This is a genomic window from Agrobacterium vacciniicorymbosi, from assembly GCF_040427045.1.
In the GTDB taxonomy this organism is placed as follows: Bacteria; Pseudomonadota; Alphaproteobacteria; order Rhizobiales; family Rhizobiaceae; genus Agrobacterium.
The window spans coordinates 1-114,908 of record NZ_JBETMF010000008.1 but is presented as its reverse complement, the minus strand read 5'-3'; the positions used below and the strand labels follow the sequence as shown (position 1 = coordinate 114,908).

Sequence of the window (114,908 nt, the reverse complement as noted above, 5' to 3'; positions counted from 1 at the left end):
GCCTCTTCCTCGTCTGGAAGGCGACCAAGGAAATCCACCACAATGTGGACCCGGAAGACCACAAGGAAGACATGGTCGGCGGTGCTGCTATCACCAGCTTCTCGGCTGCCATCGTTCAGATCCTGCTGCTCGACCTCGTCTTCTCGGTAGACAGCATCATCACCGCCGTGGGCATGACCCCGCACGTTCCGATCATGGTCGTCGCCGTCGTCTTTGCCGTCACCGTCATGCTTTTGGCCGCAACGCCGCTGGCCAACTTCATCGAAAAGAACCCGACCATCGTCATGCTGGCACTCGCCTTCCTGTTGATGATCGGCACGACGCTGATTGCCGAAGGCATGGGCTTCCATGTTCCCAAGGGCTACGTCTACGCCGCAATGGCCTTCTCGGCGCTGGTGGAAGTGCTGAACATGGTGTCGCGAAATGCGCGCAAGAAGAAAAAGGGCACAGTGCATTAAATGCGCTGAGTCAATCTGAGACTATGAAAGGCCCGCGTCATGCGGGCCTTTTACGACTGACAATGTTGATTTGAAAATTGAAGTCTCTTCTTTTTCCGTCATTCCGGCCTTGAGCCGGAATCCAGCAGCGGCGCGAAAGAGTCCTCTGACCTGACAGACGTCAGGTCACTGGATCCCGCATCAAGTGCGGGATGACGGCGTAGTTGCGGAGGTGAAGAATGGCCTTTGTCATCAAGACCGATATTCCGGACCCGAGCGCGAAGACACTCACATTCCCGGCGCAGAAAACCATGTATGGCGGCAAGCATATTGCCAAAGGCGATACGATCTTTCTGTTCGCGAGTGAGAACGAAGGCGGGCACGGGCTGGTCGCCGTGGGCATCGTTGAGAGTGCAGAACCCGTGGCCAAGAAGCCCGGCATTGACCGGCAGACACCGCGCGTGAGCATCACCGTGAGGTGCACGGCACTGGCGACGCAGCCTCTGGGCCGCACCCAACTCAAGCCGTTCAACGATTGGGACGATGGCAAGCCGGAGACGGAACTGAATTTCAAACTCTACCGGCAGGCGACCAACAAGATCGTCGGGATTTCGGAAAAGGCCACCGTTTTGCTCGATGGCTTCTTCATTGAAAATGCTGCAAAAATCAAAAGATGATACCGAGAATAAAACATCCCCACTGTGCAGGAACTGGCGACAGGGTCTTGCGTTCTTGATCTCACATCATGCAAGGGAAGACAGGCTTTTCGTTTTCCGCTTCCGAAAGTAAATCCGCCACATGACCATCGAGCAGATCCTAGCCTTTAGCGTGATCGCCGGAATGATGGTCGCATTCATCATCGACAAGTTCCGATATGACGTGGTGGCATGCAGCGCTCTTCTGATTGCAGTGGCACTTGGCGTCGTTCCCTTCGACAAGGCGTTTTCCGGCTTCTCGGACGATATCGTCATCATCGTCGCCAGCGCGCTGATCGTCAGCACCTCGGTGGCGCGATCGGGCATCGTGGATACCACGATCAAGAAATACTTCCCGGAAATGCGCTCCAAGCACCTGCAACTGGCCTTCCTGATGATTGTGGTTGCCGTGATGTCGGCCTTCATCAAGAATATCGGCGCGCTGGCGATCATGATCCCTGTCGCATTCCAGTTCGCCCGCAAATCCGGCAGTCCGGTTTCCTATTACCTGATGCCGATGGCATTTGCGGCTTTGCTGGGCGGGTTGATGACGCAGATCGGCACCTCCCCCAACATCGTGGTGTCGCGCCTTCGCGAGGAAATGACCGGCCAGAGCTTTTCCATGTTCGATTTCACGCCGGTGGGCGCAACACTGGCCGTGGTCGGCATCGCCTTCCTGACCTTCGGTTACAAGCTGCTTCCGGCCCGCGCCAAGGATGGCACCTCTGTCGAGGATATCATGGAAGAGGCGAGCTATGCCGCCGAAGCGACGCTGCCCGCCGAAAGCCTGATGATCGGCAAGACGCTGGGCGATCTGCTCAAGCAGGCCGATGGTGACGTGATTGCCAATACCATCATTCGCGGCCACCGGCGTGTCTCGCCCTTTCCTGATGTGACGCTGAAAGCAGGCGACACCATTCTTCTGGAGGGGACGTCCGAAGGGCTGGACCGCATCGTTTCCAATGCAAAGCTGACACTATCCGGCAAGCCAATTACCGAAAACGGCCAGAAGACCGTCGATCTCATCGCCATGGAAGCCGTGATCAGCAACGAGTCGCTTTTGAGCGGATTGTCGGCCCGCGAACTCGCCCTGTCCTACACGCGCGGCGTCAACCTCATCGCGGTCAGCCGACGCGGCCACCGCGTCAATGAGCGGTTGAGCGACCTGACGCTGAAAGCGGGCGACGTGATCGTGCTACAGGGATCACGCAAGACACTGCCCATGGTGCTGCGCGAGTTTTCGCTGTTGCCGCTGGCGCAGCGTGAAATTCTGCTGGGCGTGCAGCGACGTGCCTTCATTCCCGTCATTATTCTGGCGGCGGCCATGCTGGCGGCGGCAACCGGTATTGCGCCGGTGGCGGTATCCTTTTTTGCTGCCGCTTTTCTGATGATCCTCGTCGGCGCCATTCCGCTGACGGAGGTCTATAAATCCATCGACGGGCCGATCCTCGTGATGCTGGCGGCCCTCATTCCCGTCAGCGATTCCCTTCGGTCCACCGGCGCCAGCGACCTTATTGCCGGATGGCTGGGCCATGCCGCACAGGGCCTGCCACCTTTCGCCGCACTTGGCATGATCCTGCTGACGGCCATGGCCGTGACACCCTTCCTCAACAATGCCGCAACCGTGCTGGTGATGGGGCCGATTGCGGCGGGATTTGCGACGACGCTGGGTTTTCGCCCGGAAGCCTTCCTGATGGCGGTTGCCATCGGCGCAGGCTGCGACTTCCTCACCCCCATTGGCCACCAGTGCAACACGCTTGTCATGGGACCGGGCGGTTACAAGTTCAGCGACTATCCGCGCCTTGGGGCTCCGCTGTCGATCATGATCGTCATCGTTTCCATTCCCATGCTGCTCTATGTCTGGCCAGTCTAAAGACCAGTCTAGGGCAGGCCAAAACAACCTAATTTTCTTGACGCATGCGGCTGAATGTGGCCTAAGCCATCACAACAGGAAACTGTGGGATGGCAGCGTCTTCAGCCGTATTTCCGCTTTTTCCATGCATTCAACAACACATCAGTGACACGTGGCTTGCCGCGTATCACGCTGCGTCAGCACGAGTGAATTCAATGACCACTTCCGGCGTCCGCGTCCGTATCGCACCTTCCCCCACCGGCGAGCCGCATGTCGGCACCGCTTACATCGCGCTTTTCAACTACCTGTTTGCCAAGAAGCATGGTGGTGAATTCATTCTGCGCATCGAAGATACCGATGCCACGCGCTCCACGCGCGAATATGAAGAAAAGGTGCTGGAAGCGCTGAAATGGACCGGCCTGACATGGTCTGAAGGCCCTGATGTTGGTGGCCCTTACGGTCCTTACCGTCAGTCCGACCGCAAGGACATGTACCAGCCTTTCGCCGACGAGCTGCTGGAAAAAGGCCATGCCTTCCGCTGTTTCTGCACGGCCGAGCGCCTGACGGAAATGCGCGAGGCGCAGCGCGCCGCTGGCAAGCCACCGAAATATGATGGTCTCTGCCTGCATCTGAAGGCCGAGGAAGTTACGTCTCGCATGGCAGCTGGTGAAGCAACTGTCGTGCGGATGAAAATCCCGACCGAAGGCTCCTGCGATTTCACCGATGGTGTTTATGGTGATGTTTCGATCCCTTGGGACAGCGTTGACATGCAGGTTCTGATGAAGGCCGATGGCATGCCGACCTATCACATGGCCAATGTCATCGATGACCATTTGATGAAGATCACGCATGTGGCGCGCGGCGAAGAATGGCTGGCATCCGTGCCGAAGCACATTCTGCTGTACCGTTATTTCGGTTGGGACCAGCCGACATTCATGCATCTGTCCTTGATGCGAAATGCCGACAAATCCAAGTTGTCGAAGCGCAAGAACCCGACCTCGATTTCCTATTATTCCGCCCTCGGCTACCTGCCGGAAGCGCTGATGAACTTTCTCGGCCTGTTCTTCATCCAGATCGGCGAAGGCGAAGAGCTTTTGACCATGGACGAGCTGGCGGGCAAGTTCGACCCGGAAGCGCTGTCCAAGGCCGGTGCCATCTTCGACATTCAGAAGCTGGACTGGCTGAATGGCCGCTGGCTGCGTGAGAAGCTGACACCGGAAGAGTTCATTGCCCGGACGCTGGAATGGGCGATGGAAAATGCACGTCTGACGGAAGGCTTGAAGCTCTCTCAGAGCCGTATTTCCAAGCTGGGCGATCTGCCGAACCTTGCTGGCTTCCTGCTGTCGAGCGATGTCGGCCTGACGCCTGCTTCTTTCGCTGGCCTGAAGAGCAAGCCGGAAGAAATCCACGAAATCCTGACCACAGTTGCCGCCGATCTGGAAAAAATGCCAGACTGGACGCTGGAATCCATCGAAGCGGAATTGCGCGATGTGGCTGAGCGGACAGGCAAGAAGCTGCGCGTGGTGACGCCGCCGCTGTTTGTTGCGATGTCTGGTTCCTCGCGGTCGCTGCCGCTGTTCGACAGCATGGCGGTGCTGGGCCGTTCCGTGGTGCGCCAGCGGTTGAAGGTGGCGATTGCGGTTGCGGCGACGATGGTTGGCGCTGGAAGCTAAAGGCGACGGGCGGTTTCGATTTAGCTCCGCCCACCCCCACGGTCGTCATCCTCGGGCTTGACCCGAGGATCTACGCCGGGGGCTCAGGCATAGACCTTGAGAAAGCCGCACGGTGGTTAGATCCTCGGGTCAAGCCCGAGGATGACGACCGAGAGGCCCGAGAATGACGACGGTGGGCGATTGACCCAAAGATAACGATGCGGAGAGTGTGGGCGCGCAGGCAAAGACGACCGCACCAAACAGAACAACACAGCCCGAAAAAGGCCCCGATGATGACCGACAAGACACCCGAAACGACCGCTCTTTCCTCCGACGTAACCGAAGTCCGCCGCCAGAAGCTGGCGATGCTGCGTGAGAAGGTTGGCGATGTCTATCCCGCCCATTTTCACCGCACGCTGACCAATGCCGAGCTGGCGGAAAAATATGCCGAGATCGAGCCTGACGTCGAAACCGGCGATACCGTCACCGTTGCGGGTCGTGTTTATTCCAACCGCAATTCCGGCATGTTCATGGATATCCATGACGCCTCCGGCAAGGTTCAGATTTTCTCCCACAAGGACACGACGCCGCAAGAAGCCCGTGATCTGCTCCCGATGATCGATATCGGCGACATCATCGGCGTGACCGGCAAGGTGCGCCGCACCAAGCGTGGCGAGCTGACGATCAATGCCGAAGAAATCACCATGCTGACCAAGTCTCTGCTGCCGATGCCGGAGAAGTGGAGCGGGATTTCCGATATCGAAATCCGTTATCGCAAGCGCCATCTGGATATTCTCTCGAACGAGGAATCCAAGCTACGTTTCCAGCAGCGGTCCAAGATCATTTCCGGCATTCGCCGCTTCATGGAGGAAGAAGCCTTCCTCGAAGTCGAGACGCCGATGTTGCAGACCGTCTATGGCGGCGCGACGGCTGATCCGTTCAAGACCTTCCACAACACGCTGAAGATGGACATGTATCTGCGCATTGCGCCGGAATTGTTCCTGAAGCGCGTGCTGGTGTCGGGCCTGTCGGACAAGGTGTTCGAAATCAACCGTAACTTCCGCAATGAAGGTGTTTCCACCCGGCACAATCCGGAATTCACCATGATGGAATGCTACTGGGCCTATGCCGATTACGAAGACATTATGGGTCTTGTGGAACGCCTGTTCGAAACGCTGGCCATTGCCATCCATGGCACGACCGAGCTTGAATTCCAGGGCAAGACGATTTCCTTCAAGGGTCCGTTCAAGCGCGTGCCGATGCCGGATGCGGTGAAGGAAGCAACGGGCATCGACTTCCTGGCCATCAAGACCGACGAAGAAGCCCGCGCTGCCGCCAAGGCCGCCGGTTTCGAAGTCGAGAAGGATGCGACATGGGGCGAATGCCTGGCCTTCATCTTTGAAGAAAAAGTCGAGGGCACGCTGATCCAGCCAAGCCACGTCACGCATTTCCCGAAGGACATCTCGCCCTTCGCCAAGGAAGTGCCGGGCGAGCCGCGTCTGGTGGAGCGTTTCGAGAGCTATTGCAACGCCTGGGAGGTGGGCAACGCATTCTCCGAGCTCAACGACCCGGAAGAGCAACGCAAGCGCATGGTCGAACAGCTGGAACAGGCGCATGCCCGCGGCGAAAAGGACAAGCAGCTGGACGACGAGTTCCTCGACGCCATCGACCAAGGCATGCCGCCCGCCGGTGGCCTCGGCATCGGCGTGGACCGCCTGATCATGCTCTTGACCAACGCACCGTCCATCCGCGACGTCATTCTCTTCCCGGCCCGCCGCCAGAAGGCGGATTGATCAGCTTGTAGGCTTTGCCATTGATGAGGACAGGAATGCGCGATCTTTCTACATTCACCGGATGCCCGGCACCACAGCCAGTGACGCTGGAAGGCCGGTTCGTGACGGCGGTGCCGTTCGATCGCGCGGCCTATCTCGAAAAACTGTGGGATGCGCTTGGCGGGCTCGGCATCAATGATCTGCTGAAATATTTCCCGCAGGATGGCTTTCTCAATTCGCAGGCTTTCGGCGACTGGATCGAAGGTGCGCAGAGCGCCTTCGGCTGGGTGACGCTGGTCTTCATCGAAAACGCCACCGGCGAGGTGGTGGGCATGGCCAGCTACATGCGGCCAGACCCGAAGAACGGTGTGGTGGAAGTGGGCTCTGTTGCCCATGGCGCAAAGATGAAGCGTTCGCCGCTGGCAACCGAAGCGCATTATCTCATGGCACGCCATGCGTTCGATGATCTCGGTTATCGCCGCTACGAGTGGAAATGCCACAATGAAAACGAAGCGTCCAAAGCGACTGCCAAGCGTTACGGCTTTCTGTTCGAAGGCGTGTTTCGCCAGCACATGATCTCCAAGGGAGCCAACCGCGATACGGCGTGGTTTTCGATGATCGACAGCGAATGGCCGCTGATCAGACAATCGTTCGAGGCATGGCTGGCACCTGAGAATTTCGACGCTGATGGGGTTCAGAAGCAGAAGCTCGAAGATATACGTGCAGGGCTTGCGGCATGAACGGTTCCGGCACCAACAAATCCGCCGCCATCGCCGCCATCGCCATCATCCTCGGCTTCGGTCTGCTGTTCTTCATCCTGCCGACGGTGACGCTATGGCTGGCCAACCACTATTCGGTCTGGGTAGCGGCGGTGTTCGATGCCATCGCTGTGCTGGCATTTTTCCTGATCTTCTGGCTGCGGGCACGCTATCAGCGGCGGCATCGCTAGGGAGTACCGATCAACGATCTTCGAAAGGACATTCATGGCTCTGTTCAAATTCCTCACCGGCTTGTTTGGCTCAAAAGAAGAAAACAAAGCGCCTGATCTAAACGGGCGTGAGGCGGAGTTGACCGCTGCTGAAGAAGAGCAGTGGGACGAACAGTTTTTCGAAGAAAGTTGCCGCAAGCGCGATCAGTTCTGGGCGGCTGTTGGGCACGTCGAAACCGATGTGCTCTCTCATCTCATCAGCCCATCGTTTACGGGTGGTGCAGAGTGGCCAACGACACGCCAAGCCTATCGCGTGATACGTCGGAAAAACACGATCATCATCGCAACGGACGGGCTATCAGACCCGTTTCGTGGGGTCTCGGGCGGCGAAAACGGCTTCGAGCTGGAACTGTTCATCGAGACGCCCGATATCTATCCTGCTGACGCCGGGCAGACCGGAGATATCAGCAGCATTGGCAAAAGCTGGGCATTCGAAATTCTCCAGAATGTTGCAGGGACTGTGGCCGGTGCCGGTGGTATCAACGGGCAGCTGGATCGTTACACTGTCCTATCGGTTGAAGTTCCTGGTGTGAGCCAGTCTCATGCCGTGCAGACGCAGGTGCCGAAGCGCTTCATCACCGACGATGATTGCATCGGTATTCTGATCGGCGCGCCGCAGCCGAATTTTCCGACCGAGATTGCCGATATGCCGCTTTCACCGGTCAGGATCGTCCCAATCGCCATCATAACCGCCGCGGAACTGAATCATATTCGTGCCAACGGTGCCAATGAGCGCATTGCTCTGGCGCAAAAGCTTGCAGAGATTGGCATCGGCAATGTCAGCGCCTTCCTGCGTCCGGATGCGCTCTAAGCATTTGCCTTAAACCTGAAGCGATGCACCCAGCAAGGCGAGGCCCATCAGCAAGACGAACAGCGCGCCTGCGATTTCTATGCCGTTGGTGATGCGTGACGCCTTTGTGCTGCCGGAGCCAGCGAGGCGGACCGCGACGTCTTTTGCTTTCACGGCCAGAATGGCGAGGGCCGAAACGGTGATGGCGGTGCCGATGGACATGGCCAGCACCGAGAGGACGCCGCCCATCAACAGGCCGTTCAACACGGAAAAGCTCATGACAATGATGGCGCCGGAGCAGGGGCGCAGGCCGACGGCGATAATGGCCGACCATGCTTCTGCCAGGCTGAAATTGCGCGATTGCAGCAGCGATGGGTCTGGCGCGTGGGCCTTGCCGCAGGCGTTGCAGATGTCACCGCTGCCGCTCTGTTCGTGATCGTCAAAGACGGGCTGGCCCTGAAAGCGAAGGCCGCTGCCCATTCCGGTTCTCAACGAGGCTGTTCTGGCAGGGGCGGCGGTTTCGAGCGCGAGTCCAGGGGCCGGTTCTGCCCTCACCATCAGGCTACGCAGCTTGCGAAACAGCAGCCATGCGCCAAACAGCGCCACCATGGCAAAGCTTGCGATTTCCATGGCCTGCGTGGCCTTGGTCATTGTGATGGAGGTGCCGCGCAGCACCAGATAGGCCGCGCCGACAAGCGCAATGGCGACAGCGCCTTGCAGCAGGGCGGAAATGAAGGAAATGACGATGCCGCGTTTCAGCTGCGTCTCATTGGCAATCATATAGGACGAGATGACCGCCTTGCCGTGACCGGGGCCTGCGGCGTGGAAAACGCCATAGGCAAAGGACAGGCCGATCAGCGAGGTCAGCGCCCACGGGTCTTCCCGCATCGCCTTCAGCGCGCCGGTCAGCGCCCGGTAGAAGGTTTGCTGGTGAACGTTGATCCACTGAAAGAGTGGAGCGAGCGGCCCGCCGATGGAGATGGAGGGTTCCGCCGAGCCGATGCCGAGGGGGGACTGGGCGTGGGCGGTGGAGAGGGTGAGGAAAAATACTGCGCACGCGATAAGAAGAAGGCGAGCGGCTGTGGAGGCTTTTATGAAACAACTCAGCTTGGGGCTTACCCCCCTCTGCCCTGCCGGGCATCTCCCCCTCAAGGAGGGAGATCGACCTGTGGTTACCCGGTTGCCCATCTCAAACGCTGCGGATGGGCGGTGGAGCTCACGCCCAGCCAATCTCCCCACCTGTGGGGGAGATGCCCGGCAGGGCAGAGGGGGCTGGCTGTTGGCGCTGACGGACACTTGCGCGCGAAACGCGCTTATGACCCTCAGCATGACAGCTCCAGCCGTGTCGCAAAGAGTTTCGTCATATCCGTGCCGGTGGGGTCGTTGAAGAAGGCGTCGGTGAGGTTGTTCTGGTTCTGGGCGATGATCTCATCCGGATCGGGGCGCACGACCTTGTGCTTGCAGGCAGCCAGATGCGGGCCCTTGACGACGATGTCGGTGTCCTTGGCGAAGTCGATGGCCGTGTACATGGTCGGGTCCCATGCGCCGAAGGTAAGCGTGCCCTTGACCGGCAAAGGCTTCTGCGGCTTGACGGAGAAGAACATCAGGATCTGATTGTCCTTGTAATCGACATGGATGGCATCCGGCTTGCCAAAATCCACGGCTTTGCCGTTCTGGGTGATGAAGGTGTAATAGGAAAATTCGGCCAGCGACTCATGGACGGTATTGCCGATTTCGGTCAGCTCTTCCTTGTCCAGCTTGGCATCGCTGTTCTTGTCGTAATCCAGCACCACGCTTGCGGAAAACATTTCGTCGAAGCGCCAGATATTGCGCACTTCCTGTATGGTGCCGTCCGATCCCTCAATGATTTCCATGCGGGCTTCGGCAAAGATGTGAGGGTGCGCCATGGCGGAAAAGGGTGCAAGGCAGGCGGACAGGCATGCAGCCAGTGGTAAGATCACGTTTTTCATGGATGTCTGACTGTCTCGACTATCGAATCTGGTTTCTGAGTTTAGCGCCAAATGGGACCGAATTTCGGCTTAGCTCAACATCGGCTCGAAGATCACGCGTTCTTCCGGAACCAGTTGGCGAGATAGTCCACGAAGCTGCGCACCTTGGCGGGCAGGTAGCGACGGTGCGGATAGACGGCGTAGATACCGCGGTCGCGGGAGATATAGTCGTCGAACAGGGTCACGAGTTCGCCGGACTGGATATGGGGTTTGGCGATGAAGTCAGGCACGATGGCGATGCCGAGACCGGAGCGGGCGGCGCGCAGCGTGGCTTGCGGGCTGTTGACTTCAATCGGGCCGGTAATCGCCACCGAATTGGTGCCGCCGCCGGGTTCGAAATAGCGGATGTGGTTCTGGAAGCGGGAATTGGTATCGACGATGCAGGGTACCTTGCCCAAATCCTGCGGCGAATTCAGCGGGCCATGGCGATCCACGAAATCAGGTGTGGCCACGGCATAGACCCGGAAGTCGGCCAGCTTCTTGGCAATCATACCGGAATCTTCGAGCTTCGTGATGCGGATGGCCATATCGAAGTTTTCTTCGATCAGGTCCACGAATCGATCCTCCGCAACGATCTCCATCGACAGTTCCGGGTTTTCCTTGGCGAAATCAATGAGGCTCTGGCCGATTTCCGCATCGATGAAGGTGCGGGGCACCGATAGCCGCAGCTTGCCTTTCAGGTCCGCATTGTTCTCGCGCACGAGGTCGGCGAGGTTGTCGATTTCCTTCAAGATGTCGGAGGCGGTGCGATAGTAGGTGTGACCTGCTTCGGTCATGGAAAACTGCCGGGTGGTGCGGTTGAGAAGCAGCGCGCCGAGATCATCCTCCAGTTCCCGCACATATTTCGACAAAAGGGCCTTGGAACGCCCGGTTTTGCGGGCAGCGGCGGAAAAACCTTCCGCTTCGACAACATCGATAAAGGCTCTGATGCGGGTGAGGGTGTCCATCGAAGTCTCCTGTTTGTTCCACATAATTGAACGCTTGAGCCTCAGCGTTCAAGAATAAAAGTGTGTGCTGAAAAAATCCGCATCATGATGAAAAATTCCCTTGATTATGACTGCGAATATTCTTATCTCCCGGTTGCCCAAAGTCGCACGTGCCCATGTGTGTCCGCCGAGTCCTCGATGTGGTGAGGAAATCGGTAAGGTACCTGGAATTAACCCCTCCAGTCGCTATTCCGGCCAACCGGAAAATGCGAGGACATACGAAGCAACGACGGTGCGGGCCTTTCTGGTTCTCTGCCGGCTTTCCATCAGCCGGGGTACTGAAGAGGCACACCATCATTGCCGTAAGTGCGGTTGGGAATATTCCCTCCAATCCCATGGCAGACAAAGCCGAATAATGCTCTGGCAGGGCGTTGTTCATATTTGCGCCTTGAGCGTATGCAAATGATTCTGCGCCTCCACCGGCTGAATCGTCGCGCATATCTTGAGCGCCCTTTGTCCTCCGGAATTTTTCCGGAGTCGGAACATTCGAGGGAATATAACGATGACGACTGCACGCATCCTCGACTTCATCAAGACCCGCCGTCCAGAAGGTCCCTGCCTTGTGGTTGACCTAGACGTCGTGCGCGATAACTTCCACGCGTTCCGGCACGCCCTGCCAAACAGTGCGATCTATTATGCCGTCAAGGCAAACCCGGCTCCTGAAATCCTGAAGCTGCTGGCTGGCCTCGGCTCCAACTTCGATTGCGCCTCCGTGGCTGAAATCCAGATGGCGCTCGATGCCGGTGCGACCTCCGACCGTATTTCCTACGGCAACACCATCAAGAAGGAACGCGATGTTGCGCGCGCTTTTGCGCTCGGCATTGATCTCTTCGCCGTGGATAGCCATGAGGAAGTCGAGAAGGTTGCCCGTGCAGCCCCCGGCGCCCGCGTATTCTGCCGCGTTCTGACCGATGGCGAAGGCGCCGAGTGGCCGCTGTCGCGCAAGTTCGGCTGCGTTCCGCAGATGGCTGTCGATGTTCTGGTCTATGCTCACCAGCTGGGTCTGGAATCCTACGGCGTTTCCTTCCACGTAGGCTCTCAGATGATGAACCTCGACGCATGGGATGCGGCTCTGGCCGATGCCAAGCGCGTGTTCGGCTCGCTGGCTAAGCAGGGCATCCACCTGCAGATGGTCAACATGGGCGGCGGTTTCCCGACGAAGTACCTGCGTGACGTGCCTGCTGCTGAAGAATATGGCCATGCCATCGACACAGCGCTTCGCAAGCACTTCGGTAATCAGATTCCGAAGACCATCATCGAGCCCGGCCGCGGCATGGTCGGCAATGCCGGTGTCATCAAGGCGGAAGTCGTGCTTGTTTCGCGCAAGTCCGACAATGACAACCACCGCTGGGTGTTCCTCGACATTGGCAAGTTCGGCGGTCTGGCCGAAACCATGGACGAAGCCATTCGCTACCCGATCCGCACCGAGCGTGACGGCGACGAGATGGAGCCTTGCGTTCTGGCCGGTCCGACCTGCGACAGCGCCGACGTGCTCTATGAGAAGAACATGTACCCGCTGCCGGTTTCGCTGAGCATCGGTGACGAAGTTCTGATCGAAGGAACGGGCGCCTACACGACCACCTATTCGGCGGTCGCCTTCAACGGTTTCGAGCCGCTGAAGTCCTATGTGATCTGAGGAATTGCCGCCTGTCTGGGGCAGGCGGCTTTCGACCAGATCCTCCCGTTCCGGCTTTGCCGATAGCGCTTAGGCGCAAACCCTGCTTGCCGCATCCTCTGTCCAGCCGAGGAAGACGCGTTTAAGCGGGCCGGAACGGTCACATTCATTGTTTATCGCATGTCGTTATCGCAAACCGCTCAAGATTTTTGCGCGACGTGTTTTCATTTTAGGGTGCCGCTTTCGTGGGCGGCTTGGTAACGGGAGGCCGGGATGGCCGCTGTTCTCAACACTGTACGTGCATTCTTCACGCCGCAGACATTTCATATCGACGCTGAAAATCCGGGCGATGTCGTGGCCCGCGAAACGCTGCTGGACCGCGTCATGGGTCCGGGCCGTCGCCGCAAGTCGTCTGAAAAGCTGCGCGCTGGCCGCGTTCCCGCCGAAGGTCTGGCCCTGGTGGCCCGTGATGAGGACGGCCATGTCATCGGCACCGTGCGCCTGTGGAACGTTCAGGCTGGCGTGACCCGCGAAGGCCGCGCTGTCGATGCGCTGCTGCTCGGCCCGCTTGCCGTCGATTGCGCCCATGAGGGCAAAGGCATCGGCTCTGCGCTGATGCGCGCCGCCATCGCAGAAGCCGCCAAGCGCAACCACGGTGCCATCCTGCTGGTTGGCGATGCGCCTTACTACGAGCGCTTCGGCTTCTTCGCCGGCCACACCCAGCACCTCGTCATGCCCGGCCCGTTCGAGCGTTCCCGCTTTCTGGCGCTGGAACTGAAAAAGGACTGGCTGGACGGTGCTGCCGGAATGCTGGTGGCCAACGGGCGTAAGCTTTCCTGAGGCGATGCCGGGTGAGGGGTAATGCCCGTGCCCTCCCGGCCCGGATATACGGGCAATTTATAATGCTGAAATATCCCGGTGATGCGCTCTGCGCACGCACCTGTCGCAAAACTGTCGCTTTGATCGGCAATTTTGCGACAGGGAATTGTTCATTGGAGTTGATCTGATGATGACACCGGATGACTTGAAAATCGTGCGGCGCGCTTATGCGAAGCAGATCACGGCTGCTGTGAGAGTTGCCGATGAGCGTATCGAAGCTGCCTTTGCAGAGGTTCCGCGAGAGGATTTCCTCGGTCCCGGCCCGTGGCCAATCTTCCGGATGCGGCAGGCCTATGTTCCGACCCCTGCCGCTGATCCGGTCTACCTTTACACCGACGACATCGTTGGCATCGTGCCGGATCGCCATATCAACAACGGGCAACCGTCCCTTCATGCCTACCTGCTTTCGCAGGCCGCACCGCGAACAGGCGAACATATCGTGCATGTAGGCGCTGGTGCCGGATACTATTCTGCGATCATGGCAAACCTCGTTACCCAATCCGGCAGGGTAACGGCCATTGAGTTCGATACGGATCTGGCTGCTCGGGCACACGAAAATCTCACTTCCTGTCGGAATGTTTCCGTCATTCAGGGCGACGGTAGCTCCGTGGCTTTCGACGCAGCCGATGTGATCTATGTCAACGCTGGTGCAACGCGACCGGCGGATCTCTGGCTGGACCGGCTCAATGATGGTGGAAGGTTGATCCTGCCACTGACGACCGATCTTGGATTTACCGGCAGCAATTGGAGCAACATGCACCGTCGCGGGGCGGTGTTTCTCGTGACACGCAGCGGTGAGGAATTTCACGCGAAATGGATTTCGCCCGTGTCGATCTTTCCCTGTGAAGGGATGCGTGATGTTGAATCAGAAAGAGCGCTGGCGACGGCATTTGATAGCGGGGAATACAGGAAGGTCACGCGGCTGTATCGTGCTGACGACGTGCCATCCGACCAATGTTGGGTTCGAGCTCCCGGCTGGTGCCTCGCCTATGCTTAGGCGATTGCATGAACTGGGCCGTTTCCTTTTATCCCCCAACAAACTGCCGTTCGATCTCGATGAGTTTCTGCTTCCGCCACAGCCCGCCGCCATAACCGGTGAGGGAGCCATCTGCGCCCACCACACGGTGGCAGGGGATGATGAGGGCAATCTGGTTTGCGCCGTTGGCGCGTGCGACGGCGCGGGTTGCGGATGGTCTGCCGATGGCGCGTGCGATTTCGCTATAGCTGCGGATTTCGCCTGCGGGAATGGCGCGTAGCGCATCCCAGACATTGCGGGAGAAATCGCTGCCGTGGAGGGCCAGAGGCACGGTGAAGTCCGCCGATGTGCCGGAGAAATAATCGGCCAGCTGCGCTTCGAGGATCGCGTGCGGGTCAAGCTTGCCCACGCCGAGTTGACCCTTGGACAGGTCGAACAATTTTTTCAGCTCGCCGGAAAGCGCCTTGCGATCCGTAAATTCGAGGAGATGGATCGCGCGTTCGTCGGCGACTGCAATCATCGTTCCAAGCGGTGTCGATAGCCAGTGGGCCTGCAACAGGGCATTGTCCGCCAGCCGCCCCGGTGCCTGCCCGATGAGGCGGGAAAAGGCGGTGCGGAAAGCGGAGGGCGAGGAGAAACCCGCATCCTGCTGCGCGTCGATTACCCGTCCGCCATCGCTCAAGGTTTCGAAGCCCCGTCGCAGGCGTTCCAGCCGTGCCATTTCCAGAAAGGTCATGCCGAAGTGGCGTTTGAAACTGCGCCTGACGGTGGATGGGTCGAGGTTCATGGATGCGACATCCTGCTCGCTCCAGCGCCGCTCGGGCTGCTTCGAAAGGGCGTCCAGAAGCGTTGCGATGGCTGGGTCGGCATTGGCAGCGGGGGCGAGAGGGTGACACTTCAGGCAGGCGCGAAATCCGGCCTCCATACATTCGGCCACGCTGCAGAAGAAGCGGCAATTTTCTGGCTTCGGCTTTCGTGCGGGGCAGGTGAGGCGGCAGAAAACGCCGGTCGAGGTGACACCGACATAGGCGCGGCCATCATAGGACTGGTCGCGGGCAAGCAGCGCTTCGTAAAGGGTGGTTGTATCTGGCAGAGCGAACATCATGCCTCTTTCTACAGGCTCCCCTGCGCCAAGGCAGACGGAAATCGGGCGTCTATTGAAATAAATGCCGCATGGTCATGGCCTTTGGAACGGCTGATTTGCAATCGTCAAATCCGCCGTGTCGGGCGTGCAACAGTGTGTCTTGCGGCGCTTTGGTGTTGATCTATCTCAAACCGGTTTCTCCATGAAATCGGATAGTCCGGGCGAAAGACTATTCGATCAAGGAGAGACTATGATGAAAAACCGGAACCGGCATATCGCCACCCTGATGGCAACTGTGGCGTTGATCGTTGCTGGCACGTCTGCCATGGCGGCTGATCTGGCGCCGCTTGCACCCGCTCCCACGGCGGAAGAGGCGATTGCGGCGGCCAGCCCCTGGATGATCCGTGTGCGTGGTCTGGGTGTCATCACCCATGATAGCGGCACCATCAATGGTGTGCCGGGTGCGGGGCTTGCCTATTCCGATACGGTCATCCCGGAATTCGACGTCAGCTATTTCTTCACCGACAATATTGCCGCCGAACTCATTCTCGGCACAACTTTCTCCAAGATCAAGACGACGGGCGCGCTGGGTGAGATCGATGTGGGAAAGACATGGCTTCTGCCGCCAACTGTTACCCTGCAATATCACTTCACCAATTTCGGTGCCTTTAAGCCCTATGTTGGCGCTGGCTTGAACTACTCGCTGTTCTATCATCAGTCGGAGAAAGTCGGTTTCAGCAATCTCGACGTCAAGAATGATTTCGGTGCCGCCCTTCAGGTCGGTTTCGACTATATGGTGACCAAGAACTGGGGCGTGAACTTCGATGTGAAGAAAATCTTCCTCGAAACCAAGTGGAGCGCCGATATGGGCGGCACGCCCATCAGCGGCAAGGCCAAGCTTGACCCATGGCTGATCGGTGCGGGTGTGACCTATCGCTTCTAAGCGTTGCTAGAAGCTGCCGCTGAAGCGGGTTGAAATCGTGCTGCCGCGATACGCGGCAGTCTCGTTATATTCATCATGCAACAGGCGCGAGAATTCCACTTCCAGCTTGCGATCATGGCCCGCATCATAGGCTAACGTCGCGACGAGACGTCTTTCGCTGCTGTTGTATTCGTACAAAATCCAGTCCTTGTGGGTCCGCTCAAAAGACAGGTCGAAGCCGAGTTTCGGGGTGAGTTTGGTTTTCATGACCGCTTTCCAGCGACGCTGAAATTCGCCGAGCGAATCGTCCAGATCGTAGAGCGCGTAATCCTGCGAGAAGGCGGCGGCGAAGGCCAGCTTGTCGTTGAGTGCCCATTCGGCTTCGGCGCGCAGATAGGGGCGGGTGCGCTTGACCTTGTCGCCGATCTCATCCCCCGCAATGGTCGTCAGGCCAGCTTCCATCAGGATGGCGAGATTTTTGCCGAACTTGCGGCCATAGGCCAACGAACCGCGAAGATTGGTAGCGGGAAAGCGGTCATAGATTTGCTGCTGGCTGTCCGGTATCAGGCTGGCATTATAGGCAAGCGTTGCCCCCACTTCGCCGCCGCCAAGCGCGCGGACGTGCTCTGCCTTGAGACCGAGCAGCGCTTCATTCGCTTCCAGCCTGGCAGGCAGAAAATAGCCGGGGCGAAACCGCGCCTTGCCCTTCATGAGGCCGGTGTAGCTGGCGGTCAGTGTGTTCTTGCCGCCAAAGGCCTCCAGCGTGGCTGAGGTGGAAAGGTCGAGCTTGTGATCGAGACGGCGATAGCCGATGATCTGATCCGGCAGCTTGAGAAATATATCGCCCGCATCGCTGCGCGTGCCGCGCATCTGGGCGCTCCACTCCAGCCGGTCGGAGAGTTTCTTCGTCAGCGTGAAGTTCACCCAGCTATTATGCTCATTGGCAATGCCATAACGAGGAACGCGCACTTCCTGATGGTTGAAGGAATAGCCGAATTTGGTGCCTTCCCGCTCGATCTCGCCATCGATACCCAGCGTGGTGCGCAGGCTGAAGGCAGCTATTTTATAGGTGTCACTGAAATAGTTGGTGTCATAGGCCGCTTCCGTATCATAGGTGATGCTGGGGTCCGCAGCCGCGATGCGCGTGCAGGCACCGCAGAGGAGCAACGCAACAACGATGCGCAGGACCATATGTATCTCCAATAACTAATTGAGAGATATCTTATAGATAGATGGTTAACAACATGTCGCATCGTTGAGTGCGGAGTGCTGGCGGGTCAGGGCCTGGCAATTGAAAGTCGTTATGAAGTCTTCATTCCAATCTTCATTAAAATTGAAACTATTAATATTAACGATTTATTATAACATTAGCATATGCTTGCATTAGATGATCCTAATTGTACTGTCTGACCACGCCGGAGGGCGTTGTTTTACAGATCATAGGAGAGAGAAAATGCTAACGAAAATCGCGTGTGCTACCATCGTTCTTACCGTTGCTTCCATGGCTCCTGCCCATGCAGGCGGCTTGCTGGGTGGCCTTCTTTCGGGCAACAGCAACAAGGGCGGCCTGATCAACGTATCGCCCAATGTCGGCGTCGGCGTTGGCAACGTGCTGTCCGGCAATGGCATTCTGAACGGCAACAATACCGGCCTGCTGAGCGGCATTCTCAACGGCAACAGAACATCGGTCGATGCCATCGGCAGCGGCAACGACAATGATCGCGGTTATAACAAGAAGAAGCGTCGTCACTAGGACCAACTCTATCTGCCAGCGAAGCGCGCCACGACCTGTCTCGGCACGCTCGGTCTTGTCCCGACCATAGGATGGTCCCTGCCGTCCAATGCAGTCGGGTCCCCGGCAAGAACGAAGGTGACGAAAGAGGGCGTTGTCGCGCTCGATGCCAGATGAAAGGAGAGCTGAAAGGCTCTCCTTTTTTCGTGCTAGAGCGTTTCCATTCAACAAGGAAACGCTCTAAGCGCTCTAAGCCGGTCGTTTGACGAAAACCGGCGGATCGGCTAAAGAATGGCTTCGGGCGAGAGTCCCGGCCGTCCGCAAGCCCTCAAGGCTCTGGTGAAACTCTCATCATCTATCCGACACGGTCATCCCCCTACGGGCATGTGATATGGCGGCAATGCGGGCTCCCTCCTGAAATGCGCATGCCAGTGACGGAGAACCGCCATGCGGAACCACATAGAATTACCGAGCCTGGACAGTTTGAAAGATCAGGCCAAACGGCTGCGTGCAAGTCTTTCGCAGGAAGGCCAGACGATTAGCCATTCACGCGCACTGGAACTGGTTGCCGTGCAATTCGGCTACCGTGACTGGAACACGCTCCACGCTGCGGTGGGCAACCGACCGCCCTTCAACCCCTATATGCTGGGCTCGCGCGTCAGCGGATTTTATCTGGGACAGCCCTTCACGGGTTCGGTTCTGGGTGTGCAGTCGCTGGGTGGCGATCCGGAACGCTACCGACTGACACTGCATTTCGATGATCCCGTCGATGTGGTGACCTTCGACAGCTTTTCTGCCTTCCGGCAACGCGTTCATTGCAATGTCGATACGACTGGACGCACGGCGCAGAAGACATCGAACGGACGTCCGCAGGTGGAGCTGGTTTGGTAACGGACAGATGGCGGCGTTTTTGACGCCGCCATCTATCGCTCAGTGCTTAAGCGGAAATATCGATGATGCCGCAATCGCCCGCTTCGGAGGCGAAGGCGAGAAGGCTGCCGCCGGCACTCCAGGACATGGAGGTGATCGCGCCCTTGCCGGGGCGGCGCAGCAGGGCTTCCTTCTGGTCGGCCACGCGCACGCCGAGGATCATGCCATCCGCAAAACCGATGGCCAGAACCTCTTCAATGGGGTGGAAGGCGACATTGGTGACCATGATATTGGCGCGCGTGCCGAGCTCCAGCGGCGCCTTGCCCATCGGGCCATCTTTGCCCGAAAAGGGCCAGACGATAGCGGCAGGCGCACCTGAGGATGCCAGCCATTTGCCCTTGCTGGACCATGAGATGGATTTGACCTTGGCGGGATAGCCGGTCATGCGCATGTGGCGCGTTTCCATGCCGCCCTTGGTGGCTTCCATCTTCCAGCCGTGCAGGGCATTTTCCTGCATGGTGGTGACGAGGAATTTTCCGTCCGCAGAGAAGGTGACGCCGGTATGGGCACCCTTCCAGTCGAGATCGATCGGGTCGCCAGCGCTCGCCACCCAGTGCAGGGTCACGCCATTGTAGCGGGCAGCCGCAATGCGCAGGCCCTTGGGCGCAAAGGCAATGGCCTCGACCGTACGCTCTTCGGTGAATTCCTTGACCGTACCATCGCTCAGCCGCACGAAGCTGGACTTGCCAACGCCGTAAGCCACCGCATTTTGCGGGCCGCCTGCAATGACGCTGATCCACTTGCGCGGCACATGGGCCAGTTCCACGGCAGAGCCATCATGGCTGACGCGCAGAACCTTACCGTCTTCACCGCCGGTCAGAAGCGTGGTGCTGTATGGGTCGCGAATGCAGGTCAGCAGACCCTGATGCACCTCGGTGACCTTTTCGCCGCCATCCAGCCGGTGAATGGTGCCGGCGGCGGTGGCAAACATTGCGATATCGCCCAGAAAATGCGTCGCAACGACGTGGCCTTCGAGGTCAAGAGGGGCAACGGTGGGCATAGGTAAAGGGTCTTTCTGTCGTGAGCCAGGCGCGTTCGCCTTTGGTTGCTGTAAGCATCAGGGCAAGACGTTCAATCTCCCGTCACCCCGGCCTTGAGCCGGGGTCCAGCTGCCGCGCGTCTGCGCGGCTTTAAGAGTCTTTTGCGATCAAGGACTTGATCGCACTGGATACCGGATCAAGTCCGGTATGACGGAAAGAGACGTATCAAGCCGCAGCGAGGCAGGCGTTGAAGCTGTTTTCCAGCTTCTCGCGGTCGAGGTTGCGGCCAATGAAGACGAGGCGGGACTCGTGCTTTTCGCCGTCTTTCCACGGACGCTGATGGTCGCCTTCGATGATCATGTGCACGCCTTGGACGACGTAACGTTCAGCATCATCCTTGAAGGCGATGATGCCCTTGAGGCGCAGAATGTTCGGGCCATCGGTCTGGGTGACCTTCTGAATCCACGGGAAGAAACGCTCCGGGTTCATCTCGCCGCCGCGCAGGGAAACGGACTGAACGGTGATGTCATGGATGGCAGAGACTTCACCATGATGGTGATGATGGCCGTGGTCATGGCTGTGATCATGATCGTGGTGATGATGGTCATGGTCATGATGGTGGTGATCGTGACCGTGGTCATGGCCGCAATCCGGACCGCAGACATGGTCGTCATGACCGTGCTCGAGGAAATGCGGATCGTTTTCCAGCGCACGTTCCAGATTGAACGCACCCTGATCCAGCACGCGGGCAAGATCGACGCCAGAGCGGGTCGCCTTGTAGATGCGCGCAGACGGGTTGATGGCGCGGACGATGTCTTCGATGACAGCCAGTTCTTCCGGTGTCACAAGGTCTGTCTTGTTGATGATGACGACATCGGCAAAGGCGATCTGGTCTTCGGCTTCGCGGCTGTCCTTGAGGCGCAGCGGCAGGTGCTTGGCATCCACAAGCGCAACGACGGCATCGAGCTCGGTCTTGGCGCGGACATCGTCATCCATGAAGAAGGTCTGGGCGACGGGAACCGGATCGGCAAGGCCGGTGGTTTCCACGATGATGCCATCGAAACGACCCGGACGGCGCATCAGGCCTTCGACGACGCGAATAAGGTCGCCGCGCACGGTGCAGCAGACGCAGCCATTGTTCATTTCGTAAATTTCTTCGTCCGATTCGACGATGAGATCGTTATCGATGCCGATTTCGCCGAATTCATTGACGATGACGGCGTATTTCTTGCCGTGGTTTTCCGACAGAATGCGGTTGAGAAGCGTGGTTTTCCCGGCTCCCAGATAGCCCGTCAATACGGTCACAGGGATTGGCTTGATGGTTGCTGCTGCTTCGGTCATGAGAAACCTCTGAAGATGATGAGCCGCGACGCGGCTTTGAAAGCGTTGTCGTTCATATAGGCGTGTGGCGGAATGAGTTCAAAGAGAATCTGCCGAAGTTTTTTGAACCGAGCTTTCAAGCAAATTCATGTCGAAGGAAGAGACATCTTCTAAAAGCTCGAGCAGTCCGGCAATCGCATGGGCGATGATCGCCTCTCCCTTTTCAGCGCTCGCGGCGGCGGCATTGCCTGCAACGCCCTGCGGGTTCAAATCCGACATGCGCCAGCCGAAGGCGTGCTGTCCATAGGCACGCAGATGTTTGAAGCGCTGCGCAAATTCCGACTGTTTCGACGCGAAGTTCTCCGCCTTCTCCATCCGCACCAAATCTGGCCGGATGGCCAGCATAACCGAGGTTTCGATATCGCCACCGTGGATATCGATGGCTTTATCTTCAGGAGAGATGACGCCCGGCGGCATGCCGAAGCGGCTCCAGCTGGTGGCGACGGCCAGCATGTCGAAGCGCACCCGCGCTTCCGTGGCGACGATGGTCATCAGCGGGGAATTGCCGCCATGGGCGTTGAGCATCACGAATTTGCGAATGCCCTTATGATACTGCTCTTCGGCCAGCCCCAGCCAGCGATGGACGGCCTCATCGAAGGACAGCGTCCTCGTGCCTGACACATCCATATGTTCGATGGAGTAACCGACCGGCTCTGCGGGCAGGAATTGCACCTGCGTCTTGGCGGGCATGGCCTGTTTCAGGCGCGCAACGATGCCCTCGACAATCAGCGTGTCCGTCTCGAATGGCAGGTGCGGGCCGTGCTGTTCATGGGCGCCCAGCGGCAGCACGGCGATGACATCGTTTTGCGGTTGCAACGGCGATGTTACGTTGTTGTCGTGAAAATGCGTATATGTGTCTGGCATCTGGCGATCCGCGCCTGCATTCGTTAAGTGTTACCAAGAACATATCGTTGTCCGGGACTTCAGAAAAGGCATTTGCTGATGAGCAAGGATAAGCTGGCCAAAAAGAACAAATCCGAAAAGAAGGCGAAGTCCGGCAAAAAGAAGGATTTGCCGTTCAGCCCGGATGAGCTTGCCCAGTCCATTACCCAGGCCGCCCGTTCCATGCGCACGGCACTGAGCCACAATCTTTCAGCCAGCGGTCTTTATGCCGGTCAGGACGGTGTGATTCTGGCTCTGGCGCAAGAGGGCAGCATGACGCCGGGGCAGATTGCCCAGAAGCTGGGCGTCAAGGCGCCGACCATGACGCGCACCATCGGTCGCATGGAAGCGCAGGGCTTTGTCGAGCGCAGCGCGGGCGACGGCGACGGTCGTCTGACCATGGTGAAGCTGACCGAGGCTGGCCTGAAAAGCGTGGAGCATATCAATGCGTCTCTGGCGGATTGCAACGCGCGTGCGGTCGAAGGTCTCTCTGCCAAGGAGATCAAAACCGTGATGAAACTGCTGCGCACCATTGACGCCAATCTACAGTCATTTGAATTAATCGATTAAAATTTCGCATAACCAATCTTGGCTATGGTTGAAATCCTTAAAACAGTTGCGCGTTTTGTTTAAATTGTTTAGTCACAATTTAAACGCCGCCAGAAGCGGCTTGCGTGACCGTAGGAGGGGACCGTGGCGCAAAAGATCAAATTATCGACCATTGCAGAAAGCCTTGGGCTTTCCACCGCGACCATCTCGCTGGCGCTGCGTGACAGCCCGCTGGTGGCTGCCGATACGCGCGAGAAGATCAAGGAACAGGCGCGGGCTCTGGGTTACATCTATAACCGTCGTGCTGCCAGCCTGCGCACCTCCCGTTCCGGCATCGTCGGTGTGGTGTTCCACGATGTGATGAACCCGTTTTACGGGGAGATTCTCAAGGCCATCGAAAGCGAGTTGGACCGCAGCCGCCAGACCTTCATTCTGTCCAACCATTACGATTCCGTCGAAAAGCAGCGGACCTTTATCGAGACGCTGCTGCAGCTGGGCAGCGACGGCATCATCATGTCGCCTGCCATCGGCACACCGCTGGAAGACATGACGCTTGCCGAAGAGAACGGCATGCCCGCCATTCTGGTGGCGCGTTCCATGGATGGCGTGGATATGCCGACCTATCGCGGCGACGACAGCTACGGTATTTCGCTGGCCACCAACCACCTCATCAGCCTTGGCCACCGCACCATCGCGATGGTGGGTGGCACCGACCAGACATCCACGGGCCGCGACCGGTATCAGGGCTACGTGAATGCGCTGCGCAAGGCGGGCATCGAGGTGGACCCGAACCTGCGCATTCCCGGCGCACGCTCCAAACAGGGCGGCTTCGAGGCGGCGGTGAATTTCCTGTCCCTGCCGCAAAAACCGACCGCTGCCGTATGCTGGAACGACCTTGTCGCCATTGGTCTGATGAACGGCATTTCGCGCGCAGGCTTCGTGCCGGGCAAGGATATTTCCGTCACAGGTTATGACGATCTGGAAGAGGCGGCCATTGCCACACCGGCGCTGACGACGGTGTCCAACGGGCAGGCGGAAGTGGGGCGGCTTGCGGCGCGGGCGCTGCTGGACAGGCTGGCGGGCAGCCATGAGCCTGACGGTATTCACCTGATCAAGCCGGAAATGCGCATCCGCCAATCGACCAGCCCTGTCGTGCCGCGCAGTTGAGTTTTTGACCCCATTGTTGTTTCGAATGCGGGTTCCGCTTTGTAAATCGATAGTCTAGCTTGGTCTCATGCATAGCAGGAGGATACCAACGCATGTCAGATAGCAAAGCCGTCGTTCTCGTTCCGGGCAAAATCCACCCACGCGTTCTCGAGCGCTTCGAAGGCAAGGTGGAGCTCGTCAAAGCGCCTGCGGGTCCTGAGCCTTCGCTCTCTGCCGAGGATGCGCAGCGGATTACGGCTGTTGCCGTCTCGGGTGGCCTCAACGCCAAGTGGATGGACGCGCTGCCCAACCTCGAAGTCATCGCCAATTTCGGCGTTGGTTACGATGGCGTGGATGTAAAACACGCGGCCTCTCGCGGCATCATCGTGACCAACACGCCTGACGTGCTGAACGACGAAGTGGCGGATACGACGATTGCGCTTCTCATCAATACCGTACGCCGGTTCTATCAGGCCGAGACCTATCTTCGCGAAGGAAAATGGGCGTCCGAAGGCCCGTTTGCACTCTCGCCCTTTTCGCTGCGTGGCCGCAAGGTCGGCCTGTTCGGCATGGGCCGCATCGGCCAGGAGATCGCCAAACGGCTGGAGCCGTTCAAGCTGGAGATCGGTTATCACACGCGCAGCAAGCGCTCTGAACTTTCCTATACCTATTACGGCTCGTTGAAGGAGATGGCCGAGGCCGTCGATATCCTCATCTGCATCGTGCCCGGCACGCCGGAAACGCACAAAGCCATCAATGCCGACATCCTCTCCGCACTGGGCTCCAACGGCGTCTTCATCAATGTCGGTCGCGGTTCCAGCGTGGACGAAGACGCGCTGCTGAAGGCGCTTCAGGATGGTACGCTGGGCGCGGCTGGTCTCGACGTGTTCTATGAAGAGCCGAAGGTGCCGGAAGCGTTCCTCGCCCTGCCCAACGTAACCCTGCTTCCGCATGTGGCATCCGCATCGGTGCCGACCCGCAACGCGATGGCCGATCTGGTGGCGGATAATGTGCTGGGCTGGTTGAGCGAGCGCAAGGTGGTGACGCCGGTGCCGGAAACGCCTGTTAAGGGGTGAGGGTTGGTGTGGCATCTTTATCTCTCCCCCTGTGGGAGAGAAAGCGATTTCAGCATCTTAGCGAAGCTAAGTGTTAGAAATCGCAAGTGAGGGGTTTTTTCTCGGTGCAAGCGGCAAACCCCTCACCTAGAAAATCTACGACTTAGCTGAAGCTAAGATCGTGATTTTCTGTCCTCTCCCACAGGGGGAGAGGTACCCAGCCTCACGCTCCTAGCTCGATTACACCTTAGCATCCCGATACTCGCGCACAGCGCGCCCAAACGCCTCGAACAGCGCACGGGACGGCGCGTCCGACTCGGCCCAGTATTCCGGGTGCCATTGCACGCCGACGGCGAAGCCTTTGGCGTCTATGACGGACACGGCTTCAATGGTGCCGTCTTCCGCGGTCGCTTCGACCTGAAGTCTGGGCGCGGTCTTGGCGATGGCTTGGCGGTGGAGGGAGTTGATCTGGACTTCGCCTGTCATGCCAAGATGCTGGGCGATGCAGGAGCCTTCGCGGATATAGACCGGCTGGCGGATGGCGTAGGCCTTGTCGCGGTCGATATCGTCGGGTTTGCGGTGGTCCCAGATGCCGGGCTGTTCCTGAATTTCGCTGGCAAGCGTGCCGCCCAGCGCGACGTTGAGTTCCTGAATGCCGCGGCAAATGGCCAGCATCGGAATGCCCCGTTCAATGGCGCGGCGGATCAGCGGCAGGCTTGTGGCATCCCGGGCGGGATCGAAAGGACCATCGCTGTCCTTGGCTTCCACGCCGTAAAGCGATGGGTGGACGTTGGTGGCAGAGCCGGACACCAGCAGGCCGTCTACCCGGTCCAGAATGCCGTCGATATCGTTGCCTTCTTCGAAAGCCGGAATGATGAAGGACATGACATCCGCGACATTCAGCGCTGCGGAGAGATACTGTGTCTGGGCTGCGTGCCAGTTTGCGCCATCAAGGCTTCTGATGTCTGCGGGAATGGCAATGATGGGTCTGGACATGGTGGCTCCGGCTTGATTTCCCGCCTGTTTTGCGACCGGAACGGGCTGTTCGTCAAGCGCCGTGTTTGGCAGATCAATAAGGTTTCTTCGCCTAAAGTATAAGCGTCGGAACCTTTATTTCAGTTGATTATATTTCTTGACGTAAACCCGTCTAAAATGGCGGTTCGCCAGGGGTTTATTCTTTGCAGGCCCGCTTGTCAGCAGACTGGACCCGTGCTTTCTTCTTGCCATGCTCGGTTGCGGAGGGGAATTCAGCCGCCGGCAGGATTCGTATCTGGGAGGATATTTATGGATCGTCGTTCGTTTATCAAAAAAGGCGCCGTTTCCGGTGCCGGGGCTGCGGCTGCAACCGTGTTGGCGGCGCCTGCCATCGCGCAGCAGAATACCAAGATCACTTGGCGTCTGACATCGTCATTTCCGAAATCGCTGGATACGATTTTCGGTGGTGCGCAGGACATAGCCAACCACGTTTCTGCCGCGACAGATGGCAATTTCAACATTCAGATTTTTGCCGCGGGTGAAATCGTGCCGGGCCTTCAGGCGGCGGATGCGGTATCGTCAGGCACTGTCGAAATGTGCCACACCTGCTCCTATTATTATGTCGGCAAAGACCCGACCTTTGCGATTGGCACGGCCATTCCGTTCGGTCTCAATGCGCGCCTGACCAACTCATGGTTCTACGAGGGCAATGGCAACAAGCTGCTGAACGAGTTCTACGCCAAGCATAATCTCTACGGCATGATTTCCGGCAATACCGGCGTGCAGATGGGCGGCTGGTTCCGTAAGGAGATCAACACCGTCGATGACTTCAAGGGCGTGAAGATGCGCATTGCCGGTCTCGCTGGCAAGGTCGTCGAAAAGCTCGGCGTCGTGCCGCAGCAGATTGCCGGTGGCGATATCTATCCGGCGCTGGAAAAAGGCACCATCGATGCGGCGGAGTGGGTTGGCCCCTACGACGACCACAAGCTGGGCTTCCAGAAGGTGGCCAAGTTCTACTACTACCCGGCCTTCTGGGAAGGCGGCCCGGTCATCCACTCCTTCGTCAATCTGGACAAGTGGAACAACCTGCCGAAGCAATATCAGGCGGTGTTGCAGGATGCCTGCGCCTTCGCCAACACCAATATGATGGCGAAATACGATGCCAAGAACCCGACTGCGATCAAGCAGATCGTCGCCGAAGGGGCAACGCTACGACCGTTCAGCCAGGATATTCTGGATGCATGCTACAAGGCTGCACTGGAAGTCTACGCCGAGATTTCGGCCACCAACCCGGACTTCAAAAAGGTCTATGACGATCAGGTCGCCTTCAAGCGCGAGGGGTATCTGTGGATGCAGCTTGCGGAATACACGTTCGATACGTTCATGATGATCCAGCAGCGTAACGGCAAGCTCTGAACGCGATCATACGACGCAAGGGAAATGAAGCCCGGATCGAAAGGTCCGGGTTTTTATTTTGCTATTTTTGATTGAAAATTTCTCGACAACGTCTGGCGCAATCCTATAGTCGCGAAAGTTGAATGGCGAAGCAGTACACTCCGGGGCCAGACGGAGTATCGGCGGGGATGGGCCGCGCCGACCGTGGCAAGTGGCCTTGCTTTTCAACTGTGAAGGTAATGCAATGCGTAAACCGCTGAGTATTGCGTTTATCATAAAGAAAAACCGGACGGGCTGGTCGATAGCCGTCCGGTTCACGTTCTTTACAAGATAGGCAAAAGGAAGGTAGGGCAGCAACCCTGCCTTCCACTTCACCAATATAATACATCAGTCCACACGTAACAAGTGTTTCCCTTACGGGCCGATCTTCGGTGGCTCGTTCAGGTTTGGCATACCTGGCAGTCCGTTTCCGCCCGGCTGGGCGGGGGCGCCGTCCATGGGGGGCAGGCCGAAATTGGGCATTGTGTTGCCACCGCCGTTGCCGAAGGCGGGGACTTCGATCTTGATGGTGTTGAGATCGACCTGCGGTGTCTTGTCCAGCCAGTAGGTAACGGATTCCGGCCAGAAGATGACGATGGCGACGAGGATGAGCTGCATGCCGAGCCACGGAATTGCGCCCATGTAGATGTCCGACGTTTTGACAGATCTGGGCGCGATGGAGCGCAGGTAGAACAGCGCAAAACCGAAGGGCGGATGCATGAAGCTGGTCTGCATGTTGATGCAGATCAGCACGCCGAACCAGATGAGGTCGATGCCGAGAGACTGGGCAATCGGGGCCAGCATGGGAATGACGATGAAGGCGATCTCGAAGAAATCGAGGAAGAAGGCCAGGAAGAAGATGAAGATGTTGACGAAGATGAGGAAGCCGATCGGTCCGCCGGGGATGCCGGACAGCATATGTTCGATCCACAGCGAGCCATCCATGCCCTGAAAAACGAGGCTGAAGCATGTCGCACCAACGAGGATGAAGACCACCATTGACGTGATGTGCATGGTGGAATGCATACCCTGCTTGACCAGATCCCATGTCAGGCGGCGGTGAGCGGCGGCCAGCGCCATGGCACCGACGACGCCGAGCGCACCGGCTTCCGTTGGCGTTGCAAGGCCCATGAAGATGGTGCCGAGCACAAGGAAGATCAGCACGATGGATGGCACCATGCCAGCCAGTACCTTGAAGACCAGAGCGCGGTTGAGTTCTCCACGCGCTTCCGGGGGAAGGGCAGGCAAATCCTTCGGTCGGACTATCGACATGAAGAGAATGAACAGCATGAAAATCACGACTTGCAAAATCGACGGACCGATGGCGCCGAGATACATATCGCCCACGGATTTGCCGAGCTGATCGGCCAGAACGATCAGCACCAGCGATGGTGGAATGACCTGCGTGATGGTGCCCGACGCGGCGATGACGCCGGTGGCAAGGCGCGGATTGTAGCCGTATTTCAGCATGATGGGCAGCGAGATGACGCCCATGGTGATGACGGACGCCGCAACCGTACCGGTGATGGCACCCAGAATCGCGCCGACGAGAATGACGGCGTAAGCCAGGCCGCCGGGAATGGCGCCAAACAGTTTACCGGTGCCTTCCAGTAAGTCTTCGGCAAGACCACATCGCTCCAGAATGGCGCCCATGAAGGTGAAGAAGGGGATGGCCAGCAGCAGATCGTTGGAAATGATGCCGAAAATGCGCAGAGGCAGGGCCTGCAGGAATGCGGGCGAAAAATGCTCGGTGAAGATGCCGATGACGCCGAATAGAAGCCCGACGGAGGCAAGGGAGAAAGCCACGGGGAAACCGTAAAGCATGAAGATGATCATGCCCAGGAACATCAGCGGCGGCAGAATACCGTATTCGAACATGGAAATATCCTTAGCGATCAGCGCCTGATTTACTGGAGCGGTTTTTCGTATTTGGTGTCGAGCTGGTAGAGCCCGTTCAGCGCACCGATGCGCTTCACCAGTTCGGATATTCCCTGAAGAACGAGCAGGGCAAAGCCGGCGAAGATGATGAATTTCACCGGCCAGCGGATGAGCCCGCCAGCATTGGAGGAGATTTCATTCTGCGCCAGCGACAGGGTGAACATGGGCCAGCTGAGCCAGGCCAGAACGAAACAGGCGGGAAGCAGGAAGAGGGTGATTCCGATGATATCGACCCAGAGCCGCGTGCGGGCCGAAATTGCGCCATAGATGATGTCCACGCGCACATGTTCATTCATTCGCAGTGTGTAGGATGCGCCGACCAGAACGATGAAGGCGAACATGTACCACTGGATTTCAAGCCAGCCATTGGAGCTGTAATTGAAAACATAGCGCACGATGGCGTTGCCTGCGCTGACGAGGCAGCAGATCAGGACCAGATAACCGGCGAATTTGCCCATGGCCTCACTGAACCAGTCAATAAGGGCGCTTAACTTCAGAAGAGCCTGCATTCTTTTCCCCTCCTCGTTCCCTTTGCGGGTTTTGTGTGGGAGGCATAGTACCGATGGCCCGCATATAACTGTGCTGACGCTTGCTCGATCAAAGCTTCGGACTTCCTCCACACTATTTCGTGTATGAGGTGCTTCTTTGAAATGCAACCGCTCTACTGCAATGCAGGGTGTAAACAGGGTGTTTGTGAAGAATTGCGCGCGCCGATGTTGCTTGGCTGCACAGTTTTGACGTGGGTGTTCGACGCGGTTTTATCAGAAGAGATTGTTGCAGACCGCGTCGCGCGGCAGCTTCGTCCGTTGCGCTTTTCGATGATTCCATGTTAGGTCTTGCCGCGGAGTGTTCCGCATTATCATGTTGCGTGAGGGACGCCGCCATAGGTGGCTGGAGTAACGGGCAGGGTTGCGGTTCTTTGAAGGGGAAATGGCATGAGTGAACACCATACGGGTCCAGTCGAAATCGGTGCGCCGATGAATTATTCCGAGCATGAAAAGACCTATGACGGCTTTCTGACCGCTGCCAAATACGGCACTATGATGGTTTGCGTGCTGTTGCTGGCCATGGTCGTCGGATTTTTCACGACAGGCGGTTTCTTCGGCGGTCTGCTGGTGTTCCTGATTCTCACAGTTGCCGGTTTCGTTCTGCTGCGCTGATGCGCAGCATTCATCTTTTCGAGCCACTACCGACAATGGAGCGCGCCCACCGGGCGCGCATTCTAATGTCTGTGTGAGATATTCGCGGGTATCAAATTGCGAGACCGCCAGCGATATCCACGACACCGCCAGTCATATATCCTGAATTCGGTCCAGCTAGGAAGCTGACGAAGGCAGACACTTCTTCGAGTGTCGCGATCCGGCGAATTGGGTGCATGTCGAGAAACGCATCCGGTGCCACTTTACTTCCCAATGCTTCAACCATCATGTCTGTGGGCATCGCGCCCGGCTGGACGACGTTGACTGTGATGTTGCGTGCGCCGAGATCGCGTGCGACGCCTCTTGCATAGCCATTGATGGCGGCTTTGGTTCCCGCGTAGTCGGCGACGCCGGGTATGAGTGCGTGGGTGCCGTTGAGAGAGCCGATGAAGATGATGCGGCCGCCATCGGAAAGAACGGGGGCTGCTGCACGCGTGGTTGCTATGGCGCCCATGACGTTGATCTGCCACTGGCGGTCAAGCGCGGCTGTATCCAGATCGGGATCGTCAACCGTCTGGCCCTTGGCCACGATTGCCGCATTGTTGATGAGGATATCGAGCTTGCCGAAATGTTCGATTACCTTCGCGACCATCGGCTTTGCGGTTGCCATATCGGCCTGATCGCTTTGGATGGCGATGGCGCGAACGCCCTTTGATCTCAGTTTTTCAACGACGGCTTCGGCCTTTGCGGCAGAGGCAACATAGGTAATCGCGATATCCGCACCTTCGTCTGCCAGCGTTTCCGCGATGGTCGCGCCTAGCCCGCGCGATCCACCGGTGATGAGCGCGACCTTACCTTGCAATGTTTTCGACATGTCTTTTTCCTGTCTGGAAAATGGCCCACCCGGTCATTCAGATGAAGGCATAATTATCGTAACAATCGTTACAATAACGAACGTTATTGAATGTAGACATTCCCTGTCAAGCGGTTTAATAATGCTCGTTATGAAAATTATGGAGGCTGCGGATGGGCCGTCACCGCGAGTTTGATGTGGAAAAAGCGCTGGATGGCGTCCTGTGCGTGTTCTGGCGCAAGGGTTTCGAAGGCGCGTCCTACACGGACCTGACCGACGCGGCGGGTGTCGAGCGGCCTGCACTCTATTCGGCTTTCGGTAACAAGGAGGCCATGTTCCGCAAGGCGCTGGATCGCTACTATGAGCGTTATATGGACTATATTCCAAAAGCTTTGGACTTACCGACAGCCCGCGAGGCCGCCTCACATTTTCTGAAAGAAACGGTGGAATTGAACACACGGTTTCCGACCCATTCCGGCTGCCTCGGCATTAACGGTATGCTCGCGGGCTCAGACGATGCGGAGCCCGTTCGACAGGCCCTGATCGAGTTTCGCGCTGAAGGCCAACGGCAGTTTCGCGAGAGGTTTGAACGCGCAAAGCGGGAAGGGGACTTGCCTGAGACGGCAAATCCCGGCGCACTGGCAGCCTTTATCCTGACTGTTGCGCAAGGCGTGGCGGTGCAAGCAAAGGCTGGAACGAGCCGTGACGTTTTGCATGAGGTCGTGGGTCAGGCCTTATCGACCTTTCCCTGAGCTTAGTGGCCCCGCGCATAAACCAATGCGGTTGTTGAAAACGATTACTGCCAGATCGAACCACAGTCCGCATTCACAGCAGGCGGCTGCCAAATTGCTCGTTTTCCCACGAGGTGAGGAAGTGCACCTGATGCGCGATCCATCCGATGGGGATGCTCCCCCACTCCTGTGCCCGGCTGGCATGTTCGCCCATCAGCCAGAAATGGCGGACGATCACAAACCGAAGGGCCGCTTCGAAATCGTTTGGCGTAATTGCCTTGATTGACCGATATCCGCCTAGGAAGGCGTGCCACATCGGTGTGAGTTGGCGGCCGAAAGAGATTTTTGCCCATAGAAAAACCGCGAGATCATAGGCGAGATATCCCGGGCCACCGTCATCGAAATCGAAAAACACGGCCTCTCCGGCCTCGTTGATACGCGCGTTGAATCCATGGCAGTCGCCATGGCAATATGTCCATGTCAGATCGCCCAGTCCTTCAATGGCAACTGCTGTTCGCTGTGCGATCGTTTCAATATCCTTGAAAACTGCCGCGTCTTCCACGATGCCGCTATCTTTTATGCGCGCGAGAGGTCGATACAACAAATGGTCGAGGTCTAGCTGGTATGACGTACTGTCAGAATGGAATGTTTCGGCTGCTATGTGAAGCAGAGCCAGCGTCTTGCCGTTTGCCCAGGCATCACCAGCATCATTGGCTTGCGGATCGCGGCCTTCCAGTGCGTGGAATAGAATGCCCTCCCTCGTACCTTCTGGAGCTTGGGCTTTGACGAATAAGGCTCCATCGCGTGCGGCAACAGGCGCGGCGACGGGAACTCCTGCCTTCGACAGGTGCGTTATGAATTCGGCTTCGCTTTTTACCTGCGCCGGGCCGCGCCCTCGCAAATGAGAAAGCCGGAACACATAACGTTCGCTAGTGGTGACGTTTACAAGATACACATCGTTGAAACCCCTTTGAAGCAGCTTGCACGAAACCGGCGCAGCCAGTGGATAATGCGTGTTTATAAACCTTTCGACGTCCTTGATATCAGGTGTCGAGTAACGCGCATTCAAGTCAAGCATGGTTACATCCTGTCGCTGCCCTGCACTCTTGCTGCAACCTAGTTTGCAATTTCGCAGAGTGTCGTTGCAACCCTTTGAATCAAAAAAGCCGGAAGCGATGCTCCCGGCTTTTTTGAAAGAATGTGAGTGCCGCTTAAGATGCGCCAGCGCCACGGGTGCGGGCGAGGCCGTCCACGGCGGGTTTGTATTTGGGGTCGAGGCGGGCGGCGTGGCCGTAGGATTTGGCGGCCTTGTCTTTTTCGCCGCGACGCTCATAGACCAGCGCCTGGTTTGCCCAGGATTCAGCCAGATCGCCGTTGAGGGCAATCGCGTGGTTGAAGTCGGCAAAGGCGTTTTCGTCGTCGTTGAGGGCCACGTAGGAGATGCCGCGACCATTATAGGGCTCAGGCGAATTCGGCGACAGCGAGATGGCCTTCGAGAAGTCTTCGATGGCCTGTGCATGCTGGTTGCGCAGCTGGTAGATCAGGCCGCGATTGTGCCAGGCGCGACCGTCGGTCGTGTCCAGATTGATGGCGGCGGAGAAGTCGTTGAAGGCTTCGTTGACGCGGCCCGTCTGGCGATAAAGATTGCCGCGACCGATGAGTGCCACATCATAGCTTGGGTTGATCTGCAGCGCGCTGTTGTAATCCTGCAAGGCCAACTGCTGCTGACCGCTGTTGCGGTACACGAGAGCGCGGTTGGCATAGGCCTGATAGAAGCGCGGATTGAGCTGCAAAGCGCGCTCGAAATCTGCAATGGCGCGCTTGGAGTCGCCAGCGCGACCGTAGGCAGAGCCACGAACGTTGTAGCCTTCAGGGTCTTGTGGATTGGCGTTGATGACCGAGGTCAGCGACGTAATGTTTTCCGTCGAGCCCTGGGCGCGGTCGAGCTGGAAAACGTCATTTGTTTGGGTGGTGGTGGCGCAGCCGGACAGAGCCGCAAGCACACCGCAGACGATCAGTGAGGAACGAAACCGCATTTTATCTCTCTGGGATACACCGCTTGAAAACGGATTTCTGGAATCACGGGTATCAACAGCGTTCATGCGATATGGGTTCCCTCTAACAGGCCGGTTCCACGGTCATAAACTCAAAGAGCGGCGGCGAAAAATTCGCCCCCGCCCCATAAGCATTCAAAAACGTCGAAAAGACGACCTATCAGCGTGCCGGAGCGCGCGGGCCAGCAATCAGACCTTCGCGCTGCATGCGCTTGCGTGCCAGCTTGCGAACGCGGCGAACGGCTTCAGCCTTTTCGCGAGCGCGCTTCTGGGAAGGCTTCTCGTAGTAATCACGCATCTTCATTTCGCGGAAAATGCCTTCGCGCTGCATCTTTTTCTTGAGAGCGCGAAGCGCCTGATCAACGTTGTTGTCGCGGACTAGTACCTGCACGTGAATCCCGTTCCTTTGGTTGGTTATTTTGCCGTGTGAATAATGGCATTCGCAAGCAAACAAAAAATCGTTCGGTTGGCCGTATGGCCGCGCGATTGGTGACGTGCAATATCAGATCATTTTTGCGAAGTCCAGCCGTTAACGCGAATAGGATCGGGAAAATGGTGTTTTCGGCCCACTAAAGCGCGCCCAGACGCTGCAAGCCTTCGCGGCTGGTAATGTTCGTTGGGTCTTTTTCCAGCACGGTCCGATAACCGGCGATGGCTTTTTCCCGTTCGCCCATGGCTTCGAGGATATGAGCCCGAGTGCCGATTGCGTCCATATAGTCTGGAGTCATCGAAAGCGAATGTTCGACATCGACAAGCCCCTCCTGTTGACGTCCGAGATTAAAGTAGGCCCATGCCCGACCGTTCCAAGCCTCGGCATCCTTGATGCCGTAGTCCATTGCTCGTGTGTAGTCTTCGATTGCCTTTTCGTATTGCTGCATCATGATATATGCGCCAGCCCTTGCCAGATAGGTGGATGACTCCTGCGGGGCGAGTTGAAGCGAGAGATTGTAATCCTTCATTGCCTCATCAAGATCGTCCAATATCTTGAATGCCGTCCCGCGCATCATGTACCCCATTGCATCCGTGGGATCTATTTCGGTGATCTCGCGGTAGTCACGCATGGCGGCCTGCGTGTCGCTCTTTTGTTGTTGGGCGCCTGCGCGATAGAACAGGGAACCGATATCGGTCGGTTCGCGGTCGAGAATGGTGTCGTATAGTTTAATCGCGTCGTCGTATCGCCTTAAGTTATAAAGAGCAGATGCCTTGGAATATAGATTTGCCGATGACGCATCTATTGCCGCTGCCGCCTCGAAGTCCTGTAAAGCTCCGTTCCAGTCTCTCATCGAAAAGCGTTGGTTGCCTCGCGCCGAAAAAGCAGCCGCATCGTTTGGAGATTGCCGAATTTTCTCATCCAGTTCCGCAGCCCGTCTTGCCGTCAGGCGGGCGTCATAGGCCGGGGGATTTTCTGCGGCGAGGTAAGTTGCCCATGCGCCTTGCGAAAGATTGACGGCAAGAAACGCGCCGACGAGCGCCATGCAGGCCAGTGCGGACTTAGAGCGGAAAAACGGGGTCGTCTCGCCTTTTGCCGGACCGAGGACCAAACCGGCAGCAAGGCCGCCTATCAACCCGCCAAGATGTCCGGCATTGCTGATGTTTTCAGAAAGCGTGACGCCGAATGCGAAATTCGCTAAGACCCAGAGCAATTCCGCCTTGACCGGTGCCCAGCGTGCAGGATCGTCGCTGCGGATACCGTAAGCGACCATTGCTCCGTAAAGGCCCAGAACACCGCCGGATGCACCCAGAGAATACATCTCGCCAGTTGCCGCCGACAGAAGTGCGCCTGCGACGCCTGCGGCTGTATAGATGACGAAGGTTTTCGCCTTGCCATATTGCTGGCTGACGACAGGAAAGAACGCAAAAAGGCAAAGCGCATTGAGCACGATGTGTAGGATATCGAGATGGAGATAGGTCGACGTTATCAGTGACCAGATATTCAACTGTTGCAACGGCAGGCTGCCGCCCATGCCCATATCGACCAGCGTTTCCTGAGAGGGTTCGAACAGGAACCTCACCCACGGCTCGCCAGCGGGTGCCGCGACCATACTCAAGCCTGCCGACAGAAGATAAATGGCGGCGCATGCGCCGACCACAGACCATGCAAGTTCATCAGTGGGCTTTCGAAACAGGCGCATGATAATCTCAACTCTGGCAAGAATTTCAGATGCGGATATACCGATAGTGAAAGTTTTCCATCCCGACAATATGTGGGGTGGGCCAGCCGAAAAAAGACGTTTCGGGCAGTCCTTTTTCGCGCGTTTATGGCAATGTCGATACTTTATGTCGCCGCGTCGCAAAACGGACATTACTGTCGTTCTTCATTTGCGATGTGTAAGGTTCTGCCGGAACGGTCCAGCCGGTTTTCAAGGAGTGGTTCGCGAATGCGCAAATTTTCGGTTTTTGCCGTGGCTCGCGAGGCCTTGCGGGCGCATAAGGGATGGGAGGCGCAGTGGGCCTCTCCTGAACCGCGCAAGGAATATGATGTCATCATCATCGGTGGTGGCGGGCATGGGCTGGGCGCGGCTTACTACCTTGCCAAGGAGCATGGCATTACCAATGTGGCGGTGCTGGAAAAAGGCTGGATTGGCGGCGGCAATACTGGCCGCAACACCACGATCATCCGCTCCAACTATCTCTATGAAGAGAGCATGGATATTTACGAGCATTCCCTGAAACTGTGGGAAGGCTTGAGCCAGGATCTCAATTACAACACCATGTATTCGGCGCGTGGCGTGATGATGCTGTCGCACAATGTGCATGACCAGCAGAGCTTCAAGCGCCATATCAATGCCAACCGCCTCTATGGCATCGACAATGAATGGCTGACGCCGGAGCAGGCGAAAGCTTACTGTCCGCCGCTCGATATTTCCGCGAATGCCCGCTACGCCATCAATGGTGCAGCGCTTCAGCGGCGTGGCGGCACGGCGCGGCATGATGCGGTGGCCTGGGGTTATGCCCGTGGCGCATCGGATCGCGGTGTTCACATCATCCAGAACTGCGAAGTGACTGCCATCAGGCGCGGGCCGGATGGTGCGGTGACCGGTGTCGAGACCAACAGGGGCTTTATCGGCGCCAAGAAGATCGGCGTTTCGGCGGCGGGGCATTCCTCCGTCATCATGAACATGGCCGATGTGCGGGTGCCGCTGGCTTCCAACCCGTTGCAGGCGTTGGTGTCCGAGCCTTTGAAACCGATTTTCCCCTGTGTGGTCATGTCCAACACGGTGCACGCCTATATCTCGCAATCCGACAAGGGCGAGCTGGTGATCGGCGCGGGGACGGACCAGTATAATTCCTATTCCCAGACCGGCGGTTTGCAGATCATCACCCACACGCTGGATGCCATCTGCGAGCTATTTCCGATTTTCCGCCGCGTGAAGATGATGCGCCAATGGGGTGGGATTACCGACAACACGCCGGATCGTTCCGCTATTCAGAGCGTAACGCCGGTGCCGAACCTGTTCGTGAATTGCGGCTGGGGCACGGGTGGCTTCAAGGCGACGCCGGGGTCCGCACATCTGTTTGCGCATCTCATCGCGCGCGGTGAGCCTCATAAGCTGGCCGAAGGTTTGACGCTGGAGCGGTTCCGTTCTGGACGGCTGATCGATGAGGCGGCAGCGGCGGCGGTGGCGCATTGATGGTGCCCATCATGGCTTTGCGGGTGCCATACCCCCCTCTGTCCTGCCGGACATCTCCCCCTCAAGGGGGGAGATCGATCTGCCGCAACCTCTCGCCTATCTTCAACTTTGCGAATGGAGTGACGAAGGAGTGTCTTGCTGATCTCCCCCCTTGAGGGGGAGATGTCCGGCAGGACAGAGGGGGGTGCCCCTCCGCACACCATTCAACGTGAAATTTCAGGACTTTGAACCATGCTGCTGATCCGTTGTCCCTATTGTGAAGAAGAGCGTTCCGAGCTGGAGTTCCGCTGGGCAGGGGAGGCGCATATTGCGCGGCCCGAAAACATTGCCGGAATTTCCGATGAGGAATTTGCCGAATATTTCTTCATGCGTGACAATGACAAGGGCATGGTGTTCGAGCGCTGGCGGCACATTCACGGCTGCGGGCGCTTCTTCAATGCCGCACGCCATTCCGTGACTGACAAAATCCATCTGACCTACAAGGCGGGAGAGCCGAAGCCGGATGAGGCGACGGTGCTGGCCGGACATGAAGGAGCAGCCCGATGAGCGGCGCCTATCGCATCAAAGGCGCTGGCCGCCTGACGCCTGCGCGCACGGCGCGCTTTACCTTCGATGGCAAAATCCACACGGCTTTGCAGGGTGATACGGTGGCATCCGCGTTGCTGGCCGATGGCGTGCATCTGATTGGCCGCTCGTTCAAATATCACCGTCCGCGCGGGTTTCTTTCCGCCGGGCCGGAAGAGCCGAATGCGTTGATTGATGTTTCCAGAGATAGCAGCCGCAAGCAGCCGAATGTGCGCGCCACGGTGCAGGAAGTGTTCGATGGGGCAATCGTGTCCTCGCAGAACCGCTTTCCCTCGCTGTCCTTCGATGTGGGCGCGGTGAATGATTTCCTTTCGCCCATGTTCGTGGCGGGCTTCTACTACAAGACCTTCATGTGGCCGAAGGCTGCGTGGGACAAGCTCTATGAGCCGATCATCCGTCGCGCCGCAGGTCTGGGCAATGCGCCGAAGGAAGGCGATAGCGACCATTATGCCAGCCGTTACGCCCATTGCGACGTGCTGGTGGCAGGCGGCGGCGTGGCCGGTCTCACGGCAGCGCTGGCTGCGGCCAAGATGGGTGCGAAGGTTATTCTGGCGGATGAAAACCCGGAGGTTGGCGGCGCGCTTCGCTTCGATACCGGCACCACCATCGACGGTATCAACGGCTATGACTGGGCGCAAAGGACTTTGGCCGAGTTGAAAGCCATGGCGAATGTGCAGGTGCTGACGCGCACGACCGTGTTCGGTTATTACAACCACAATTTCATCGGCCTTGCAGAGCGCGTGACCGACCATCTGGCGACAACGGGACATGAGCCGCGCGAGCGGCTGTGGCAGGTGCGGGCGAAGAAGGTTTTGCTGGCGACCGGTGCCATCGAACGGCATATGGTGTTTGCCAATAATGACCGCCCCGGCATCATGCTGGCATCGGCGGCGCGCACTTATCTCAACCAGTATGGTGTGACGGTGGGCCACAATGTGGGTGTCTATACCGCGCATGATTCTGCCTATGAAACAGCCTTTGATCTGAAGCGGGCAGGGGTGGCGATTGCGGCCATCGTGGATTGCCGCGCCAACCCGGACGCGAAGCTTCTGGACGAGGCGCGGGCGCTGGGCATCGAGGTGCTGGCTGGCCATAGCGTGTATAATACTGCTGGGCGTCTGCGGGTGTCTTCCATCACGGTGGGCCGCAATGGTGGCTCGTCCAAGCGCAAGATCAAGGTGGATGCGCTGGTGGTTTCCGCAGGCTGGACGCCATCCGTGCATCTGTTCTCGCAATCGCGCGGCAAGCTGACATACGACACGGAAAACCAGCGTTTTCTGCCTGATGTGCATGTGCAGGATTGCGTCTCCATCGGTGCCTGCGACGGCACAGATGATCTGGACGAGCTGATTGCCGAGGCGGCTGGCGCTGGCGGCGGTGCGGTGGCGTTCTCCGGCCAGAATGCACGTGCATGGACCGGCGGCATGATAGGGGCTGCGGAAGGGGCTGGCGAAGGCGACAACGTCAAGGCTTTCATCGATTTCCAGCACGATGTCTGCGCCAAGGATATTCGCCTTGCGGTGCGTGAGGGCATGCACTCCATCGAGCATATCAAGCGCTTCACCACCAATGGCATGGCGTCCGATCAGGGCAAGATGTCCAACATGCATGGTCTGGCCATCGCGTCGGAAGCGCTGGGGCGTGATCTGCCCAAGGTGGGGCTGACGACGTTCCGTGCGCCCTATACGCCTGTTACCTTCGGCACGCTGGTGGGCCATTCGCGCGGCAAGCTGTTTGATCCCGCCCGCAAGACGCCGATGCATGCGCTGGAAGAGGCCGCCGGTGCCGCCTTCGAAGATGTGGGCAACTGGAAGCGCGCATGGTTCTATCCACGCGCCGGCGAAGACATGCACCAGGCGGTGAACCGCGAATGCAAGACGGTGCGCGAGACGGTGGGCGTGTTCGATGCCTCCACGCTCGGCAAGATCGAGGTTGTCGGGCCGGATGCGGCAAAGTTCCTCAACCTGCTCTACACCAACGCCTGGGACACGCTGAAGCCGGGTCGTTGCCGCTATGGCATCATGACCCGCGAAGATGGTTTCGTTTATGATGACGGCGTGGTGGGGCGTTTGGCGGAAGACCGCTTCCATGTGACGACGACGACCGGCGGTGCGCCGCGCGTGCTGCACCATATGGAAGACTATCTCCAGACGGAATTCCCGCATCTGAACGTGTGGCTGACATCCGCCACCGAACAATGGGCCGTCATTGCCGTGCAGGGACCGAAGGCGCGGGAGGTGATTGCGCCGCTGATGGAGGGTATCGATCTTTCACCCGAAGCCTTCCCGCATATGGCGATTGCCGAAGGCACGATCTGCGGTGTGCCGACACGGCTGTTCCGCGTGTCCTTTACGGGCGAACTCGGTTTCGAAATCAATGTACCCGCCGATTTCGGCCCGGCTGTTTGGAAGGCGGTTGCCGAGCGTGCAGAAGCCGTGGGCGGTTGCCTTTATGGCACCGAAACCATGCATATTCTGCGCGCCGAAAAGGGGTATATCATCGTCGGTCAGGATACGGACGGCACGGTGACGCCTGACGATGCGGGCCTTGGCTGGGCGGTTTCCAAGAAGAAGACGGATTTCGTAGGCATTCGCGGCCTGCAGCGCCCGGACCTCAAACGTGAGGGGCGCAAGCAACTCGTCGGCTTGCTGCCGAAAAACCCGCATGACGTGCCGGAAGAAGGCGGTCAGATCGTGGCCGATCCGAACCAGCCAAAGCCGATGACGATGCTGGGGCATGTGACCTCTGCTTACTGGTCTGAAAATCTGGGCCGCTCCATCGCCTTCGGTCTGGTGGCTGGTGGCCGGGCGCGCATGGGTGAAACGCTCTATATTCCGCTGGCCGACAAGACGATTGCGGTGGAGGTGACGGACATGGTGTTCTTCGACAAGGAAGGAGGCCGCATCAATGGCTGATATCGCAATGGCAAACCGCACATTGGTTCTGGAAGGCGCTCGCGCCGGTTCGGCACAAGTCTCCATCAAGATGGCGGCACCCGCTTACCGGCTGTCGCTGCGCGCCAAGGCGGATGCTGTCAGCGAGCTTTCCCGGGCGCTCGACATCAGCCTGCCACAGGCTCCGAAAACCTCCACCACCTCCGGCCTTCGTGCCGCGCTCTGGCTCGGACCGGATGAATGGCTGGTGATCGACCAGGGCGAGAGCAACCTCATGGATGCCTGCGCCATGGTCTCCACCCCCCACTCCGCCACCGACGTCTCCCACCGCAACACGGCCATCACCGTGTCTGGCACGGGCGCGGAGGCCACGCTCAACGCAGGCTGCCCGCAGGATTTGTCGCTTGGCGTGTTTCCAGTCGGGGCGTGTTCGCGCACGATCTTTGGCAAGGCGGAAGTGGTAATCCTGCGAGTGGCGGAAGACACGTTCCGGGTGGAATGCTGGCGATCTTTTGCGGACTATGTGTTCGGGTTGCTGGAAGAGGGTGCGCGGGATGCCTGAGGATGATCAGGCAGAGCCTACGCACTGCCTGATGTTACCTCTTTAGTTTCTGGTGCCGAGTGCCAGACGGAATGCCAAACCGGCAAACACTGTTGCCAGCAGATACTGCGGTAGCTTTGGAAACCGGCTGACTGCTGACAAACGGCGACGGATGCTGGTGCCCAACAGAGTGACCGCCCCATTCACCAGAAAACCAATACCGTTCAGAATGCTGGCGAGAACCACCGTCTGGATGAGCATCGAGCTGCCATTCGGATCGATGAATTGCGGAAACAGCGCCAGCACAAATAACGCCATTTTCGGGTTGAGGAGATTTGTCGCGAGGCCTTCACTGAAAATTCGTTTGGCTGACAGTTTTTTGAGACCTGACGAGGGCGCGAAAGCTGAGCTTTGTGAACGAAGGGTCTTGTAGGCCAGATAGAGCAAATAGGCGCACCCCGCCCAGCGCACGATTTCATAGGCAACGGGAACGGTCAGAAACAGCTGAGAGAGACCGAGTGCCGCCGCGATGGCGTGGCAATATGTTCCAGCAGCTATTCCGGCATAGGTGAGAAAGCCGGCAGAACGACCTTGGCTGACACTGCGGGAGGCAATCAGCAGCATATCAGGGCCGGGTGTTGCTGTCAGAACGACTGCTGCGGCGGAAAAAAGCATGAGTGTGGAAAAGTCCGGCATAATATTTCCTTTTGAAATGGGAGCCGGAATTCCGATGTATCATTGTTGCTGGGGATTGCAACTGTGCTTGGTGGCGCCTGTTATCTTTTGCGCTTAGAGGAATAGGTACTGGTGGATTGCGGTAAGGGGGCAGGAGCTTGAGGCACTGAAAACACACATCTAGTTGGATGGGTTCACGGGCGAGTACAACGCGGCACCTGCTTTTCGAGCCGCCGATGCCAAGCGCTTGTCTCTTGTCCACAAGACCGCTCGCCGATCAAGCAGCGTGGACGCAAGCAAATGTGCGTCGGTGTAGCCAATTCCCATGCTGAAGATTGAGTGCCGGTCAATCGTGACCATCACTTCATCATGGGTCGCAACGACTATTTCCCGCTGCGCAGTCAAAAAATTTATCACGTCATTGCGGTCCCGAAGACTGCCGAGCCCCAGTTCACCAATAATGGCAGGGTGGCAGAGAAGGCGGTCGTCCTCGATGATTTTCTGCAACTCCGTATCGCCGTGACGGAAATGATCAATCCAGATTGACGTGTCCACCAGTATCACTTTGTGGAATCGCTCCGGCGACGGGGTGCTGCTTCTGCATCGGGCATGGAACTTCCGAGCGCAATAAGCCTCTTTCCTGACTCGACCCGTACAAGCGTCTCCAATGCCTGACGAACCAGCGCAGCCGTTTCATTCGTCCCCGTCAGGGATTTCGCGCGCTGCAGAAGTGTGTCATCAAGATTGATAGTGGATCGCATGTCAGGGTCCTGCCGAGGGCGCTGCGTGTAGTTCGAACCTATAAGTAGCACCAAATGGTGCTAAAATCCATGCGTCCGTATATTTTTGTGCAGCTAGAATCCTACGCTTCCTTTGCACGCTACCAGCAATCTCCATTTCGATTGCGGCGGGAGTTCACGCCGCCTTCTCCTGCATCCGCATGAACCCAACCGTCGCCAGCCACAACAGCACTCCAATAAACAGCAGCACGCCAGCAATCGAATATTGCACCGGGTCGCGCCCGGTCCAGGGGCCGACGAGGAAGAAGCAGCTGACGGCGCCGATGATGGGAAGGATGGTGGGGGTGCGGAAGTGTTTGTGGGCCACCTTGTCCTTGCGTAGCACCAGCACCGCGACATTAACGATGGTGAAGACGCCCAGCAGCAGCAGTGCGGTGGTGCCGCCGAGTGCTGGAACGCCGCCTGCGAAGGCGATGAGGCCGATGGCGATGAGCGAGGTGAAGATGATGGCGATATAGGGTGTCTGGCGGCCTTTGTGGACCTTTCCGAGTGCTGGCGGCAGCACGCCTTCGCGGCTCATACCGTAGATCAGGCGGCTGGCCATCATCATGTTGATGAGCGCGGAGTTGGCCACCGCGAACATGGTGATGATGCCGAAAATGCCGATGGGGAAGTTGGGTGCGCCAGCGGCCACCACTTTCAGCAGAGGTGTTTCGCCTTCGCCCAACTCTGCTGCCGGAACCAGCGTGATGGCGGAAATGGCGACGAGAACATAGATGACGCCGGTAATGGCAAGGCCGCCCAGCAGGACTTTCGGGAAGATGCGGGCTGGCTGCTTGCACTCTTCGGCCATGTTGACCGAATCCTCGAAGCCGACCATGGCGAAAAAGGCGAGCGTCGTGGCTGCAACGACAGACCAGATGACGCCGTGTTCGCCCGCAGGCTCGAATGTCCAGACGCGCGAGACATCACCCTGACCATTGCCGATGGCCCAGAAGCCGATGCCGATGATGATCAGCAGGCCGGTGAGTTCCACGACCGTCAGCACCACATTCATCTTCACGCTTTCGCCCACACCCCGAAAATTGATGAGGGCGATGGCGACGATGAAGGCGATGGCAACGCCGGTGACGCCAAAGGCACCGAAATCAAATCCGGTAACGGTGGTGAAGTTGGCGGCAAAGGCGCGGGAGGCGGTGGAGGCTGAGGTCACGCCCGAGGACATGACGGTGAAGGCCACGAGGAAGGTAATGAAGTGCACGCCGAAGGCCTTGTGCGTATAGAGCGCGGCACCGGCGGCCTTGGGGTATTTCGTGACGAGTTCCAGATAGGAGCAGGCGGTGAGAAGCGCGACGCCGAAGGCGATCAGGAAGGGCAGCCAGACGACGCCACCAACTTCCGCCGCGACCTGTCCGGTCAGCGCGTAAATGCCGGTACCGAGGATATCACCGACGATGAACAGAAGCAGCAGCCCCGGCCCGATCACGCGTTTGAGTTCGGTTGTTGGCTCAGCCGAGTTGTCGGGATTTGTAACAGATTTTGCCATTGAAATTCCCCCTCAATGCGTGTGGATTTCAACGCGGATGGGGAGAACATGTTCCCGTGGTTTTAAAGAAAACATTGCGCGCAATGTTTGCTGACGAAGCTTGTCGGACTATGTGGGAGGTCGGATATTGGTCTTAATCCTCGTCCGGTCGATCCTCGGGGTTGAACTGGCTGATTGTGGTCCACCGTGTGGTGAGTGCCGGTTTCTTTTCACCTTCGATTTCCACCGTCACGTCATAGGTGTTCATCAGCATAGCCGCGCCGCGGAAGCGGGCTTCGGCGAGGGTGAAGTGGCCGCGGATGCGGGCGCCGCTTTTGACGGGGGTGACGAAGTGGAGTTTGTCGAAGCCGTAATTGATGCCCATGGTCTGTTCGCGGATTTTGGGCAGGGCGCTGTAGTTCATGGCTGAGAGCAGCGAGACTGTGAGGAAGCCGTGGGCGATGGTGCCGCCGAAGGGGCTTTCGGCTTTGGCGCGCTCTGGGTCCGTGTGGATGAACTGGTCGTCCAGCGTTGCCTTGGCGAAGGCGTCGATCATCGCCTGATCGACGGTGATCCAGTCGGATGTTCCGACTTCGGAACCGACAAGGCCTTTGACCTCAGCCAGAGAGATTTCCTTGGGCATGGTTCCTCGCGACGGGACAGGGTTATGAGGGGGCTTTTGAGATGGAGCTTACAGGCCTCTGATTAAAGAACAATCGCCATTTTGCGCTGCAATATTTAGCACTGTCTATAAAACACCACGGAGCGAGTGGGCAGATGGGCGGGATTGCCGAAATCCGTGCCCAGCGGTTGCCATGCGCCCGGCAGGGTGAAGGGCACGACGTCGTGGGTACGGTTAAAGAGGATAGCAAGGCGCACGGTGTCGCCCGTTTCCAGATCGCGGGTTTTCAACAGCATGGCGAGCGGCGTTCCCTCTGGCCTTTCCCAATCGGCCACGGTCATGGGCTCGCCTGTCGGTGAAAGCCATCGCACGTCATCGGTGTTGGTGGAGAAGAAGTCAGCTTCGCTGAAGACCTCGAAGCGCTTGCGCAGGGCGGCGAGGTAGGCGGTGTGCTCGATCAGCTCTGGCAAAAGCCTGCCCCAATCGACCCAGGTGATGTCGTTGTCCTGGCAGTAGGCGTTGTTGTTGCCGCGCTGGCTGCGGCCCGCCTCATCGCCCGCCGTCAGCATGATGGTGCCACGGGTAACGAAGAGGGTTGAGAGCAGGGATTTGACATCGGCGATGCGCGCCGCATTGACGGCGAGGTTGTCGGTCAGGCCTTCGATGCCATTGTTCCACGAATGGTTTTCATTGTGACCATCCCGGTTGCATTCGCCATTGGCTTCATTGTGCTTGTGTTCGTGCGCCACGAGATCGAAAAGCGTAAAGCCATCATGGGCGGCGAGGAAGTTGACGCTACGGGTGGCGGTTCGGTTATGGCGGGAGAAGATGGCGGATGAGCCGGCGAGTGCATCGGCCAGTGCGCCTGTGGTGCCGGCATCGCCGCGCCAGTATCGGCGAAGGTCATCGCGGGCGCGGTCGTTCCATTCGAGGAAGTTTTCCGGGAAATTGCCGAGCTGGTAACCGCCGGGGCCGATGTCCCAGGGTTCGGCAATCATGATGCGGTCTTGCAGCAAAGGGTCTTCGACCATGGCGGCGAGGGTTTTGCTGGCGGTGTCGAAACCGGTGGCCGTGCGACCGAGGATGGGGGCGAGGTCGAAGCGGAAGCCGTCTATGCCCGCATGCGCCACGAAGTGCCGGAGCGTGTCTAGAACCAGTTGGCGAAGTTGTGGGTGGTCGCAGGCGACGGTGTTGCCGGTGCCGGTATCATTGACCAGCGTGCCGGGATCATCCGGCAGATGGCGATAATAGCTGAGATTATCCAGCCCGCGCAGCGACAGCGTCGAGCCGAAGCGATCGCTTTCGCCAGTGTGGTTGAAGACGAGATCGAGAATGACGCCGATGCCGTTTTCGTGCAGGGTGGCCACCGTCTCGCGCAGCTCTTCCACGCCACCGGGGCAAAGGCGCGGATCGAGCGCCATGAAGCCGACGGGGTTGTACCCCCAGCCATTGGTGAGGCCGAGAGGCGGAAGATGGCGCTCATCGATCCAGGCGGTGATGGGCATCAGCTCGATGGCATCGACGCCGATGGTTTTGAGGTGGGCGATAATGGAGGGGTGGGCAAGGGCCGCGACCGTTCCCTTAATGGCATCTGGCACATCCGGGTGCAGCATGGTGAAGGGCTTGACAGCGACTTCGTAGATCAGGCCGCCGGGTGCGAAGCGGGGCGGCTGGCGTTTTACCCGATGGTGCTGCGAGACGATGGACTTCGGCATGATGGGTGCCGTGTCCGTGCCGAAGGTGAACAGCGCCGGGTCGTGGGCGAATGGCCGGTCGATTTGCGTGGCATAGGGGTCGAGTAGGAGTTTGGACGGGTCGAACCAGAGGCCGTGATCGGGTGCGTAGACGCCATCGGTGCGGAAGCCGTAGCGGGTACCGATGGGGGCGTTTGTGGTGAGGCGGTGGATGTCGTTCTCATCGCGCTGCATGGGCAGGCGGGCGGTCTGAGTCGTGCCGGTTTCGTCGAAGAGGCAGAGGTGGATCTGTGAGGCGTGGCGGGAGTAGACGGAGAATGCCGTTCCGTTTTCCGAGGGGATGGCGCCTTTGGGAGAAACGGTGGGATTTGGCATTTGGGTTTCCATTTGTTGGCTGTGTGGGTGGGGTTCACCCCCCTCTGTCCTGCCGGACATCTCCCCCTCAAGGGGGGAGATCGGCTGGGCGCGCTGACATCACTTCAATCTCGTCAACAAACGTGGCCGAAAGGGTGCCGCGAGTCGATCTCCCCACCTGAGGGGGAGATGCCCGGCAGGGCAGAGGGGGGAAGCCCCACCCACTGTCCTGACCGAATGCCGCAACGCAACCTCAGACGATTACGTAATAACCGTCGGCGCATCACGCCCCGTATGCTTCTTGATCCCCGCAATCGCATCCGCCGCAGAAATCAAATCCGCCAAAGCCTCCTGCGTCTCGATATTATGCCGAGACGCATCGGCCTCGTAACGCTCGACATAGAGACGCAACGTCGCGCCCGCCGTACCGGTGCCGGAGAGGCGGATGACGATGCGGGAGCCGCCTTCGAAGAGGATGCGGATGCCCTGGTTCTTGCTGACGGACTGATCGACCGGGTCGTTGTAGGCGAAATCGTCGGCGGCCTTCACTTTCAGCGCGCCATAGGTGGTGCCGGGCAGGGTGGCGAGCTTTTCGCGCAGGATGGAGACCAGCGTGTTGGCGGCGTCGCTGTCGACTTCTTCATAGTCGTGGCGGGAGTAGTAATTGCGGCCATACTCTGCCCAGTGCTTGGTGACGATGTCCTTGACGCTTTCCTTGCGGGCGGCGACGATATTCAGCCAGAACAGCACGGCCCAGAGGCCGTCCTTTTCACGCACATGGTTGGAGCCGGTGCCGAAGCTTTCTTCGCCGCAGATGGTGACCTTGCCGGCGTCCAGCAGGTTGCCGAAGAATTTCCAGCCGGTGGGCGTCTCATACATGCCGATGCCGAGCTTTTCGGCAACGCGGTCTGCGGCGGCACTTGTTGGCATGGAGCGGGCGATGCCGGAAATGCCAGCTGCATAGCCGGGCGCCAGCGTCGCATTGGCGGCGATGATGGCAAGGCTGTCGGATGGCGTCACGAACATGCCTTTGCCGACCACCATGTTGCGGTCGCCGTCACCATCGGATGCTGCGCCGAAATCTGGGCCTGCCGCGCTCATCACCTCGTCATACATTTCCTTGGCATGAACGAGGTTTGGGTCGGGATGGTGACCGCCGAAATCGGGCAGGGGAACGGAATTGTGCACGGAACCGGCGGGTGCACCGAGGCGCTTTTCGATGATCTCGACCGCGTAAGGTCCGGTGACGGCGCTCATGCTGTCAACCACGACGCGGAAACCACCGGCGATGAGGTTGCGGATGGCGGGGAAGTCGAAGAGCTCTTCCATCAGCGTTGCGTAATCGGCAACGGGGTCGATGACCTCAACCGTCATGCCGTCAACGTCAGCCGTTCCAATCGTATCGAGATCGATATCGGCGGCGTCGGAGATGCGATAGGTCTCGATGGCCTTGGTGCGCTCAAAAATGGCGTCGGTGATTTTTTCCGGTGCCGGGCCGCCATTACCGATATTGTACTTGATGCCGAAATCTTCGTTGGGGCCGCCGGGATTATGGCTGGCTGACAGAACGATGCCGCCGAAGGCCTTGTATTTGCGGATGATGTTGGAGGCCGCAGGCGTGGACAGAATGCCGCCCTGACCGACCAGAACCTTGCCGAAACCGGCAGCAGCAGCCATTTTGACGGCCTTCTGGATGACTTCGCGGTTGTAGTAGCGACCATCGCCGCCGATCACCAGCGCTTGTCCAGCAAAACCTTCAAGGCTGTCGAAAATCGACTGGATGAAGTTTTCCGCATAGTTTTCCTGCGCGAAGACAGGCACTTTCTTGCGAAGGCCGGATGTGCCCGGCTTCTGGTCCTGAAATGGTTTGGTTTGAACGGTCTTGATGGTCATTTACTGGCCTTTCGAAATAAGTTGGGCGTAGAGCGCGGCGTAAAGACCAGCGCTCTTTTCCCAGGAAACATCCGATTTCATGCCCTGCTTCTGCATCTGCGTCCACAGTTTCTGATCGTGATAGTAGCGCACCGTGCGTCTGATAGCCTGACGCAAACCTTCCGGCGTGATCGAGGTGAACTGCACGCCGGTCGCCACTTTCGCGGCAACGGCAGCGTGGTTGGCATCGATGACGGTGTCGTTCAGTCCGCCGTTTCGCGCCACAACGGGAATGCAGCCATAGCGCAGCGCATAAAGCTGGGTCAGGCCGCAGGGCTCGAAGCGTGAGGGGATGATGATGGCGTCACAGCCCGCCTGCATGAGATGCGACAGCGGCTCGTTATAGCCGATAGCGACGCCGACACGGCCCGGGTGGCGCGATGCTGCGGCCAGAAGGGCACCTTCCAGCGCAATCTCGCCAGCGCCCAGCACGACGAGGCGGCCACCCATGGCGACGATATCGTCCACCACCTCTGTCACGAGGTCTATGCCCTTTTGCCATGTCAGGCGCGAGATGACGCAAAAGAGCGGGCCGCTGTCCTGATCGATCCGGAAATGGCTGGCGACAGAGGCCTTGTTCAGAGTGCGCAGCTTCAGATTGGCGGCGGAGTAATTGTGGTTGACCAGATGGTCTGTGGCCGGGTTCCAGACATCGGCGTCGATGCCGTTGACGATGCCGTGCATGACATGGGCGCGGCTTCTGATGACGCCATCCAGCCCCATGCCGAATTCCGGTGTCAGGATTTCCTCGGCGTAGGACGGGCTGACGGTGCTGATGGCCGTCGAGGTCTGTACACCGCCCTTGAGGAAGCTGATATCGTTGTAATATTCGATGCTTTCGGTGCTGAAAGCATGGGCGGGCAGGCCCAGCTGGCTGAAGATATTGGCACCGAATTGGCCCTGAAAGGCGATGTTGTGGATGGTCAGAACGCTCGGAAGTTCCGGCGTTTCCGCATAACGCATATAGACCGGGGCCATGGCGGCCTGCCAGTCATGAGCGTGCAGCAGGTCCGGCTGCCAGCCCGGCAGCTTGCCCGCGGCGATTTCGGCTGCTGCCAGTGAAAGCGCTGCGAAGCGCTTCCAGTTATCCTCGAAATCCTTGCCGGTGGAATCGAGATAGGGACCGGCTGGGCGGTCGTAATAGGCGGGCACATCGAGGATCAGAAGATCGAGACCCTCGTGATGCGCTTCGAGAATATCGGCACGCTCTCCCAGCAGATCGGGCAGTTCGGCAATCTTGACCGCATCCGCCACAGCTGCCTTGACGGCAGGGTAACCGGGAATAAGCGTTCGGGTGGTGATGCCATATGCCTTGAGAGCGATGGGAAGCGCGCCAGCGACATCGGCGAGCCCCCCGGTCTTGATGAGTGGATAGACTTCGGACGCAACCGAAAGAACATTCATGAGGTCTACAGATCCAGCTTGTCGATCATCGATTGGGTTATCAGGCAAATGCCGCTTTCCGTGCGGCGGAAGCGTTTTCCATCGAGTTCCGGGTCCTCTCCGACGATCAGTCCTTCCGGGATGACGACGCCATGGTCGATCACCACATTGCTCAGCTGGGCGTGACGCCCGATCTTCACACTCGGCAGCACTACGGCATTCTCAAGGCGTGAGTATGAATTTGCGCGCACGCCTGTGAACAACAGGCTGCGGTTCAATGACGAGCCAGAGATGATGCAGTCACCGGCAACGACAGACGATGTGGCCGAACCACGGCGCTTCTCATCGTCATGCACGAATTTCGCCGGCGGCAGAATTTCCGCATAAGTCCAGATCGGCCAGGATTTATCATAAATGTCGAGGTCAGGAACGATATCGGTAAGGTCGATATTGGCCTGCCAATAGGCATCGATGGTGCCGACATCGCGCCAATAGGGCTCGTGTTCAAAATCGGACCGTACGCAGGAGGAAGCGAAGCGGTGGGCAACGGCTTTGCCGTGCTGGACGATGTGGGGAATGATGTCCTTGCCGAAGTCGCGGCTGGAATTGGGGTCGCTGGCATCGCGGCGAAGGCAATCCATCAGGAATTTCGTGTGGAACACGTAGATACCCATGGAGGCCAGCGCGAAGTCTTCATTGCCGGGAATGCCCGGCGGGTCGGCAGGCTTTTCGATGAAATTGATGATTTCATCCTTGTCGTTGACATGCATGACGCCGAAGCCGGTGGCTTCCATGCGCGGCACTTCAAGGCAGCCGATGGTGACGTCAGCGCCCGAGTCCACATGCTGTTGCAGCATGTATTCGTAGTCCATCTTGTAGATGTGGTCGCCCGCCAGAATGACCATATATTCCGGGCCATAGGGCTCGATGATATCGATATTCTGATAGACCGCGTCGGCGGTGCCTTCATACCATTGCGTTTCGGACACGCGCTGGGAGGCGGGCAGAATATCGAAGCTTTCGTTACGTTCCGGGCGGAAGAAGTCCCAGCCGCGCTGAAGGTGGCGGATGAGCGAATGCGCCTTGTACTGCGTGGCGACGCCGATGCGTCGAATGCCGGAGTTCAAGGCATTCGAAAGGGCGAAATCGATGATGCGGGCCTTGCCACCGAAATAGACGGCGGGTTTTGCGCGACGGTCCGTCAGCTCCTTCAGGCGGCTGCCACGGCCACCAGCAAGCACATAGGCCATTGCATCACGCGCCAGTGGCTGAACTCTTTTCTCACTCATAGCAGTCCTCCCATAAAATTCCCGTATGTTCCCTTGGTGTCGAAGCACCGTTTTTGGCTGTTAATTTTCCAACTCCAGCATGATGACCGCAAGTGGCGGCAGTGTCAGCGTGGCACCGATGTTACCTCCCGCATCCACAGCCTGCACGCGACCGCCATTGCCCTTGCCGCTGCCGCCGTAAATCTCGGCATCGGTGTTCAGCACTTCACGCCAGCGACCGGCTGTGGGCAGCGGCACGTAGAAGTTTTCGCGATAGACAGGCGTCAGGTTACAGATGACGGCAACCGGCTTTTCGCCCGGCGCCATGCGCAGCCAGGCAAAGACCGAATTTTCATGGTCATCGGCAGACAGCCACTGGAAGCCCTCCGGCTCGCAATCGCGCGCATGCAGCGCACCTTTGGAGCGGTACATGAAATTGAGATCGCGCACGAGGCGGCGCATGCCCTCATGCATATGATATTGCAGCAGGTTCCAGTCGAGCGCGGTCTTTTCGCTCCATTCGCTCCACTGCGCAAATTCCTGGCCCATGAACAGCAGCTTCTTGCCGGGATAACCCCACATGAAGGCGTAATAGGCACGCAGATTGGCAAATTTCTGCCAGTCGTCACCCGGCATCTTGGCAATCATCGAGCCCTTGCCGTGCACCACTTCATCATGGGAAATCGGCAGCACGAAGTTTTCGCTGAAAGCGTAGAGCAGGCCGAAGCTGAGTTCCTGATGGTGGAATTTGCGATGCACCGGCTCTCGCTGGAAATAGCTCAGCGTGTCGTGCATGAAGCCCATGTTCCACTTGAAGCCGAAGCCGAGACCGCCCTCATGCACCGGCTGCGACACCTTTGGCCAGGAGGTGGATTCCTCGGCAATGGTCATGACGCCGGGGTGGTTGCCGTAGATTAGCGTGTTCATCTGCTGGAGGAAGCGGACGGATTCCAGGTTTTCGCGCCCGCCATATTCGTTGGGCACCCACTCGCCTTCCTTGCGGGAATAATCGAGGTAGAGCATGGAGGCGACGGCATCGACGCGCAGGCCATCGAGATGGAATTTCTCGGCCCAATAAAGCGCGTTGTTGATGAGGTAGGACATGACCTCGACGCGACCGAAATTATAGATCGCCGTGTTCCAGTCCGGGTGGAAACCCTGACGCGGATCGGCATGTTCGTAAAGCGCTGTGCCATCGAACCATTTCAGGCCATGCTCATCCGTCGGGAAGTGGGCAGGAACCCAGTCCAGAATGACGCCGATGCCAACCTTATGCGCGCCATTGACGAAACGGGCAAAGCCTTCCGGCTCTCCGAAACGCGCGGTTGGTGCGTAAAGCCCCGTGGTCTGATAGCCCCAGGACGGATCGTAGGGATGTTCGGTGATGGGCATGAACTCGATATGGGTAAAGCCCATATCGGCGCAGTAGGGGATCAGCCGCGCTGCCAGTTCGTCCCATGACAGCAGCGAACCATCTTCGGCATGCTGCCAGGAGGATGCGTGGACTTCGTAGATGGTAATCGGCTGGCGGCGCTGGTCGATGCTGGCCCAGTGCTTGCGGTGGGCCTCGTCACTCCAGTCCTGAACCAGTTCCGGCGTGGTGACGGAGGCATTCTTGGGGCGCAGTTCAGCGCGGCGGGCGTAAGGGTCGGCCTTTAGCGGCAGCAATTCGCCATGCGGGCCGATGATCTCGAATTTGTAGCTACAGCCGGAATAGACATCCGGTGCGAAGATTTCCCAAAGGCCCGTATCCTTGCGGAACCGCATGACATGGCGGCGGCCATCCCAATTGTTGAAATCTCCCACCACGGACACGCGCCGGGCATTAGGAGCCCAGACGGCGAAGTGAAAGCCTTCGACGCCTTCGAGTTTCAGCGGGTGGGCGCCCAGCTTGTCGAAAAGGCGCAAATGCGAGCCCTCACGGACGTAATAATCATCCATGGGGCCAAGCACGGGGCCGAAGCTGTAAGGATCGGTTACGGCCCATTCGGCATCGTCACGCAGTGCGCGATAGCGGATAGGCTGGCGCTTGGACAGCGTGATCGGCCCTTCGAAGAACCCTTCATCATCGGTGCGGACCAATTCCCCTGCAACGTTGCCGTCCAGGGTCATGGCCGTCACTTCTTCCGCACCGGGAATGAAGCAGCGCGCCACAAAGCCGTCCGGGGTCTGGTGAACACCCAGGACGGCAAAGGGGTTGGAATGCAAACCGCTCTTGATTGCCTCGATCTCAGCCTTAGCTGTAGCGCCAGTCTTTGTCTCTTCGGCAGAATTGAGCGGTTTCTTCATCAAGCTCTCCAGATTTCGGTTGCATATTGCCGGATCGTCCGGTCGGACGAGAACCAGCCCATGCGTGCCGTATTGCGCACGGTTTTTTCGTACCAGCTGTTCGTGTCGCTCCAGATGGCATCGACGTCGCGCTGTGCCTGCGCATAAGCGTCGAAGTCTGCCGCGACCATGAACCAGTCATTGTTGTAGATACCGTCCATCAGGGCCGAGAAACGGGACCTGTCATCCGGCGAAAACACGCCGGAGGCGATGGATGACACCGCCTGCGACAGTTCGGCGGAGTTTTCGATGATGGCGCGCGGATTGTGGCCTTCGGCGCGGGCCTGAGCCACTTCATCCGCGGTCTTTCCGAAGATGACGATGTTGTCCTTGCCGACATGTTCGAGCATTTCGACATTCGCACCATCAAGCGTGCCGATGGTGAGCGCGCCGTTCAGGCCAAACTTCATGTTGCCGGTGCCGGAGGCTTCCATGCCAGCCGTCGAAATCTGTTCCGACAAATCAGCCGCTGGAACCATGATCTCCGCAAGGGACACGTTGTAATTGGGAATGAATACCACTTTCAGAAGCCCGCGCACTGCCGGATCGTTATTGATGACACGCGCGATATCATTGGCGAGCTTTATGATGAGCTTTGCATTGTGATAACTCGGCGCTGCTTTGCCAGCGAAGAACTTAACGCGCGGCACCCAATCCAGTTCCGGGCGGGAACGGATTTGATCGTAAAGCGCAACAGCCTCGATGAGGTTGAGCAGCTGGCGCTTATATTCGTGGATACGCTTGATCTGGATGTCGAACATGGCCGATGGATCGACACGGATACCCATGCGCTGGGCAACCAGATTGGCAAGGCGGACCTTGTTCTGGCGCTTGATTTCGGCAAACTTCTCGCGGAAGCCCTTGTCTTCGGCAAAGCGGTCCAGCGCCACCAGCTTTTCCGCGTCATCCAGGAATTCATCGCCGATGGACTGGCGGATGAGGTCGGTGAGGCCGGGATTGCACTGCATCAACCAGCGGCGTGGCGTAATACCGTTGGTCTTGTTGTTGATGCGCTCTGGATAAAGTGTGTGAAGGTCGGCAAACACCGTTTCCTTCATCAGTTCGGTGTGAAGTGCCGATACGCCGTTGATGGAGTGCGAGCCGATAAAGGCGAGGTTGCCCATGCGCACACGCCGCTCTCCGCCCTCTTCGATGACGGAGATGGAGCGTATCTGCTGATCGACCATCTTCTTTTCCTTGCGGGCGAAAAGAAGCGTGTTGGCGTTGATCGCATAGATGATCTGCATGTGGCGCGGTAACAGCCGCTCCAGCAGAGGCACCGGCCAGCTTTCCAGCGCTTCGGGCAGAAGCGTGTGGTTGGTGTAGGAGAAGGTGCCGCGTGTGATCGTCCAGGCTTCTTCGAAATCATGTCCGTGCACGTCGCACAGAAGGCGCATCATTTCGGCAATGGAAATGGCCGGATGCGTGTCGTTGAGCTGGATGGACACCTTGTCGGCGAGGTTGGTGAAATCAGGATATTGCTGCAAATGGCGGCGTAGAATGTCCTGAAGCGAGGCGGACGAGAAGAAATATTCCTGCCGCAGACGCAGTTCCTGCCCTGCCGGGTTGGCATCGGCGGGGTAAAGCACGCGGGTCAGGGCCTCGGCCTTGTTGCTTTCACGCAGCGCGCCGATGTGATCGCCCGCGTTGAAGGCATCGAGCAGGATCGGATCGATGGGCTGGGCCGACCACAGGCGAAGCGTGTTGACGCGTGTGCCGCGCCAGCCGACGACGGGCGTATCATAGGCGGTGGCGATCATGCGCTCTGCCGGTTTCCAGACGAAGCGCTGCGGCTCTTCATAACCGCCGATGGTTTCGACAGCGCCGCCGAAGCCGATTTCATAGGAGCTTTCGCGACGTTCGAATTCCCAGGGGTTGCCATGGGCAAGCCATGTCTCGGGAAGTTCCACCTGCCAGCCATCCGCCATCTGCTGGCGGAAAAGGCCGTGCACGTACCGGATGCCATATCCATAGGCCGGGATATCGACGGTGGCCATCGATTCCATGAAGCAGGCGGCGAGACGGCCAAGACCGCCATTGCCAAGTGCCGCATCCGGCTCCAGACCGGCGATCACGTCGAACTCGACACCCAGCGATGTCAGCGCATCCTTGATCTCGCCCATCAGGCCGAGATTGGAGATGGCATCGCGCATCAGGCGGCCGATCAAAAACTCCAGCGACAGATAATAAACGCGCTTGCTGTCGTTCTGATATGCCTTGCGGGTGGATTCCATCCACTTGTCGATGACGCGGTCGCGGATGACCAGAATGGTGGCGGTCAGCCAGTCATGCGGCTTTGCGACCTTGACGTCCTTGCCGATGCGATAGGTAAGTCTTTCGATGATTTCATTGGCAAGAACTTCTGGCTCCGAGCTGCGTGGGGCGGGGCGGGGAAGGTCGTTGGTGGCGAGTTTGTTGATCATTGGTCGGTCAGTACCTTGGTGGGAGGAGGGGGCCTGATTCTGTCGATCCGTCATATCGTCTCGAATGCGATTTATGCATCGTTCACAGCCTCTGGCAACAGCCGATTTTGGGGAGGCAGGTATGATTTTACCGTCTGAATCAGCGGCATGGTGTTGTGCAGTCAAAACAAAAGCCGCAAGAACGGTCAGGTTCTCACGGCTTCCTAAGGTAATGTACGATTTGGTCAGTTCGTCAGACGGCTGACATTTCCAGAAGCTTTTCTGGCAATATCGCCAAAGGCTTCGACAATCTCTTCCATGTTCTCGGGCGCGTAATAATTGTCCAGGCTGGTGGCGCAAGCTTGCAAAAGCGATTTTCCCTTGTCCGGTGCCATAAAGGCGACGGTGAAAATCTTGATGTCGTCAGCTTTCGCCTTTGTGCATGTGGCGCGCACCTGGGCATCGATGCCGGAATTCCAGCTGGCACTCGCGCCCGTCATTTCGCCGTCCGTCATCAGCACGATATAGCGGTTATAGAAGGTATTCTTCTGCAGTCCCTGCGCAATACCTTCGGCGGTGGTGTTGATGTTCTTGTTATTGCTTTTCAGGGCATTATAGGCCGTGTTCAAAGCCGCATCGGCATTGGTTCCGCCTTCAGGATATTGCGGAATGGCTTGCACATAAGCGGTGGTTTTCTTGGTACCCCACTCGAAGCCCTGAGCCGAAAAACTCGCGTCGTTATAGGCAACGGCTGCGGTGCGAACGAGTTTTGATTCCGGCGATCCGCTCGATTTATAGGTCGGGTCTGACTTGTTCAACGTATCGACGAGATAGCTCACGGCGGTTTTGAGCGATGTGCTTTTGTTGACGTAGCAAGGGTTCGATGTGACCTTGGACTGCGTTTGACCCCAGTTGCTGGCGGTATAGTTCGGGCAGGAATATTTGCTCTTGTCGACTGTATCGGTTCTGAACGACATGGAGCCGGAGCGGTCCAGCACCAGATACATGGACATGGGAGCGCCCTTGTTGAAGCTGCTTTCCGACGTACTGGTTGCGCTCATCGTCAGCGTTTTTGCCCAGATAAGACCGAGCAGAGGATTGAGCGGCATCTGATAGCTGACCGTGGTGGAAATCTGGAACGTCGTTCCCTTATCGGTGTCCGTTCGTTTTGCGGCGCTGCTGATCTGGGACTCGAAGTCCTTCTTCTCCGCCTCGGACAAATTCTGTGCGAAGGCCTGTCCGGCCAGATATTGCACGACTTGTGCCTTCAGCACCTCATCGCTTTTGGTGCCTTCGGATTCGCGGAATTGGGTCGCAGCGGCCAGCGTTGCTGAATCGGCGGCGTTTTGCAGATCTGACTTGACCTGCATTGCTTTCGTGAACTCCAGCCCAGCCCCGGCAACACCCATCAAAAGCGGCAGTGCCGCCGCTGTCATCATGGCGAAATTGCCCTGCCTGTCGCTCAACAGCGCGCGCATGCGTGTCTTCATTCCAGCCCCGTTGAACATCATGTCCACCTGTTCAATTGTGTGATGGTTTCAGCTCTACTGCCGGGCAATGTAGATTTTCCTAACGTAACGTGAGCAAATTTATCGAGTGCTCGAAACGGGACAGATTTCTGTCGTGAAACGAGGCTTTGTGCCGCTGCGGCACGTCCTTCGTTCCGTTTTGGTGCAGGCTCAGTGCTTGACGGGAATGACGTCCACGGCCTGCGTGGTCTGCTGGTTGCCGTAGCTTTTCAATACGCCGATGACGGGGGCTATGTCGGAATAATCGCGTCCGTAACCGACAACGATGTGGTCGCTGCCAGCGACGATGTCGTTGGTTGGGTCGAGCTCGATATAGCCGGTCGCCTCGCCGCACCAGACGCGGACCCAGGCGTGCATGGCGTCCGCGCCTTCAAGCCGTTCCTTGCCGGCTGGCGGAATGGTGCGCAGGAAGCCGCTGACATAGCCTGCGGGAATGCCGAGGCTGCGCAGCGCCGAAATCATGATATGCGAGAAATCCTGGCAGACGCCGCGTTTGAGCTTGAAGGCTTCCGCCGGTGTGGTGTCCACCGTGGTCGCCTCGCCATCATATTTGAAGTCCTTGTAGATGCGCTTGCACAGCGCCATCGCGATTTCGCGGATGGTCATGCCGGGCTTGATCGTCTCGCGGGCGTAAGCGGCAATGGCGGCGTTCTCGCCGATGCGCGGGCTGACGCCTGCCAGATGATGGGGCGACTGCGGACCCAGCGACCAGACGCTGGCCAGCTCTGCTGATAGTCTCGACAGTTGCGGCGAGAAATCCGCCGTCAGCGAGGGGCTTTCCACGGAAACGCGGGCCTGCATGCGAATATCCAGCTTGTCATGCGGGGCGCGCAGAAACACCGAGGTTGCGCTCTGCTGGAAGAAATCATCGAAGACGGTGCGCTCTTCCGGGGATGGTGTCACGCTCAGTGATCCAGCGATCAATCTCTGCTTGCCGGGGATGGACAGCGGCATGATGCGGATGATGTGGCGCGCGCCGGATGCCAGCGTGTCGTAGAGATAGCCCATGTGCAGCGTCAGGTCGTAGAGCATGGCCTATCCGAGATATGTCTGGGCGAGAAGGTCTGACAGATGTTCCAGATCCTGCTCCAACTGACGGAAGACAGCAGGCGACAGGTTTTCCGGCGTCATGACGGCAAGGCCGGAGTGAATGCGCATCACTTCGCGATAGAAGGGCGACATCTGGCCGTTGACGAACGCGTTGGGCAGTTGCTCCACCTCGGTGCGGATTTCGTTGAGCTGGAACAGAATAGAGCGTGGGTTGAGCGGATCGAGGCCCAGCAGGTCCATCACCGTCAGCGCTGCCGTGTTGACGTTGTAGCGGCGGCGGTGGGTCATGACGCTGTCGCCGATTTCGAGCAACATGTCATAGGAGCCATCAGGTGCTTCCGGGCCGCTCATATGGCCGAGAAGCCGCGTAAGATGCAGGCCGCGTTCCAGATAACGACCGATGGACAGGAACCGCCAGCCGGTGAAACGATACATGTTTTCATGCACCAGACCGGCAAAGCCCGCGAGCTTGCGCAAAAGCACGGTCATGGCATGGGTCGCGTCATCACCCGCAGCCACCTTGCTCTGGAAGCGGCGCGCGGTCTTGGCGAGATCGTTCAAGGCCAGCCAACCATCCGGCGAGAAGCGGTCTCTGATATTGCTGGCGGAATAGATCGCGCTGTTGAGATTGGCGATCAGGCTTGCGGGAACGGCTTCCTCGACGTCGATATCGATGGTTTCGAGATAGGCGGTGACGTGGGCCAGAAGCGGCTGCTTCGGATCGGCGGATTCGGCGAAGCGGGCGTGCCATGCGCGCAGGATACGCAAGGCACCTTCGGAACGCTCGATGTAACGACCCAGCCAGAAAAGATTATCCGCCGCACGGCTTGGTAGGCTGCCGGGCATGTTGCGGATGAAGTTTTCTTCCGCTGGCAGAAGCGTGGTGCGCTCCACCGGCTTGTCCGAGACGATCCAGACATCGGCTGCACTTCCGCCTGCCTGCATGGCAATGGCCGCCGTATCGTTGCTGCGGCCAATACGGGCAAAGCCACCGGGCATGACCTGCCAGCCATCCTGCGTGCGCGCCGCAAAGACGCGCAAGCTCATAGGGCGCGGCACCAGCTTGCCATCGACATAGGCCGGTGTGGTGGAAAGCGTGACGACTTCCTGGCCGACGAGCTTGTGACCATCGCTTGCCAGCCAGTCACCGATGGAATCCTTGGCGGTTTCGCGCAGCGAGGAGCCGAGAACCGACTGACCGTTATCATCGAAGAAGGGCAGGCGCGAATAGGCGGGGCCGATCACCATGCGCTCGATGTTGCGCGCCACGTGTTCGCGCTCGGACGGCTGGCCGCACCACCATGTGGCGATGGATGGCATTGCGAGCTCTTCGCCCAAAAGATGGCGACAGATAGCAGGCATGAAGGCGAGCAGCGCACGGGTTTCGAGAATGCCTGAGCCCAGCGCATTGACCATGCTGAGCGAGCCAGAGCGCAGCGCCTGCACCATGCCGGGCGTGCCGATGTGGGAGTTCTGGTCCAGTTCCAGCGGGTCGGTGTAAGAGGCATCCAGCCGCCGCCACAACACGCCGACGGGTTTAAGGCCCGCGACCGTGCGGACCATGACGCGATTGTTGACGACGGTCAGGTCCTCGCCTTCCAGCAGCATGAAGCCGAGATAGCGGGCGATATAGGCGTGTTCGAAATAGGTTTCGCTGGCGGGGCCGGGTGTCAGAACCGCGATGCGATCATCCGGGTGCTGGCGGTGAGCCTGCAACGTATCGCGAAACGCACCGAAGAAGGAGGCGAGGCGGTGGACGTGGGATTCGCCGTAGATGTCGGAGAAAGCGCGGGTTGTGGCTACACGGTTTTCGAGCGCGAAGCCAGCGCCTGATGGGGCCTGCGTGCGGTCTGCCAGCACCCACCAGTTACCGTCAGGGCCGCGACCGATTTCGAACGAACAGAAATGCAGATAGTGTCCATCCGCCGGTTTAACGCCTGCCAGCGGACGAAGATATTCCGGGTTGGAGGCGAGCAGCGACGGCGGCACATAGCCCTGCTGGACCAGCCGGTTTTCACCGTAAAAATCGGCAACGATGCTTTCCAGCAGATTGGCGCGCTGGATAAGGCCGTGGGAGACGGCTTCCCATTCCTTCTCATCGATCAGAACGGGGATATGGGAAATCGGCCAATTGCGCTCGGTGTTTCCCTGCGCGCTGTAATCGCGGTAAAACACGCCGGCGTCGCGCAGGTAGCGGTCGGTGCGGGCGAAGCGCTCATGCAGCTCGCGTTCTTCCATACGCCCGAGAGCGTTGACAAAAGGCTGCCAGACGGGGCGAATGTTCCCGTGTATGTCCAGCATTTCATCGGCAATTCCGGGCATGGGACGATAATCCAGCATGGAAGCCATGCCGGGTTTTTCGCTCATCCGTTCCAATGCCGGTGCCTTTGCCAAGTCACACTCCCTGCGGGCGTCTTAAATCGAGCGTCAGCGGAAACTCCGGCGACGCTGCTTCCGGCCACAGAGTATACTGACCGGCGGTATGTCCCCAGGGCTCGAAACGGGCAAGCCGTCTGGCTTCCGCTTCGTTTCCATTGACCGGGAACGTCTCATAGGTGCGACCGCCCGGATGGGCAACATGATAGATGCAGCCGCCAATCGATCGGTTCGACCATGTATCATAAATGTCGAAGGTCAACGGAGTGTTGACCGGCAAAGCCGGGTGCAGACCCTGCGAAGGCTGCCACGCCTTGAAGCGCACACCGGCGACGGAGACACCCGAATCGTCGGTCTGCTTCATCGGCACGGCGCGACCGTTGCACGCCACCGTGTAGCGGGACGGGTTGGAGGTTTCCAGACGCACCTGCAAACGCTCGACCGAGGAATCGACATAACGCACGGTGCCGCCGATGGCACCCTGTTCGCCCATGACATGCCATGGCTCCAGCGCCTGACGTAGCTCCAGTTTGGAGCCTTCATATTCGACCTCGCCGAAGAAGGGGAAGCGGAACTCCAGTTGGGCGGCAAACCATTCCGGCTTCACATCGAAACCATTGTCTTTCAGGTCTGCGAGAACATCGAGGAAATCGGCCCAGATGTAATGCGGCAGCATGAAGCGATCGGCCAGCGCCGTTCCCCAGCGCACGAATTTACCGCCGACAGGGTTCTTCCAGAAGCGGGCGATGATGGCGCGCACCAGCAATTGCTGGGCCAGCGACATGCGGGCATTCGGCGGCATTTCGAAGCCACGGAATTCCACGAGGCCGAGGCGACCGGTTGGGCCATCCGGGGAGAACAGCTTGTCGATGCAAATCTCGGAACGGTGGGTGTTGCCGGTGACATCCGTCAGCAGATTGCGGAACAAGCGGTCCACCAGCCATGGCAGCGGCGGCGCGCCTTCGCCCGGCATCGGCACCTGCGCCATGGCGATTTCCAGCTCGTACATGCTGTCGTGACGGGCTTCATCGATGCGCGGTGCCTGGCTTGTCGGGCCGATGAACAGGCCGGAAAAAAGGTAGGATAGTGACGGGTGGCGCTGCCAGTGCAGCACGAGGCTTTTCAAGAGATCGGGACGGCGCAGGAACGGGCTGTCATTGGGGTTGGCACCGCCCACCACCACATGGTTGCCGCCGCCGGTGCCGGTGTGCCGACCATCAATCATGAACTTGTCGGCACCCAGCCGGGTCTGGCGCGCGTCTTCATAGACTGATGTGGTGATATCGACGCAATCCTTCCAGCTCGCCGCCGGGTGGATGTTGACTTCGATGACACCGGGATCGGGCGCGACGCGGATGACATTCATGCGCTCGTCATGCGGCGGTGTGTAGCCCTCGATGTGCACGGGCAGGCCGAGATCGGTGGCTGCGGCTTCTGCAGCGGCGACGAGATCGAGATAGTCCTCGATGCGTTCCACCGGCGGCATGAAGACGCAGAGACGTCCATCGCGTGCCTCCACCGACATGGCTGTGCGGACTTCACCGTTGATGTCGCTGATGGACTGTTCGATGCGTTCCTGCGTGGCACCATCGGAAGCCTGAAACGAGGCTTCGGGCAGCACGCGCGCAGATGGCGCCATGGCGTCTGGCAGCGGCCCACGCGGAACAGACGGGTCCGCCGGGTGGATATAGGGGAATTTCGATGGTGGAACGTGGGGCAGGGTGCCGAGCGGAATGCGGTAGCCGACCGGGCTATCGCCGGGAACGAGGAAGATGCGGCCGCGCCGTGTCTTCCACTTCTCGCTCATCCAACGTTTCTCGGATGTCGCCTTGGCATTCCACGCCTGCACTGGCAGGACATAGCCGGTTGGTGTCGTGAGGCCACGCTCGAACACACGGGCGATGCGGTTGCGCTCTTCCGGGTCTTTCAGCTTGGAATTGGACGGATCGACGTTGTCAGGCAGGTTGCCTTCCTTGATCAGCCATTCGGCAGGGTCTTCATAGGCCGGCAGCACCAGTTCCGGCGCGATGCCGATATTGGTGGCGATGTTGGTCAGAAGCTTTTCGGCATCTTCCGAGGTCACGCCGGTATCGGCACCTTCGCGGGCCACCAGATCGGGATTGTGCCAGACGGACTGGCCATCCTTGCGCCAATAGAGCGAGAAGGTCCAGCGCGGCAGGCTTTCACCGGGATACCACTTGCCCTGACCGTAATGCAGGAAGCCGTTGGGAGCGAAGCGCTCGCGCAGCTTGCGGATCAGCACATCGGCCTTTTCGCGCTTGGTCGGGCCGACGGCATCGGTGTTCCATTCGCCTGATTCGAAGTCATCGATGGACACGAAGGTCGGCTCTCCGCCCATGGTGAGGCGCACGTCCTGCTGCGCCAGAACCTTGTCCACCTGTTCGCCGAGAGCATTGAGGCGATCCCAGCTTTCGTCCGAAAACGGCTTGGTGATGCGCGGGTGCTCAGCCACGCGGGTGACCTTCATATCGAAGGCAAATTCAGTGTTGGCCTCGCCGTAATAGCCGCCGGAAATGGGGGCGGCATTGCTGAAATGCGGCGTTGCAGCAAGCGGCACATGGCTTTCGCCGGTCAAAAGCCCGGAGGTCGGATCAAGACCCACCCAGCCCGCACCCGGCAGATAGACTTCCGTCCAAGCGTGCAGATCGGTGAAATCGACCTCGGTTCCCGAGGGTCCGTCGAGTGCCTTGAGGTCCGGCGTCAGCTGAATGAGATAACCGGAGACGAAGCGGGCGGCGAAGCCGAGATGGCGCAGGATCTGCACCAGAAGCCAGCTCGTGTCGCGGCACGACCCCTTGGCCGAGGAAAGCGTTTCCTCCGGCGTTTGCACACCGGTTTCCATGCGAATGACATAGCCGATTTCGCTTTGCAGGCGGGCATTGAGACCAACGACCATATCGACGGTCGGCTGGCCCTGCGTTTTGTCGATGGTTTGCAGAAAGGCTGAAAGCAAAGGGCCTGCGGGTTCTGGCGTCTTGTAAATCGACAGATCGTCTTTCAGCGTTTCCGGATATTCGAAGGGCCATGCAATGGCGCTTTCTTCAACGAAGAAATCGAACGGATTATAGACCGTCATATCCGCGACGAGATCGACCTCTATTCTGAACTCGGTGACAGGGTCGGGAAAGACGTAACGCGCCAGAAAATTACCGTAGGGGTCCTGTTGCAAATTCACGAAGTGGTTTGCGGGCGTCACCTTCAGCGAATGGCTGATGACATGGGTGCGGGAATGCGGCGCAGGCTTCAATCGTATGATCTGCGGTCCAAGGCGGATCGGTCTGTCGTATTTGTAATGCGTCAGATGATAGATGCTGGCTTTGATAGACATGCGTTCCCTTGCCCGGTTTTCCGGTTTGCGCGGATGGTGCCGCCCCTCTTTTATTGCTGCGACTTTGTGCAATGCACGCGAATAAAGCAAGGAACATTTCAAGCCCCCTTCGCATTCGAACGGGTGGCGTTTTGCGGCTTTCGCGTCGCTGGTGGACAAGCTTCAACGGAATGCTATTGCTGTGAGCGCGGGTGCAAATCACCGTTGCCTGCGCAAAGGCCCGGATTTCGGAATTTCAGGAAATGGCAAGGTACTGATGGCGCAAGGTAATCTGTCCACAGAGACGATCAATTACCCGTCTTTCGATCTGACGTTCAGATCGCAACTGGGCATGATGGGCAGTGCGTTTTGGACCTCGCGCGTTCGCGGCAAGCTCATTCTGTTGATGTGCGCCCTGCTGACCATCATCCTCGTGACCGCTTACGGGCAGGTCAAACTGAACGAGTGGAACGCGCCTTTCTATAACGCGCTCGAGCGGCGCGATCTGAACTCGTTTTTGCACCAGCTTGAAGTCTTTGCGATGATTGCGGGGTCGCTGCTGCTGCTCAATGTCTTCCAGACATGGCTGAACCAGATGACAGCGCTGAACATGCGCGAAGGCTTGGCAAAGGACATGGTGGATGAGTGGTTCAAGCCTGGCCGTGCAGCGAGACTCGCGGGTTTTGGCGCCATTGCCGTCAATCCCGACCAGCGTCTGCATGATGATGTGCGCAATCTGGCCGAAAGCAGCACGGCGCTGGCCATCGGTCTCGTCAACGCCACCATTCTGCTCGTCAGCTTCATCGGTGTGCTGTGGGGACTATCTGCGGGATTTGCCATCGAAATCGGCGGCAAGATGGTCGCGATACCGGGCTATATGGTCTGGGCGGCGCTGATCTATGCGGGCTCGGCCTCGCTGCTCAGCAACCTCGTTGGTTACCGGCTTGTGCCGCTGAACGCGGAGCGTTATTCCAAGGAAGCGGAACTGCGCTTCTCGCTGATGCGGGCGAGTGAAAACCTGACGGCGATCACGCTGGCACGGGGCGAGAAAAACGAACGCCACCGCATTGGCGAGGATATCAATGCGGTGTTGGGCGTCATACGTGGCCTTGCCATGGCGCTGACGCACTTGACATGGGTTTCATCGGGTTACGGCTGGCTGGCCATCGTTGCGCCCATTCTGATTGCCGCACCGGTCTATTTCTCTGGAAATCTGAGTTTCGGCGGGTTGATGATGGCCGTTGGTGCCTTCAACCAGGTCAATGTCGCCCTACGCTGGTACATCGACAATTTCGGGCCCATCGCCAGCTGGAAAGCCACTCTGCAGCGCGTCTCGGTGTTTCGCAACGCGCTGATCCAGATGGACAGCGTGGAGCGGCACGGCAATGCTATCGACATCGAAAAAACCGCAACCGGCCCCATCATGCTGACTGCGGTGGAGATCTGCCCCGAGGCAGGCGGGCAGGATATGTCGCGCATCTTCCGCCTGCGCGAGGCGCCGGTTGAGATCGATGTCGGGGACCGGCTGATGGTCAATGGCGATCAGGGCGTGAACCGGCGACTGTTTTTCGCAGCCATTGCCGGGCTCTGGCCATGGGGGCGCGGCAACATCACCATGCCGCCACGCGAGGAAACACTGTTCATTGCCCAGCACGGCTATTTACCGGCGGCGCCGTTGCGGGAAATTCTCTCCTATCCACGCAGCCCGCAGAAATTCAAGGAACAGGAGTTTCTCGATGCCATGGAGCAATGCGGCCTTGGCCACATCATTCCGCGCATGGAAGACAATATTCGCTGGGACAAGAAGTTTGATTCCGACGAGCAGGCCTGCGTGCGGGTTGCCAACGCGCTGTTGCTGAAGCCGCGCTGGCTGTTCATCGACGATCTGCTGGAAGGTCTGGAGACGGAAACCGTCGATAGGCTGGCGGCAGTGCTTGCGGGCATGAAGGACACGGCGATTGTCTATATTGGCCGGTCCGAGACCATTTTGCAGGTGCTGTCACCACGGGTGCTGCATCTGGATCTGGTCAAATCCTAATCGTCAGGTTTTCAACGGCGCAGTGTTGATGTGGGTCGCCGTTGTTTCGATGATGCTTGCCGGTGGTGCGCTGTGCATCATGGCCAGCGGCATGATGGTGATGAACAGCGCCAGTGCCACGAGGGCAACGATGACGACCCAGTCATCGCGCTGCTGTTTGACGGTATTCCCACTCCAGTCATATGCCATAGCGGTCCTCGCTTATATCAGTATATGAAGATGAAAGAATTCAACGTCAGAGTGCCGCAGTATGGTTAACCAACACTTAAGCTCTCGTGCTATTCTTTGCGGGTGTGTGTAGCAGCGCTTGGAAGACGAATATGTTTTCCAGCATTTATCCTGACGTAAGGTAAGGTCGCCCTGTGCCTGTGTTCGGCACAGGTGGGTTGGACGAGCTAATCTTGCCCATTAAAAACAACTAAGGCGCGCAGCGATCTGGATGGATCGCAACGCGCCGTGATGTCTTGGTTGTTTTTGTCTGGGGTGCGGCTTAGAGCGCTTCCTTGTTAAATGGAAACGTTCTGCCGGAGCAGATTTTCGTCAGGGCTAAGGCGATCGGCGAAGGGCATACCCAAAGGTACGGTCAAGCCGATCGCCTTAGCCCTGGCGGAAATATGCCCGGCCCTTCGGGTTGGTTGAAACGGGCCGTCTGCTTGCCCGGACGGCTTGGCCGTATGCTGAGGCTACGGAACGCGCCGTCCGGACAAGCAGTCGATCCCGTTTGAACCAACAGAACTGTTTCCATTTAACAAGGAAGCGCTCTAAAGGCCCGAGAGAATGGCCAGCGCCTGTTCGTGAATGGCCTTGCTGCCCGCTGCCAGAATGCGGCCTGCAGATTCCGGTCTGCCGCCTTCCCAGTTGGTGATGACGCCACCGGCCTGCTCAATGATGGGAATGAGCGCGCCAACATCATAGGGCTTCAGTCCAGACTCGATGACGAGATCGACATGGCCGCCCGCCAGCAGGGCATAGGCGTAGCAATCCACGCCGTAGCGGAACAGGCGCACCTGTTGCTCGACCGTGTGATAGCGCTCTGCTTCGTCCGTGGTGAAGATGTGCGGCGAAGTGGTGAAGAGGATCGCGTCGGACAGGCTCTCGCAGTTGCGCGTGCTGATCTGCCTGTCGCCGCCGGGGCCGAAATACCAGGCTTTCTCGCCATCGGCAAAATAACGTTCGCCCGTAAATGGCTGATCCATGACGCCCATGACGGCGTGGCCAGAGGACTGGAAGCCGATCAAGGTGCCCCAGACGGGTACGCCGGATATGAAAGCGCGGGTGCCATCGATGGGGTCGATGACCCAGACATGCTCGCGATCGGTTCCGACACTGCCATGTTCTTCGCCCAGAATGCCGTGGTCCGGGAAGCGGTCGGTGATCAGTGCGCGGATGGCCGTTTCAGCGGCCTGATCGCCTTCGGTGACGGGATCGTAACCGCCAGCCTGCTTGTTGGCGACGGCAACACCGCTGCGGAACCGGGGCAGGGTCTCTGCCTTGGCGGCATCGGCAAGACGAAAGAAGAAATCGCGATCGGGCAGCATCAAAACCTCACCATTCTAAAATCCCAAAAGGACATAGCGCGCTTCAGGCAACTTCGTCCACTCGCTATGTGCCGGAGATATGAAAAGCCAAAACAAATGCAGATTTTTATGAAGGTCGCGCGAATATCAGGCATATTGACAAAAATTGAGCAAATTATAGGCAATAACAAAAATGATTGACAAATGAGCATTGTCGTCGTAGCTTCATGTCACAGTCTTTGACTGTAAATACCCTCCTTGGGTGTTTCCTCCCTAGACTTGACCGCGCCAAGGCGCGGTTTTTTTTGCCCGCAAGCACAGCTGCGGCGCGTTCGTCATCATTTCAGTGGGTGTTATTCGGCAGCAAAGGCCATGTCGGTGGCATATTCGGATACGAACATCGACAGCTGGCGCATGAACGTGTCCAGCGCGGATTGTACGGCGTAAAATTCCGGCGTCTTCAGAAGCGTTTTCTCATCCACATAAAGCGCCCGGCTGATCTCGATCTGCAAGGCGTGCAGCGAGCGAATGGGGCGGCCGTAATGTTCTGTGATGAAGCCCCCGGCATAGGGCTTGTTGCAGACGGCGGTAAAGCCGAGTTCTTCCAGAAAATGCAGGGCGGCGCGGGAGATTTCCGCCGAGGCGCTGGTGCCGTAACGGTCGCCGATGATGATATCGGGCCGGATGTTGGAACTGGCAAGGCGGATATTGCCGGGCATGGAATGGCAGTCGATCAAAACCGCCATGCCGAAATTGGCGTGGGTGCGGGAAATGAGCTTTCGCAGGCAGGCATGGTAGGGCTTGTAGATGGTTTCGATGCGGCCCAGCCCTTCGTCCACCGGCAGGCGGTGGGCATAGATATCCATATTCTCGGCCACGATGCGCGGCACGGTGCCAAGCCCGCCTGCCACGCGCATGGAGCCAATATTGGCATAGGGCGGCAAAGCGCCATCGAACATGCGTGGATCGAGCTCATAGGGCTCGCGGTTCACATCCAGATAGGCGCGCGGAAAATTGGCTTTGAGCAGGGGTGCGCCGATATCGACCGCGCTGGAAAACAGCTCATCGACATAATGGTCTTCGGATCGGCGGATTTCGTAGGAGCTCAGGCGGGATGATTCGAGGAAGGAAACCGGATAGCAGCGGCCGCTATGGGGGGAGTTATACACGAACGGAATGCTGTGAACGGCTGGTTCGTGCACTTCGAAGAGTTCGTACTCGCCCGTAACCCAGTCCATTCCGCCCCGTTTACCATGTCATAATTCTGCCAGAAGCATCATGTTGCCAGTTAAGGCAGAGCAAGTCCATACTGCGCACCAGTCGCCCGAGTCATGATTCTACCGTTCACATGATATTTACTGAAAATGCGGTATGATCGGGATAAGGTATTCCAATAAATCAGAAGTTACGGTCACTTAAATGGTACAGAAAATTCTTCTCGCTGAAGATGACAATGACATGCGACGCTTTCTCGTGAAGGCGCTGGAGAAAGCCGGATACAAGGTTTCCTCCTTCGATAACGGCGCAAGCGCCTATGACCGTCTTCGTGAAGAGCCTTTTTCGCTTCTCCTCACCGATATCGTCATGCCGGAAATGGACGGCATCGAGCTTGCGCGCCGCGCCACCGAGCTCGACCCGGACCTCAAGGTCATGTTCATCACCGGCTTCGCAGCCGTGGCGCTGAATGCTGATTCGAAGGCGCCGAAGGATGCGAAGGTCCTTTCCAAGCCTTTCCACCTGCGCGATCTCGTCGATGAAGTGAACAAACTCCTTGTGGCGTAAGGCTTGTAAAAAAGCTTTCACAAAACCGCAAAAAAGCAGTTGACGCTTCATCCGGTTTCGTGATTTATGCGCCGCAACGGAGGGCGTGTAGCTCAGCGGGAGAGCACTACGTTGACATCGTAGGGGTCACAGGTTCAATCCCTGTCACGCCCACCATCCGAATTCTTAAGTATCAAGGCCTTGCGAGAAAATCGCGAGGCCTTTTTGCTTTTTGGCTCGACATTGCCATCCATCTTTTTTGCAGGCGATACAGCACCGAAATGCACTCTCCGGCGCCGGCTGAGCGCGGCTTAAATTTTCAGCAATCTTTTGGCTTGTTGCGGCGGCGCTACAGCTTTTTTCCTTGGTTGGAGTACCTATGGCAACCACACAACCAAGGTGCCCGAAATGAGAAAAATTGTCATTGCCGCAGCTTTTATCCTGACCGCGTCCACTGCGATGGCTGCGGATGCGGTCTATGAGGCACCGCAGGCGCCCGTGGCGATTTCCGGGCAGGCATTCTCATGGACGGGCTTCACCGCCGGTGTGCAGGGCGGATATGCCTGGGATAACCAGGACATCTCCGGCATCATCGCGGGAACACCGCTGGAAGCCAATTTCAATGGCGGCGTTCTGGGTGCGTTTGCGGGCTATAACCACCAGCTGAGCAACAATTGGGTCCTTGGCGTGGAAGGCGATTTCGACGGCAACTGGGGCGATGGCACTCTGACCATTCTCGCGCCTGACCGCTACGAGTACGGTCTGGACTGGCAGGGCTCTGTCCGTGGCCGCGTTGGTTACGCATTCGACCGGGCGCTGGTTTACGGCACGGCAGGCTGGGCTGTCGGACGCGGTTATCTGGTTACGCCGGGCTTCCCGAAAAACAAGGAAACTTTCAACGGCTACACGGTCGGCGCTGGCGTGGATTACGCCTTCACCGACATGATTTTTGGCCGTATCGAATACCGCTACACCGACTTTGGCGACAAGAACTACGATTACGGCGCGCTCGGCCCTTTGCTGAATGGAGATATCGACCAGCACGCCGTGCGCGTTGGTTTGGGTGTGAAGTTCTAGGCGACGCTAAGGGTCGCTGCCGGGCGATATGTATCTTGCGGCGATACATTTTTCTTGACGGCGGCGTGTATCGCGCTATGATACATTCCTGACAAAGAGGTCTGATTTGATCCGATCTTTCAAGGATGCGATGACCGAGGCGGTGGCGGGCGGAAAGGTACTCAAGGGCTTTCCTGCGGATATCGTGAAAGTCTCCATACGCAAACTGACAATGCTCAATGCGGCTCACGATTTGGAAGACCTTCGTTCCCCGCCTGGCAATAGGCTGGAGGCATTAAAGGGCACCCGTGTGGGGCAGCATTCAATTCGGATCAACGACCAGTGGCGCATATGCTTCGTTTGGAGAGACGGCGGCGCTGATGATGTCGAAATCGTGGACTATCACTGAAGGGAGCTGACATGACCAATATTTTAGCCCCGGTCCATCCCGGCGAAATTCTTCGTGAAGAATATCTGGTTCCGCTCGGCATGAGTGCGGGCGCGCTTGCCAGAAAGCTGAATGTGCCGCGCACTCGTATCGAGCGGTTGGCAACAGAACAGGCTTCGGTGACACCAGACACCGCGCTTCGCCTGGCCAAGGTCTTCAAGACCTCGCCAGAGTTCTGGATGAACATGCAGGCGAGCTATGATTTGAAGATCGAAGCCACACATCTGAAAGACACGCTCGACAAGATTTCAGAAATCGATATCGCGTCGGCTGCGTAATCACCATCATAACGGGCGTGCGGGCGAATGCGCCGGCCGAATTGACAGCAGGTTAGGCGACCTTTGAGGCCTCACCCTGCACCGCTCTTGGGTTGCCAGCATCATCCACCGCGACCATGATGAAAACCGCTTCCGTGACCTTGTCGCGGGATTGCTGGGAGTGGCGGCGGGTCCAGGCTTCTATTTTGAGGGTGATGGAGGTGCGTCCGACTTTTTCGATGCGGGTGTAGACGCAGAGCGTGTCGCCGATCTTCACAGGCTTCTTGAAGACGATTTCGTTGACGGCGACCGTGACGGTGCGTCCGCCCGCGACATCATTGGCGCGCACGAAGGCTGCCAAGTCCATCTGCGACATGACCCATCCACCAAAAATATCGCCTGCCGGGTTGGCATCGGCGGGCATGGCGAGAGTGCGCAGGGTCAGTTCCATATCTGCGGGTGGCTGCAATTCCATTGTTGAAAACCTTTGTCTGTGTCGCTGGCAATAGGGAATGCTTACAGCATCGACAGCGAAATCAGCATTGATTTTCCGGAAGATATGAGATGCGCCAGTTGCATGGTGCAGTGCAGCATGACGCGGCGATGTTGTAGACTGAGGGAGCAAAAGCCAGCCGATTGCAAAAGCGTTAGGCCTGGAGCCCACCGTTTATCAGTTCGGCACTTGCTCCACTGTCAGGGTACGGCCGTGAGCAGAGGCGATGCGCACGCGGGCACCGGCAGGTGCGTCCTCTCCCTGCACCGGCCACCATGTGTCATCCAGCTTGATGCGACCACGACCTTCGGTGATTGGTTCCTGCAGCGTCGCTGTGCGGCCAATGAGGCTGGCCTCGCGCTGGTTGAGGAAGGGCTCGTCAGTCTTGGCATGATCCTGGCCGTAATATCGGCGGCCAAGAAGCGCAAAGACGACGGAGAGCAGGGCAAACAGCAGGAGCTGCAACTGCCAGCTCCAGAGTGCCGTGTTCCAGAGCGCCAGCGAGATGGCACCGATGACGAGGGCGGCGGCTCCGATCCAGATGAGGAACACGCCGGGGGCGACGAGTTCCGCTGCCAGCAAAATGGCGGCCAGTATCCACCAGCTCCAGGGGCCAAGATCGTTGACGAGCCTTGCGATCATCTCACTTCTCCGAGGATGGAGCGAACGGATTGTTGGGGATCGTCACATTGATGGTCTGGCCGCCGGGGCGGCTGGAGGAGGGCGGAACGGAGCTGCGCTGCCTTGCGGCGGCAGGTGCTTCTGGCGCTGAGGGCGCATCGCCACCTCTGCCGAAGACCTCCTTGGCGATGGCGCCGATACCGCCAAGCGAACCAATCAGCGAGGACGCTTCCATCGGCATCAGCACGATTTTGGAGTTCTTCGCGGTGCCGATCTGCGCCATGGCTTCGGTGTATTTCTGCGCAATGAAGTAGTTGATGGCGTGGATGTCACCGGCTGCGATGGCCTCAGACACCATGCGCGTGGCATTGGCTTCGGCTTCCGCCAGACGTTCGCGCGCCTCGGCATCGCGGAAGGCGGCTTCACGCTGGCCTTCGGCTTCGAGAATGGCGGACTGCTTGGCACCTTCGGCGCGCAGGATCTGCGCGGCGCGCGAGCCTTCCGCTTCCAGAACCTGTGCACGCTTCTCCCGTTCTGCCTTCATCTGGCGGCCCATGGATTCCACGAGATCCTTTGGCGGTGCTATATCCTTGATCTCAATGCGGGTGACTTTGATGCCCCAAGGACCAACCGCCTCGTCGACAACACGCAGGAGGCGCTCATTGATGGCATCACGGTTGGAGAGAAGCTCATCGAGATCCATGGAGCCCATGACAGAGCGAATGTTGGTCATGGTCAGGTTCTGAATGGCATTTTCCAGATTGGAAATCTGATAGGCGGCCTGCGCTGCGTTCAGCACCTGATAGAAGGCAACGGCATCTGCGGTGACGCTGGCATTATCGCGGGTGATAACTTCCTGGCGTGAAATATCCAGCACCTGCTCCATGACATTCATGCGCGTTCCGATGCTTTCGATGAACGGAACGATGATGTTAAGGCCGGGCTCGAGAGTACGGGTGTAGCGTCCGAAGCGTTCGACCGTGTAACGATAACCCTGCGGAACCGTCTTGATACCGGCAAACAGCGTCAGAATGACGAGGCCCACCACGACTATGACGACAATGTCGAAACCACCCAGATCAATCATCCCAATCTCCCTCATGCATTGTCAGGTACTATATGGGGTGGGTTTCAGACCCAGCCCTGCAACTCCCTGCGTACAACCTTTTCGAGAACCCGCATACCCTCTGCGCTGTCGTTCAAGCAAGGTATATGTGAAAACTTCTCGCCACCGTTGTGGTGAAAGATTTCGCCAGCCTCGCCAGCAATTTCTTCCAGTGTTTCCAGACAGTCGGAAACGAAGCCCGGATTCATAACCGCGATGCGCTTGACGCCTTCCTTGGCCAGTCGTTCCACCGTCTTGTCGGTGTAGGGCTGCAACCATTCTTCCGGCCCGAAACGGGACTGGAAGGTGATCATGAAACGGTCCTTGTCGAGCCCGAGTTTCTCACGCAGCAGACGACCTGTCTTCATGCACTGGCAGTGATAGGGATCGCCCTTCTTGAAATAGGATTGCGGAATGCCGTGGAAGGAGGCGAGGATTTTTTCCGGCTCCCAATCCAGCGTTGCCAAATGGCTCTTCACGGAGTTGGCGAGCGCATCAATATAGGTGTCGTCATCATGATAGGGTGGCACGGTGCGCAGCGCAGGCTGCCAACGCTGCTTCATCAGATATTCGAAGGCCTTGTCGTTGACGGTGGCCGTGGTTGCCGCCGCATATTGCGGGTAGAGCGGAAACAGCAGGATTTTTTCACACCCCTGCGCCTTCAGCGCGTCCATACGTTCGGCGATGCTCGGCTTGCCGTAGCGCATGCCCCAGTCTACCACCACGTTCGGCAAGTCGGTCAGTATCTTGCCAAGCGCCTCGCCCTGATTGCGGGTGTAGGTGCGCAGATAGCTTTCGTTCAGATCGTGGTTCCAGATTTCCTCATAGGCCTTGCCGACCTTCTGCGGGCGCTTGTTCAGCACGATGCCGTAGAGAATGGGATACCAGAACAGCCGCGACCATTCGATCACCCGCTTGTCGCTCAAAAACTCCGCGAGATAACGGCGCATCGATTTGTAGTCGGTGCCATCGGGTGTGCCGAGATTGACGAGAAGAACGCCGACCTTGCCGAAGGCGACCTTCGGATGCTCTGGCGGGAAATGCGCTGGCTGAAGTGTGGCGTTATCTGCGATCATAAAATCGTCCTGAAATCTCTAAGGGGTGCGCGGGACTCTACGTCCGCACATGTGTCGTGGATCAACTTGTAGAGCATTGATCCGCCAATCTGAATTGATTTTTGATAGAACCTGCGCGGCATTTCAACGCGTGGTGATGGCTGAGGGATATGGTGATGCAGCAAAGGTCAGTCTGCGTGGCCCACCCCCCTCTGTCCTGCCGGACATCTCCCCCTCAAGGGGGGAGATCGGCAAGGCGAGAGACCTTCGCTAAAACGATCGACGCTGAAGATGGCCGCAACCTTGCGGCATATCGATCTCCCCCCTTGAGGGGGAGATGTCCGGCAGGACAGAGGGGGGTGGAGCCGAACCCGCTGACCTCTACTGCAAGTGGCAGTTATGCTGCCGCGATCAAAAATGAAGTCTTCTATCGAAGCCCGCCACCGAGCAGGCTTCGATAGAGTGGTGTTGAACGATTACTTCGCCGGAACGTTCAGCTCTTCACCAACTTCGATATGGTTTGGACGCTTCAGCGCGTTGGCTTCGGCAATTTTCTTCCACTCAGCGCCGTTGCCGTATTTCTCGGCAGCGATTTTCCAGAGCGAGTCACCGCGTGCAACCACGTATTTCCCAGCGGCTGCTGGCGTCATGGCAGGGGCCGAGGTGGTAGTTGCCGGTGCCGTTGCGGCTGGAGCCGGAGCAGCAGGTGCGGTGGCAGCTGGAGGCGTTGCGGTTGCAGGAGCCTGCGCCGTCGTTGCCGGGGCAGGGGTTGCTGGCTTGGCTTCCTTCGGGGGTGCCACGTAGTCGGCTGGGGTTACATCCGTCACGCGGCCATCGGTGTAAGGCTTGTAGGGGCTGTTTGCGCCGATATAGGCGGCAACGGCGTCTTCAAGGCTTGGTCCGAAGTCGTAAGGGTTGATGGCCTTTGTGGCGAAGGTCTTGAAGCCATCGCCGCCGGTGCGGGTGTAGTTGTTGGTCACCACGCCATAGGTCTTTTCAGGGTCGAGCTTGACGAAGGCGTCGCCTTCCTTGACCTCGACGGAGACGATGCGGCTGCCAGCTGGCTTGGAGCGGTCGAAGCTGTATTTCAGGCCAGCCGTCTGCACGAAGCGGCCTGCGCCTTCTTCGATCTGGCTGGCACCGTTTTCAAGCGCTGCGACGAGATCGACGCCCTTGATCTGGAAGGTGGCGACGGAGTTCTGGAATGGCAGAACCGTCAGCACTTCGCCCATGGTGACAGGACCGGCATCGATGGAGGCACGCAAGCCGCCGCCATTCTGGATGGCGATGGTGATGCCCTGATCTTTCACGCGGTCGAGCAGCGCGTCTGACACCAGGTTACCCATGGTGCATTCCTTGGCGCGGCATACCTCACGCGAGCCATCGATGGCAGCTTCGCTGACGCCGATTTCCTTCTTCTTCATCTCTTCTAGAGGGGCGGCCAGCTCAGCCACGCGCTTGGTGAAGCCTTCGTCAGGCGTCACGGAGGCGTCGAGAAGCTTCGGTGCGCCGCTGGAGGACTTGACCACGCCGTTATCATCGAAGGTAACGGTCAGATCGCCGAGATATTTGGAATAGGCGTAGGCGGTGACGATCGGCACGTCGACGCCAGATGGGTCCTTGACCAGCGTCGGGTAGGGGCCAGCGGCCTTCGGGTCGGTGCTGGAGAGCAGCGTGTGGCTGTGTCCGCCGACGATGACGTCGATACCATCGACGGAGCGGGCGATTTCCTGATCCTTTACGTAGCCGACATGCGACAGCACGACGATCTTGTTGACGCCCTGATCCTGAATTTCCTTGACGGCACCCTTGAGGTACTCGATTTCGTCTTCAAACGTCACTTTGTCGCCGGGCGAAGAGGTTTCGTTGGTATCGGTTGCCAGCACGGACACGACGGCGACCTTCTGGCCGCCCATGTCCTTGATGATGTAGCCCTTGAACTTGTCTTTCAGCTCGGAGCCGTCCGCAACCTTGGTGTTGCCGGAAATGATCGGGAACTTCACGGCGTTGATGAGCTTGAGCAGTTCTGCCGGGCCGTCATCGAATTCGTGGTTGCCGATGGCCATGGCGTCAAAGCCGATGCCGTTCATGAATTCGGCAACCGGACCGCTTTTATACTGCGTGTAGAACAGGGAGCCCTGAAACTGGTCGCCGGCATCCAGCACGAGAATGTTGGCATTGGCACCGAGTTCGGCGCGCCGCGCATCGATGGCGCTTTTGACGCGGGCGATGCCACCGAAGCATTCTTTCTTGTCCGCTTCCGCAGCAGAGCAGGTCGAGTCGAACTTGTTGATCGCCTCGATGCGCGAATGCAGATCGTTGATGTGGAGAATATTGAGTTGGTAATCAGCCAGAGCCGCACCAGCCGAAAGCGAAACGACCGAAGCGGTCATCAGGCCAAATCTCAAAATCCTGTTCATCGTCTTATCTCCTGTTTTACCCAATACGAAGCCGGGAGGCTCGTCCTGCCGCCATAGCTACTGCGAAATCATGACAGTGGTTCAAAGGCGATGTTTTCATCTCGCGGCATCTGCCGCAAGTAGAATTATGACAGGGTTGTGCAAATAAAAAACGCGCGCTGCACGCGCGCGTTGAAATAAACAGGAACCGTTGGGCTTAAACGCAATCAGCCCTGACGCGTCAGCGTGAACTGGCTGTTGGTATCGGTGGTGCAATTCAGCTGCGAGCGGGAGATGAGCGCGCAGTTGACGCGCGACTGGGTGTTGCGCACCAGCGAGGTCATGTTGATCTCGTACAGCGTCGGCGAAATGGTGACGTAAGTGCCGGACGCCAGAAGTGTGTTGCTGTCCGTGGAGCGGGTGGAGAATGCGCCCGCCTGGAATGTCGAGACGATGCCGTTCTTGTCCACCCAGCGGCCATCCACAGCCGGACCCTGCGGCATGGCGGATGCCATGGGGCGCGGTGATGGCGCCGAAGGAGCGCACGAAGAGGCAGCAATTGCGGCCAGAACCAAGGCGGCGCCTGTCTTGAAATTCATCTTGTCTGTCTCCTGCGATTCTTCTCGATCTTCGAAAAAGACCATGGATTGAAGTTGGCTTTATTGCAAGCGAACGACGACCTCTATGCACCGGTTCCAGGCATGTCCGACTAAAGTGACGGCGTTGCAAACCGGCACCAGAACGTTGTCCGGGGCCGGTTTGCAAGATCGAGCCGCGCTTATCCGCGAACCAGAATGTTGCGGAACTGCCAAGGGTCGTCCGTGTCGATATCCTCAGGGAACAGACCCGGCCTGCCTTCCAGTGGTGTCCAGTCCGTATAATGACCTTCGACCGGGCCAAGATAGCGGCGCTGAATGTTGAGGCAACGGCGGTAATCCAGCTCATCGGCTTCAACGATGCCGGCTTGCGGATTTTCCAGAGCCCAGACCATGCCCGATAGCACGGCCGAGGAGACCTGAAGGCCGGTGGCATTCTGGTCGGGCGCAAGCTTGCGCGCCTCTTCCAGTGTCAGGCGCGAGCCATACCAATATGCATTCTTCTCATGGCCATAGAGCAGGACGCCGAGTTCGTCTGCGCCATCGGTCAGTTCGCTTTCGGTCAGAACATGCTGCACGGGCTGGGCAATGCCGCCATTGCCGAACATTTCATAGAGCGACAGAACCGCGTCGTTGCAGGGATGGTAGGCGTAATGGCAGGTGGGGCGGAACTCCACATGGCCGCGCTTGTCGCGCACGGTGAAGTAATCCGAAATCGAAATCGCCTCATTATGCGTGACCAGCAGGCCGTACTGGGCACCAAGCGTCGGGCACCATGTGCGCACGCGGGTGCTGGCGCCGGGCTGATCGAGAAAAATCGCGGCCTTGGTGCCTTTTTTCTGCTTCTTCGCGTTTTTCGGCATCCATTTTTCATGGCTGCCCCAGCCGAGTTCTGCCGGTTGCAGACCTTCAGCGATGAATCCTTCCACGGACCATGTATTCCAGAAGGTGTTGAAAGGTTTAGGATCTTTGGCACGCTGGGTGTCACGCTCGGCGATGTGTACGCCCTTGACGCCCAGCGTCTGCATCAGCTTTGCCCAGCCTTCGCGGTCATCAGCTGCCGGTTCATCGAATTCAAGATTGGTGTCCTTGGCCAGATTGACGAGGGCCTGCTTGACGAACCAGGAAACCATGCCGGGATTGGCACCGCAGGTGGAAACCGCCGTCGTGCCACCGGGGCGCTTGGCCTTTTCCTTCAGGATGGTTTCGCGTAGCGCATAATTGGTGCGCGCGGCATTGTCGGCATCGGTATCGAAATAAAAGCCCGGCCATGGCTCCACCACCGTATCGATGTAGAGCATGCCGTATTTGCGGCACAGCTTCATCAGATCGACCGAGGAGGCATCCACGGAAAGATTGACGCAGAAGCCCTGTCCCTCGACATTCTTGACGAGCGGTTTCAGAACGTCCTTGTAGTTATCCTTGGTCAGATGCGCGCGGATGTGGCGGATACCGCGGCCATCCAGATATTCGGCAATATCCTCACGCGGATCAATGACGACCAGCCGCGACAGGTCGAACTTGAAGTGCCTTTCGATCAACGGAAGCGTACCGCGCCCGATGGAGCCGAAACCGATCATGATGATGGGACCGGTAATTTCGCCGTAAATCGGGTATTCAACTTCCGTCATTCTCAATTTCCTCTTTGAAGACAAGGCTTAAGCTAGATGATTAGGCCTCAACAATAAAGGGTAGCCGGATGACGGGCGTATGAAGACTGTGAGAAAGGTAAACCGATCCACCCCGCTTCATCATAAAATCATCGGTATAGCTTCGGACTACGCATTTCCAATTCATCAACTATAATGATGCGGATCAGAAGTTGTGTTCGTGTTTTAGGGGAGTCAGATATCGTGCGTCAGGAGACTGCCAGTTTGGATAGTCTTATAGAGCGCGTCATTGCGCTGCAGGACATGACGCCTGTTTTTATCGCCCTTTACGACACGGACGACAGGCTTCGCCACGCCAACCGCGCCTTCCGCCAGGCCTTCAATCTCAGCGATGATGCGTTCCCCACATGGGCTGAAATCATCCGCGCCAATTATAATGACCGCAAAGGCCTGATCATCACCACCACGGATTTCGAGGCTTGGTTCCTGTCGTCGCAATCGCGTCGCGGCAAGCTGCCTTTTCGTGGGCTGGAACTCGACATGCATGACGGTCGCTGGATCTGGATGACCGAAACCGTGCAGGACGATGGTTGGATGCTGTGCGTTGGCAACGACATCACGGCGCTCAGGCAAAACCAGCGCAGCCTGCGGCAAGACCGCGACATTGCGCTACGCGCAGCACAAACCGATGAGCTGACCGGCACCGCCAACCGCCGTTTCGTCTTTACAAAGCTCGGCGTTCAGATCGAAAATGTCCAGAAGGGCATCGAAAGCTCCTTCGGGCTCTGCGTTATGGATATCGACTTCTTCAAAAGCATCAACGACCGTTTTGGCCATCAGGGTGGCGATACGGTGCTGCGCGATTTCGTCAAGATCGCCCATTCCACCATCCGCCGCTCCGATACTTTCGGGCGCGTCGGCGGCGAGGAATTCGTCCTCATCATGCCGCGCACGGTGCTTTCCGAGTGTATCGGCATCGTGGAACGGCTGTTGGAAAAGGTGCGGACATCCTGCCCGTTTCCGGGTGCCGCCGATTTTTCCTATAGCTGCTCGGCGGGGCTTTCGCTGTTCCGTTGCGGGGAAAGTGCGAGCGAGCTTTACCAGCGGGCCGACCGTGCGCTTTATGAGGCGAAGCAGCGGGGACGGGCTCGGGTGGAGTGGGTGTTGGAGTAATTGGTTGGAGAGTTGTGGGTGTGGCTTACCCCCCTCTGCCTGCCGGCATCTCCCCCACAAGAGGGGAGAAAATTCGCAGCACCGTCTCGCCTATCTCCAGCGTTGAGACCATGGGAAGCGCGGACCCCTCGCTGTCTCCCCCCTTGTGGGGGAGATGCCGGCAGGCAGAGGGGGTAAGCCACACCCACGATGCCTAAATGTAAAGCCGGGTAGTCAAACCAACTCCGCCGCCACCAACCCATGCAGCGAATTGCCGACAAACAGCTTTCGGCCCGCCAAATCGGCAAGCTTCAGCGCCTGTCCGCGCGCCTTGCGCTCACGAATGAGGTCTGCGCGCAGCACGCCGGGCAGAATGCCGCTGTCGAGCGGTGGTGTCAGAAGCTGGCCTTCGGCACCTTCCACGAAAACGCTGGTGGTCGAGCCTTCACAGATTTCGCCGCGCTCATTCAGCAGCAGAACCTCGTCCGCTTCCGTGGTGGAGAATTCAGCGCGTGCCGCTTCGTAAGGTTCGCGACGGGACGATTTGTGGCGGTAGAAGGTGTCGCTGGAATCCAGACGGGTCTTTTCCGCGATCTTCACCCGCCAGACCGCGCCGTCACACAAGGGCACGAAGGGCTCGGAGGTGATGTCGAGTTCGCCCTTGTAGTTCATCACCACCCGCACGGTCATCGGCGCGTCGCCGGTGATAGCAGCTTTTAGCGCCTTGACCGTATCTGCGGGTGCGCGAAAACCAAGTGCGTCCGCAGAGCGCAGCAGGCGGCGCATGTGCTGCTCGAGCCGCTGAAAACCGGTGCCCGGTTCCCAGCGCAACGTTTCCCTCAATGTCAGATCAGCGGGTTTGCGTTTCATGGTCAGCGTCCATCATGCGATTCACGTAAGGTGAGGCATAAGAACCGGCGAAGCTTGTCCGAAATGGGAGCCTCGCCGTTTTTTCATTCTTTATCGAGTGCTTCCAGCTCGTCGATCAATCCCTCGATCATCGACAGGCCCTTGCTCCAGAAGGAGGGATCCGTCGCATCGAGGCCGAAAGGCTTCAGCAATTCGGAGTGGTGCTTGGTGCCGCCTGCCTTGAGAAGCTCGAAATATTTGTCCTGAAAGCCCGTCTCGGCATTCTGATAGACTGCATAAAGCGAGTTCACCAGGCAATCGCCAAACGCATAGGCGTAGACATAGAAGGGCGAATGGATGAAGTGGGGGATATAGGTCCACCAGCTTTCATAACCTTCGGAAATCTTGATCGCCGGGCCGAGGCTTTCTTCCTGAACCGAGAGCCACAGCTCGCCGATCTGCTCGGCGGTCAACTCGCCTTCTTTACGAGCCGTATGGACCTTGCGCTCGAATTCGTAAAAGGCAATCTGGCGCACGACCGTATTGATCATGTCTTCCACCTTGCGGGCCAGCATCGCCTTGCGTTCTTTGCTGTCCCTGGTGCCATCCAGAAGCTTGCGGAAGGTCAGCATTTCGCCGAAAACCGATGCGGTTTCGGCAAGCGTCAGCGGGGTGGCGCACATCAGCGCGCCCTGTCCACCGGCCAGAACCTGATGCACGCCATGGCCAAGCTCATGCGCCAGCGTCATCACGTCCCGTGGCTTGCCGAGGTAATTGACCAGCACATAGGGATGTGCGGACGGTACCGTGGGGTGCGCGAATGCGCCGGGCGCCTTGCCGGGACGGGCGGGGGCATCGATCCACTCTTCGTCGAAGAAGCGGCGGGCGATATCGGCCATTTCGGGCGCGAAATCGCCATAGGCTGAGAGCACCGTATCCTTGGCGTCGTCCCAGGGAATGATGGCATTGGACGTATCGGGCAGCGGCGCGTTGCGGTCCCAATAGTTCATCTGCTCCATGCCCAGCCACTTGGCTTTCATCTTGTAATAGCGATGAGACAGGCGCGGATAGGCTTCGGTAACAGCCTGCGCCAGCGCATCCACCACTTCGCGCTCGACGCGGTTGGCCAGATGGCGGCTATCGGCAATGTCTTCGAACTTGCGCCAGCGGTCGGAGATTTCCTTGTCCTTGGCCAGCGTGTTGGTGATCAGGGTAAAGACGCGCAGATTGTCCTTGAAAGTCGCGCTCAGTGCCTGCGCTGCCTTTTTGCGGGTCTCCGGGTCGGGGTCCTGAAGGAGATTGAGCGTTTCTTCCAGCGCGAGGCTCTTGCCATCCAGCTCGAAGCGCAAATCCGTCATGGTTTCATCGAACAGGCGATTGAAAGCGGCGGCACTGGTCATGGACTTCTCGAGGAACAGCTGTTCCAGGCTGTCATCCAGCTGGTGCGGCTTGTCCTTACGCAAATCCACGAGCCACGGCTTGTAGTGGCCGGTCAGGGCATCATTGGCGATGGCGGCGTCGATGGTCGCATCATCAATGCGGTTCAGTTCAAGAGCGAAAAACAGCAGATGCGCCGACATGTCTGTCAGTTTCGACTGAGCATCGCCGTAAATCTTGCCATTGGCCGGATTGGACGTGTCGGAAAAATAGGTGAGGCCTGCGAAAGAGCCGATGCGACCGAGAAGGTCGTCCAGCGCTTCATATTCCTTCAGCGCGGCGCCAAGCCCCTGATCACCGGAAAGCTTTGCAGCAGCCTCCAGCTTGCCCTTCCACTTCGCCTCGAAAGCCTTTGCATCGCTGGCCGCTTTTTCCAGTGCTTGGCGGTATTCGGATGAATCCGCAGAGGGATAGAGGTCGGACAGCTTCCATGTCGGGAGGTCACCGAGGGCGGCAGCCCCTGCGCTATCTGTCGAAAAGGCGGGCAGGGGGATCGATGTCTTCAAGGTCATGTCAGGCTTTTCCTCTTTATCTCTTTGCCCAAGCATATGGGGGCTGTGTTTCCCGTGGCAATGCTTAAAATGCAAGCAAATCTCAAAACTGGATGTTCAAGCCTTCCGTGTCACATTCGGCTCAAAGGCCTGCATGAAGCAGGTCCATAAACCGGAAACCGGAGCCTGACATGACAGCGCAAGTACTCGTTATCGATGACGATCCAGTTCAGCGCCGCCTGCTTAAACAAGCGGTGGAGCGTTATGGACACCACCCGATCCTCGCTGAAAATGGCCGGGTGGGGCTGGAGCTCTTGAAACAGCACAGTGGCGATATCAGCGTTATCGTCCTTGATCTGATGATGCCGGAAATGGACGGTCTGTCCTTTCTGAAAGCCGTCGGAGAGCTGGGAACGGATGTACCCGTCATCGTGCAGACGGGGCAGGGCGGCATTGATACGGTGGTGCAGGCCATGCGCGCTGGCGCCTTCGATTTCGTGGTCAAGCCTGTGTCGCCGGAGCGGATTGGCGCTGCCATTTCCAATGCGCTCAAACTCGACCAGCGCGAGGCGAAAGCCCGCACGGGACGACGCTCGCGCAACCACGCCGTCAATTTCACCGATATCGTTTCGGCAAGCCCGGCCATGCTGCGCGTCATCGAATTGGCGCAGCGGGCAGCGCAATCCAATATTCCCGTGGTGCTGGAAGGGGAATCCGGTGTCGGTAAGGAAATGATCGCGCGTGCCATCCAGTCCGGCAGCGACCGTGCGGGCAAGCCTTTCATCACCGTCAATTGCGGGGCAATCCCTCACAATCTGGTCGAAAGCATTCTCTTCGGCCATGAAAAGGGTGCCTTTACCGGTGCGACGGAAAAGCACATCGGCAAATTCATGGAAGCCGATGGCGGCACGTTGTTTCTGGATGAGATCGGAGATCTGCCGCTTGAGGTCCAGGTCAAGCTTCTGCGCGCCGTGCAGCAGGGCGAAATCGAGACCGTTGGCTCTGCCAAGGTCCAGAAGGTCAATGTGCGGCTGATTTCGGCCACCAACAAGGATTTGATCGAAGAGGTGAAGGAAGGTCGTTTCCGCGAAGACCTTTATTATCGCCTCAACGTCTTCCCCATTACCATTCCGGCTCTGCGCCGCCGCAAGGAAGACATTCCCTATCTCGCGCGCGTATTTGCCGAACGTTTCTCCGTCGAGCAGAAATTGCCGCACGCGCTGGGCGTCAGCGCCGGTGCGCTGGCCCTGCTGACGGCTTATGACTGGCCGGGCAATATTCGTCAGCTGGAAAATGCCGTGTTCCGCGCTGTCGTTCTGGCGCAGGGCGATGAACTCAGCGAAACGGACTTTCCACAGATCGCGCTTCAGGTGCCGGAATTTGCTGGTGATGTTGCAGATCACGAAATCCAGCATCGCCCAACCGAGCGTTCGCTTTTGGTCGCACCGCCGCCTGCTGAAAGCAGAAGCAGTGCAGCAGACATTATGTCGGTGATGGAAGCCATGGCCAGTGAAGAAGAGCGTTCACCCACCTCCGTCTTTCCGGGCGGCAGCCTGATTGCCAGCACGGATGAAAGCGGCGATGTCCGAAAGATCGCGGATATAGAAGAAGAGCTGATCCGTTTTGCCCTGCGCTTTTACCGCGGCCAGATGAGCCAGGTGGCCCGCAAACTGGGGATCGGACGCTCCACACTATACCGTAAGTTGAAGGATTATGGCATTGATCCCGATGATCCGCTGCGTGACGCCGCATAAGGCTGGCGTCACCGGCTTAGATTAGCAAATACGATATTTGTTAACTCCTGGGCAAGGATATTCACTTACGGTCTATAAACCTCTTGTTAGTGGAGCGTTCACTATATAGAGGATGAATGTCCATGTGTGGCAAAATTGCCATCGTGTGACCGTAATTGAGGTTCATGTGGGACAATCTGACGAATTGTCTGCCAGGCGGGGATCAAATTGCCTTATCTGCATCGGAATATCGCGCTCTCGGGCAAGATAGCGCGCGGCTTGATCAGAAATGTATGCACGAAGCTGTCGGCACGCGTTGTCACTTGCGTGTGCCTGCTGATGGCTGCCATGCCCGCTCTTGGCGTTTCGGCGACGGAAGCTGCCGCCGAAACACGTAGTCTCAAGCTCTATTATATCCACACCAAAGAAAAAGCCGTCATCACATTCAAGCGAAACGGCAAGTACGACCAGAAGGGTCTGCAGGAGCTGAACCGCTTTCTGCGCGACTGGCGTCGTAACCAGCCGACCAAGATGGACCCGCGTCTGTTCGATCTGGTGTGGGAAGTTTATCGCCGTTCCGGCGCAAACGAATATATCAACGTAGTCTCGGCTTTCCGCTCGCCGGAAACCAACGGCATGCTGCGCTCGCGCACCAAGGGTGTGGCCAAGAGCAGCCAGCACACGCTGGGCAAGGCCATGGACTTCTACATTCCCGGCGTCAAGCTGACGCGTCTGCGCGAAATCGCCATGCAGATGCAGATCGGCGGCGTTGGTTTCTACCCGACATCCGGTTCTCCCTTCGTCCACCTAGATGTGGGCAATGTGCGTGCCTGGCCGCGTATGAGCCGTCAGGAACTCGTGCGTATTTTCCCGAATGGCAACACCATTCACCTGCCCGCCGATGGCAAGCCGCTGCCGGGCTATGACCAGGCGCTGGCCGATTACAAGAAGCGCGTCAGCTCTTCTTCCATTCAGGTTGCCAGCACCGCCGGTTCAGGCCCTGCATCCTCTTCTTCGGGCGGTGGCAAGCGCAAGACTTTGCTGGCAACCCTGTTTGGCGGTGGGGATGAGGATGAAGATGCCGAAGGCATTGCATCACCGGAACCCGCAGCCCGGCCTTCCGCTCCTGCCCCTGTGGCGCAGGAACCGGAGGAAGCCCCTGTTGCGGTGGCCTCCGCCCAGCCTCTGCCCGGCGTAAGCGCGCCGCTACCGACGGCACGCCCGGCCTTCCGCAATCAGGAAAATCCGAACGGCCTTGCCACGGCGCTTTATTCTCCAGCGCGGAATGCGGCGCAGGATGCGCTTCAAGCCGCCACCACGCCGACACCGACTGCGGCACCCGCAGAACAGCAATTTGCCGATCTGGCGCAATATTCCATTCCCGTGCCGACCCTGCTTGGGCCGCGCCGTATGAAGGGTGATGCGGATGGATCGGTCATGACTGCTGCCCTGGGCTCCGAAGACATGCCGGGCGATGCACTTGCCGCACATGTGCCGGTTCCCGCCAATCGCCCCGCCGTTGCCGAAGCCCTGCTCGCTTCTGCCAATTCGGATGTCGAAGGTCAGGAAGACGAAGCCGAACAGGCAACGCTTTCGCCTGTCGTCGTCGCTGCACTCGAGCAGAGCGGCCAGGATGCCCGTGCCTCCTTGACCGCAACAGCCATGCCAAGTGCTGCGCAGTTCCCGGCTTCGACCAGCCACAGCGCCTCTGCCCGTCCGGTCACGAAGCCTGTTGAAACAGCCATGGCTTCACCCTCTGCCGCCATGCAGGATGAGCCGGTTGGTGATGCATTCGATGTCAAGCCACGCGCCGCGAGCAGCGGTCTCAGCGCTGGTCTGCCCACCAAGGGTGCACGCCCAAGCAAGCAGGATGCAGCCGTTGCCGAAAAGGCTATGGTCAGTGGTGGTCGTCTGACGCAGGAAGCAATCTCTGACTGGGCCTTGAGCCAGGACAAGGGCGCAACGGGCCGCGCAGTCAAGGCGCCTCGCGTCGTCAACAACCGTATGCTCAGCCACGACATGTCGGCTTCTGCCGCGACCGCAAGCTTCCGCCCGGGCGCTGCCGCAATCGACTCCAGCCGCTTCAGCACACCAATAAAGATGCACTGAGGCGGGCATTGACCACGCTTTTGTTTTCATGATTATCGCGTCCTGTCCTCGAAAGACGAGGGCGCGATTTTTGTGTTGGCGGAGTAGAATTTTTCGTCGCATGAAGCCGCTGATTGAATAATGACGAGATCGTTATCTTGACGCGCAATATTGATGCTGTTACTTTGCGGAGCAGTTTGTATACTAATGCAGTCTGATGTTTTGGCGTAAAAGACTGTATTTAAATGACGCATATGTTGTCTATGGCGCAAGGCAGTGTTTGAAATCAGCACTGTACGCATGAAGCTTTTTCATTGCGCCGGTTCTCGCGAGCCATGTTCCTTTTAAATTCGCTGTTTGCGCAACGTTGTCTGACTTGCCGTTTCCGGTTTTGTCGGGAGTTCCGTATCGATTGGCTTTTACCGATGTCTGCGGTGGGGTGTGGTGTCGATATGGCTTCGTTGGGTGAACATCGATCTTGTATTTGACGGTGTCGCGCGCCCATGACCTCCATTGCCACTCTTCCGACGAAGCAGATCGCCCAGCTTCCGAACTCCACCATTGCCACGTTGACAAAGAATGATCTGGAAGAGCTGAAGTCTTCGCAAATCAAGGTTCTGACGTCCAGCCAGATAAGCGCGCTCGACACGGGTGTCGTTTCTACACTGAGCACGAAAGTGATCAGCGCCATTGCGACGAAATCGATCACGGGATTGACGCTGAACCAACTAACCGCCATTGGCACCACGCAGGTTTCCGGTCTGACGACCGGTCAGGTGAATGCGCTTTATGCAAGCCAGCTCGACGGATTTTCATCGTCGCTGATCGAGGCGCTTGACAGTAAACAGGTTTCTGCGCTTTCGAGCCAGCAGGTCGCGACACTGTCGGCAGCTGAACTCAACAGCTTCACTGCGGGCGAAATCGCTTCCATCAAAAAGACATCGCTTTTCGGCTTGCTGACATCGTCGCTCGCAGGTCTTGCGACAGATAAGATTACTGCTTTTACCACAACTCAAATCGCCGCTTTCTCTTCAGATCAGCTGAAGGCGCTGACCTCGAACCAACTTTCCGCGCTGACCTCGACCCAGTTTGCGGCCCTGACGACAAAGCAGCTCTCCGGCCTGTCATCACAGGCGATCGCTTCTCTCAGCAGCGACAAGCTTGCGGCCATGACCACCAAACAGGTCGCCGCCCTTTCGTTGGAACAGTTCACCGCCCTGACCTCGACCAGCCTTGAGGGCTTGACAAAGACACAGGTCTTGGGGCTGACATCGACGCAAACTGCTACGCTGACGGCTGACGAACTCAACAGCTTTACCGGCGAAGAAATTGCATCCCTCAAGAAGGCCGCGCTTGCCGGACTGACGACATCGGCGATTGCCGGTCTCACCACGGATAAGATTACGTTTCTGACGACGTCGCAAGTCGCGGCTTTGTCGTCGGATCAGATGAAGGCTTTGAGCTCTGCTCAACTCGCGGCCTTGGAACCCGGCCAATTCGCAGCGATGACGAGCAAGCAGATCGCTGGTCTATCTACCAACGTCATCGCAAATCTTGATAGTTCTCAAGTGGGGGCCCTTACGTCGAAGCAGATCGCTGCGCTGACAACCACGCAGTTCGATGCCTTGACCTCAAGCGGCATCGAAGGTCTGACGAGCAAGCAGGTAGCTGGGCTTAAATCGCTGCAGGTCGCGACTTTGAGCGCTGATGAGTTGAACACCTTCACGCCTCAGGAAATCGCGTCTCTCAGCAAAACGTCGATTATAGGCATGACGACGGCCGCTCTTGCAGGTCTGACCACGGACAGAATTGCGGCTCTGACCACGACACAGGTCGCGGCCTTGTCGTCGCAGCAAATGCAGGCTCTCAGTTCATCTCAACTTGCGGCGTTGGAACCCAACCAGTTCGCGGCGATGACGACGAAACAGATTGCCGGGCTATCCACCGACGCCATTGCCAATCTCAGCAGTTCCAAACTCGCTGCCATGACGACAAAGCAGGTGGGGGCTTTGACGACAGTCCAGTTCGGCGCTTTGACGTCCAGCAGCATTGAGGGGTTGACCACGAAGCAAGTCGCGGGGCTGAAGTCGCAGCAGGTCTCCACTTTGGACGCGACCGAACTCAACACCTTCGCCCTCGATGAAATTGCCTCCATCAACAAGGCATCTATTGCCAGCATTACGACCGCAGCGATTGCAGGTTTGACGACGGACAGGATTGCGGCCTTTACCACGACGCAGGTCGCGGCCTTGTCATCGCAACAAATGCAGGCTCTTAGTTCGGCTCAGCTTGCTGCATTGGAACCCAGTCAGTTTGCGGCGATGACGACAAAGCAGATCGCCGGGCTTTCGACCTCTGTGATCGCCGATCTCGATGCCTCTCAAGTGGCAGCCATGACATCGAAGCAAATGTCTGCGCTGACGACCTTGCAGTTCGATGCTTTGAGTTCAAGCAGTATTGAAGGTCTGACAACGAAGCAGGTCGCAGGTCTGAAATCCCAGCAGGTTGCTACGTTGAGCGCAGCCGATCTGAACACCTTCACCCCTGAAGAGATCGCATCACTGAGCAAGTCCGCGATTGCGGGGTTGACGACCACCGCGCTCGCGGGTCTCAGCAATGACAGGCTCGCAGCGCTGACAACGGCGCAGATTTCAGTTCTCTCGTCGCAGCAAATGCAGGCGCTCAGCCCGTCTCAATTTGCCGCGCTGGAGCCTAATCAGTTTTCTGCGATGACGGCAAAACAAATCTCGGGCCTTTCGACGACGGTCATTGCAGGCCTGGACGGAGACGATGTCGCAGCCTTCACCACAAAGCACATCAAGGCTTTGTCCACGACCCAGTTCGATGCGCTGAGCTTTGGCAGTATCGAGGCTCTCGACAGGAAACAGGTAGCGGGGTTAACCGGCAAACAGGCCGCTACCCTGTCTGCAGAAGAACTGAACAGTTTTAGCTCTGACGAAATCGCAACGCTTACAAGGGATGCGATCAGTGGTTTGACCACCTCCGCTATCGCCGGTCTTTCGGACGATCTCGTCACCGCCATGAAGACCGCACAGATCGGCAACCTGTCAACGGCGCAGGTGAATGCGCTAACCCCGAGCCAGTTTTCCGCTTTGACGCCCCAGCAGTTCTCCGCCTTGGGAACCAGGGAGCTTGCCAGCCTCTCGACTGATACAATTGCCAGTCTCGATACTGCCCGGCTCAGCGCCTTGACAACCAAACAGCTTGCTGCCCTGACGCCAGCGCAGTTTGAGGCTTTGAGCCCAGAGAGTATCGAGGCGCTGAACCAGACTCAGGTTGCATCATTGACCGCCAAGCAGTTGGCGACACTGGATGGAAGCGAACTCAACTCCTTCACCACATCGGAGATCGCCTCGATCAAGAAAACCTCGATTTCCGGTCTGGCGACCTCCGCCCTGGCCGAGCTTTCCGACACTCATATCAAAGCCTTCTCAACAACGCAGATTCAGGCCATGAGCTCTGCTCAGGTGAACATCGTCGTCATGGCCTATCAGGACGTCTAGTCAGCCTTATCGGTAAAACAAAAAAGGCGCAGCCGATGCTGCGCCTTTTTTGTTGAGCTTTGAAATGCGGCAGCGAAGACATGCTTCGCTGCCGTTTCCTTTTAAACGCCGCTCTGGCCGTCAGAGCCGATATAGGCGATGCGGACCATGTTGGTTGCGCCGGGTGTGCCGAGCGGAACACCGGCTGAGATGATGATGCGGTTGCCGGGTTTGCCGAAACCTTCGTCCACCACGATGCGGCAGGCGCGGTTGACCATGTCGTCCAGATCGCTTGCATCGCCGGTGACGACGCAGTGCAGGCCCCAGACCACGGAGAGGCGACGAGCCGTCTGGATGATCGGCGACAGCGCGATGATTGGAACCTGTGGACGCTCGCGGGCGGCACGCAGGCCGGTGGTGCCCGACGATGTGTAGGTGACGATGGCAGACAGGCCGAGCGTTTCGGCAATCTGGCGTGCTGCCAGAGAAATGGCGTCGGCACCCGTTGCTTCAGGCTGGGCGCGCTGCGCGTAGATGATGCTGGAATAATGCGGGTCCTGCTCAACCGTGCTGGCAATCGAGGCCATGGTGGAGACGGCTTCGACCGGATAATCGCCGGAGGCGGATTCGGCAGAGAGCATGATGGCGTCAGCGCCTTCGAAGACGGCAGTTGCAACGTCTGAAACTTCGGCGCGCGTTGGCACGGCTGCGGAAATCATCGATTCCAGCATCTGCGTGGCAACGACGACCGGCTTGCCGGCTCTGCGGCAGGCGCGGGTCAGCTGCTTTTGAATGCCAGGAACGGCTTCCAATGGCATTTCAACGCCAAGGTCGCCACGGGCAACCATCAGCGCGTCGGACAGTGCGATGATTTCCTCGATGCGCTCGACAGCTTGCGGCTTCTCGATCTTGGACATGAGGCCAACGCGATTACCGGCGATCTTGCGCACTTCGACCAGATCTTCCGGGCGCTGTACGAAGGAAAGCGCGACCCAATCGACATCGTCAGTTGCCAGAACGGCATCCAGATCGACGCGGTCCTTGTCGGTCAGAACACCGACGCCGAGCAGGGTATCGGGCAGGCTGATGCCCTTGCGGTCGGAAATCTTCGTGCCGGATACCACGGTTGTCACGATGCTCTTGCCGTCGCATTTTTCAGCGCGCAGATGCAGCTTGCCATCGTCGATCAGCAGGCGGTCGCCTGGCTTTACGGCTTCGAGAATTTCTGGATGCGGCAGGAAGACGCGGTTCTTGTCGCCCGGTGCTTCATTGTTGTCGAGCGTAAAGGTCTGACCTGCAACGAGATCGACCTTGGTCTCTGCAAACTTGCCGACGCGAAGCTTGGGGCCCTGAAGGTCGGCCAGAATGCCTATGGGACGGCCAACGCGGCTTTCGACCGAGCGAATGCGCTGGATCAGCGTGCGCATCACGTCATGGCTGGCATGGCTCATATTGATGCGGAAGAGATCGGCGCCAGCCAGATGGAGCTTCTCGATCATTGCCTCGTCGGATGATGCCGGGCCGAGAGTTGCAAGGATTTTGACTTTGCGATTACGCTTCATCAGTTCTGACTTTCCTGTGTACCTGGCGTGTCCGAAAGCTGGACCATCCAGCTTCCCTGTCGACCCGTATCGTATTCCTTGAAACCCATTCGCTGGAAACTACGGGCATAACAATCGTCCACGCCGTTGATCTTGAACTCGTTTTCCGCGACGCACATGTTGACGTCGCCGGTCCAGCGACCGCCACGGGCGGCATCTTCGGCGTAGAGATAATAATAGCGCGACTGCAGCTCACCCTCGATCAGAGTGGCGCAGGTGGAGGCAGGAACCTGCCACCAGCCTTCCGAAACCCAGCCATCCTGCGCACGGTAGCCGATGGCAACGCCGACGAGGTTCTGCGTGCTGTTGCAAACGCGGAAATCCGCCAGAGCCGGTTCTGCAAGAAGAAGCGGGGCGGTGAACAGGGCGGCTGCGGAGAAAAAGCGTATCGCGCGCCGGTGTTTTTCAAGGAGGGCGGAGAATGTGTGTGGCACGGCTTCCATCCGGATTCCATGGTTATAAAATGAAAACACTTCTTGGCGCGGACGCCCAAGAAAGTCAACGCGACTTCAATCGATTATATTTCCGTAGGATCCCGTGTGCGGTGCTGTGAGTGGCTGTGATGCCGTCTTAACTTGCGCGTGGCGGCGAGCCATGCCATCAAGCGTCTCTCCCTTATCGGCCTTAGAAATCAGACATGTCAGACTTCCAGCCATACGAAATCATAGAAGGCGATTATGACAAAGGCATGGTTCTGCTTGCAGATCACGCCACGAACCTTCTGCCCCAAGCTTACGGTAATCTCGGCTTGCCGCAAGCCGCTTTTCAGCGCCACATCGCTTTCGACATCGGCATTGAAGGTCTGACGCGAAAGCTTGCCGCGCAATTGCGCGTGCCGGCGGTGATGAGCCGGTTTTCCCGACTGCTGATCGATCCCAATCGCGGCGAGGACGACCCGACCCTCATTATGAAGATTTCCGATGGAGCGATCATTCCCGGCAACCACCCCATCACGCAAGACGAGTGGGATTTGCGGCTGAACACCTACCACAGGCCCTATCACAATGCCGTGGGGTCGGTGTTGGACACGGTGGCCGATAAATCAGGCAAGGCGCCGCTGGTCTTTTCGCTGCATTCCTACACACCGTTCTGGAAAGACGTGCCCCGTCCGTGGCATGCGGCGGTTTTGTGGGACACCGACCACCGTGCCGTAACGCCCCTGATTGCGCGTTTGCGGGCCGCTGGCGACATTCTGGTAGGGGATAATGAACCCTATGACGGAGCGCTCAAGGGCGACACCATGTATCGTCATTGCATGATCAAGGGCATTCCCCACGCGCTTCTGGAAGTGCGGCAGGATCTGATCGGCGATGAGGCCGGGATCGCCGACTGGGCGCAGCGCCTTGCTCCCATTTTTGCCGCAATGAATGATGATCCCACCCTGCACGAATATCAGCAGTTCGCCTCGCGGACCGGACCTTACTAAAGCGGAGAGTACGATGAGCGAACTTGGCGATATTACGAAGACAGAGCTGGAAGCAGCGGCTTTTCGCAGGCTGCTCAAGCATTTGCGCGAGCGTAGCGATGTGCAGAACATCGACCTGATGAACCTTGCCGGTTTTTGCCGCAACTGCCTGTCCAACTGGTATACGGATGCGGCGAAGGATGCGGGCCACGAGATCAGCAAGGATGCCGCCCGCGAGATGGTCTATGGAATGCCCTATGATGTGTGGAAAAACCTGCATCAGAGCGAAGCAAGCGATGCCCAGAAAGTCGCATTCGAGCAAAACAAGCCCAAGGAATAAGGTCGCAAGATCGGAATCGGCTTGACGCGGCGGCTTTGGGCGGGCAGTTCACCATCCTGAAAAATTAGGCTGCCTGTGCGGCTACGGGCTTCGGCCTCCACCAGTTTTGAATCATGAGGCTCCGCGTAAAGAGCCCCACCCGTGAAGGAAAAGATAATGGACGAAACAGCCACAACCGAAACCGTCGCCGCCGCAGAACTGCGCCAGTTCATCGAGCGCATCGAGCGTCTCGAAGAAGAAAAGGCCGCGATTTCCGGCGACATCAAGGACGTGATGGGCGAAGCCAAGGGCCGTGGCTACGACACCAAGGCCATCCGCACCATCATCCGTCTGCGCAAGAAGGACGCCAACGAGCGTATCGAAGAAGAAACGATTTTGCAGACCTATATGGCTGCACTTGGCATGGAGTGACGAGCACTCGTCCTTTTATCGCTTTGAACGTCGCTGGCGGCTGCAACACTGCCGCCAGCCTTATGCCTTCGCCTCGCGACAGGGCTGCCCGCAGCAATCTGCTTGCGCCTGTTCTTCTCCAGACGAACACCGATATGTGATCGGCTCCTTGCGCTTTTGTCACCCAATCGGGCTCGGCAAGCCTGTTAAAGCTGAAACTTAATCCTCACCGGCACGTAAGAGTCACCATGACGCGATTTCAAAGCGGAGGTGATGATTATGGACAGGCGCGATTTTCTGGTGGCCGGTGCGGCGGTCTTTACAGCGGGTTATCTTTCTGGCGGTGTTCGACCCATTCTGGCTGCATCGTCCAAGAGTTTTGCCGTTACCCATACGGACAGTGAGTGGCGCAAGCTGCTGACGCCTGCGCAGTTCAATGTTCTGCGGCAGGAGGGAACGGAATTTCCGGGCAGCAGCCCGTTGCTGGCGGAACACCGCAAAGGTACGTTTTTATGTGCCGCTTGCGATCAGGCGCTGTTTTCATCCGACACCAAATTCGAAAGCGGAACCGGCTGGCCGAGTTTCTGGAAGCCTCTTGACAATGCTGTCGGCACCACACGCGATGCATCGCTGGGCATGGAGCGAGTGGAGGTCCACTGCGGCAGATGTGGTGGGCATCAGGGCCATGTGTTCAACGACGGGCCAAAGCCGACAGGGCTGAGATACTGCATGAATGGCGTTGCCATGACATTCAGGCCAGCCTCCGCTTGATGCGCGCGTTATCACCAGAGTTTTTTGAATGCTGGCATACGGTCATGCATTCCACACCGGTTGAGGAGGCCGTCATGCGCAGAGCATTTCCATTGTCCAAGTCATTGAGAACGTTTGCCGGGTCGGGCCTGATTGTCGCGGCACTGGCATCTTCCACCATCATCGCATCCGCGCAGGAAGGGCTCAAAATCCCCGCGCCTGCGGTGGATGAGAAAAGTTCAGCAGCAACGGAAACGGCCATATTTGCCGGTGGCTGTTTCTGGGGCGTGCAGGGCGTGTTCCAGCATGTTGCGGGCGTTGATAACGCCGTTTCGGGTTATGCGGGCGGCGCAAAGGATACCGCCAGTTACGAAACCGTGAGTGGCGGCAGGACCGGCCACGCGGAATCCGTCAAGGTTACCTTCGATCCGCGCAAAGTGAGCTACGGTCATCTGCTGCAAATCTATTTCTCGGTGGCGCATGACCCGACGGAACTGAACCGGCAGGGACCTGACACCGGGACGCAATATCGCTCGACACTGTTTCCAACCAATGCTGAGCAGGCGCGTGTGGCCAAGGCCTATATCGAGCAGCTGAACAAGGCGCATATCTACAATGAGCCCATTGTGACGACGATAGAGCCGAACAAGCCGTTCTATCCTGCGGAAGGCTATCATCAGGATTTTCTGACCAGCAATCCGACCTATCCCTATATCGTCTATAACGACCTGCCGAAGATCGAAAATCTGAAGAAGATGTTTGCCGCAGATTACCGTGCGCAGCCGGTTCTAGTTGCCAAGGCAGGCATTGGAAACTGACCGATGTGCCGGGCGTCAGCCCGCACTCTTAAGCTTCCGGCGCAAAGAAGGCGTCTATCGCGGCCAGAGCCTGGTTGCGATAGACATCGCGCTCCAGAAAGAGTTCGTGCCGTGCGCCTGTGACCGGGATGAGCTGTGCCGCGCGGAAGTTGCGCGATAATTGCTCCTGCGCCGCATAGGGCGTAAGTGAATCGCGCATGGGTGCCAGAAGCAGGGTCGGCACGGTGATGTTGGTCAGATGGTCCTGCTTCGTGACCCAAGGCATTGTTTTCAGCACTTCGAACAGCCAGCGTGCCGTTGGCGCACCGATGAAGAGTTCCGGATGCTCCGTGCCGATTGCGAGATTGCGGGCAAAGCGGGCAGGGTCGGATGTCAGCGGATTGTCATCGAAAGACCGTTCGCGCTGGTCCTTGCCGAGTTGGACACCACCAAGACCGATCAGGCTGAGCGATGTCGCGACGAGCTTGATGAACCAGCTGGGCAGGGATTGCCCGCCCAGCGTGATGAAGGGCGCGCTCAGCACCATGCGCTCGATGCGGTTGGACAGCGCTGGCCCCATGGAAAGGGCGGCAAGCCCGCCGGTGGAATGGGCCAGCAAAAAGAAGGGCAGGCGCGTATCCGGCAGCACGACCTGTTCCAGAAACAGCGAAATATCCTTCTGATAATCCGAAAAGCGCCGCACATAGCCCGCATGGGCTTTTTTCAGCATCCGTTCCGATCCGCCCTGTCCGCGCGTGTCGAAGGTGGCGACCCAGAAGCCCTTGGCTGTCAGATCGTTGACGGTCTCGAAATATTTCTCGATGCATTCGTTGCGGCCATGCAGCAAAACGATGGTGCCGCGTGCCACGGAATGGCTGGAGCGGAAAATCGCGTAGCGCAGCTTCTTGTTTTTATGACCGGTAAAATAGCCCGCGATGTGGTTCTCGGGCACGGGGTTGCCCTTGGTCGCGTATAATATGGCTTCGGTCATGGATGGGGTTTCCGACTTGGCACTGACGAGATGGTTCAGAACGGGATAAGTTGCGCATCCTCACTCGTCAAAGGAAAAGTCTTGGCACGTCGAAGGAAAAATTGCCGGAACCGTCGGGCTTAGCAGTCGCGGTTCCGGCGAAGATGACAGAAGAAGAAGGGACGTTACACTTCTGCCGCCGGAGATGGCCTCCGATGTGTCGATTCATATCGCCGTCAAACTGAACGATTTCAGAACCATTCGTTCAGTTGTCGTTCAGGCGCATTCCGGGTCGCTAAAACTCTTGAACTTGCCCAAATGCCTTCCCATCTCTTTGTCACGGTCGCCAGAACGGGACCGTGTCCGGCCACTCATCGCCAGTACGGGGTGAGGGCCATAACCGCAAACAGTCGCTCATAAGGAGGACACCATGCGTCACGTTGATTTTTCCCCACTTTACCGCTCCACGGTCGGTTTCGACCGCCTTTTCTCCATGCTCGATGGCCTTGGCCAGCCGGAACAGGCACAAGCCTACCCGCCCTATAACATAGAGCGCACCGGCGAGAATGCTTACCGCATCACCATGGCGGTGGCCGGTTTCGATGAAAACGAACTCAGCATCGAATCCCGCGCCAATGTTCTGACCGTGAAGGCTGAAAAGGCTGATGAGACCAAGGAAAGCGAAGGCGAATTCCTCTATCGCGGCATTGCCAAGCGCGCCTTCGAGCGCCGCTTCCAGCTTGCCGACCACGTTGAGGTGCAGAACGCCTCGCTGAAGAACGGCCTGCTGCACATTGATCTTCTGCGCAATATTCCCGAAGCCATGAAACCCCGTCGCATCGCGATTGTTTCAGACGTAACGGACGAGCCAAAGCAGATCGAAGCGCAGGTAACGCCTGCTCAGGTCAACTAAGCCCTCTGGCATAGCCTGACGAAACGGCCCTCATTGCAGGGCCGTTTTTGTTTGTTCCGATGCGAGTGCGATCTCGGCGGCTTTCTTCGTTTCGATGTCCTTGGCTTTGTTGGCATAACGCTGCGCAATCACGGCGCAGGCCATCAACTGTATCTGGTGAAACAGCATCAGCGGCAGCACGATGGCACCGATGCTCTGGCCTGCAAAAATGGCACCGGCCATGGGCACGCCGCTCGCCAGGCTTTTCTTGGAGCCACAGAAGGTGATGGTAATTTCGTCTTCCTTCTTGAAGCCGACGAGGCGGCTGCCGAACATGGTGATGCACAGGACGAGGATGAGCAGGGCCATGTCGATGCCGATGACGACGCCGATGTCGCGCAGGGTGAACTGGTTCCAGATGCCTTCGATGACCGCTTCACTGAAAGCCAGATAGACGACCATCAGGATAGAGCCGCGATCAACCGGAGCCAGTAGCTTTTTGCGCGCACGAATCCAGTCGCCGATCCATGGCTGCAAGGCCTGACCCAGAATGAAGGGCAGCAGCAATTGCAGGAAGATTTGCCCAAAGGCATCCAGTGAAAATCCGCCGCCATGGCCGCCGACTGTAAACAGAAAGCCAACGAGCAGCGGCGTCAAAAACATCCCGAAAATATTCGATGCCGATGCCGCGCAAATCGCCGCCGGAACATTGCCGCCCGCCATGGAAGTGAAAGCGATGGAAGACTGTACTGTGGATGGCAGGACGCACAAAAACAAGACGCCCATGTAAAGCGGGGCAGGCAGAATGCTCTGCGGAATGTAACCCAGGCCGACGCCGATCAGCGGAAACAGACCGAAGGTGACCAGCAGGATGACCAGATGCAGACGCCAGTGCAGAACACCTGCAATCACCACATCACGCGACAGTCTTGCGCCATGCAAAAAGAACAGAAGCGCAATCGCACATTTGGTGGCGATGCCGAAGTAATCGGCGGCTTGACCGCTGACAGGCAGGAGAGAAGCGATAATGACGGTGGCGACCAGCATCATGGTGAAGCGGTCGGGCAGGAAGCGGCTCATGGCGGCGTGCTTTCGTTTTTCTGGTTTTGCATTGAACTGGTTTGCATTATCGCTCATCATGAAATGAGATGCAAAAACTAACAGTTATCATGATGTGAGATAACCATGCTCAACCTTCAGCATCTCGCCAGCTTCGTAACGCTGGAGCAAACCATGAGTTTCACCCATGCCGCCGAGCGGTTGGGCATCGGCCAATCAACGCTTAGTCAGCATATTCAGCGGCTGGAAGCCTTTCTCGGCCAGCGCCTGATCGCGCGCGACACTCACCGCGTTCGCCTGACGCCGGAGGGCGAGGCGCTGCTGGGCTATGCCCGCAACATGCTGGATATCAACAACAAGGTCGCCGCTCTCTTTGGGGAAAGCAGGCTTCGTGGCCGCCTGCGCCTCGGCGTTTCCGAAGACTTTGTCGCAAGCCGCCTCACGGTTATTCTGGAAGAGTTCACACGGCTCTATCCGCTGGTCGATCTGGAGCTGACGGTGGCGCTGAGCGGCGCGCTGTACGAAATGCAGGACAATGGCGAGCTGGATGTGGTGCTGGCAAAACGACGGCTGGGCGATCAGCTCGGGCACTTCCTCTACCGCGAACCTCTGGTGTGGCTGGCAAAAGACCCGGATGCCGTGATTGCCCGAGAAAACGCCCTGCCGCTCATCGCCTTCCCGCCGCCCAGCATCACTCGCAAGGCCGCGCAGGAAGCGCTCGACCGCGCCGGTGTCGCCTGGCGCATCGTCTGCACCTGCGCCAGCCTCAGCGGTTTGACTGCCGCCGCGCGCGCGGGGATGGGCGTTCTCGTGCAGCCGCGCAGCATGGCGCCTTCGGGATTGCGCGAACTGCCCAAGGGGGCTCTGCCTGCATTGGAGGACGTGGAATTCGTGCTTCAGCCGAGGAAGGGCGCGGATGCGGAACTGGTCGAGGCACTGTCGAAGCTGGTTATGGCGAAGGGCATGGTGCCGGGCGTCTAAGCCGCGGTCGCTGCTGACGGACGTTTGCGGGGACGTTTTTCTGACACGGTGTGCTTTTCTGATGGTGAAGGCTCACCGCCCTCACAGAAACCGGCAAGAACGACGGGTTCGTGTCCTTCAAAACGGACAACAAGGTCCAACTCGCCGCCAAGTGCGCGCACATACCCGCGCAGGGTGGACAGCAGAAGGTCCGAACGCTTTTCCAATTGCGCAACAGAAACCTGCTTGGTCCCCATCTTCTTGGCGATGGTTTCCTGCGTCATCGCGCGCGCCTTGCGCAGTTTTTGCAAGGTATCGTATTCGTCGAGCAGTTCCCGCGTCCGGCGGTCTGAAGCTTCGATCTCATCGGGTGACATGGTCGCGTTGAAAACGTCGTCTGCGGAAATGGGCATAGCCTTTTCTCACTCTTTTTTCAGCCGCTGCAAATGCGCGTCGAAACGCATATCGGCTGTCTTGATCAGCTTTTTATAGAAACGCCGCTCGCTGACGCCGGATTTGTCTCCGGCCACAAGCAGAATGGCGCTTCGGGATGGATCGAAAGCAAAGGCCACTCTCCAGACACCGTTTGCAGCATCGAAACGCAATTCCTTCATGTTGGCGTGTTTGGAGCCATTCAACGTATCGACCCGTGACCGCCCATAGGAGGGACCATGGATTTTCAAAACATTCACCTGCGCACGAAGCTCGATTTTTACCTCCGCTTCGAATGCGCCGAACTTGTTCGCGAAATCCTCGTCAAATTCCACACGCCACGTCATGAAATATAACTTTCAAATTATATAACTTCAAGCCTATATTTGAATTTGACGAAGGGAGTTTTTACGAAGCCCCGCAAATCCGCAGGAAATCATCTACGTCGTTCTCCAGCGTCGCGAAGCTTGTGACGAGGCGGATGAGTTGTTCGTTTTCGCCGACGGGCTCCGGCATGTCATGGGGGACGGGCCAGTCATAGAAGCTGGCACCGGCCTCTTTGGCGGCCTTGGCCTTGTCCTTGTTCAGCACCACGAAAAGCTCGTTGGATTGGGTCGGCCAAGCCAGACGTGCGCTGTTGGAAGCGGAGAGGCCGTTGCGCAGGCGCGTTGCCATGGCATTGGCGTGGGCGGCCAGTTCCAGCCAGAGGTCGTCCTTGAAATAGGCGTCGAATTGCGCGGCCATGAAGCGGGTCTTGGAGAACAGCTGTGCCGAACGCTTGCGGATGAAGGGCAGGTCTCCTGCCGTTTTCGGGTCCATGTAAACGATGGCTTCCGCGCACCAGCAACCGTTTTTCGTTGCGCCGAAGGAGAGAATATCAACGCCGCGCTTCCAGGTCATTTCGGCTGGCGTTGTGCCCAGCGCCATCATGGCGTTACCAAAACGTGCGCCATCCATGTGCAAGGGTACACCGGCATTTTTAGCGATTTTCGAGATGGCGTCGATTTCATCGAGTTCGTAGACCGTACCCTGCTCTGTCGCCTGCGTCAGCGTGACCAGCATGGGCTGGCCCTGATGGATGGAGCCGGGCGGGAAGCGACCGATGGCAGCTTCGAGGTTCTTCGGCAGCATCTTGCCGTTGGGTCCAGCGACGGGCATCAGCCGCGAGGCGTTGGAAAAATACACCGGCGCACCGCATTCGTCTTCGATAACGTGGGCTTCGGAATGGCAGAAGGCGATGCCGCCGGGGCGGGCAACGCTGGCCATGGCCAGTGAATTGGCAGCCGTGCCGGTGCCGACGAAGAAGACGGCGACCTCGCGCTCGAAAATTTCGTTGAAGCGCTTTTCGATGGCGCGGTCCAGTTCGCTGGTGCCGTAGGCTGCCGCGAAGCGGGTGGATTCCTTCATCAGCCGCTCATTGATGGCGGGGTGGGCGCCTGCCCAATTGTCGGAAGCAAAAAACATGGGTCTGCACTTTCGATGAGTTGACGATGGGCGGGAGTGGCTGTCGTGCCAAACGATTGTCGTTTTATGGCCTTATCGTCGGGAACGCAAATCAGGCAATGAAAGCAATGATTTCGTCTTTTTGCCGGAAGAAAGTTGCGCAAAGATTCCCGCGCAAGACATTTAGCGTCATTTTGTATGTTTATAAAATGTTGCGGTGGACTTGCAGAGCCGCATCGTTTCTGTCAAAATCCATCCAGAATTAAGACAGCATTGCTGTCCTAAATTGACAAGCGGACGCGAAGCCTCTATCCGGAAACGGTGAGGAGGTCGAGCATCCGCCTCTCTGCGTGAAGCCATGCAACCTGTTGCAGGAGGGACGAAACATGACGATCAAGCTGGAAGGCGAAAACGCCGCGGCGATGTTGACCAACGACTGTCCGACGGACGCTCAGCCGCAGGCTGCTGCTCCGCGCGCAACGATTGGTGGTCTGCCTGAAAAGCAGGGTCTTTATGATCCGCGCAAGGAGCATGATGCCTGCGGCGTCGGCTTCGTGGCGCATATGAAGGGTCAGAAGTCCCACCAGATCGTCAAGGATGGCCTGTTCATTCTCGAAAACCTCACCCACCGTGGTGCTGTCGGTGCCGATCCCCTGATGGGTGATGGCGCGGGCATTCTGGTGCAGATCCCCGACAAGTTCTTCCGTGAGGAAATGGCGCTTCAGGGCGTGACGCTGCCCAAGGCTGGCGAATATGCCGTTGGCCACATCTTCATGTCGCGTGATGCCGCGCAGATCGAGCACTACAAGAAGGTCATCATCGATGTCATCGGCGAGGAAGGCCAGCAATTCCTCGGCTTCCGCGATGTGCCGGTCGATAACTCGTCGCTCTCCAAGGCTCCCGACATTGCCGCCACCGAGCCGCACCATGTGCAGGTCTTCATCGGTGCAGGCCGCGATGCAGCGACCAATGCCGAGTTCGAGCGGCAGCTGTTCCTGATCCGCAAGGTTCTGTCCAACCGCATTTATGACGCTGGCGGCGGCAAGGAAGCGCAGGATTTCTATCCGGTTTCGCTGTCGTCTTCGACCATCGTCTATAAGGGTATGTTCCTGGCCTATCAGGTCGGCGCCTACTACAAAGACCTGGCCGATCCGCGTTTCGAGTCTGCCGTCGCACTCGTTCATCAGCGTTTCTCCACCAACACCTTCCCATCCTGGAAGCTGGCGCACCCGTATCGCATGGTCGCCCATAACGGTGAAATCAACACGCTGCGCGGCAACGTCAACTGGATGGCGGCACGTCAGGCTTCCGTTGCCTCGCCGCTGTTCGGCGAAGACATTTCCAAGCTCTGGCCGATTTCCTATGAGGGGCAGTCGGACACCGCCTGCTTCGACAACGCACTCGAATTTCTGGTGCGCGGCGGCTACTCCATGGCGCATGCCGTGATGATGCTGATCCCCGAGGCATGGGCTGGCAACCAGTCCATGTCGCCGGAACGCAAGGCGTTTTACGAGTATCACGCAGCGCTGATGGAGCCATGGGATGGCCCGGCTGCCGTTGCCTTTACCGATGGCAAGCAGATCGGTGCTACGCTGGACCGTAACGGCCTGCGCCCGGCCCGTTATCTCGTCACCGACGATGACCGCATCATCATGGCGTCCGAAGCCGGTACATTGCCGGTGCCGGAAGAGCGCATCATCAAGAAGTGGCGTTTGCAGCCCGGCAAGATGCTGCTGATCGACATGGAAAAGGGCTCCATCGTTTCCGACGAGGACGTCAAGCACGAGCTTGCCGCCAAGCATCCGTATCGCACTTGGCTGGATCGCACCCAGCTGATCCTCGAAGACCTGAAGCCCGTCGAGCCCCGCGCGCTGCGTCGCGACGTGTCGCTGCTCGACCGTCAGCAGGCCTTTGGTTACACCAGCGAAGACACCAAGCTTCTGATGTCGCCCATGGCGACGACCGGTCAGGAAGCAATCGGTTCTATGGGCACCGACACGCCGATTTCGGCCATGTCGTCCAAGTCGAAGCTGCTTTACACCTATTTCAAGCAGAACTTCGCGCAGGTCACCAACCCGCCGATCGACCCGATCCGCGAAGAGCTGGTGATGAGCCTTGTTTCCTTCATCGGTCCGCGCCCGAACATTCTCGACCACGAAGGTGCCGCCCGCGCCAAGCGTCTGGAAGTGCGCCAGCCGATCCTGACCAATGGCGATCTGGAAAAGATCCGCTCCATCGGCCACACGGAAGACCGTTTCGACACCAAGACGCTGGACTTCACCTATGCGGTGGAGCGTGGTGCCGAAGGCATGCCGGAGATGCTGGACCGCTTGTGCGAGCGTGCGGAATCCGCCGTTCGCGGTGGTTACAACATCATCGTCCTGTCTGACCGTCAGCTCGGGCCGGACCGCATCGCCATTCCGGCGCTGCTGGCTACCGCTGCCGTGCACCATCACCTGATCCGCAAGGGTCTGCGCACCTCGGTCGGCCTCGTTGTCGAAACCGGCGAGCCGCGCGAAGTGCACCATTTCTGCCTGCTGGCCGGTTATGGTGCCGAAGCCATCAACCCCTATCTCGCCTTCGACACGCTTCTGGACATGCACAAGCACAATGCATTTCCAAAGGAAGTGTCCGACGATGAAGTCGTCTATCGCTACATCAAGGCGGTCGGTAAGGGCATTCTCAAGGTCATGTCCAAGATGGGCATTTCCACCTACCAGTCCTATTGCGGCGCGCAGATTTTCGACGCCATCGGCCTGTCTTCGCAGTTCATCGAACAATATTTCTTCGGCACAGCTACGCAAATTGAAGGCGTTGGCCTGACGGAAATTGCCGAGGAAACCGTATCGCGTCACACAGACGCCTTCGGCAAGGACCCGATCCTTGCCAGCACGCTGGATATCGGTGGCGAATATGCCTATCGCATGCGCGGCGAAAGCCATGCCTGGAGCCCGGATGCGGTTGCCACCTTGCAGCACGCCGTGCGTGGCAACAGCCAGGAGCGTTACCGCGAATTCGCGGAAATGGTGAACGACACCAACCTGCGCATGAACACCATTCGCGGCCTGTTCAAGGTCAAGGGTGCCGAGGCGCTGGGTCGCAAGCCGATCTCTGTCGATGAGGTCGAGCCTGCCGTCGATATCGTCAAGCGTTTCTCCACCGGCGCCATGTCCTTCGGCTCCATCAGCCGCGAAGCGCACACGACGCTGGCGATTGCGATGAACCGCATCGGCGGCAAGTCGAACACGGGTGAGGGCGGTGAAGAATCCGACCGTTACCTGCCGCTGCTCAACGGCCAGCAGAACCCGGAACGCTCCGCCATCAAGCAGATCGCTTCCGGCCGTTTCGGTGTGACGACGGAATATCTCGTCAATGCCGATATGCTGCAGATCAAGGTCGCGCAGGGTGCCAAGCCCGGCGAAGGCGGTCAGTTGCCCGGCCACAAGGTGGATGCGACGGTTGCCAAGACCCGCCACTCCACACCGGGCGTCGGCCTCATTTCGCCACCGCCTCACCATGATATCTACTCCATCGAAGATCTGGCGCAGCTGATCTACGACCTGAAGAACGTCAACCCGGAAGCCGATGTTTCCGTCAAGCTCGTCTCCGAAGTCGGTGTCGGCACGGTTGCGGCTGGCGTTGCCAAGGCACGTGCGGACCACATCACCGTCTCCGGTTTCGATGGCGGCACCGGTGCGTCTCCGCTTACCTCGCTCAAGCATGCCGGTTCGCCATGGGAAATCGGCCTTGCCGAGACGCAGCAGACGCTGGTCATGAACGGCCTTCGTTCACGTATCGCCTTGCAGGTGGATGGCGGCTTGAAGACGGGTCGCGACGTCATCATCGGTGCGTTGCTGGGTGCCGACGAGTTTGGCTTTGCAACGGCTCCGCTGATTGCGGCTGGCTGCATCATGATGCGCAAGTGCCATCTCAACACCTGCCCTGTGGGCGTTGCCACACAGGACCCGGTTCTGCGCAAGCGCTTCAAGGGCACGCCGGAACATGTCATCAACTACTTCTTCTTCGTCGCCGAAGAAGTGCGCGAAATCCTGGCCTCGCTTGGCGTGTCCAAGCTGGACGAGATCATCGGCGCTTCCGAACTGCTCGAGAAGGATGAGATGCTGGCGCACTGGAAGGCCAAGGGGCTCGATTTCAGCCGCATCTTCCACAAGGTCGATGCGCCGAAGGAAGCGACCTACTGGACCGAGCGCCAGAAGCACCCGATTGACGATATTCTCGACCGCAAGCTGATCGAGAAGTCGATGCCGTCTCTCGAAAACCGCGAGCCCGTGGTCTTCGAAGTGCCGATCAAGAACGTCGACCGCTCTGCCGGTGCGATGCTTTCGGGCGCGCTTGCCAAGCGTTGGGGCCATAAGGGCCTGAAGGATGACACCATCCATGTGCTGCTGCGCGGTACAGCGGGCCAGTCCTTCGGCGCGTTCCTTGCACGCGGCATCACCTTTGATCTCGTGGGCGACGGCAACGATTATGTCGGCAAGGGTCTGTCGGGTGGCCGCATCATCGTCCGTCCGCCGGAAAATGCTCGCATCATCGCCGAAAACTCGATCATCGTCGGCAATACCGTGCTGTACGGTGCCATCACCGGCGAGTGCTATTTCCGGGGTGTAGCAGGTGAACGTTTCGCCGTCCGCAACTCCGGTGCCATTGCCGTTGTCGAAGGCGTGGGCGACCATGGCTGCGAATATATGACGGGCGGCATCGTCGTTGTCCTAGGTGAAACCGGCCGCAACTTCGCAGCTGGCATGTCTGGTGGTGTGGCCTATGTGCTGGATGAGCAAGGCGATTTCGCCAAGCGCTGCAACATGGCCATGGTCGAGCTGGAGCCGGTGCCGGAAGAAGACGATATGCTGGAAAAGCTGCACCACCACGGCGGCGACCTCATGCACAAGGGACGTGTGGACGTCTCCGAAGACATGACGCGCCACGACGAGGAGCGTCTTTACCAGATGATCTCCAACCACTTCCACTACACCAACTCCAACCGCGCCAAGGACATCCTCGACCGCTGGAGCGAGTTCCGCCCGAAATTCCGCAAGGTCATGCCGGTCGAATACCGCCGTGCGCTTGAGGAAATGGAGCGGATGAAAATGGGTGTTGCGGCGGAATAGTTGGATTTCGACAAGTCCTGTGATATGCTTTGTCATATCACAGGATGGAGGCAGTCATGAATGTCGTCAAGATTGCGCAGGTCTTCAATAATGGGAGAAGCCGGGCGATACGAATTCCCAAAGAGTTCGAGTTCGAAGCGGATCAGGTGGAAATCAGCATGAATGAAAATGGTGATCTGCTTGTTCATCCGGTTAGGACGCCTCGTTCTCCTGCGAATTTGGTGGCGTGGCTGCGCACACTTGAGCCGCTTTCTGAGGAAGACCAGATGCCGGAAATCGAGGACTATCCACCGGAGCCTGTGGACATCGATTTTCCAGAATGAGGTATCTGTACGACACGAACATCATCTCCAACCTGATCCGATCTCCTGAGGAGAGGGTGGGCCAACGCACGGCGGCACTTGCGATTGGGGACTTGGGGACGAGCATTATTGTGGCGGCAGAACTTCGATTTGGATATCGCAACCGTGGTTCACGGCGGCTGGAAATGCTGGTCGAGCAGGTTCTGGCAGACTTCGAGATAGCACCTTGGGCATCGCCTGCGGATATGCACTACGCCGAGATACGCAGCACCTTGCAGAAGCAGGGTCAGTTGATCGGCCAAATGGATATGCTGATCGCCGCACACGCGCTTGCGCTCGATGCGGTGGTCGTGACGGACAATGAGAGAGAGTTTTCCCGGGTTCCGGGATTGAAAGTTGAAAATTGGCTGCGATAGCGCCGCAGAAGGAACTGAAGCATGGGCAAGGTTACAGGTTTTCTGGAAATAGATCGTCAGGTTGGCAAGTATCAGCCGGCGTCGGATCGTATTCGCCATTTCCGGGAATTCACCATTCCCATGTCGGACCCGGAAGTGCAGAAGCAGGCGGCGCGCTGCATGGACTGTGGCATTCCCTATTGCCATGGCCCGACCGGCTGCCCGGTTCATAACCAGATCCCCGACTGGAACGATCTGGTCTATAACAACAATTGGGAAGAGGCGATCCGCAACCTCCATTCCACCAACAACTTCCCTGAGTTCACTGGCCGTGTCTGTCCCGCACCTTGTGAGGAAGCCTGCACGCTGAACCTCGAAGATGCACCGGTTGCGATCAAGACGGTCGAGCAGGCTATTGCCGACAAGGCCTATGAGCTTGGCTTCATCGTGCCGAAGCCAGCCACCGTGCATACTGGAAAGAAGGTCGCCATCATCGGTTCCGGCCCATCCGGTCTGGCGGCGGCGCAGCAGTTGGGCCGCGCGGGCCACGATGTGCATGTCTATGAGCGCGAATCCAAGGCGGGCGGTTTGCTGCGCTATGGTATTCCCGACTTCAAGATGGAGAAGAACTTCATCGATCGTCGCGTGGAGCAGATCAAGGGCGAGGGCGTGACCTTCCATTACGGCGTTAATGTCGGTGTCGACATGACTGTTGAAACGCTGATCGCCGAACATGATGCCGTGCTGTATTGCGGCGGTTCGGAAACACCGCGTCCTGCCGGTATCGGCGGCACGGAATTCCATGGCGTTCACGATGCGATGCCGTATCTCGTGCAGCAGAACCGCCGCGTCGGTCGTGAAAGCATCGACAGCGTTGGTTGGCCTTCCGATCCGATCCTTGCCGGTGGCAAGCATGTGGTCGTGGTTGGCGGTGGTGATACGGCGTCTGACTGCGTCGGCACGGCGTTCCGTCAGGGTGCCGTCAAGGTTACGCAGCTCGACATTCGCCCGATGCCGCCCGAAAAGGAAGACAAGCTTGCCGTCTGGCCATACTGGGCCACCAAGATGCGTACGTCATCTTCTCAGGCAGAAGGTGCCGCACGCGAATTTCAGGTCGCGACGCTTGAATTCGTCGGTGACGAGGATGGTGTGCTGACAGGCGTGAAGTGCTGCCAGGTGGATGAGCGCCGCAAGCCGATTGCCGGCACGGAATTCATCATAAAGGCCGATCTCGCCTTCATCGCCATCGGCTTCTCCGGCCCTGCCACCGATAGCGTTCTGAAAGAGATGGACGGCAAGCTGACGCTCAACACCGACCGTCGCGGCTCCACCAACGTTGTTGCCAATGACAAGGACTACAAGACATCGATCGACAAGATGTGGGTCGCAGGCGACGTCCGCCGTGGCCAGTCTCTTGTGGTCTGGGCCATCCGCGAAGGCCGTCAGGCTGCGCGCGCTATCGATGAGGAGTTGATGGGCAGTTCGGTGCTGCCGCGCTGAACATGATAAAGGCGGCCAGATGGCCGCCCTTTATACGCAGTATGATCCCCGCCAATAGACGGGGATCATACGAATGAAAATCAATGCTTGTCTTTGTGGCTCTGCTGACCGGCCTTCATCTGCTGGTCGTGAGAGCCGCCTTGTTTGCCGCTCTTCATGTCAGCGCCGGAAGCGGACGATGCGCTTTTGGTGTCGCTAGTTTTGCCAGATTTTTGACCAGCCTTGCCATGCTGCTCGTGTGTACCACCTTGGTGGGCCATGATGTTTACTCCTCATATCCATCATTACGAGGCGTCATGCCTCGCGCGGAGTTAACATTAGCCGCCTAGGGATCGTTCCGGCTTTAATATTTCGTGATCCGCTGACTTCGATGGGATCATGTGCTGCTTGTCAGAAGCCGAATACCTGCCAGAGTGAAAAACGCTCCTAGTGTCGCTTGAATGATGCGACGTGCTTGGGAGTAGAGCCGTACCATCACGGGGGTGGAAAACGCGATGGCGTAAGCCAGATGAATGGCCACAGACAGTATCGAGGTGCCTATAACGATCACAAGCCCAACCCAGCTGGGTGCATCCTGAGCCAGTCCGAGCGAAATGATCGCGATCCATGTCAGAGCGGCTTTGGGGTTCGTCATTTGAACGGTCAAGCCTCGTAACCAATACCCATAAGGTGTACGTCTGCCTTCTGATAGGTCTTTGACTTCAATGTCTTGTCTGGACGATGCCGATTTGAACGCCTTGTAGGCGAGCCATAGAAGATAGAGGCCACCGCCAATTTTGATGATGATCAACGCCATCGCGTAGTTTGAAAGCAACGCTGATAGCCCCATGACTGTCAAGGTCGCCCAGCAAAAGGAGCCGGTCGCAATTCCAAATGCGAGAGCCATGGCGGGAATTCTTCCAACCCCCATAGATGTGCCGATGACGGCCAGAACATTTGGTCCGGGACTGGCAATTCCAAGGAGAAAGGCGGAGTACGCCATGAATATTCCGGGTAGATAAATTGCTAGCTCGCCCATTTTCTATCTCTTTTCGAAAGGTATCGATGGGCTGACAATAAGAGAATTTTATCGCCTATGTTTCGGTCTCGACCGAATGATGATCTCTACTTCGCCGCCGTCTCCGCAGGGGCTGGCATGCGGTAGTCATCCACGCGGCCAAGTGGGGCGTCGTCCATCAGGCCGCGTTTGGTGAGTTTTTCGCGGGGGGATTCTGTGACGGTGAGTTTGGGGGGCGTTTTGCCGCCTAGCAGGACGTCTCCGCCGTCGAGGTCAGGGTCCGTCAGGCTGATGGGCTGGGTGCGGACTTGCTGGGCGTCGATGCCAAGCGCTGGAAGCGAGGTGAGGGCGGGCAGGTTGCTGCCGTCTAGCTTCATCAGGTCCGGGCCTGCGCCATCCAGATGGCGGCGGACGAATTTTTCCACATAGAAGGCGAGCTTCTGCTTGCCAGCCTGGGTCATGCCGATGCCATCGGCTTCGCGCAGACGGGCCTGCTGACCGTTGACGTCGTAGCCGGTCGTCACGAACTTGCCCGCCTCATCCACGAAGCCGTCCCAGACATCCACGAATTCGCCGCCCGCCTTTTCAATATGGCTGCGGTAAAGCCGGTTGAAGCCGACGAAGTCTGCGGTGAGCGATGGAGACTGGAAAGCAGGCAGGCCGACCCACAGGACAGGCACCTGTTGGCGCTTGGCGAGCGCAATCAGTGCATCGATGCGGCGCTCATATTCCTTGAACCAGATATCGCTGCCGTATTTTTCCTTAGTGTCGCCAATCACCATCTGCTGGCGATCGTTGGAGCCCATCATGATGACGATGGTGGCCGGGCTGGTTTCTTTCAGGAATTGCGGCAGGTTGGCGAACCAGTCGTAATAATCCGTGCGCACGAGTCCCGACGAGCCGTTGGAGCGGACATCCACGGTGATGGCAGGTGAGTTCTGGAAGGTGGAGACCAGCGCTTCGCCCATGCCACCTGCGAGAAAATCACCGATGACAAGAACGCGGCGGGCGTTTTCGAGTTTTTCCACCGGGGCTGGCGGTGTCGTTCGCATTTGCACCACGGATGGGGTCTTGCGCGGTGCCTGTGGGCGAATGACGGCGCGGTTGTCCCTTGGCGGTTGTTGTCTGCGCATTCTCGGCTGGCTGCGGTCGGGTGCATACATGCGGTCATCCCGCATGTTCGGGCCGCCAAACAGCATGTCGAACAGGGTGCGCCGCTCTCTTGAGTCCTGCGCATGCGCGTTATCGGAAACGATAGGCAGGCAGATGACGAGCGACAGGGCCACTACCGCACCCCGCCGTGCGAGCAGCCTGAAGCTTGCTGTCCATGGAGTGTCGATCCTCGGGACAGGCCCGAGGATGACTGAGGAACACTTGTCCTCTTTCGAAACGAGACGACCGGCTCCGTTGCTCGGCATGTTGCCAATCGTAATCTTCACCACGGCGTGAACCTCCCGGACGGTTCTTTATGTTTTTCTAATTCTGGTCCCGCCCGCGGGTCCTGTCAATTGCGCAGGGCGCGCAGCAGCTTGCGGGATGGTTCGCCGTCGTTTTCCATGCCCATGCGCTTCTGGATGGCGCTGATGGCAGCCTTGGAGCCGGAGCCGAAGTTGCCATCGACCTCGCCATCATAATAGCCGAGTTCCTTCATGCGCGTCTGAAGCTCGAATTTTTCCTTGATGTCGAGCGTGTTTTCCGGGCGTGGCCAGGATTGCTGCATGCCACCAAAACCGGCGATCTCGTCTGCCAGCAGACCAACGGCCAGTGCGTAGCTGTCGGAAGCATTGTATTTCTTGATGGTGAAGAAGTTCTTCGTCATCAGGAAGCCGGGACCATTGGATCCGCCCTGCATCTTCAGCATGGCGCGGTCGGAACCGCGCGGAAAGCCCTTGCCATTGGGGCGGGCGAAGCCCAGCTTCTGCCATTCGGCCATGGATTTCGTCTGGCCTTCATAGCGTGCGCCGCCATTGGGAACAGCCGTTTCATAACCCCAGGTTCTGCCTGGTTCCCAGCCATTCTTGGCCAGCAGGTTTGCAGCGGTTGCCAAGGCGTCCGGAATGGAGTGCCAGATGTCGCGCTTGCCATTGCCATCCGCATCAACCGCGTAAAGCAGGTAGCTGGTGGGAATGAACTGCGTGTGGCCCATGGCACCAGCCCAGGAGCCGGTCAGTTGCTTCGGCGTCACGTCGCCATTTTGAAGAATCTTCAGCGCTGCGATCAGCTGCGTGCGGGCAAATTTGCCGCGCTTGGGGTCGGAATAGGCAAGCGTTGCCAGCGCTTGCGGAATGTTGTGCAGGCGTTCCGGCTTTTCCAGAACCGCACCGTAATTGGATTCCATCGACCAGATAGCGAGGATGATGTGCTTGTCCACCTTGAAATTCCGCTCGATCCAGTTGAGCGTGGTGGCATGCTTCATCTTCATTTCACGGCCGATCCGCACCGTGTAAGGGTTCACGCGGCTATCGACGTAATCCCAGATCTGGGTGGTGAATTCGGGCTGGAAGGTGGCTTTGCGCAGGGCGTCCGGGTCTGGCTCGGTCACACCGGCAAATGCCTTCTGGTAGGTCGCCTTTGAGATGCCTTCCTTTGCGGCAGTGGTGTAGAACTGGTTGATCCACTGTCGGAAACCTGCATCGGCATTCGCTGTTGCTGGCGCAAGGGCAATCGCGATACCCGCAAATGCCATGCAGCCAAATTTGCGGACGTACGAGCGGATGGGGGAAAGGATCAGCTTTTTCATCGGCAGTCTTTCGTTTCTCTCGAATTTCATTTCGATTGCGAGATACGCATCGGGCTTCACGATGTAATACCAACTCAAAGTCAACAAATTCTTTACCATTAACCAAAGGTAACGTCACTCTTTACAAAAGTTTGCCACTTTTGACATAACAAAGTCGTGGGCGAGTTTTGATCCAGTTGAGTCTCTCAGGAGGAATGTGTGGTAGAACAGAAGAAAATTCGGAAAGCGGTTTTCCCGGTGGCGGGTCTTGGAACGCGTTTCCTGCCTGCAACAAAGGCTGTTCCGAAGGAAATGCTGACCGTGGTCGACAAGCCGGTCATCCAATATGTGGTGGATGAAGCCGCTGAGGCCGGTATCGAGCATTTCGTGTTCGTGACAGGTCGTGGAAAAGCGGTGATCGAAGACTACTTCGACATTCAGTTCGAACTGGAGCAGATGTTGCGTGAGCGCAACAAGAATGCCGAACTGACCTTGCTTGCCGGACTTTTGCCCAAGGCGGGCACGGCCAGCTTCACGCGCCAGCAGGTGCCGCTCGGTCTTGGCCACGCAGTATGGTGCGCACGCGATATCGTTGGCGACGAGCCGTTCGCTGTGCTGTTGCCTGACATGATCATGCATTCGCAGAAAAGCTGCCTCAAGGGCATGGTCGATCTTTACGACCAGACCGGCGGCAACGTGATTGCGGTGCAGGAATGCGCGCCGGACCAGACGCATAAATACGGCATCGTCGGTGTCGGCGAAACCGTTGGTGAAGGCTTCAAGATCACCGAAATGGTGGAAAAGCCTGCCAAGGGAACAGCACCATCGAACTTCTACATCAATGGTCGCTACATTCTGCAGCCTGAAATTTTCGACATTCTCGAAAATCAGGAACGTGGCGCCGGTAACGAAATCCAGCTGACGGACGGCATGCTCTCGCTTGCCAAGAGCCAGGAATTCGCCGGTTACCGCTTCGATGGCGAAACCTTCGACTGCGGCGCCAAGGACGGCTTCATTCTCGCCAATCTGGCCTTCGCTCTGGAACGTGCAGACATTCGCCCGTCCATCGAAGAGCCGTTGAAGGCGCTGGTTAGCCGCTTGAAGTGATTGGTTGCCGCCATTCCGCAATCCAGACCGCACAGGGGACTGGGTTCATATGGCAGCATCCAAAATCTCCGTCATCCTCGGGCTTGTCCCGAGGATCTGACCACGTTGGATCTTGTGGTTCGTTAGATCCTCGGCACAAGGCCACTGCTGTCCGGTTTAATCTCACACCCATTGCATTACCATCTGGTCTTTGTGTCGGTTGGTGCTGGGTGGTGGTT

98 protein-coding genes, 1 tRNA gene and 2 pseudogenes (1 of these 101 running past the window's edge) are annotated in these 114,908 nt (G+C 58.1%); 47 read left to right on the top strand and 54 right to left on the bottom strand.

Features of this window, described 5'->3' with window-relative positions:
• The 8 genes from ABUK73_RS14140 to ABUK73_RS14105 form a co-directional block, all read left to right on the top strand.
• Positions 1 to 458, top strand: the 3' portion of a protein-coding gene (locus tag ABUK73_RS14140) for a TerC family protein (protein WP_113089931.1). It extends 292 nt beyond the left edge of the window; 458 of the gene's 750 nt are visible here — the last part of the coding sequence; the start codon falls outside the window, past its left edge; its stop codon occupies positions 456 to 458.
• A 218-nt stretch (positions 459 to 676) separates the two neighbouring features.
• Positions 677 to 1,114 carry a hypothetical protein gene (locus ABUK73_RS14135; RefSeq protein WP_353577838.1) on the top strand — a complete coding sequence of 146 codons (438 nt, stop codon included), beginning with the start codon at positions 677 to 679 and terminating at the stop codon, positions 1,112 to 1,114.
• Positions 1,115 to 1,235: 121 nt separating this feature from the next.
• Entirely contained in the window at positions 1,236 to 3,005 is a 1,770-nt protein-coding gene (locus ABUK73_RS14130; RefSeq protein WP_113089933.1) for an SLC13 family permease, read from the top strand.
• A 194-nt stretch (positions 3,006 to 3,199) separates the two neighbouring features.
• Complete coding sequence (gltX, locus tag ABUK73_RS14125) at positions 3,200 to 4,657, top strand: glutamate--tRNA ligase (protein ID WP_353577837.1); 1,458 nt, start codon at positions 3,200 to 3,202, stop codon at positions 4,655 to 4,657.
• Positions 4,658 to 4,929: 272 nt separating this feature from the next.
• Positions 4,930 to 6,429 carry a lysine--tRNA ligase gene (lysS, locus tag ABUK73_RS14120; protein ID WP_353577957.1) on the top strand — a complete coding sequence of 500 codons (1,500 nt, stop codon included), beginning with the start codon at positions 4,930 to 4,932 and terminating at the stop codon, positions 6,427 to 6,429.
• 35 nt (positions 6,430 to 6,464) lie between these two features.
• Positions 6,465 to 7,148, top strand: a complete 684-nt coding sequence (locus ABUK73_RS14115; RefSeq protein WP_353577836.1) for a GNAT family N-acetyltransferase — start codon at positions 6,465 to 6,467, stop codon at positions 7,146 to 7,148.
• Positions 7,145 to 7,357, top strand: coding sequence for a hypothetical protein (locus ABUK73_RS14110; RefSeq protein WP_113089937.1), 213 nt, complete (start codon positions 7,145 to 7,147; stop codon positions 7,355 to 7,357). Before ABUK73_RS14115 ends, ABUK73_RS14110 begins: the two co-directional genes overlap by 4 nt.
• Before the next feature lie 34 nt (positions 7,358 to 7,391).
• A complete protein-coding gene (locus ABUK73_RS14105; RefSeq protein WP_353577835.1) occupies positions 7,392 to 8,207 on the top strand; it encodes a suppressor of fused domain protein in 816 nt (271 codons plus the stop codon).
• 9 nt (positions 8,208 to 8,216) lie between these two features.
• Here ABUK73_RS14105 and ABUK73_RS14100 read toward each other — a convergent pair whose 3' ends face one another.
• The 3 genes from ABUK73_RS14100 to ABUK73_RS14090 all read right to left on the bottom strand — a co-directional run bounded on the left by ABUK73_RS14100 (position 8,217) and on the right by ABUK73_RS14090 (position 11,142).
• Positions 8,217 to 9,515: a nickel/cobalt transporter gene (locus ABUK73_RS14100; protein WP_353577834.1), complete on the bottom strand. Its 1,299-nt coding sequence runs from the start codon at positions 9,513 to 9,515 to the stop codon at positions 8,217 to 8,219.
• Positions 9,509 to 10,156 (bottom strand): DUF1007 family protein, encoded by a 648-nt coding sequence (locus tag ABUK73_RS14095; RefSeq protein WP_353577833.1) that lies wholly within the window; start codon positions 10,154 to 10,156, stop codon positions 9,509 to 9,511. Before ABUK73_RS14095 ends, ABUK73_RS14100 begins: the two co-directional genes overlap by 7 nt.
• Before the next feature lie 92 nt (positions 10,157 to 10,248).
• Entirely contained in the window at positions 10,249 to 11,142 is an 894-nt protein-coding gene (locus tag ABUK73_RS14090) for a LysR family transcriptional regulator (protein ID WP_113089344.1), read from the bottom strand.
• Between the two features lie 541 nt (positions 11,143 to 11,683).
• Here ABUK73_RS14090 and odc2 point away from each other — a divergent pair.
• The 3 genes from odc2 (at position 11,684) to ABUK73_RS14075 (ending at position 14,672) form a co-directional block, all read left to right on the top strand.
• The gene (gene odc2, locus ABUK73_RS14085) at positions 11,684 to 12,817 is read left to right on the top strand and encodes an ornithine/lysine decarboxylase (protein ID WP_113089345.1); all 1,134 of its coding nucleotides are present in this window, start codon (positions 11,684 to 11,686) and stop codon (positions 12,815 to 12,817) included.
• Between the two features lie 252 nt (positions 12,818 to 13,069).
• Entirely contained in the window at positions 13,070 to 13,636 is a 567-nt protein-coding gene (locus tag ABUK73_RS14080; RefSeq protein ID WP_353577832.1) for a GNAT family N-acetyltransferase, read from the top strand.
• A 166-nt stretch (positions 13,637 to 13,802) separates the two neighbouring features.
• Positions 13,803 to 14,672, top strand: coding sequence for a protein-L-isoaspartate O-methyltransferase family protein (locus ABUK73_RS14075; protein WP_353577831.1), 870 nt, complete (start codon positions 13,803 to 13,805; stop codon positions 14,670 to 14,672).
• 28 nt (positions 14,673 to 14,700) lie between these two features.
• Here the strand turns inward: ABUK73_RS14075 and ABUK73_RS14070 are convergent, their stop codons facing one another.
• On the bottom strand, positions 14,701 to 15,756 hold the full coding sequence (locus ABUK73_RS14070; protein ID WP_353577830.1) for a bifunctional transcriptional activator/DNA repair enzyme AdaA: 1,056 nt from the start codon (positions 15,754 to 15,756) through the stop codon (positions 14,701 to 14,703).
• Positions 15,757 to 16,021: 265 nt separating this feature from the next.
• Between ABUK73_RS14070 and ABUK73_RS14065 the strand changes: the two genes are divergently transcribed.
• Positions 16,022 to 16,678, top strand: a complete 657-nt coding sequence (locus ABUK73_RS14065) for an OmpW/AlkL family protein (protein WP_454892375.1) — start codon at positions 16,022 to 16,024, stop codon at positions 16,676 to 16,678.
• A 6-nt stretch (positions 16,679 to 16,684) separates the two neighbouring features.
• On the opposite strand, the gene ABUK73_RS14060 is transcribed toward ABUK73_RS14065, so the two are convergent.
• Positions 16,685 to 17,848, bottom strand: a complete 1,164-nt coding sequence (locus tag ABUK73_RS14060) for a hypothetical protein (protein ID WP_353577829.1) — start codon at positions 17,846 to 17,848, stop codon at positions 16,685 to 16,687.
• A 262-nt stretch (positions 17,849 to 18,110) separates the two neighbouring features.
• Here ABUK73_RS14060 and ABUK73_RS14055 point away from each other — a divergent pair, with 262 nt between their 5' ends.
• Entirely contained in the window at positions 18,111 to 18,410 is a 300-nt protein-coding gene (locus ABUK73_RS14055; RefSeq protein WP_353577828.1) for a hypothetical protein, read from the top strand.
• A 426-nt stretch (positions 18,411 to 18,836) separates the two neighbouring features.
• Positions 18,837 to 19,280 (top strand): glyoxalase superfamily protein, encoded by a 444-nt coding sequence (locus ABUK73_RS14050; protein ID WP_353577827.1) that lies wholly within the window; start codon positions 18,837 to 18,839, stop codon positions 19,278 to 19,280.
• A gap of 46 nt (positions 19,281 to 19,326) precedes the next feature.
• On the opposite strand, the gene ABUK73_RS14045 is transcribed toward ABUK73_RS14050, so the two are convergent.
• From ABUK73_RS14045 to ABUK73_RS14035, 3 genes are all read right to left on the bottom strand, one after another.
• The gene (locus ABUK73_RS14045) at positions 19,327 to 20,319 is read right to left on the bottom strand and encodes a WD40 repeat domain-containing protein (protein WP_353577826.1); all 993 of its coding nucleotides are present in this window, start codon (positions 20,317 to 20,319) and stop codon (positions 19,327 to 19,329) included.
• Between the two features lie 205 nt (positions 20,320 to 20,524).
• The gene (locus tag ABUK73_RS14040; RefSeq protein ID WP_353577825.1) at positions 20,525 to 21,640 is read right to left on the bottom strand and encodes a CobW family GTP-binding protein; all 1,116 of its coding nucleotides are present in this window, start codon (positions 21,638 to 21,640) and stop codon (positions 20,525 to 20,527) included.
• Between the two features lie 78 nt (positions 21,641 to 21,718).
• On the bottom strand, positions 21,719 to 22,543 hold the full coding sequence (locus ABUK73_RS14035; protein WP_353577824.1) for a creatininase family protein: 825 nt from the start codon (positions 22,541 to 22,543) through the stop codon (positions 21,719 to 21,721).
• A gap of 78 nt (positions 22,544 to 22,621) precedes the next feature.
• Here ABUK73_RS14035 and ABUK73_RS14030 point away from each other — a divergent pair, with 78 nt between their 5' ends.
• From ABUK73_RS14030 to ABUK73_RS14020, 3 genes are all read left to right on the top strand, one after another.
• Entirely contained in the window at positions 22,622 to 23,131 is a 510-nt protein-coding gene (locus tag ABUK73_RS14030) for a MarR family winged helix-turn-helix transcriptional regulator (RefSeq protein WP_353577823.1), read from the top strand.
• A 123-nt stretch (positions 23,132 to 23,254) separates the two neighbouring features.
• Positions 23,255 to 24,277: a LacI family DNA-binding transcriptional regulator gene (locus ABUK73_RS14025; RefSeq protein ID WP_353577822.1), complete on the top strand. Its 1,023-nt coding sequence runs from the start codon at positions 23,255 to 23,257 to the stop codon at positions 24,275 to 24,277.
• A 92-nt stretch (positions 24,278 to 24,369) separates the two neighbouring features.
• Positions 24,370 to 25,332: a 2-hydroxyacid dehydrogenase gene (locus ABUK73_RS14020; protein ID WP_353577821.1), complete on the top strand. Its 963-nt coding sequence runs from the start codon at positions 24,370 to 24,372 to the stop codon at positions 25,330 to 25,332.
• 219 nt (positions 25,333 to 25,551) lie between these two features.
• On the opposite strand, the gene ABUK73_RS14015 is transcribed toward ABUK73_RS14020, so the two are convergent.
• Positions 25,552 to 26,307, bottom strand: a complete 756-nt coding sequence (locus ABUK73_RS14015) for a gamma-glutamyl-gamma-aminobutyrate hydrolase family protein (RefSeq protein ID WP_353577820.1) — start codon at positions 26,305 to 26,307, stop codon at positions 25,552 to 25,554.
• 288 nt (positions 26,308 to 26,595) lie between these two features.
• On the opposite strand from ABUK73_RS14015, the gene ABUK73_RS14010 reads away from it, so the two are divergent.
• Entirely contained in the window at positions 26,596 to 27,702 is a 1,107-nt protein-coding gene (locus ABUK73_RS14010; RefSeq protein WP_113089357.1) for a TRAP transporter substrate-binding protein, read from the top strand.
• A 393-nt stretch (positions 27,703 to 28,095) separates the two neighbouring features.
• Here the strand turns inward: ABUK73_RS14010 and ABUK73_RS14005 are convergent, their stop codons facing one another.
• On the bottom strand, positions 28,096 to 29,598 hold the full coding sequence (locus ABUK73_RS14005) for a TRAP transporter large permease (RefSeq protein ID WP_113089358.1): 1,503 nt from the start codon (positions 29,596 to 29,598) through the stop codon (positions 28,096 to 28,098).
• A 29-nt stretch (positions 29,599 to 29,627) separates the two neighbouring features.
• Positions 29,628 to 30,167, bottom strand: coding sequence for a TRAP transporter small permease subunit (locus ABUK73_RS14000; protein WP_113089359.1), 540 nt, complete (start codon positions 30,165 to 30,167; stop codon positions 29,628 to 29,630).
• Positions 30,168 to 30,593: 426 nt separating this feature from the next.
• Between ABUK73_RS14000 and ABUK73_RS13995 the strand changes: the two genes are divergently transcribed.
• Entirely contained in the window at positions 30,594 to 30,818 is a 225-nt protein-coding gene (locus ABUK73_RS13995) for an aa3-type cytochrome c oxidase subunit IV (RefSeq protein ID WP_113089360.1), read from the top strand.
• Positions 30,819 to 30,909: 91 nt separating this feature from the next.
• Here ABUK73_RS13995 and ABUK73_RS13990 read toward each other — a convergent pair whose 3' ends face one another.
• Entirely contained in the window at positions 30,910 to 31,671 is a 762-nt protein-coding gene (locus tag ABUK73_RS13990) for an SDR family NAD(P)-dependent oxidoreductase (protein ID WP_353577819.1), read from the bottom strand.
• A gap of 152 nt (positions 31,672 to 31,823) precedes the next feature.
• Between ABUK73_RS13990 and ABUK73_RS13985 the strand changes: the two genes are divergently transcribed.
• A complete protein-coding gene (locus tag ABUK73_RS13985) occupies positions 31,824 to 32,402 on the top strand; it encodes a TetR/AcrR family transcriptional regulator (protein ID WP_353577818.1) in 579 nt (192 codons plus the stop codon).
• Positions 32,403 to 32,475: 73 nt separating this feature from the next.
• Here ABUK73_RS13985 and ABUK73_RS13980 read toward each other — a convergent pair whose 3' ends face one another.
• The 4 genes from ABUK73_RS13980 to ABUK73_RS13965 all read right to left on the bottom strand — a co-directional run bounded on the left by ABUK73_RS13980 (position 32,476) and on the right by ABUK73_RS13965 (position 36,567).
• Complete coding sequence (locus ABUK73_RS13980; RefSeq protein ID WP_353577817.1) at positions 32,476 to 33,459, bottom strand: phosphotransferase enzyme family protein; 984 nt, start codon at positions 33,457 to 33,459, stop codon at positions 32,476 to 32,478.
• Positions 33,460 to 33,592: 133 nt separating this feature from the next.
• Positions 33,593 to 34,417 carry a tetratricopeptide repeat protein gene (locus tag ABUK73_RS13975; RefSeq protein WP_353577816.1) on the bottom strand — a complete coding sequence of 275 codons (825 nt, stop codon included), beginning with the start codon at positions 34,415 to 34,417 and terminating at the stop codon, positions 33,593 to 33,595.
• Positions 34,418 to 34,595: 178 nt separating this feature from the next.
• On the bottom strand, positions 34,596 to 34,826 hold the full coding sequence (rpsU, locus tag ABUK73_RS13970; protein ID WP_045228355.1) for a 30S ribosomal protein S21: 231 nt from the start codon (positions 34,824 to 34,826) through the stop codon (positions 34,596 to 34,598).
• A 178-nt stretch (positions 34,827 to 35,004) separates the two neighbouring features.
• Positions 35,005 to 36,567, bottom strand: coding sequence for a rhomboid family intramembrane serine protease (locus tag ABUK73_RS13965; RefSeq protein WP_353577815.1), 1,563 nt, complete (start codon positions 36,565 to 36,567; stop codon positions 35,005 to 35,007).
• Positions 36,568 to 36,813: 246 nt separating this feature from the next.
• Between ABUK73_RS13965 and ABUK73_RS13960 the strand changes: the two genes are divergently transcribed.
• From ABUK73_RS13960 to ABUK73_RS13945, 4 genes are all read left to right on the top strand, one after another.
• On the top strand, positions 36,814 to 38,067 hold the full coding sequence (locus ABUK73_RS13960; protein WP_062452148.1) for a sarcosine oxidase subunit beta family protein: 1,254 nt from the start codon (positions 36,814 to 36,816) through the stop codon (positions 38,065 to 38,067).
• A 231-nt stretch (positions 38,068 to 38,298) separates the two neighbouring features.
• On the top strand, positions 38,299 to 38,613 hold the full coding sequence (locus tag ABUK73_RS13955; protein WP_353577814.1) for a sarcosine oxidase subunit delta: 315 nt from the start codon (positions 38,299 to 38,301) through the stop codon (positions 38,611 to 38,613).
• On the top strand, positions 38,610 to 41,567 hold the full coding sequence (locus ABUK73_RS13950; protein WP_353577813.1) for a sarcosine oxidase subunit alpha: 2,958 nt from the start codon (positions 38,610 to 38,612) through the stop codon (positions 41,565 to 41,567). Before ABUK73_RS13955 ends, ABUK73_RS13950 begins: the two co-directional genes overlap by 4 nt.
• Positions 41,560 to 42,108, top strand: a complete 549-nt coding sequence (locus tag ABUK73_RS13945) for a sarcosine oxidase subunit gamma (protein ID WP_353577812.1) — start codon at positions 41,560 to 41,562, stop codon at positions 42,106 to 42,108. The genes ABUK73_RS13950 and ABUK73_RS13945 overlap by 8 nt, the downstream gene beginning before the upstream one ends.
• A gap of 42 nt (positions 42,109 to 42,150) precedes the next feature.
• On the opposite strand, the gene ABUK73_RS13940 is transcribed toward ABUK73_RS13945, so the two are convergent.
• The 15 genes from ABUK73_RS13940 to ABUK73_RS13870 all read right to left on the bottom strand — a co-directional run bounded on the left by ABUK73_RS13940 (position 42,151) and on the right by ABUK73_RS13870 (position 65,314).
• Entirely contained in the window at positions 42,151 to 42,783 is a 633-nt protein-coding gene (locus ABUK73_RS13940) for a LysE family translocator (protein WP_353577811.1), read from the bottom strand.
• A gap of 159 nt (positions 42,784 to 42,942) precedes the next feature.
• A complete protein-coding gene (locus ABUK73_RS13935; protein WP_353577810.1) occupies positions 42,943 to 43,326 on the bottom strand; it encodes a type II toxin-antitoxin system VapC family toxin in 384 nt (127 codons plus the stop codon).
• Positions 43,323 to 43,523, bottom strand: coding sequence for a type II toxin-antitoxin system VapB family antitoxin (locus ABUK73_RS13930; protein ID WP_353577809.1), 201 nt, complete (start codon positions 43,521 to 43,523; stop codon positions 43,323 to 43,325). The genes ABUK73_RS13935 and ABUK73_RS13930 overlap by 4 nt, the downstream gene beginning before the upstream one ends.
• A gap of 154 nt (positions 43,524 to 43,677) precedes the next feature.
• The gene (locus tag ABUK73_RS13925; protein WP_353577808.1) at positions 43,678 to 45,048 is read right to left on the bottom strand and encodes an APC family permease; all 1,371 of its coding nucleotides are present in this window, start codon (positions 45,046 to 45,048) and stop codon (positions 43,678 to 43,680) included.
• A 133-nt stretch (positions 45,049 to 45,181) separates the two neighbouring features.
• Positions 45,182 to 45,670 (bottom strand): MaoC family dehydratase, encoded by a 489-nt coding sequence (locus tag ABUK73_RS13920; protein WP_113089372.1) that lies wholly within the window; start codon positions 45,668 to 45,670, stop codon positions 45,182 to 45,184.
• 95 nt (positions 45,671 to 45,765) lie between these two features.
• Positions 45,766 to 47,718 carry a glycogen debranching protein GlgX gene (gene glgX / locus ABUK73_RS13915; RefSeq protein WP_353577807.1) on the bottom strand — a complete coding sequence of 651 codons (1,953 nt, stop codon included), beginning with the start codon at positions 47,716 to 47,718 and terminating at the stop codon, positions 45,766 to 45,768.
• 240 nt (positions 47,719 to 47,958) lie between these two features.
• Positions 47,959 to 49,590, bottom strand: a complete 1,632-nt coding sequence (locus tag ABUK73_RS13910; RefSeq protein ID WP_353577806.1) for an alpha-D-glucose phosphate-specific phosphoglucomutase — start codon at positions 49,588 to 49,590, stop codon at positions 47,959 to 47,961.
• Positions 49,591 to 51,033, bottom strand: coding sequence for a glycogen synthase GlgA (gene glgA, locus ABUK73_RS13905; protein WP_113089375.1), 1,443 nt, complete (start codon positions 51,031 to 51,033; stop codon positions 49,591 to 49,593). It lies immediately after the preceding gene.
• Positions 51,034 to 51,038: 5 nt separating this feature from the next.
• Positions 51,039 to 52,301: a glucose-1-phosphate adenylyltransferase gene (gene glgC / locus ABUK73_RS13900; protein ID WP_113089376.1), complete on the bottom strand. Its 1,263-nt coding sequence runs from the start codon at positions 52,299 to 52,301 to the stop codon at positions 51,039 to 51,041.
• A 60-nt stretch (positions 52,302 to 52,361) separates the two neighbouring features.
• Positions 52,362 to 54,569, bottom strand: a complete 2,208-nt coding sequence (glgB, locus tag ABUK73_RS13895; protein ID WP_113089377.1) for a 1,4-alpha-glucan branching protein GlgB — start codon at positions 54,567 to 54,569, stop codon at positions 52,362 to 52,364.
• Entirely contained in the window at positions 54,569 to 57,031 is a 2,463-nt protein-coding gene (locus tag ABUK73_RS13890; RefSeq protein WP_113089378.1) for a glycogen/starch/alpha-glucan phosphorylase, read from the bottom strand. Before ABUK73_RS13890 ends, glgB begins: the two co-directional genes overlap by 1 nt.
• A gap of 224 nt (positions 57,032 to 57,255) precedes the next feature.
• Entirely contained in the window at positions 57,256 to 58,500 is a 1,245-nt protein-coding gene (locus ABUK73_RS13885; RefSeq protein WP_353577805.1) for a vWA domain-containing protein, read from the bottom strand.
• Positions 58,501 to 58,689: 189 nt separating this feature from the next.
• On the bottom strand, positions 58,690 to 59,571 hold the full coding sequence (locus ABUK73_RS13880) for a transglutaminase family protein (RefSeq protein WP_353577804.1): 882 nt from the start codon (positions 59,569 to 59,571) through the stop codon (positions 58,690 to 58,692).
• Positions 59,572 to 59,574: 3 nt separating this feature from the next.
• Positions 59,575 to 61,983, bottom strand: coding sequence for a circularly permuted type 2 ATP-grasp protein (locus ABUK73_RS13875; protein WP_454892372.1), 2,409 nt, complete (start codon positions 61,981 to 61,983; stop codon positions 59,575 to 59,577).
• 1 nt (position 61,984) lies between these two features.
• A complete protein-coding gene (locus ABUK73_RS13870) occupies positions 61,985 to 65,314 on the bottom strand; it encodes a transglutaminase family protein (RefSeq protein ID WP_353577803.1) in 3,330 nt (1,109 codons plus the stop codon).
• Between the two features lie 256 nt (positions 65,315 to 65,570).
• Between ABUK73_RS13870 and ABUK73_RS13865 the strand changes: the two genes are divergently transcribed.
• Positions 65,571 to 67,331 (top strand): ABC transporter ATP-binding protein/permease, encoded by a 1,761-nt coding sequence (locus ABUK73_RS13865; RefSeq protein WP_353577954.1) that lies wholly within the window; start codon positions 65,571 to 65,573, stop codon positions 67,329 to 67,331.
• 3 nt (positions 67,332 to 67,334) lie between these two features.
• Here ABUK73_RS13865 and ABUK73_RS13860 read toward each other — a convergent pair whose 3' ends face one another.
• The 3 genes from ABUK73_RS13860 to ABUK73_RS13850 all read right to left on the bottom strand — a co-directional run bounded on the left by ABUK73_RS13860 (position 67,335) and on the right by ABUK73_RS13850 (position 70,086).
• Entirely contained in the window at positions 67,335 to 67,520 is a 186-nt protein-coding gene (locus ABUK73_RS13860) for a hypothetical protein (RefSeq protein WP_353577802.1), read from the bottom strand.
• Positions 67,521 to 68,092: 572 nt separating this feature from the next.
• Entirely contained in the window at positions 68,093 to 68,869 is a 777-nt protein-coding gene (hisN, locus tag ABUK73_RS13855) for a histidinol-phosphatase (RefSeq protein ID WP_353577801.1), read from the bottom strand.
• 332 nt (positions 68,870 to 69,201) lie between these two features.
• Positions 69,202 to 70,086 carry an N-formylglutamate amidohydrolase gene (locus ABUK73_RS13850; RefSeq protein ID WP_353577800.1) on the bottom strand — a complete coding sequence of 295 codons (885 nt, stop codon included), beginning with the start codon at positions 70,084 to 70,086 and terminating at the stop codon, positions 69,202 to 69,204.
• A gap of 181 nt (positions 70,087 to 70,267) precedes the next feature.
• Between ABUK73_RS13850 and cpdR the strand changes: the two genes are divergently transcribed.
• The 5 genes from cpdR (at position 70,268) to ABUK73_RS13825 (ending at position 72,391) form a co-directional block, all read left to right on the top strand.
• The gene (gene cpdR / locus ABUK73_RS13845) at positions 70,268 to 70,630 is read left to right on the top strand and encodes a cell cycle two-component system response regulator CpdR (protein WP_027675545.1); all 363 of its coding nucleotides are present in this window, start codon (positions 70,268 to 70,270) and stop codon (positions 70,628 to 70,630) included.
• Positions 70,631 to 70,711: 81 nt separating this feature from the next.
• Positions 70,712 to 70,786 (top strand) — tRNA-Val (locus ABUK73_RS13840).
• 231 nt (positions 70,787 to 71,017) lie between these two features.
• On the top strand, positions 71,018 to 71,686 hold the full coding sequence (locus tag ABUK73_RS13835; protein ID WP_353577799.1) for an outer membrane protein: 669 nt from the start codon (positions 71,018 to 71,020) through the stop codon (positions 71,684 to 71,686).
• Positions 71,687 to 71,792: 106 nt separating this feature from the next.
• Complete coding sequence (locus ABUK73_RS13830) at positions 71,793 to 72,074, top strand: type II toxin-antitoxin system RelE/ParE family toxin (RefSeq protein ID WP_353577798.1); 282 nt, start codon at positions 71,793 to 71,795, stop codon at positions 72,072 to 72,074.
• Between the two features lie 11 nt (positions 72,075 to 72,085).
• Positions 72,086 to 72,391, top strand: a complete 306-nt coding sequence (locus ABUK73_RS13825) for a HigA family addiction module antitoxin (protein WP_353577797.1) — start codon at positions 72,086 to 72,088, stop codon at positions 72,389 to 72,391.
• A gap of 52 nt (positions 72,392 to 72,443) precedes the next feature.
• Here the strand turns inward: ABUK73_RS13825 and ABUK73_RS13820 are convergent, their stop codons facing one another.
• The 7 genes from ABUK73_RS13820 to ABUK73_RS13790 form a co-directional block, all read right to left on the bottom strand.
• Positions 72,444 to 72,845 carry an acyl-CoA thioesterase gene (locus ABUK73_RS13820; RefSeq protein WP_113089386.1) on the bottom strand — a complete coding sequence of 134 codons (402 nt, stop codon included), beginning with the start codon at positions 72,843 to 72,845 and terminating at the stop codon, positions 72,444 to 72,446.
• A 195-nt stretch (positions 72,846 to 73,040) separates the two neighbouring features.
• Positions 73,041 to 73,505 (bottom strand): NfeD family protein, encoded by a 465-nt coding sequence (locus tag ABUK73_RS13815; protein WP_353577796.1) that lies wholly within the window; start codon positions 73,503 to 73,505, stop codon positions 73,041 to 73,043.
• 1 nt (position 73,506) lies between these two features.
• Positions 73,507 to 74,571, bottom strand: coding sequence for an SPFH domain-containing protein (locus tag ABUK73_RS13810; protein ID WP_113089388.1), 1,065 nt, complete (start codon positions 74,569 to 74,571; stop codon positions 73,507 to 73,509).
• Between the two features lie 44 nt (positions 74,572 to 74,615).
• On the bottom strand, positions 74,616 to 75,665 hold the full coding sequence (gene hemH / locus ABUK73_RS13805) for a ferrochelatase (RefSeq protein WP_353577795.1): 1,050 nt from the start codon (positions 75,663 to 75,665) through the stop codon (positions 74,616 to 74,618).
• A gap of 455 nt (positions 75,666 to 76,120) precedes the next feature.
• Positions 76,121 to 78,064, bottom strand: coding sequence for a 5'-nucleotidase C-terminal domain-containing protein (locus tag ABUK73_RS13800; RefSeq protein ID WP_353577794.1), 1,944 nt, complete (start codon positions 78,062 to 78,064; stop codon positions 76,121 to 76,123).
• 206 nt (positions 78,065 to 78,270) lie between these two features.
• A complete protein-coding gene (omp10, locus tag ABUK73_RS13795; protein WP_113089432.1) occupies positions 78,271 to 78,642 on the bottom strand; it encodes an outer membrane lipoprotein Omp10 in 372 nt (123 codons plus the stop codon).
• A gap of 179 nt (positions 78,643 to 78,821) precedes the next feature.
• A complete protein-coding gene (locus ABUK73_RS13790; protein ID WP_353577793.1) occupies positions 78,822 to 80,270 on the bottom strand; it encodes a homospermidine synthase in 1,449 nt (482 codons plus the stop codon).
• A 243-nt stretch (positions 80,271 to 80,513) separates the two neighbouring features.
• On the opposite strand from ABUK73_RS13790, the gene ABUK73_RS13785 reads away from it, so the two are divergent.
• A complete protein-coding gene (locus ABUK73_RS13785; protein WP_353577792.1) occupies positions 80,514 to 81,422 on the top strand; it encodes a sensor domain-containing diguanylate cyclase in 909 nt (302 codons plus the stop codon).
• A 213-nt stretch (positions 81,423 to 81,635) separates the two neighbouring features.
• Here the strand turns inward: ABUK73_RS13785 and ABUK73_RS13780 are convergent, their stop codons facing one another.
• Together ABUK73_RS13780 and ABUK73_RS13775 are read right to left on the bottom strand one after the other, a co-directional pair.
• The gene (locus tag ABUK73_RS13780; protein WP_353577791.1) at positions 81,636 to 82,271 is read right to left on the bottom strand and encodes an aminotransferase class IV family protein; all 636 of its coding nucleotides are present in this window, start codon (positions 82,269 to 82,271) and stop codon (positions 81,636 to 81,638) included.
• Between the two features lie 83 nt (positions 82,272 to 82,354).
• A complete protein-coding gene (locus ABUK73_RS13775) occupies positions 82,355 to 84,199 on the bottom strand; it encodes a M3 family oligoendopeptidase (protein ID WP_353577790.1) in 1,845 nt (614 codons plus the stop codon).
• Between the two features lie 170 nt (positions 84,200 to 84,369).
• Here ABUK73_RS13775 and ABUK73_RS13770 point away from each other — a divergent pair.
• The 4 genes and pseudogenes from ABUK73_RS13770 to ABUK73_RS13760 form a co-directional block, all read left to right on the top strand.
• A pseudogene (locus tag ABUK73_RS13770) lies at positions 84,370 to 85,558 on the top strand (sigma-54-dependent transcriptional regulator); the annotation flags it as partial.
• 173 nt (positions 85,559 to 85,731) lie between these two features.
• Positions 85,732 to 85,932, top strand: a pseudogene (locus ABUK73_RS23380) (helix-turn-helix domain-containing protein); the annotation flags it as partial.
• Positions 85,933 to 86,139: 207 nt separating this feature from the next.
• Positions 86,140 to 88,020, top strand: a complete 1,881-nt coding sequence (locus tag ABUK73_RS13765) for a DUF882 domain-containing protein (protein ID WP_454892371.1) — start codon at positions 86,140 to 86,142, stop codon at positions 88,018 to 88,020.
• 482 nt (positions 88,021 to 88,502) lie between these two features.
• A complete protein-coding gene (locus tag ABUK73_RS13760; RefSeq protein WP_353577787.1) occupies positions 88,503 to 91,523 on the top strand; it encodes an ice nucleation-like protein in 3,021 nt (1,006 codons plus the stop codon).
• A 101-nt stretch (positions 91,524 to 91,624) separates the two neighbouring features.
• On the opposite strand, the gene pyk is transcribed toward ABUK73_RS13760, so the two are convergent.
• Together pyk and ABUK73_RS13750 are read right to left on the bottom strand one after the other, a co-directional pair.
• On the bottom strand, positions 91,625 to 93,064 hold the full coding sequence (pyk, locus tag ABUK73_RS13755; protein WP_353577786.1) for a pyruvate kinase: 1,440 nt from the start codon (positions 93,062 to 93,064) through the stop codon (positions 91,625 to 91,627).
• Positions 93,064 to 93,546, bottom strand: a complete 483-nt coding sequence (locus tag ABUK73_RS13750; RefSeq protein ID WP_113089398.1) for a DUF1036 domain-containing protein — start codon at positions 93,544 to 93,546, stop codon at positions 93,064 to 93,066. The genes pyk and ABUK73_RS13750 overlap by 1 nt, the downstream gene beginning before the upstream one ends.
• 194 nt (positions 93,547 to 93,740) lie before the next feature.
• On the opposite strand from ABUK73_RS13750, the gene ABUK73_RS13745 reads away from it, so the two are divergent.
• The 5 genes from ABUK73_RS13745 (at position 93,741) to msrA (ending at position 96,806) form a co-directional block, all read left to right on the top strand.
• Positions 93,741 to 94,529, top strand: coding sequence for an N-formylglutamate amidohydrolase (locus ABUK73_RS13745; protein ID WP_353577785.1), 789 nt, complete (start codon positions 93,741 to 93,743; stop codon positions 94,527 to 94,529).
• Positions 94,530 to 94,542: 13 nt separating this feature from the next.
• Entirely contained in the window at positions 94,543 to 94,848 is a 306-nt protein-coding gene (locus tag ABUK73_RS13740) for a DUF1244 domain-containing protein (protein ID WP_353577784.1), read from the top strand.
• A gap of 153 nt (positions 94,849 to 95,001) precedes the next feature.
• Entirely contained in the window at positions 95,002 to 95,259 is a 258-nt protein-coding gene (locus ABUK73_RS13735) for a DUF2312 domain-containing protein (protein WP_103089095.1), read from the top strand.
• A 258-nt stretch (positions 95,260 to 95,517) separates the two neighbouring features.
• Positions 95,518 to 96,009 carry a peptide-methionine (R)-S-oxide reductase MsrB gene (msrB, locus tag ABUK73_RS13730; protein WP_113089434.1) on the top strand — a complete coding sequence of 164 codons (492 nt, stop codon included), beginning with the start codon at positions 95,518 to 95,520 and terminating at the stop codon, positions 96,007 to 96,009.
• Positions 96,010 to 96,083: 74 nt separating this feature from the next.
• Positions 96,084 to 96,806, top strand: a complete 723-nt coding sequence (gene msrA, locus ABUK73_RS13725) for a peptide-methionine (S)-S-oxide reductase MsrA (protein WP_353577783.1) — start codon at positions 96,084 to 96,086, stop codon at positions 96,804 to 96,806.
• 28 nt (positions 96,807 to 96,834) lie between these two features.
• On the opposite strand, the gene ABUK73_RS13720 is transcribed toward msrA, so the two are convergent.
• Complete coding sequence (locus tag ABUK73_RS13720; protein ID WP_353577782.1) at positions 96,835 to 97,776, bottom strand: alpha/beta hydrolase; 942 nt, start codon at positions 97,774 to 97,776, stop codon at positions 96,835 to 96,837.
• 409 nt (positions 97,777 to 98,185) lie between these two features.
• Between ABUK73_RS13720 and ABUK73_RS13715 the strand changes: the two genes are divergently transcribed.
• Positions 98,186 to 98,668 (top strand): Hsp20 family protein, encoded by a 483-nt coding sequence (locus ABUK73_RS13715; protein WP_113089403.1) that lies wholly within the window; start codon positions 98,186 to 98,188, stop codon positions 98,666 to 98,668.
• A gap of 30 nt (positions 98,669 to 98,698) precedes the next feature.
• On the opposite strand, the gene ABUK73_RS13710 is transcribed toward ABUK73_RS13715, so the two are convergent.
• Entirely contained in the window at positions 98,699 to 99,727 is a 1,029-nt protein-coding gene (locus ABUK73_RS13710; protein WP_353577953.1) for a bile acid:sodium symporter family protein, read from the bottom strand.
• 105 nt (positions 99,728 to 99,832) lie between these two features.
• On the opposite strand from ABUK73_RS13710, the gene ABUK73_RS13705 reads away from it, so the two are divergent.
• Complete coding sequence (locus ABUK73_RS13705) at positions 99,833 to 100,687, top strand: LysR substrate-binding domain-containing protein (RefSeq protein ID WP_353577781.1); 855 nt, start codon at positions 99,833 to 99,835, stop codon at positions 100,685 to 100,687.
• Here the strand turns inward: ABUK73_RS13705 and ABUK73_RS13700 are convergent.
• The 3 genes from ABUK73_RS13700 to ABUK73_RS13690 form a co-directional block, all read right to left on the bottom strand.
• A complete protein-coding gene (locus tag ABUK73_RS13700; RefSeq protein ID WP_353577780.1) occupies positions 100,684 to 101,079 on the bottom strand; it encodes a helix-turn-helix domain-containing protein in 396 nt (131 codons plus the stop codon). The genes ABUK73_RS13705 and ABUK73_RS13700 overlap by 4 nt on opposite strands.
• A gap of 9 nt (positions 101,080 to 101,088) precedes the next feature.
• Positions 101,089 to 101,445, bottom strand: coding sequence for a type II toxin-antitoxin system RelE/ParE family toxin (locus ABUK73_RS13695; protein ID WP_353577779.1), 357 nt, complete (start codon positions 101,443 to 101,445; stop codon positions 101,089 to 101,091).
• Positions 101,446 to 101,506: 61 nt separating this feature from the next.
• Positions 101,507 to 102,562: a threonine aldolase family protein gene (locus ABUK73_RS13690; protein WP_353577778.1), complete on the bottom strand. Its 1,056-nt coding sequence runs from the start codon at positions 102,560 to 102,562 to the stop codon at positions 101,507 to 101,509.
• A 401-nt stretch (positions 102,563 to 102,963) separates the two neighbouring features.
• Between ABUK73_RS13690 and gltB the strand changes: the two genes are divergently transcribed.
• Genes gltB through ABUK73_RS13670 form a run of 4 tightly spaced genes read left to right on the top strand, consistent with a single transcriptional unit; the run spans position 102,964 to position 109,867 of the window.
• On the top strand, positions 102,964 to 107,670 hold the full coding sequence (gene gltB / locus ABUK73_RS13685) for a glutamate synthase large subunit (RefSeq protein WP_454892374.1): 4,707 nt from the start codon (positions 102,964 to 102,966) through the stop codon (positions 107,668 to 107,670).
• Between the two features lie 56 nt (positions 107,671 to 107,726).
• Positions 107,727 to 107,993 carry an antitoxin gene (locus tag ABUK73_RS13680; protein WP_162237915.1) on the top strand — a complete coding sequence of 89 codons (267 nt, stop codon included), beginning with the start codon at positions 107,727 to 107,729 and terminating at the stop codon, positions 107,991 to 107,993.
• Positions 107,990 to 108,388, top strand: a complete 399-nt coding sequence (locus tag ABUK73_RS13675; protein WP_353577776.1) for a type II toxin-antitoxin system VapC family toxin — start codon at positions 107,990 to 107,992, stop codon at positions 108,386 to 108,388. The genes ABUK73_RS13680 and ABUK73_RS13675 overlap by 4 nt, the downstream gene beginning before the upstream one ends.
• Positions 108,389 to 108,409: 21 nt before the next feature.
• Positions 108,410 to 109,867, top strand: coding sequence for a glutamate synthase subunit beta (locus ABUK73_RS13670; RefSeq protein ID WP_353577775.1), 1,458 nt, complete (start codon positions 108,410 to 108,412; stop codon positions 109,865 to 109,867).
• 80 nt (positions 109,868 to 109,947) lie between these two features.
• On the opposite strand, the gene ABUK73_RS13665 is transcribed toward ABUK73_RS13670, so the two are convergent.
• From ABUK73_RS13665 to ABUK73_RS13650, 4 genes are all read right to left on the bottom strand, one after another.
• Positions 109,948 to 110,127 carry a hypothetical protein gene (locus ABUK73_RS13665; protein WP_353577774.1) on the bottom strand — a complete coding sequence of 60 codons (180 nt, stop codon included), beginning with the start codon at positions 110,125 to 110,127 and terminating at the stop codon, positions 109,948 to 109,950.
• 116 nt (positions 110,128 to 110,243) lie between these two features.
• Positions 110,244 to 110,885, bottom strand: coding sequence for a LysE family translocator (locus ABUK73_RS13660; RefSeq protein ID WP_353577773.1), 642 nt, complete (start codon positions 110,883 to 110,885; stop codon positions 110,244 to 110,246).
• Positions 110,886 to 110,971: 86 nt separating this feature from the next.
• Positions 110,972 to 112,306, bottom strand: a complete 1,335-nt coding sequence (locus tag ABUK73_RS13655; protein WP_353577772.1) for an SGNH/GDSL hydrolase family protein — start codon at positions 112,304 to 112,306, stop codon at positions 110,972 to 110,974.
• A gap of 62 nt (positions 112,307 to 112,368) precedes the next feature.
• The gene (locus tag ABUK73_RS13650; RefSeq protein ID WP_353577771.1) at positions 112,369 to 113,604 is read right to left on the bottom strand and encodes a lytic murein transglycosylase; all 1,236 of its coding nucleotides are present in this window, start codon (positions 113,602 to 113,604) and stop codon (positions 112,369 to 112,371) included.
• A 198-nt stretch (positions 113,605 to 113,802) separates the two neighbouring features.
• On the opposite strand from ABUK73_RS13650, the gene galU reads away from it, so the two are divergent.
• On the top strand, positions 113,803 to 114,690 hold the full coding sequence (galU, locus tag ABUK73_RS13645; protein ID WP_353577770.1) for a UTP--glucose-1-phosphate uridylyltransferase GalU: 888 nt from the start codon (positions 113,803 to 113,805) through the stop codon (positions 114,688 to 114,690).
• Positions 114,691 to 114,908: the final 218 nt, after the last annotated feature.

Excerpts from the sequence above, each read along its gene's own strand:
- ABUK73_RS14135 (WP_353577838.1), top strand. The coding sequence starts at position 677 with ATGGCCTTTGTCATCAAGACCGATATTCCGGACCCGAGCGCGAAGACA.
- ABUK73_RS14130 (WP_113089933.1), top strand. The coding sequence starts at position 1,236 with ATGACCATCGAGCAGATCCTAGCCTTTAGCGTGATCGCCGGAATGATG.
- gltX (WP_353577837.1), top strand. The coding sequence starts at position 3,200 with ATGACCACTTCCGGCGTCCGCGTCCGTATCGCACCTTCCCCCACCGGC.
- lysS (WP_353577957.1), top strand. The coding sequence starts at position 4,930 with ATGACCGACAAGACACCCGAAACGACCGCTCTTTCCTCCGACGTAACC.
- ABUK73_RS14115 (WP_353577836.1), top strand. The coding sequence starts at position 6,465 with ATGCGCGATCTTTCTACATTCACCGGATGCCCGGCACCACAGCCAGTG.
- ABUK73_RS14110 (WP_113089937.1), top strand. The coding sequence starts at position 7,145 with ATGAACGGTTCCGGCACCAACAAATCCGCCGCCATCGCCGCCATCGCC.
- ABUK73_RS14105 (WP_353577835.1), top strand. The coding sequence starts at position 7,392 with ATGGCTCTGTTCAAATTCCTCACCGGCTTGTTTGGCTCAAAAGAAGAA.
- ABUK73_RS14100 (WP_353577834.1), bottom strand. The coding sequence starts at position 9,515 with ATGCTGAGGGTCATAAGCGCGTTTCGCGCGCAAGTGTCCGTCAGCGCC.
- ABUK73_RS14095 (WP_353577833.1), bottom strand. The coding sequence starts at position 10,156 with ATGAAAAACGTGATCTTACCACTGGCTGCATGCCTGTCCGCCTGCCTT.
- ABUK73_RS14090 (WP_113089344.1), bottom strand. The coding sequence starts at position 11,142 with ATGGACACCCTCACCCGCATCAGAGCCTTTATCGATGTTGTCGAAGCG.
- odc2 (WP_113089345.1), top strand. The coding sequence starts at position 11,684 with ATGACGACTGCACGCATCCTCGACTTCATCAAGACCCGCCGTCCAGAA.
- ABUK73_RS14080 (WP_353577832.1), top strand. The coding sequence starts at position 13,070 with ATGGCCGCTGTTCTCAACACTGTACGTGCATTCTTCACGCCGCAGACA.
- ABUK73_RS14075 (WP_353577831.1), top strand. The coding sequence starts at position 13,803 with ATGATGACACCGGATGACTTGAAAATCGTGCGGCGCGCTTATGCGAAG.
- ABUK73_RS14070 (WP_353577830.1), bottom strand. The coding sequence starts at position 15,756 with ATGATGTTCGCTCTGCCAGATACAACCACCCTTTACGAAGCGCTGCTT.
- ABUK73_RS14065 (WP_454892375.1), top strand. The coding sequence starts at position 16,022 with ATGGCAACTGTGGCGTTGATCGTTGCTGGCACGTCTGCCATGGCGGCT.
- ABUK73_RS14060 (WP_353577829.1), bottom strand. The coding sequence starts at position 17,848 with ATGGTCCTGCGCATCGTTGTTGCGTTGCTCCTCTGCGGTGCCTGCACG.
- ABUK73_RS14055 (WP_353577828.1), top strand. The coding sequence starts at position 18,111 with ATGCTAACGAAAATCGCGTGTGCTACCATCGTTCTTACCGTTGCTTCC.
- ABUK73_RS14050 (WP_353577827.1), top strand. The coding sequence starts at position 18,837 with ATGCGGAACCACATAGAATTACCGAGCCTGGACAGTTTGAAAGATCAG.
- ABUK73_RS14045 (WP_353577826.1), bottom strand. The coding sequence starts at position 20,319 with ATGCCCACCGTTGCCCCTCTTGACCTCGAAGGCCACGTCGTTGCGACG.
- ABUK73_RS14040 (WP_353577825.1), bottom strand. The coding sequence starts at position 21,640 with ATGACCGAAGCAGCAGCAACCATCAAGCCAATCCCTGTGACCGTATTG.
- ABUK73_RS14035 (WP_353577824.1), bottom strand. The coding sequence starts at position 22,543 with ATGCCAGACACATATACGCATTTTCACGACAACAACGTAACATCGCCG.
- ABUK73_RS14030 (WP_353577823.1), top strand. The coding sequence starts at position 22,622 with ATGAGCAAGGATAAGCTGGCCAAAAAGAACAAATCCGAAAAGAAGGCG.
- ABUK73_RS14020 (WP_353577821.1), top strand. The coding sequence starts at position 24,370 with ATGTCAGATAGCAAAGCCGTCGTTCTCGTTCCGGGCAAAATCCACCCA.
- ABUK73_RS14015 (WP_353577820.1), bottom strand. The coding sequence starts at position 26,307 with ATGTCCAGACCCATCATTGCCATTCCCGCAGACATCAGAAGCCTTGAT.
- ABUK73_RS14010 (WP_113089357.1), top strand. The coding sequence starts at position 26,596 with ATGGATCGTCGTTCGTTTATCAAAAAAGGCGCCGTTTCCGGTGCCGGG.
- ABUK73_RS14005 (WP_113089358.1), bottom strand. The coding sequence starts at position 29,598 with ATGTTCGAATACGGTATTCTGCCGCCGCTGATGTTCCTGGGCATGATC.
- ABUK73_RS14000 (WP_113089359.1), bottom strand. The coding sequence starts at position 30,167 with ATGCAGGCTCTTCTGAAGTTAAGCGCCCTTATTGACTGGTTCAGTGAG.
- ABUK73_RS13995 (WP_113089360.1), top strand. The coding sequence starts at position 30,594 with ATGAGTGAACACCATACGGGTCCAGTCGAAATCGGTGCGCCGATGAAT.
- ABUK73_RS13990 (WP_353577819.1), bottom strand. The coding sequence starts at position 31,671 with ATGTCGAAAACATTGCAAGGTAAGGTCGCGCTCATCACCGGTGGATCG.
- ABUK73_RS13985 (WP_353577818.1), top strand. The coding sequence starts at position 31,824 with ATGGGCCGTCACCGCGAGTTTGATGTGGAAAAAGCGCTGGATGGCGTC.
- ABUK73_RS13980 (WP_353577817.1), bottom strand. The coding sequence starts at position 33,459 with ATGCTTGACTTGAATGCGCGTTACTCGACACCTGATATCAAGGACGTC.
- ABUK73_RS13975 (WP_353577816.1), bottom strand. The coding sequence starts at position 34,417 with ATGCGGTTTCGTTCCTCACTGATCGTCTGCGGTGTGCTTGCGGCTCTG.
- ABUK73_RS13965 (WP_353577815.1), bottom strand. The coding sequence starts at position 36,567 with ATGCGCCTGTTTCGAAAGCCCACTGATGAACTTGCATGGTCTGTGGTC.
- ABUK73_RS13960 (WP_062452148.1), top strand. The coding sequence starts at position 36,814 with ATGCGCAAATTTTCGGTTTTTGCCGTGGCTCGCGAGGCCTTGCGGGCG.
- ABUK73_RS13955 (WP_353577814.1), top strand. The coding sequence starts at position 38,299 with ATGCTGCTGATCCGTTGTCCCTATTGTGAAGAAGAGCGTTCCGAGCTG.
- ABUK73_RS13950 (WP_353577813.1), top strand. The coding sequence starts at position 38,610 with ATGAGCGGCGCCTATCGCATCAAAGGCGCTGGCCGCCTGACGCCTGCG.
- ABUK73_RS13945 (WP_353577812.1), top strand. The coding sequence starts at position 41,560 with ATGGCTGATATCGCAATGGCAAACCGCACATTGGTTCTGGAAGGCGCT.
- ABUK73_RS13940 (WP_353577811.1), bottom strand. The coding sequence starts at position 42,783 with ATGCCGGACTTTTCCACACTCATGCTTTTTTCCGCCGCAGCAGTCGTT.
- ABUK73_RS13930 (WP_353577809.1), bottom strand. The coding sequence starts at position 43,523 with ATGCGATCCACTATCAATCTTGATGACACACTTCTGCAGCGCGCGAAA.
- ABUK73_RS13925 (WP_353577808.1), bottom strand. The coding sequence starts at position 45,048 with ATGGCAAAATCTGTTACAAATCCCGACAACTCGGCTGAGCCAACAACC.
- ABUK73_RS13920 (WP_113089372.1), bottom strand. The coding sequence starts at position 45,670 with ATGCCCAAGGAAATCTCTCTGGCTGAGGTCAAAGGCCTTGTCGGTTCC.
- glgX (WP_353577807.1), bottom strand. The coding sequence starts at position 47,718 with ATGCCAAATCCCACCGTTTCTCCCAAAGGCGCCATCCCCTCGGAAAAC.
- ABUK73_RS13910 (WP_353577806.1), bottom strand. The coding sequence starts at position 49,590 with ATGACCATCAAGACCGTTCAAACCAAACCATTTCAGGACCAGAAGCCG.
- glgA (WP_113089375.1), bottom strand. The coding sequence starts at position 51,033 with ATGAATGTTCTTTCGGTTGCGTCCGAAGTCTATCCACTCATCAAGACC.
- glgC (WP_113089376.1), bottom strand. The coding sequence starts at position 52,301 with ATGAGTGAGAAAAGAGTTCAGCCACTGGCGCGTGATGCAATGGCCTAT.
- glgB (WP_113089377.1), bottom strand. The coding sequence starts at position 54,569 with ATGAAGAAACCGCTCAATTCTGCCGAAGAGACAAAGACTGGCGCTACA.
- ABUK73_RS13890 (WP_113089378.1), bottom strand. The coding sequence starts at position 57,031 with ATGATCAACAAACTCGCCACCAACGACCTTCCCCGCCCCGCCCCACGC.
- ABUK73_RS13885 (WP_353577805.1), bottom strand. The coding sequence starts at position 58,500 with ATGAAGACACGCATGCGCGCGCTGTTGAGCGACAGGCAGGGCAATTTC.
- ABUK73_RS13880 (WP_353577804.1), bottom strand. The coding sequence starts at position 59,571 with ATGCTCTACGACCTGACGCTGCACATGGGCTATCTCTACGACACGCTG.
- ABUK73_RS13870 (WP_353577803.1), bottom strand. The coding sequence starts at position 65,314 with ATGTCTATCAAAGCCAGCATCTATCATCTGACGCATTACAAATACGAC.
- ABUK73_RS13865 (WP_353577954.1), top strand. The coding sequence starts at position 65,571 with ATGGCGCAAGGTAATCTGTCCACAGAGACGATCAATTACCCGTCTTTC.
- ABUK73_RS13860 (WP_353577802.1), bottom strand. The coding sequence starts at position 67,520 with ATGGCATATGACTGGAGTGGGAATACCGTCAAACAGCAGCGCGATGAC.
- hisN (WP_353577801.1), bottom strand. The coding sequence starts at position 68,869 with ATGCTGCCCGATCGCGATTTCTTCTTTCGTCTTGCCGATGCCGCCAAG.
- ABUK73_RS13850 (WP_353577800.1), bottom strand. The coding sequence starts at position 70,086 with ATGGACTGGGTTACGGGCGAGTACGAACTCTTCGAAGTGCACGAACCA.
- cpdR (WP_027675545.1), top strand. The coding sequence starts at position 70,268 with ATGGTACAGAAAATTCTTCTCGCTGAAGATGACAATGACATGCGACGC.
- ABUK73_RS13835 (WP_353577799.1), top strand. The coding sequence starts at position 71,018 with ATGAGAAAAATTGTCATTGCCGCAGCTTTTATCCTGACCGCGTCCACT.
- ABUK73_RS13825 (WP_353577797.1), top strand. The coding sequence starts at position 72,086 with ATGACCAATATTTTAGCCCCGGTCCATCCCGGCGAAATTCTTCGTGAA.
- ABUK73_RS13820 (WP_113089386.1), bottom strand. The coding sequence starts at position 72,845 with ATGGAATTGCAGCCACCCGCAGATATGGAACTGACCCTGCGCACTCTC.
- ABUK73_RS13815 (WP_353577796.1), bottom strand. The coding sequence starts at position 73,505 with ATGATCGCAAGGCTCGTCAACGATCTTGGCCCCTGGAGCTGGTGGATA.
- ABUK73_RS13810 (WP_113089388.1), bottom strand. The coding sequence starts at position 74,571 with ATGATTGATCTGGGTGGTTTCGACATTGTCGTCATAGTCGTGGTGGGC.
- hemH (WP_353577795.1), bottom strand. The coding sequence starts at position 75,665 with ATGATCGCAGATAACGCCACACTTCAGCCAGCGCATTTCCCGCCAGAG.
- ABUK73_RS13800 (WP_353577794.1), bottom strand. The coding sequence starts at position 78,064 with ATGAACAGGATTTTGAGATTTGGCCTGATGACCGCTTCGGTCGTTTCG.
- omp10 (WP_113089432.1), bottom strand. The coding sequence starts at position 78,642 with ATGAATTTCAAGACAGGCGCCGCCTTGGTTCTGGCCGCAATTGCTGCC.
- ABUK73_RS13790 (WP_353577793.1), bottom strand. The coding sequence starts at position 80,270 with ATGACGGAAGTTGAATACCCGATTTACGGCGAAATTACCGGTCCCATC.
- ABUK73_RS13780 (WP_353577791.1), bottom strand. The coding sequence starts at position 82,271 with ATGAAACGCAAACCCGCTGATCTGACATTGAGGGAAACGTTGCGCTGG.
- ABUK73_RS13775 (WP_353577790.1), bottom strand. The coding sequence starts at position 84,199 with ATGACCTTGAAGACATCGATCCCCCTGCCCGCCTTTTCGACAGATAGC.
- ABUK73_RS13760 (WP_353577787.1), top strand. The coding sequence starts at position 88,503 with ATGACCTCCATTGCCACTCTTCCGACGAAGCAGATCGCCCAGCTTCCG.
- pyk (WP_353577786.1), bottom strand. The coding sequence starts at position 93,064 with ATGAAGCGTAATCGCAAAGTCAAAATCCTTGCAACTCTCGGCCCGGCA.
- ABUK73_RS13750 (WP_113089398.1), bottom strand. The coding sequence starts at position 93,546 with ATGGAAGCCGTGCCACACACATTCTCCGCCCTCCTTGAAAAACACCGG.
- ABUK73_RS13745 (WP_353577785.1), top strand. The coding sequence starts at position 93,741 with ATGTCAGACTTCCAGCCATACGAAATCATAGAAGGCGATTATGACAAA.
- ABUK73_RS13740 (WP_353577784.1), top strand. The coding sequence starts at position 94,543 with ATGAGCGAACTTGGCGATATTACGAAGACAGAGCTGGAAGCAGCGGCT.
- msrB (WP_113089434.1), top strand. The coding sequence starts at position 95,518 with ATGGACAGGCGCGATTTTCTGGTGGCCGGTGCGGCGGTCTTTACAGCG.
- msrA (WP_353577783.1), top strand. The coding sequence starts at position 96,084 with ATGCGCAGAGCATTTCCATTGTCCAAGTCATTGAGAACGTTTGCCGGG.
- ABUK73_RS13720 (WP_353577782.1), bottom strand. The coding sequence starts at position 97,776 with ATGACCGAAGCCATATTATACGCGACCAAGGGCAACCCCGTGCCCGAG.
- ABUK73_RS13715 (WP_113089403.1), top strand. The coding sequence starts at position 98,186 with ATGCGTCACGTTGATTTTTCCCCACTTTACCGCTCCACGGTCGGTTTC.
- ABUK73_RS13710 (WP_353577953.1), bottom strand. The coding sequence starts at position 99,727 with ATGAGCCGCTTCCTGCCCGACCGCTTCACCATGATGCTGGTCGCCACC.
- ABUK73_RS13705 (WP_353577781.1), top strand. The coding sequence starts at position 99,833 with ATGCTCAACCTTCAGCATCTCGCCAGCTTCGTAACGCTGGAGCAAACC.
- ABUK73_RS13700 (WP_353577780.1), bottom strand. The coding sequence starts at position 101,079 with ATGCCCATTTCCGCAGACGACGTTTTCAACGCGACCATGTCACCCGAT.
- ABUK73_RS13695 (WP_353577779.1), bottom strand. The coding sequence starts at position 101,445 with ATGACGTGGCGTGTGGAATTTGACGAGGATTTCGCGAACAAGTTCGGC.
- ABUK73_RS13690 (WP_353577778.1), bottom strand. The coding sequence starts at position 102,562 with ATGTTTTTTGCTTCCGACAATTGGGCAGGCGCCCACCCCGCCATCAAT.
- gltB (WP_454892374.1), top strand. The coding sequence starts at position 102,964 with ATGTTGACCAACGACTGTCCGACGGACGCTCAGCCGCAGGCTGCTGCT.
- ABUK73_RS13680 (WP_162237915.1), top strand. The coding sequence starts at position 107,727 with ATGAATGTCGTCAAGATTGCGCAGGTCTTCAATAATGGGAGAAGCCGG.
- ABUK73_RS13675 (WP_353577776.1), top strand. The coding sequence starts at position 107,990 with ATGAGGTATCTGTACGACACGAACATCATCTCCAACCTGATCCGATCT.
- ABUK73_RS13670 (WP_353577775.1), top strand. The coding sequence starts at position 108,410 with ATGGGCAAGGTTACAGGTTTTCTGGAAATAGATCGTCAGGTTGGCAAG.
- ABUK73_RS13665 (WP_353577774.1), bottom strand. The coding sequence starts at position 110,127 with ATGGCCCACCAAGGTGGTACACACGAGCAGCATGGCAAGGCTGGTCAA.
- ABUK73_RS13660 (WP_353577773.1), bottom strand. The coding sequence starts at position 110,885 with ATGGGCGAGCTAGCAATTTATCTACCCGGAATATTCATGGCGTACTCC.
- ABUK73_RS13650 (WP_353577771.1), bottom strand. The coding sequence starts at position 113,604 with ATGAAAAAGCTGATCCTTTCCCCCATCCGCTCGTACGTCCGCAAATTT.